Below are 86,474 nucleotides of genomic sequence, written 5' to 3' on the forward strand. Positions count from 1 at the left end.
GGAGGTATGGACGAACGGTTCCACATTGGAAATTCCGAGGATATTGACTTTTGCATACGTACCATGATCAGCGGAAAAACTTTGTGGGTAGCAAACGATGTATACGTCCATCATTTCGGCGGAAGCACCTTTACTATTAACAATGAAGATCATCAGCAACTTTTAATGAACAACCGTAAATTACTTGGCGAAAAGTGGAATACCTCGACACCAACCGAGTTGCTGCCGATTGTTGAACGCGAGCGGCCATTTAATGTCAGCAGACATTATGTTTCCTATAAATAAATGGAAAGGTCTTGAAGGAAAATCTCCCTTCAAGACCTATTTTTTTCTTATATACTCAGGTGCTTTTCCGAAATCTATTCCCACTTTACCGGCGAACTCCGCTACCTTCTGGGCAAGGATCACTGCATTGACGCCGCAGGAAATAAGAGCAATATCGAATTGAGCTTTGTTTGCAGCAATTGTCTTTAACGTATTCTCCATCTGGCCATAGTGAGAAAACTTGATCGTCATGACAACCGTCAGATCAGGCTGTCTTTCTATTAATTTTCTCTTTAACTGTTCAGGGTACCTTGTAATAACAAGTATTCTCCTACCGCGCAGCAGCGCCCAGAACTTGCGTTCGCTCACAAGTTCTCGATTAACAACAGCATTGCACGTCAACTCCGGTCTAAGTTTGTAATGATGAAATATTTTATCCGTTAACTGGCGTTTGACGCCAGGAGAGGCAACGATAACTTTATCGTTAGGATCCAATAAACCTACCACATCCGCTTTCCTGATAGCCTCAACTAATGCGTCTCTTAAGTTTAAATTGGGCAGGGTAACTCCCTTGAAGCCTTTGTTTGCAAAAATAGCCCAGCGTTCAGCTAACACTTTGGAGATGCTCCAAACCGAATCCTGCGCCAGCACAATATTTTCCCCGTCTCCAACTCTAACCAGCGAAAAAGGCAGGCTGTGATCCAGGGCAAACCTTATCTTATTTAGTAAAGCAGCCTTATCCAAATTCCGCGAAGACATGAAATAGTCACTCCTTTGCAAAGATGCGATCAGGAGCTTTGCCAAAGTCTATACCTACCTTGCCTGCGAGCTCTGCCACCTTCTGGGCAAGGATAACGGCATTGACGCCGCAGGAAATCAAAGCGATATCAAAGCTGTCTTTCTTTGCCGCAATTTCCTTTAACGCACCCTCCATCTCGCTATAATGTGAAAATCGGATCATCATGGTAACCTTCAGCCCAGACTGTTTTTTTTCTAATTTCTCCTTTAGCTGTTCGGGGTACCTTGTAATAATCAGTATTCTTCTGCCCCGCAGCAGCTCCCAGAACCCGTGCTCGTTGACAAACATTCTATTTACAATTGCATTGCACGTCTGCTTCGGAGAAAGCTTGTAATAAGCAAGGATTTGGTCCGTTAACGGACGTTTGACATCGGAAGAAGCCTTGATGGTTTGATCATTAGGATCTAACAAGCCTACCACATCGGCTTTCCGGATAGACTTGATCAGTTCGTTTCGTAATCCTAAATTAGGGAGGGTAACGCCCTTTAATCCTTTGTTTGCGAAGATGGCCCAACGTTCTTTTAACACTTTGTCAATACTCCAAACCGAATCTTGAGCCAGCACAATATTTTCCCCGTCTCCGATTCTAACCAATGAGAAAGGCTGCTTATGATCCAATGCAAATCTTATCAGCTTCAGTATTGTGACCATATCCAAATTTGTTGGTTGAAACATTGAAAATTCCCCCTATACGGCCAAGCATGGAACATCCTTAAAAACCTATATATATTGATCCAATATTTTTGCAACTTTTGCTGGGTCCTCCTCAAATCTCCTGCCTCTGAGCAAATTTTGATTTAACGTATTCCGCTTATGAACAACGATCATGTAGTTTCGATTTCCGCTCTTTGATAATATTTCATGATTCAGTTTAATCACCGCCCCGTGTCCACCAGCAAATAACTTCTGCTCCTTTAAATAGTCCTGTGTCTTATAAATTAAAGTATAGAAAGGCGGAGACGGGAAATAAACGGGGACCACCCGATTTCTCGTGAAGTCATATAAATATCCGCTTTGGTTGATTAATGCGCAAGTCGTTTTCTTTGGCTGATAATCGCTTAATTGCTGAATGAGGGATTTGTGATACGTATCGTCACAATCCAGGCGTACAAAATAGAAATATTCATACCCGTTAATATGGTGGCAGATAAACTCATGGAAGTGGCTTCTGGGAATAAACTGAATATGGCTGGGGAGCGGCTCATATTTTTCAAGCGCTTTTCTTATTTGGTTTACAGAATCATCGGCATATTGAATCAGGGCGGTAAAATGCGGGTTTGTTTGTTTTTTTAAGCTCTGAAAAGTAAATTTCATAAATATGGACATTCTGTAATCAATCCATTCCTGTGTTAGCCCGATACTATATTTGTTGTCTATCCTGGACCTGGAATTAAACTCTATTCCGACAATGATTTTGGCATGGGACATCCTTCCTTGGCTCCTTTGCAAAGCGTATTTTTGACTGGGGCTCCAACGTGAAACCATCCGAATTTCATTTGCCGCCTAATCGAATGACTTTTGCTTTTCCCTTCATACCTTTCGTTACGTTGCGGGTATCGTAAATAAGCCGTGCATGATCCATGATCTGCTGCATGGGAATACATGAATGATCGGTGAGAATAAGCACGCAATCGGCCCGCTGCAAAGCGGCTTCCGATAGTTCTACGCCAATCATCCGCTCCTCTTTCACGAGTAGGGAGGGTACATACGGATCATGGTAGACAACATGCGCCCCCAGCTTTTTGAACAAATATATAATTTCGGAGGCGCTAGTTTCTCTGGCGTCATTAATATCTTTTTTGTAAGCCGCGCCATAGACCAGTATGTTTGCATCTTTCATAGGTTTATCCGGTGCCAGAGCCGATTGAATTTGCTGCACGATATAGGATGGCATCATCTGGTTGATATTGTTTGAAAGCTCGATAAACATGGCATCCATGCCGTATTGCTTCATTTTCCATTGCAAGTAGATCGGGTCTACCGGAATGCAATGGCCGCCGACTCCCGGTCCGGGATAAAAAGCGGAAAAGCCGAAGGGTTTGGTTGCTGCCGCCTCGATAATTTCCCAAACATCGATATCCAGCCGATCGCAGATCATAGCCATTTCGTTAATGAGGGAAATATTCACGAAACGATAGCAATTTTCAAGAAGCTTGGTCATTTCCGCCGCTTCAGTCGAAGAAACTGTAATGACTTTGTCAAAAGCGCGGCTGTATACTTCATATATTTTGTTTTTGCATGCCGATGTGACGCCGCTGACGATTTTCGTAATTTGCTCGATGGAATATTGCTTGTTTCCCGGATCTACGCGCTCAGGTGAAAAGCCAAGAAAAATATCGTTTCCTACCGATAATCCGGTTTGTTCGAGCAGCGGCATCAAAATTTCGGTGGTTGTTCCGGGGTATGTCGAGCTTTCCAGCACAATTATCTGCCCGGGCTTGACACGCCGGCCGATCTCTTCGCCTGCGAGCTTCAGGAACTGCAAGTCGGGCGTGTGAGCGGCAGATAATGGCGTCGGTACACATAAGATGATCGTATCTGCATGATCGATCGCATCGTAATTGTCGGTTTGCGTAAATCGTGCGGAGTTAAGTACCGATTGCACAGCATCGTCCGGAATATCCGGGATGTAGCTTCGCCCTTTGCGAAGAGTTTCGATTTTGCTGCGGTCCAGATCGATTCCTATCACCTGAAAGCCTTTTCTGGCAAACAACAGAGAGAGTGGGAGACCGACATATCCCAATCCGACGACGGCAACTGTCGGAAATTCTGATGTATCGCTGTGTTCCTGTTCCAAAATATGAATGCCTCCATTTCCTATTGTATTCTGTAGTTTATGTGATCCCGCTTGTGTTGGAATGGACGAACCGCCTGCTGCGGAATTTTTTTATGCTCGGCGTTAGCCCGTGCATATTGCACATGCGGCCATACTATGTAGGGATGCTTTATTGAATATTGGGGGGGAAGTTATGATTTGCTTTGCCATTCTTGCCCACAATCATGAGGATGTTCTGGCCAATCAAATAGAGAACGTGAGGAAATATAACCCCGGCTGCAAAGTCGTCGTATACAACGGGGGGACCGATACGCAGTTTGCACAAAGTTTGCAGGTTCCGATCTGTCCGAAGAGCCGGCCTTTAAAGAAAGGCAGGCTGGGGTGTTTCTTTATGGATATCATGTCCTGGCTGGAGGAAACCGGGGAAACATACGATTATCTTGTGAACCTGGACTCTGATGTCATGTTTGTAAGCAGCGGTTATGAGGATTACCTGGCAGCCTGTATGCAAGGTTACGACTGTATGGGAATTAATATGGGGCTCCAAAAGTCCCCCGACGAGGTTCCGCATTGGTACCCGGGGCAGACGATGTGGCAGGACTGGCTGCGCTGGCAGCCTTTTTTCAAAACCGATTATTTCTGCGGCACTTTAAACTCGATGCAAGTGTACAAACATTCCATCATCAGCCGGATGATGGAGGGGCTAAATCTCGACAGGATGGAGCAATTGATAGCCGAAACGAAGGTTTACGCCCTGGAGGAGATGCTGTATGCAACTTTGGCGGTGCGCGCCGGAGGCGTACCCCGCTCTTATCCATACAAAAGTATCGAATTTGTCCGTTTGGGAGAATCTTTGGCGGTCGATGAGGTGCATTACGCGCAATCGAAGCCGGACGTCTTTTTCGTACACCCCATTGAGCGGGATATGAACAACTTGTCCAGACAATGGCTCTCTCAGACCCGCAGCGAATCGTACCCGAAAAGCTTGACCGTCATATGGGCATGCCATCAGGGCGGGATGGAAACCGCGATTCACCACCGGCTGGCATTCATGAATCATCATTTGAACGCGGAAGCGCATGCGTTCTTTTATTACGGAGGCGCCGGACTGTCGAACTTTAATTCGATTCCTTACCATATTTCGAATAAACAGGCCGATCTGGTGGCGTATCTGAAGAAACATCAATTTGATACAGTCACCTTCGTGAATACCATTCATAACCTCGATGCCTTGGAAAAAGCGGGATTTCAAGGCAAGGCGGTGTTTGAATTTCACGGCATTAATAAATTCATCTTGCAAGAGCTGGATCGCATCAACACGTGGAAGGATCGCGGCATCATTCAGGGGATCGTCGTCCCGTCCGATTACGTTGCGGAAGTGGCTCATCAATATTTGGGGAATCGCAAAGAAATTCCCGTCTATGTGGCTAGGAATGTGCTGAACACGACCTTTTTCCACCGCAAAAACGAGGTGGAAACGTCATATTTCATTCGCGTTCCGCAGTCATGGGCGAATTGTCCGGTGATCGGCTGGGTCGGAAGATTGGACGCCAATAAAAACTGGAAGCTGCTGCTCAAGGTGTTCAGCGAGTTTAAAAAACTTAACGCCAGCGCGAAGCTGCTGATCGTCAGCGACATTACGACAAGCCCTCACCTGAACTTGTTCTACAAACGCGCGTGCTCTTATGGACTTATTAACGACATCCGGGTGCTGCCCAATCTCAGCTACGATAAGATGCCTTATTATTATTCGCTGCTGGTCAACTCCGGGGGGATCCTGCTCTCCACCTCCTATTCCGAAGGGTACCCGTACAGCTTGCTGGAGGCTCAAGCCTGCGAATGCCCGATCGTATGCTCCGATATCCGCGGCAATACCGAGGTGATTGCGCATGGGGAATCGGGGCTAACGTTTCCTATCGCAAATCATCATACCGCGGTGTCCTTGGTTTACGCGTTGACCACAAATAAAAACCTTCGGAAAATGATAGCCGAAGGCGCTCCAAAGCATATTCATCTGACAAACAACGTCCATAAAAACGTAAGCGAATATGCCGCGTGGCTGAAACGGCTGTCCGCTACGTAACGGCGCGGCGGAAATCGCATAACTCACAAGCGAGCCTGAAGGCAAAGCCTTTCGGGCTTTTGGCATGCGGCGAGTTCGCGGCATAAGCAGCGCCAGAACGAAAACAAGCGGGCTTACGCCCGCGTTGTTCAAACATTGGCTTACAAAAAGCCGGTTCTGATGACCGGGGGTGCGATTAAGGGGATGCCTTCCTCGTAGAGCGCTTTTTGCTCAAGACTGATCGGCATGACGGGCTGGCGGTCAAGATGCCACATGGCGAGTACCCACGAGGACAGGACAGGCCGCAGCTTTCCTTGGGAAATTTGATATATTTGCCCGTCGGGGGTTTGGACAAGGGAACCGTCGTCGTCATCCATGCAGTGCTCGGGAGATACTTCTGTCGTTAGCGGCCAACGTTTCATGTCCAACTGGGATAGGCGGGTAGCGCTGATTCCGGCACCTTCGGACTCCAGCTTATACCGCCGGTTGTTCTCTAATCGATAGACGGCCGGACCCATGCTCTTTACAGTAACGCTTGTCGGGTAAAAAGCGCCGATGTCGCCGATGCGGCCATCCGGCGTCCAGCCGGATTCGAATACGTTCTCGATACGCCGGCCCCACTTGCTGCGGAAATAGAGACGATCCGTTTCGGAATGGGGAATGGAAACGGAAGCGATGTCCGGCAGCTTAGGTATCATGTTCAGCAGGAAAGCCCGGACGGCGTAATCCATTACGGCGATTTCCGGCTGCTCAAACAATTCATCCAAGTATCCCAGCCTCCGGAAAGTTTCTCTAGGCATACATAATCCATAAGTGCCGGCATCTTCGCCTATGTCCGCCACATCGGTCCGCCCTTCACCGGCCTGCTCTTGAGAATCGTTCAGCCGGCCGGACGTCAAAGCCGCTTCGTTCCACAAAATAGACAAGGTCTGCCCTCTAGCCATCATCAGACCTTGATTGATAGCGCCGACAACCCCTATATCGTTGGAGTTGATCCAATACCGGAGTTTGCCGCCGCTTTTCCGCAAATAGTCGGCGGTCCCGTCGCTGGATCCATTGTCGATGACGATCAGCTCGCAAGCATGATTTGCGTCCGCCCGCTTGCTGTCCACGTAAGCCATTAACGACTCTTTGCGGTTGCAGACAGGAATGATGACGCTGGTTCCCTCTAGAGACTTGAGGTAACCGGAGGTTCCGTCCGCGCGGCCTTGATGATACCCTTTCTCGAATCCGGATGCGTAGCTGTGGTCGTAATGCAGGAATTTGTCCACAAGACTGGGGGGGCGATTTCGGGAGCTCCTTTTGCGAGGGCTGCTTTTCTTCATCGTTGTTGCCACCTCCTTCCTAATGGTCCTCCGCATACATCTGCCGGTAACCGTCTTCGAAGCCTTGGGCAAGCCCGGCCTCGTGGCCTTCCTTGTATGCCAGGTAATCAATGATCCGGCCTTCCTGATTGGCCGGTGTTTTCATGTTTTTTCTGATAGATGATGCGGCTCGCCGCGGTTTGCGCATTCGCTTCTTGCGATTCGTCGTTCGCAGTCGTTTGATCATGATGGGTGCCTCCAGATTCGTCTTCTTTCTCGAATGAAAGGAAATGCCTGTACGACTACCTGCATTCCCGGATTATTTCTACATTGTATGTAAGGTCACTTGGCCCGGAATGGACAGATATACCGGAAAAAAGGAATAAAAAAAGCCGGAGGCAAAAGTGTTCACGGCACAGGTGGGCATATCGCCGTGTCGAAGCGTCCACTCTGCTCATACAGTAAAACGAATAGCGGGTGAGGAGGGGTGACTTTGATTTGTTTTGTACTGCCTGATCGGAAACACAATGTGATGGCAACGAATCAGCTGGCTAACATTCGCAAGTACAATCCCGATAGCCGGATCGTATTGTGCAGCCCGGAGGATACGTTGTTTGACGCATCGGCACAGCCGGCCGGCGAATCGCTGAATCCCGGCTCCGGTAAACCTAATAAGCACGTCCAACTGCTGAATGCGCTGCGCTGGCTGACGAAATCGAACCTTGCCTTCGATTATGCGGTTATCGATCCCGATCCGCGGTTGATGTTTATAAAAGACGGCTTCGAGGCACACATCAAACAAGTTATGGATGAAACGGATGACGGCCTGCTGGCCGACTTCATGCAGCTGTACAGCCGCCGGCTTGTGGAGCGGATGCTTGACGAAACAAACGATGCTGCGGACCTGGCTTCGTTAGCTATGCAATGCGGGGGCAAGCTGCGGACTTATCCTGCCGAAGCGTCGCCGTTCTTGCGGACAGACAGGCCGCTTGTCGTCGACGAGGTGCAGAAGGCTCAGTCGCAAACAAAACTCCCGTTCGTATACCCGGTGCTGCCTTCTGCAGACGATCCGGCGCGCCAATGGGTTCTGCACTCTTCACAAGCGTTTCCAAGCAACCTGACGATTGTGTGGGGCTGCTATCAGGGCGGGGTGGAAACGGCGCTTCATTACAGGTTGAAAGCGTTAAACGCTTTGGGTGCGCCGTCGCATGCCTACTTCTACGAGCCTGGAATGGGACTGCCCAATTACCGCAGCATCCCGCATCGCGTCTCGGCGCAGAAGGACGACTTGGGTTCGTATATCGAGCATTACGGCTTTGATTGTGTGACCTTTGTCAATACGTTCTATAACTTTGAACAGCTTTCCCGCATCGATTATAAGGGCAAAGTGATCTTCGAGTTTCACGGTTACGATACAACGATTGCCCAGCAGCTGAACCGGATCAATGTGGGCGAGGATGGCGGCCGGATTGACGCGCTGGTCGTGCCCAGCGAATATGTCGCCCAGCTGGCGCGCGATTATATGAGCAACCGGCCGGAACTGCCCGTTTACGTAGCAAGGAATATGCTGGATACCACCGTGTTTCTAAAGCGGGAGAACATAGAGGATTTGCTGATCGATTTCCATCTGCCCAAGTCCTGGGCGGAGGAACCGCTGATCGGTTGGGTCGGACGTTTGGATGAGAACAAAAACTGGAAGTCGCTGTTGTCCATTTTTCAAGAGATCAAGAAAATCAACAAAAAAGCTAAACTGCTGGCGGTGAGCGATTTGTCGGTCAAACCGCAGCTTTACGATTTCTACGGGAAAGCCGCCGAATACGGTCTGACCGCCGATATCCGGATTTTATCCAACGTGCCCCACGGACAGATGCCGCTTTATTATTCCTTGATTGCCCAATCCGGGGGAGTCCTGTTGTCGACCTCTTATTCCGAAGGGTATCCTTATCATCTGCTGGAAGCGGCGGCATGCGAATGCCCGATGGTATGCTCGGACAATCGGGGCAGCCGGGAAATCGTCAAACATCAGGTATCGGGGCTGATCTATCCGCTGGACCGGGCCGATCTGGCGGTTGCTTATATCGCCGAACTGTTCTATAACAAGGCGATGCGTCGTCAATTAACGGACAGCGCCCGCAAGTACGTTGTCAACCACAACGATATTATGCGCCATACTTTGGCATACGCCAAATGGCTAGCCGATCAAACACGAAACACAGCGGTGCAGAAAAGCTGAAGGAAGGGATCAGAAGTTGGCGAAAGTGCTGGTAACAGGCGGAGCGGGGTTCATTGGTTCGCACATCGTCGAATCGTTGCTTGCTGAGGGTTATGAACCGGTGATTGTGGATATTATGCGGACAGGAAACCGTACTTTTGTGCCGGCGGGGGTAGTCCTGTACGAAACCGACATTTCCGCGAGCAATCTGGAAGAGGTGTTCGAGAAGGAAAAGCCGATCTACGCGATTCATCTTGCCGCGCAGGTGGATGTCGCCTCCTCCCTTAAAGATCCGGTCGGAGATGCCGGCACGAATATTGTAGGAACGATCCGATTGCTGGACTGTTGCCGTAAATTCAACGTAAAAAAAATCGTCTATTCGTCGTCTTGCGCCGTCTATGGGGATGCGGAGCAAGATGGTGGCGGCATTACCGAGGACTTTCCCATCCGGCCGCTGACCTTTTACGGCATATCCAAGTTCAGCCCGGAATTATATATCCGCGCATACCAGCAGCTTTATGGGCTTGCTTTCACCATTTTCCGCTATGCCAATGTATACGGTCCAAGGCAAACGCCCAAGGGAGAAGGGGGCGTTGTTCCTATCTTTATCGGCAAACTGAGCTTGGGGGATACGCCGGTCATTTATGGCGACGGCGAGCAGACCCGCGACTTTGTGTACGTCAAAGACGTAGCGGCGGCCAACCTCCTTGCTTTGCGCAAAGGAGACAACGAAATCTTCAATATCGGCTGCAGCCGGCCGACAAGCGTGAACCGGCTTTACGAGCTCATCTCTTCTCTGCTTGAAGTTCACGTTCCTCCGCTGTATTATCCGAAGCGCAGCGGAGATATTACGGACAGTTTGTTAAACCATTCAAAGGCGAAGCAGCAGCTCGGTTGGACGCCCGGTTACGATTTGCAGGCGGGTTTGCGCGAGACAATCGATTATTTCAGGGCCATACAGCAGGTACTATAAAAAGTTAGTACTATAAAACAATTAGGGGCTCCCATATAATGTAACTATCAACAGTTATGGGGGTTAGGTTATGCCGCTGATTACTGCCTTGTTGCGGATGTTCGTTAGGATCTGTTTCCGACCGAAAGTGGCCGGACTGGAGAAGCTTGATTTGACGCAGCCGGCCATCGTGATGCCCAATCATGTATCGCTGCTGGATGCGGTGATATTGGCGCTTTATTTGCCGAAGGACGTGACGTTTGTCGTCAATACCGATATTGCCAAACGGTTCGGGCTGCTGATCCGGCTGCGCAAGCATATCACGGTCGACCCGCTGAATCCGTATTCGGTGCGCCGGATGGTCAAGGTGGTGCAGCAGGGCACGCCGCTGCTGCTGTTTCCGGAAGGCCGCATTACGACAACCGGCGGCATGATGAAAATTTATCCGGGTATCGGATATATTGCGCTGAAAACCGGCGCAGCGTTGTACCCGGCGGCCATTAACGGTCTCGAGCGCTCCAAGTTATCCTACTTGGCGGGAAAAGTGAAACAAGTATGGTTTCCGAAGGTGTCGGTGTCCATCGGAGACCCGTTTAAGATCGAATTTCGCAAAGATGAGCCGCTTCGCCGCCAGAAAGAACGTGCCGCCCGGCTGATCCAGATCAGCTTGCAGGAGCAGTTGTTCCGCAGCCGCGCGAAAACCGGCGTTAACTTGTTCAACGAATTGCTGGATGCGGTTAAGACAAACGGTGCATCTGTGCAAATATGCGAGGATATCACGCAAAAGGCGACTTACCGCCAGTTGCTTATCGCTGCTTACGCGCTGAGCCGCAAGCTGTCCGGCCTGCTTGCCGGGCAGCAAACGGCGGCTGTGCTGCTGCCGAATTCCATCGGCCACATCGCCGCGCTGCTGTCGCTTTTTCGGCTCGGCGTGTCGCCGGCGATCCTGAACTTCTCCGCGGGGCGTCAGGCGTTAATGGACGCTTGCGAAACCGCCGATGTGCGGACTGTGCTCACCTCGCGGCTGTTTGTGGAGAAAGCGAAGCTGCAGCCGGTGATCGACAGCTTGCAGGAAGGCCGCACGATCGTCTACCTGGAGGATATTCGCGCGGCGGTTGCTAGCGGCGACAAGCTGGGGGCGCTGGTCGATTATATACTGAAAAAACGCGCTTTGCACGAAGACGGCGAAGTGATTTTATTTACTTCCGGCAGCGAGAACAAGCCCAAAGGCGTCGTGCTTGGCCATGACAATTTGCTGGCCAATGCGCTGCAGGCACGCAGCGTGATCGATTTTACCCAGAAGGATAAGATGTTCAATGCAATGCCGATGTTTCACAGCTTTGGATTGACTGCGGGCACGCTGCTGCCTCTTCTGACCGGCATGAAGGTGTATCTGTATCCGAGTCCGCTGCATTATAAAGTCATCCCCGAGCTGGTTTATGATAAAAATGCAACGATCCTGCTAGGTACGTCGACATTTTTGGCCGCTTACGGCAAGACGGCGCATCCATACGATTTTTACTCGCTGCGTTTGGTTGTGGCGGGTGCGGAGAAGCTGAAAGACGAAGTGCGGCAGCTGTGGGCTGACAAATTCGGGCTGCGCATCCTGGAAGGCTACGGCACAACGGAAGCTGCTCCGGTGCTGTCGCTGAACACGCCGCTGCAATGCCGCAAAGGCACGGTCGGCAAGCTGCTGCCGGGCGTTGAATACCGCATCGAGCCGGTACCCGGCATCGAGGGAGGCAACCTGTTTGTCAAAGGGCCAAACCTGATGAGAGGTTACCTGATTCACAGCGCGGGTTTTGTCCCTTGTCCCGAATGGTACGATTGCGGCGATGTGGTCGAAATGGATGATGAAGGTTACTTGACGATCAAGTCCCGCCTGAAGCGGTTTGCCAAAATCGGCGGCGAGATGGTCTCGCTGAATTTGGTCGAGGAAGTCAGCACCCTTTGCTTCAAGGACGCCGCGGTGGCCGCAGTGAATATCCCCGATCCGCGGAAAGGCGAGCAGGTCGTGTTGTTCTACACAGGTCCCGTCTGCCAGCTTGCGGCGTTGAAGGAATATTTGAAAGCCGGCGGTTATCCGCCGCTGCTCGCTCCTTCGCGTATGGTGCAAACGGAACGGCTGCCGCTGCTGGGCAGCGGCAAGACCGATTATGTCAGCTTAAAGAAAATCGCCCAAGAGGAAGCCGATCGCACGTCCAAATCATCGCCGGAAGAAGAAGGAGCGCATGCCGTATGAATATCATGCCTGGAGTGTCCCCGCAAACAACAAACCAGCGTGCGCTAAGAACACTGATGTTCACGCAGTTTTTATCGGCGTTTGCCGACAATATGATTTTGTTTATTACGCTTGCCGTCATTGCTAAGGGCGGGTTTCCCGGCTTTTACATCGGCGTGGTGCAGGCAGCCTTCCTGCTTGCTTATGTGGTGCTCGCCCCTTTCGTTGGGGCGATCGCCGACCGCAACGCCAAATCGCGCGTATTGCTCGCTGGCAATGCGATCAAGGGCCTTGGCATCGTCTGTTTGTTCGCCGGGATTGATCCGGCGGTCAGTTATGCGGTTGTAGGCATGGGCGCGGCGGTATATTCGCCGGCCAAATACGGGATTTTGCCGCAGCTCGCTCCGGATGAGCACGCGCTGCTGAAAGCAAATGCCAAAATCGAGGGGTACACCATTATGGCCATTCTCGCCGGTTCGGTGTGCGGCGGTGTTTTGGCCGATAAATCGATCCCTTGGGCTTTGACCGCATGTTTGGCGCTGTACTGCGTTTCGCTTGGCCTCTCGCTGCTTATTCCGAAAATTCCCGGCAATGCGAACATACATTACGGTAAAGATGCTCTAGCTTTTTTCAAGGACTTGGCTTGTTTGTTTAAAGACCCGAAAACACGCTTCTCCTTGGTTGGCACGGGTTCCTTCTGGATGTCTTCAGCGGCCTTGAGGCTTGCTATCATCGCCTGGATTCCGCTTCATCTGGGGATCGAATCGCTTGATCGGATCTCGATGCTGGTCGCCGTCACCGGGGTTGGCATTATGATCGGCGCTTTGGTTACGCCGCTGCTTATGCCGGTCCGCAAATTTTACAACGTGTACTGGTACGGTCTGCTGATGTTTGTCGTGATTCTCTTGTTCCCGCTAATCACGAATTTGTATGCAACGATCGCTTTGCTGCTGATTGTCGGTTTTGCAGGCGGGGTGTTTATCGTTCCGATGAACGCGGTGCTCCAGGATGAAGGGCATCGCATGGTTGGAGCGGGGAAAACAATTGCCGTGCAAAATTTCGTGGAAAACGCGCTGATGTTAATCGGCGTCACCTTGTATACCCAGGTCAGCGGCATGAAGATCAGCGTCGACACTTCCATCCTTGGCATCGCGGTCATCCTGGCGTTGTTTGTGCTTTATTTGGCGCTTCAGAGCAAAAGAGCGGCGAAGTTGTAGATCGACGATTTTATCTCGAAAGGAGCCGATATGCGTGGGAATGGAAGCGTACCTTCTGCCCATGGTCATCCTGCTGCTCGTGCTGGTCGTTACTTTGATCAGCATCGACAGTAAACTGTCCCGGCAGATCAAGCAAAACAAAGACATTGAAGATGCCTTGTACCGGCTGATCGAAATCACGAAGCAAAAATCGCAATAAGTATATGGATCCTCTGCGAACTTTAGCAAATTGTTAAGAATATTAATATTTGACCGTGTATCGGCCTAATAGTTTCCTAATAGCTATGAGCGACAATATGAGTATTATATTCAGGGGGTAATGTCGCTTTATGGCTAAAATATTGGTTGTGGACGATGCGGCTTTTATGCGTGCGATGCTGAAAGGAATGTTGAGCGAGGACGGACACGAAATTATCGCGGAAGCAGGCAACGGCTTGGAAGCGGTCCAAGCCTATAATCAGCATAAACCGGATTTGGTGACGATGGATATCACGATGCCGGAAATGGACGGCGTGCTGGCGGTGAAGGAAATACGTAAAACGAATCCCGAGGCGAAAATCATCATGTGCTCCGCCATGGGGCAAAAGCAGATGGTTGTGGAGGCGATCAGCGCGGGAGCGCGCGACTTCGTCGTCAAGCCGTTTCAGAAGGACAGGGTTCTCGAATCTATTCGCAAAGTGCTGGGGGTCTAGGGGCTCTAGCACAGGCTGGACCAAAGGGATGAGCAGGGGGGTGGAGAAGCGCTAGCGTCCGCTTTTAAAATCGGGGTCCGACCACTCTATATTGTTCATAGGGACTCGATTTTAATGGGCGGTCGGAATCTCCTGCTCATCCCCAACAAACGCGCAAAAAGCAGCTCACCGCTCAAAAAGGACCGTCAGGGTGATTTTACCCAGACGGTTTTTCTTGTATTTCCCAGCCCGCCTCGCAATTGACATTGCGGTAAGCCGGTTCTATAATACTTTACTATTCGACTGAAAGTGTCGATTTGTGGCATAGAACCGTTTCATTTCCAAAGTGAAAGCGAATACAAAAACGCAGTCAAGAGGTGTGCAGGATGAAGGCATCGTTTATCGGCAAAACCCGCGGGCCCGTTTCGTTTCAAACGAAGCTGCTGCTCTCCTACATCATGATTATCATCGTCCCGGTCTTGTCCGCGCTGCTCATTTACGGAGTAAATTTGTACAACCAGACGAAAAGCTACTATGAAGATTTCCTTCACCAGCTGAACAACCGGACGAATGTGAACGTGAATGATTTTATTTCCAATATCGCGCGCAATTCGTTTTTTTATTTAACCGATCCGAAGCTAAGTGTCATTATTACAAAAAATGTCCAGCTGGAAAGCAAGGAATATGTCGAAGACTCCATCTACATGCAAAGGGCGATGGACCAACTGGTCGTGATGAACGGAAACATCGCCGCCATTTCCATGATGGCTCCGAACCGGCGGATTTACGGCAGTGTGGCTGCTTTCGAACCGGATATGGAGCCGATTATCCAGTCGTTAAACAAGCAGGCGCTGCAGCAGGGAAAATTCGTGATCTCGGCTCCTTATATCAGCGAAAGAAGGTTCAACACGGATAAGCTGCTGTCCATCGTGCGGTATTTGAAAGACATCAACCTGACCTCGGATAAGGAAAGTTACACCAAAATCGACATCAAATTTAAATCGTTGGAAAATATACTCGGAAGCAGCGAAAGTACGTACAACGAAGTGGGGACGATCGTGCTGCTGGACGGCAGCATCATTTACCAATCCCAGCCGCTCGACGAATCCGAGAACAAGCAGATCGAAGCGATTTTTGCAAGCCGGTTGGACGATGGCCGCAATACGTTTAAGCTGAACAACGGCGATACGTACTTGTTCAGCAGCACGATCAACGACTGGACGGGCTGGCAGGTCATTCATTATGTGCCCACACGGCTGATCGACCAAACTTTTATCGTAAACACACGGAATTATATGCTGCTCAGTTTGTTTGCGTTGATTGCCGCCGGTGTGCTGGCTTTGTTTTTCTCCAGACGGTTCATTAAGCCGATACACAAATTAAACAAAGCGATGAAGCTGGTCGATTCCGGCAATTACGACGTCGTGGCCATCCATGAGAACCGGACCGACGAAATCGGCAGACTGGTAGGTAGCTATAACGATATGATCCACCGTTTGAAGGAAAGCAGGGAAACCGAAATCATATCCAGCCAGTTGCAGAAGCGGGCCGAGATGAACATGCTGCAAGCGCAAATCAACCCGCATTTTTTGTACAACACGTTAAATGCGATTCATTCCATTGCCGAGCTGCACCGGGTCGGCGATATTTCCACGATGGCCAAAAGCCTGTCCAGCATGTACCGCTACAATATTAAAACCGGCGACGAATCTTCGATCGAAAGGGAATTGGAACAGATCAAGCATTACATCCACATCCAGCAAATTCGCTTCTTGGGCAAATTTCAAGTGGAGTACCGGGTCGATGAGGAGCTTCTGCCGTGCCGCATTTTAAAGTTTCTGCTGCAGCCGCTGGTGGAGAACGCCTTCTACCACGGGCTTGAGCCGAAGGGCGGCAAAGGAAAGCTGGCGATCATCATCGAGAAGCGGGGGCAGTTGCTGTTCATCCGCGTCGAAGACGACGGGTTAGGCATGAGCGTACAGAAACTGGCCGAATTGAAGGCCATATTCGAAAAGCCGTTTCAGGCGGGCAGCTTGGACGCCCGAGACAATTTCGGTTTGCGCAACGTCAATGCCCGGATCAAACATTTTTACGGGGAAAATTATTGGATCGCCGCAAGTCTCCGCGAGCAGGGCGGGACGGCGGTCGAATTGGCGATCCCAATCGTAAAGGGGAGCGAAACAGCATGAATGTACTCGTGGTTGACGACGAATATTTTGCCCGAAAAGCGGTTGTGCAGATGATCCAGGACTGGAACATCGAAGCCGCGGTGTTCGAAGCCGAGGATGGAAGGGAAGCGGTGGAACTGCTGGAACGGAGTCCGATGGACGTTGTTTTTTCCGATATCCGCATGCCATTGCTGGACGGGATGGAGCTGGCTAAATATATGTACGACAATTGCCCAGGGACGGCCAATGTCATTATTAGCGGCTTCGACGATTTTGCTTATGCGCAGCAGGCGATCCGTTACAAGGTCGAGCATTATTTGCTCAAGCCCGTCGATAAGGAGCAGATCTGGGAGCTGCTGGACCGCTTTCAAGAACGGGAGGTGGATTCCGCGGCCAAACGGCTGGAAGCGCAGCTCGCCGGCATATTGTACGACGATCAAGCGGCTGTGCCGGGTATAAGCGAAGGGCGGAGCATCGATTTTTATGTGGTGACGGTGATTCGCTCCGCTGCGGCGGATAAAGCGGGGCTGCACGAAGCTTTGCGGAGTGAGCACTGGGGCGGCGCTGCGGACTATTTGGCGATCGGCGATAAGCGGCACGGCGATTTGACGGTGGCATGGATATACGGGAGTGGAGCCGCCGTCTCGGAGTGGGGCGCTATGGTTCAGCGCGCCGTAAGCCGCGTTGTCGCGGCGTACGGCAATCGGACGCAAAGCCGCGTATACGCAGGGATCAGCGCGGCTCACACGGACTTGGCAGAGCTGTCAGCTGCTTATAAGGAGGCGAAAAGCGCCCTTTTGTACCGGCTGTTATCGGCGGAACGGGTTGTTTTTGACGAAGCGTATGTGAAGCAAAACCGCCCGTACCGCTACGAGCTGCTTGAGGAATGGATTTCCGCGGTATACCAGAAGACGGTCAAATACCAGATTCAGGAGGCGGTCGAGCTGCTGCGGGGATATTTGGCGGATGCGCCGAAGCTGGAGTTATCCGTCAACGCTTACCAGGATATGTGCGCCAAGGCGACGGCGATGATTAATTCCGTTATTGAGCTGGCCGGCAAAAAGGATGGCGGGCCATCTTTGTTTCTGGAGCCGATCGATCTCCACGAATATGACCATGCGCAGCACATCGCCGCCGTGTTCGCTGATGCGCTGAACGCGGTTGGACAACGGCTGCTGCAGGGCAGGATGAAGACCGACATGGTGGAAGACATGAAGCATTATGTGAGCGAGAACTACAGGCAGGACATCGTGCTGGACGATTTGGCCAAAAACGTCTATTTTACCGCTCCCGCCCATTTAAGCCGCCTGTTTAAAAAGAAAACGGGCATGCGTTTTTCGCAATTTCTGCTTTCTGTGCGGATGGAGAAAGCCAAATCGCTGCTGGATGGCGGTACGGCCTTATCGATTGCCGAAGTGGCAAGCTCGGTCGGTTTTAACGATTATTCCTATTTCATCCAGATGTACAAGAAATATTACGGCGAAACGCCCGGAAAGCTCAAGAAACAATGGGAGGAAGGGTCCGGGTAATCAGTTTTATTATATAAAACGAATCAGCTATCTCATATTTTACGGCATGAACCCGAGTGTATACTGAATGACATCAACGATCGAAAGGGGTCATTACAAACATGAGAGCAGCACAAAAATGGACAGCGGGCGTACTCGCTTTATCGCTTGGCGTCGTAGCCGGATGCTCCGGCGGCAGTAGCCCGGCTGAAGCTCCAAAGGCAGGCGGTGAAAGCGCTTCAAAGCAGGTCGCAGCACCTTCAACCACTCCCGCGGCAGGCGGCAAGCAGGTGAAAATCGAATATTTCCAGATGAAATCGGAAATGGTCGACACCGTTAACGGTTTGATTAAAGATTTTCAAAGCAAAAATCCGAATATTACCGTTGAGCAAAACAATGTGCCGAATCCGGAAAACATCTGGATGATGCGTGTGTCGACCGACGACGCGCCGCCGATTTTCACCCATTATCCGCATAACCCGGTATTCCAGCAAATGGCCAAAGACGGCAGGGTTGTCGACATGACGGGTACTCCGTTTATGGCAAACGTGCAGCCGGCCATTGCCGATGTCAGCAAGATCAACGGTAAAAACTACGCGGTGCCGATTGCCGTCGCTACGCTTGGCGTCCACTATAATGTCGATATTTTCAACAAGCTGGGCCTGAAAATTCCGCAAACGTACGATGAGTTGATCCAAACCGCAGAAAAAATCAAAGCGGCCGGCATTACGCCGATTTATTTCTACGATAAAGACTGGAACGCCATCCGTCAGGAAGTCGTATCCAAGATGGGCCTTATGCTGCCGGACGTCGAGAACTTCCTCGACAGCGTGATGAAAGGCAAAGCGCACATTACGGACAATCCGAACTTCAAGCCGTTTGCGCAAAAGCTGTACGACCTGCGTAAATACGCGCAAAAAGACAATCTGGGCACCGGTTACGACGACGCGCTCCGCGAATTTGCCAACGGTAAAGCGGCGATGCTGTATACCGGCATCTGGGCGGTCAAAACGATCAAGCAATCGAACCCGAACCTGAACTTCGCGATGTTCCCGCTGCCGGCCGAGAAAGCGGAAAACACCAAAGCGCAAGTATCCGTAGATACGGCGATCGGTTTGCCGGCCAAAGGCAAAAACCAAGATGAAGCGAAGAAATTCCTGGAATACATGTCGTCCAAGGAAGTTGTGCAGAAATATGTCGATGCAGGCGGCTATCCTGCAGCCATCCAAGGCGTTACAAACAATACCAAAGAAATCAACTCGCTGAACGATCTGATCGTTGCAGGCAAAGTATTTCCGACTATTGAGCGCGTCTGGCCTACAGGAGTCAACGGAGATGTAGGTAAGGCAACTCAAGAGATGCTGGCCACCGGGGATATCGACGGTTACCTGAAGAAGCTGGATACGATTTTCTACAATAAGCTGAACCAATAAGCATAACAGGAAAGCCCCCGCGGCAGGTCTGACTGAAGTCGAGGGGGCCTTTTTGTATCAATTTGCATGAATGGATGACCGGCTGCGCTGCGGCGCTATGCCTGTACATGTGCGATTGCGCACGAAACGTTTAGCGAATATACACCGGTCCTTGAATGGCCGGTGCGCATGGGTAGATGCCTGGAGGTGGATGATGGAGGCGACGCGAAAAATGTCCGGAAGCAAATCCGGCTTCACGTTTTTTATGCTTACCGTACCGACATTGCTGCTGTATTTGTTCTTTTTTGTGCTGCCTGTCGGGATGGGGATTTATTACAGTACGACAAACTGGGACGGCTTTTCCCTTTCTTATAAATTCGTCGGTTTGAAAAATTATATTGATTTGCTCAAAGACAGCCGGTTTCTCGAATCGATGCAATTTACGTTTCTCTATATGGCGCTGGTTGTTGTCGTTAAGCTGTTTTTGGCGCTGCTGCTTGCTTTCTTCTTAAGCGGCAGCATCAAGCTGCGCGGCTTGATCCGCTCGGTTTATTTCTTCCCCGCCGTGCTCAGCACGATTACGGTCGGGCTCATTTTCAACCGGATCTTTTATTCCGTATTCCCGGCGATCGGCACGGCGCTGGGCATCGACTGGCTGTCGCAGAACTTGCTCGGCAGCAAAAGCACGGCGATTTACGGCGTCGCTTTTACAAATATTTGGCAGGGCGTGGCCGTGCCGATGGTCATTTTTATCGCGGGACTGGCGAGCGTGCCCAAAGATTTGAAGGAAGCGGCGGTTATTGACGGAGCGACGCCGGTGCAGCGCTTTTTCTCCGTGACGCTGCCGTTCCTGATTCCGATGCTGACGGTTAATGTGGTGCTGGCGATCAAAGGCGCGCTGACGGTATTCGATTACATTGTGGCGATGACCGACGGCGGCCCCGGCCATGCGACCGAATCGATCGGCTTCCTCATTTACCGTCACGGGATGAACGAAATGAAATTCGGATACGGCACGGCGGAAGCGATCTATGTGTTCCTGCTGATTGGAATTATCTCGTTTATCCAGATCAAGCTGCTCAGCCGGAAGGAGGTTGGCCAGCAATGAACGAACATATTGCCTTGCGTACGCTGCGTTATGTGATACTGGCGATCGGGATGCTGTTTATCATCGTGCCGATGTATCTTACGCTGACGATTGCGATGAAAACGCAGGAGGAAACGGCCAAAAGCTTTTTCTCGCTGCCCTCGAGTTTTTACATGGGCAATTTTATGGAAGTGGTGAACAAAAGCGAATTTTTCACCTTCCTGGGTAATTCCGTCTATGTGACCGTGCTTTCGATTGTCATCATGCTGGTGCTGATTCCGATGGTCTCTTACGCAATTTCGCGGAACTTCCGCAGCACCTATTATAAACTGCTGTATTTGGTCGTTATCTCCGGCGTGTTTGTGCCGTTTCAAGCGGTCATGCTGCCGATCTACCGGCATATGAGCATGCTGAAGCTGCTGAATCAGAACGGGCTGATCGTGATGTATGTGACGCTTGCTTTTGCCCAGGGCATCTTCTTATGTGTCGGTTTTCTGAAAAATGTGCCGTTGGAGCTGGACGAGGCCTCGAAAATCGACGGCTGCGGCACATGGGCGACGTTTGTGCGGATTGTGTATCCGCTGATGACGCCGATCATTGCGACGATATTGATTTTGAACAGCTTGTGGATTTGGAACGACTTTCAGCTGCCGTTGATCATTTTGAACCGGCATCCGGACTTCTGGACGCTGCCGCTGTTCATCTACAATTTCAAAAGCGAATATTCGTCGAATTATAACCTCGCTTTTGCCGGATTTTTCATCTCAATGCTGCCGATTCTGCTGCTGTACGGCTTCACGCAAAAGCATATTATCGGCGGCTTAACCGAAGGGGCGTTGAAATAACATGGCGGAAGTACGTGGGCATGAGGGAAGAGCGCACGAGCCGGGACAAGTGCAGCTGCAAGAGCAGGGACAAGTGCAAGAACAGGGGCATGGGAGCGAACTAGAGCAGGCACACAGACAAGAGCACGAGCCAGCGCAAAAGCAAGAGCTCGGGCGCGTCGTCACGGTAGCTCATCGCGGGGCGGCAGGATATGCGCCGGAGAACACGATGGCGGCTTTCAGGCTGGCGCTGGACATGAATGCCGATATGGTGGAGCTGGACGTCCAGCTCAGCAAGGATGGCGAACTGGTGGTCATCCACGACGATACGGTCGACCGTACAACCGACGGCACCGGCCGTGTGGCCGATCTGACGCTGGCGGAGCTGCGCAAGCTGGATGCGGGCTGCCGCTTTCAGGAAGGCGGCAGGTACGCTGGGGAAGCCATTCCGCTGCTGACCGAGGTGCTGGAGCTGTGCCGGGGGAAAGCCGGCGTGCTGATCGAGCTGAAATGGCCCGAGCTGCACCAAGGATTGGAGCAAGCGTTGGCCGAACAGCTGCAAGCAAGCGGCATGTGCGGTCCCGAGCACCACATCATTGTGCAATCGTTTGACGAGGAGTCGGTCAAACGTTTTCGCTCACTGCTGCCGGAGATTCCGGTGGGACTGCTGGTCGAAGACGAAAGCGAGCTGACCGCGGAGAAGCTTACCGAAACGGCTGCATTCGCCGATTATGTCAATCCGTATCTCGGCTTCGCTTCAAAATCGCTGGTCGAAGCGGTGCATGCCGCAGGACTGCGCATTTTCTGCTGGACGGTGCGCACGCGCGAAGCGGTTCAGCCGCTGCTGGATGCGGGTGTCGACGGCATCATCACTGACAATCCCGACTATATTGCTGAGTCATAAGAAACTTGAGGCTGAGTTCACTTTTCCAAAATATACACAAAGGACCTGGCGGTTATATTCCCGCGAGGTCCTTTTACATAATAACTGTTAGCGCTTATGCCGGGCGGCCCGGCTGTAGACCGAAAGGATCGGCACAAGCAGCACGGATGCTGCTGCAAGCGAGGCGCGCAGCGAAAGCCGGTTGCCGATCCAGCCGACGACCGGACCGCCGGCCGTCTGTCCGAGCGCATCGGACTGGCTCATCATGGAAAGCACGGTTGCCCGCGACTTGCTGTCGATATTCAGGTTAAGCCAGGTATCGTAAAAAGGGCCGTTCAGCGTGCGTACGATCTCGATGAGCAGAACGGAGACAAGCGCCCAGTCGAAGCCGGGAGCGAATGCCAAAGCCGCAATCGCGGCGATCCTGGCTGCAGTAAGCACGATCATGCCACGCAAGACGATTCGCTCATCGCTCATGTCGATCCGATTTTCGGCGATCCGCATGACGGGGAGGCTCAGCAAGGTGGAAATCACGGAGATCATCCCGATCCATATAGCTGCCGTGAACTGCTCACCCAACGGGAACCCGATATCGACGATCAGATGTGCTTGCCAAAGCCGGTCATAACCTTCCGAAGCGGCACCGCTGAACAAGGTAACAACCAAGATCATCATCAGCATCGGCTGCCGCCGAATGACTTGCGCGCCTGATAGCCATGTGGTTTTCATGTTTGCCCAATGAGATGTATCGTTTCCGCGTTCCGCTCTTATAAATCGAGTCTCCTTCATGGCGGCAAACAGAAACAGACCAAGCGCCAAATACAGAACGCCCCCCGCCACATAAGGCAGGTTCGGCCCAAGCGAGGAGATGCCCACACTGAGCGCAATGCCGATTAATGTGCCCCATAAGCCGATCCGCTTCGCGCCCAGAAAAACGCGGCCCGCTTGTTCTTCCCCAACCTCATCGACGATCCACGCCGTATCCGCGCCGCTAATCAGCGTAGCGCCAATGCCAAAAACCACCTGTGAGAGCAGCAGCCATATAAATGCCGATACATGAGGGTTGCCGAGCCATATTGCGCTTCCTTCGAGAATAAAGCCGCACCCCAACACAAACATGCCGATAATAACCGACAACCTACGGCCGTACAGATCGGCGATCACCCCGGTGACGCCTTCAAAAATAAGTACCGTTACCTCCAACACCATGCCTACAAGCAGCAATTGAAGCGGATTTAATCCTAATGCAACAACTTGGTATACAGCGTAAGTCGTAAACATCGTTGCATTCGCCAGAGCCGTCCAAAATCCCATCGTTCTAAAAACCTGTGTTGCTGTTAAATTCATCATCAGTCGGGTCCGCCCCTTCGATAGCCGGCAGATGGACACATCATACCCGTCCCGACATGTATCGTGTACAGTCTGATTGTATAAGTATCCTCTCTACCGGAAAATATCCTCATTTTGAATCGTATAAAGTGGGATTACGGTTTTGTTTTTTAACATATTGAACACCTCCGAAAGTAAGTGCCTCTATTATACGGAAAAGGCGGGTATCACCGATAGGGCAAGTTTTTGTAAATGAAAAAAGGAACATTCCGCGCGGAGTAGGAACTCATACGGGGCTGGGTCATTCCAGCAGTTCATTAATCGTGACCAAATGAAATCCCCGTTTGCTTAAACCGTCCAAGATGCCCTCAATAGCCGCAAGCTCATTCCCCGTCTGATCATACATAGGGTGCAGCAAAATAATCGAGCCTGGAACTGCATATTTGTTTACATAATCCACCTTATCGGAAACGGATGTATAGAAGGTGTCCGGTTCCAAGCTCCAGGTAATCGTCCGCATGTCATGGGTTTTTAAGTAATAGGGCAGCCCGAACAGCTTTTTCCCATTAGGGGGCCGGAAGTCGATGACACCCTGGTAGCCGGTTTCACGAATAAGGGCGTTTGTTTTTTCGATTTCCTGCCGGATGTAGGAAGGGGATTTAAACACCATCCGGTTGTGGGAATACGTATGGTTGCCGATTTGATGTCCGGCCGCGGCAATGCTGCGTCCTTCTTCCATATGGTTCTCCAGCTCTTTCCCGATCAGGAAAAACGTAGCCTTAGCATGGTATTTGTCCAGGAGGGGCAGCAGCTGTTCCACATGGCCGGTCGGGCCGTCGTCAAACGTGAGCGCTACTGCTTTGCGCCCGGTATCCGCTTGACTGGTGATGCTGCCCAATACCTGATATGTCCTGGAATTCATTAATTTGTATGTACCGAACAATAACAAAACGATAATGGCAATCGATGAGACTAATATCGTAATGGTTCTTTTCATATTTTTCACCTCGGGCCTTATTGTCCCAAATCGCCGGAGGTAAAACAATGATAGACGCATTATAAAACACTCATATTAGCGGAACAGCACGCGAAAAAGCGACCCCAGCCACGTGGTTGCAGGGATCGCTTTTGGCTGTACAACTTCTATTCGTCATTCATTCCCGTCAGCGCCAAATTAATGATTCTGTTAAACGGGTCGTCGTCCTCGTCTGCTTGATTGGCCGGATCGTTTTTGATCGCAGCCGCCTCGCCTTCCGTCAGATGCCGCTGATTGCCCGTATACTTAGGCTCCAGCTCGCGGATTTCTTCCTGATCCATCGGTTTTCCTCCTCGTCGAAAATCATGATCCAACAAAGGATTCCCATGTTGAAGGGAAATTATCCAGTGAAACTATCATTTCGCCCGCACTCTTAAAAAGCGCTAAAGCGAGATGTTCTTTTTCATCCGGACATGGGGAATTCCCGCGTCAAGAAACGTTTCCGCTGAGGTTACGGTGTAACCGAGCTTGTCATAAAAAGCCGCCGCCTGCACCTGGGCGTCCAATATGGTATGATGGTATCCAAGTTCGCGCGCCTTGGCTTCCAGCGCAAGCACGATTTCGCGCCCTGCGCCCGTACCGCGCTGGTCTTTCAACACGGCGATACGCTGCAGTTTCATGGTTTCACCGTCGTAGGGCCGCATGCGCCCGGTTGCGGCCGCTTCGCCGTTGACGGTCAGCAGCACATGATGACATGCATCGGGAGAACGGTCAAACTCATCCACTTCAATGGCAATGTCGACCTGCTGTTCCTGTACAAACACTTTTTTACGTATATTCAAGCACTGTTCAAGCTGCTGCTCGGTGCTTACATGAATGATGTTCATAAAAAGCCGCCCCATTTCCGAATAAAATAAACAAGAGTACAATATTCGACCATTGGCCCGGCAAATCCTTTTGTCAAATATTGAGTTTTACCCGTATATCCGGCGCACAAGGAAGCAATTTGTAAGCGAACAAACCAAATGGAGGCGAACCCATGGGGATTTCAGCGTTTATCATCATCGTAGCTATTATCGTTATTATCCTGCTTGTACGGGCAGCCGGCCGACCTGGGCGTCGCCGGGGAAAGCATAATGAAAGAGGGAGCGATACAGGGGCATATCCTTACAACAGTTTTGCCGATGACAATCACCGCTCCCACGATCACGGTCATCATCGCCACCATAGCGGACATGATGGCCATCATGGTCATCATGACCATGGTCACAGCCATGGCGATTCCCACAGCGGCGGCGATGACGGCGGAGGGAGCAGCGACTGAGATGACTGTCATGGCGGAGAAGCCGCGGTATGCGGCTATTAAGGCAAGTGTTCGATGAACTCCAATCGGTTGCCGAATGGATCGTTGGTGAAAAAACGGGAGATTCCTTCGATTTCATCATCGTCTTTGACTGTATAACCGAGCGCCAGCAATTTGCTGCGAAGCGCTTGCCATCCGCTCACCCGGAAAGCGGGGTGGGCTTTTTGCGCGGGGACGAAATGTGCCTCTACGCCCAGGTGGATTTGCTGCTCGCCGCAGACAAACCAAACTCCGCCGCGCGGACGCAGCTTCTCGGGTTTCTCTATTTCTTGCATCAGCAAGATGCCGGCGTAAAATTCGCGGGCCGCCTGTTCTTCACCGGAAGGCATGGCGACCTGTACGTGATCCAACTTGACAAAATGAAACGAATCGGACATCGTTCCCATCTCCTTAATTCAATATAAGGTTTTGTTTCGTTAGATGAAATGTGGTTTCATAATTACTTTTATCATATACAATCAGCGAAGCGGCTGTAAAGAGGGATTGCTGTCACCGTTGCAGGTTTTTTGGCCGCAAGCAAATGGCGGGTGTACCTTTTTCGCGTAAGGTGTCATAATAGAACTAATCAGGTTTGCGGAAGCGAGGAGTGACAATCATGAACGAACACATACATTCCGGCGAGCATACGGAGGGAAGCGAATGCCATATCGACCCCGGCAGCCGCAAGAGCCATCACTCGGACAAGGTGAAAGATAATTTGGCATCGCGGTTGAACCGCATAGAAGGACAAATTCGCGGAGTTAGGGGTATGATCGAAAAAGACGCCTACTGCGACGATGTGTTAAATCAAATCGCCGCGATTCAGTCTGCGCTCAACAGTGTCGGTAAAATTTTGCTTGAAGGCCATATGCGCAGTTGTGTCGTGGAGCGGCTTGGAGAAGGCGATAACGAAGTGATCGACGAATTGCTCAAGACGATCGGCAAATTAATGAAATAAGATGGCTGTCAGGCAATCCGGCCGCCGAGTGGGATAATGATTTATGCCGCTGAAGATTCGCCTGTTTAACGAATCCGCCTTGCAGAGTTCCACGGACTTCTAGCGCCGTTGTTGATCCAGAAACCGTTCTCTCCATTCCGGCCGCGGGAGGGGGCAAGCGTCATGTTTGCCGAACCAACGATACCGGTTGCGGGCAACGAGGTCATAGACGCCATCCCGCATCGGCCTCGGTACGAGATGACCTACGGAAAGCAGCGGCCACAGGCCGGGAAGTTTTCGGCAAAGCCTCATCGCGGCGGTCGACTTGAGATAAGCGCGGCCGCTTTCAACAAGCACAAAGCTGCTTAGGTCGGCAGGCAATTCCAGCCGCTGAAGCAGCTTTTGTCCGTATTCGGACTCCAGCGCCGCAAATCGGAATTTCATCTTGCGGTCCCGTTTCAGCAGGAACTGCACAACCCCGTTGCATAAACCGCATACCCCGTCATACAGTACAATGGCTTCATATTCAAGCGGATCGTTTGACTCCATCCTGATCCCTCCTTTGGCGTACGCCGATGGGTGCTGTGTAAGCACCGCGGCAGCTATTGTCCTTCTTCCTTACGATACAGGCGCCACAACGTTTCGCTTCGCCTGGCCAGCTCAAGACGCAGCTCGGGAGGCTCCAGCGCCTCCACTTCCGGCCCGCAAGTAAGCAGCATCTCGCATGCTACATCGATGGTATCGCAGCGTAAATCGACGTTCAGCATGTTGTCGTCCATATGCTCCACACGCTCGATGTGGACAAACCGCCTTGCTTTTATCCGGGGGAGATGGGCTTTCGTTGTCCTCACGCGAATCGGAAAACGCGGCAAATTGGCATGAAATTGCGCAGTCGATTGCTCCCAGTACTCGGCAAGATCAAAATCGGCCGGCCGTGAGAACCGTTCGTCCAACACCTGCACGGAAAGAATACGCGACACCCGGTAAGATCGTTTCTCCTCGTCCGTCCCTGTGCCTGCGACGACGTACCAGATGCTGCCTTTGGCGACCAAACCTAAAGGTTCGATGATACGCTCTGTAGGCCCGTCTTGTTTTTGATACAAAATCCGCAGCTTGAGTTCCTGCCACACCGCCTCCTGAATGGTCAGCAGATGGGGAACCGGATCGCGGGAAGCGAACCAGCCGGCTCCATCGACGTGAATGCGTTCACGTACCCGGTTCAGGTCGTTATGGTAGATTGGCGGCAATGCCGCGCCCAACTTCAAACGGGCATCTTCAAATACTTGCTGCAGACCGAGATCGTTCAGCAGGTGAGAGGGGCTGAGCAGCAGCAGCGATTGCGCTTCTTCTTTCTTGAGCCCTGTCAGATCGGTCCGAAAGCCCTCCGTGAGCTGCCATCCGCCGGCGGGTCCGCGTTCCGCAAATACCGGTATTCCCGAAGCGCTTAAGGCATCCATATCCCGCAGTACCGTCCGCTCCGACACCTCAAGTTTTTCGGCAAGCTGCTTTGCGGTTAGTTTGCCATGGGCTTGCAGCAGCAGAACAATCGATACAAGACGATCGGCGCGCATGGCGTGGCCTCCTCAGCATGGTTTGTTAGTGTCAACCGCTTCTTTTCTTCATTGTACCAAATAAATATGACAACAGGTGTCTTATATGCTCGCTTATGATAAGGCTGTTGGGGAATAATGAACCATATCGAAGGAGGTGCCGGTTTGATGAAACCGTTAAGCGGCAAAGTCGCTGTTGTCGCCGGAGCGACGCGAGGGGCGGGACGGGCCATTGCAGTTACGCTGGGAGAAGCCGGAGCGACCGTTTATGCCACCGGACGCAGCGTGAGAGGAAATTTATCGGATATGAAGAGGCCCGAGACGATCGAAGAGACGGCCGAGCTGATAACGAGCCGGGGCGGGGTTGGCATTCCCGTGCAGGTGGACCATACGTCGGAAGAGCAGGTGCAAGCCTTGTTCGAACGCATTAAGCTGGAGCAGGGCGGGCGTCTCGACCTGCTCGTCAACGATGTGTGGGGAGGAGACGGACTGACGGTATGGGGTCAAAAGTTCTGGGAGCATTCGCTTGGCGACGGCCTGCTGATCCAACGCCGCGCCGTTCATTCCCATATGATCACGAGTTATTACGCCGCTCCGCTTATGGTTGCCCGCGGGCAAGGACTGATTATCGAAATTACCGACGGGACGAATTATGACTACCGCGGCAATCTGTATTATAGCTTAGCCAAAGTTTCGGCGATTCATCTGGCGGAAGCGATGGCGGCCGACTTGAAAGAGCATGGAATTACGGCGCTTGCTTTGACCCCCGGATTTCTGCGGTCTGAATCGATGCTTGAGCTGTTCGGCGTCACAGAGGAGAACTGGCAGGAAGGAGCGGCCAAGGAGCCGCATTTTATCGCTTCGGAAACGCCGTATTTTGTAGGCCGTGCGGTGGCGGCGCTGGCAGCCGATCCGAACATTGCCGCCAAAGTGGGAACGGTTTGCAGTTCCTGGGATCTTTCCCGTGAATACGGATTTAAGGATGCGGACGGAAGAAGCCCGCACTGGGGCGACTATTTCAAGGAGCATGTGCTGAAACAAGAGAACTGATCAGTACAGGAATCATCTCTTAAAGGCCTCCTAGTCCTTTTTTTCAGAGTGTCCTTGACTAAGGGACCCGTTTACGCCGGCTTAGGATGCAGTTCCGATTTTTGATGCCGGTCAATCGGATTCATGCAGAAAGTGCCTGCGGCGACAGGCGGCGGGGCGGTTCGCGTTGCAGCGGCAGCCGTTCCAGCCGCTCATAAGCCGATCACAAGCGGATCAAAAAGAAAAGTTGTCCCCATCTTGCGGTAGTTGTAAAATGACTGTGAATCTATCGCAAGGAGATGATGGATAACATGGACGATCTTTCCTTCCACAAACGTTTTTTAACAGGGAAATTCGGTGAAATCCGCCGCCGGCTGCTGGCAGCATGCAGCCAACTGGACGAAGCTGCGCTCAACTGGAGGCCGACACCCGAAAGCAACTCGGTGGCCAACCTGGTCTTGCACATCGCCGGTAACATTCATGAACGGATTGGAGCTAGTATGCTGGAACGCCCGTACGACCGCGATCGGGCGGCTGAGTTTGATTCGACGGCGAATTTGACGAGAGAACGTTTGGAACAGGTGCTTAACGAAGCTTTTGATCTGTTGTGCACGACACTGGATGAGGCGACTCCCGAGCTGCTGCAGCAAACTCAGAACGTGCGCGGCAACGAGAGAAGCAACCTGCTCGTCTTTCATCAAGCCGCTTCGCATTTCTCCGAGCATTTGGGTCAAGTGCTGTACATCGCCAAAATGCGTCTTAACGAAGGGTACCAGACGACAAGTATCTAATTTTCTTACGCACATACACGTGCACTGGTGGGTCATTCCGCAGGAAGAGGCTATCCCGGCTCTGACATGAATAGGCATCTAAAAAGACGCCTCCAACTCCACTTGCACAGTGGTTTTGGAGGCGTTTCTAATGTACGCGAATCCCAAGCGTGAGTTGTGGCGCTGCGCTGTGCGGCTGTCGGTCAAACCCCACGCGGGTGTCGTTATGCAGGGATGGCTCGCTCAGCCGCTGTCCCTGCGGGTGTTCATAGGCGCGGCTTTGATCTGCGCCTCCGTTCGCGCTTACATCTTGCCGGTAACCGCGGGCCGTCTGCCCGCTTTGCGCGAGGCGGCAGCCCAAGCCGCACCGACCGCCAGCAGAAGCACCGCGCTGAGCCAATATATGCTGCCGAGCCCCAGCTGTGCGGCGAGGGCATAACCGATAAACGGCCCGATGGCCGCGCCCAAATCGGTTCCTGTGGTATAGGCGGTCATAAAAGCGACTTTTGACGTCCGCGATGCCGTGTCCGAAGCTACCGCGTCCATCAGCGTCAATACGGCCGTATTGCTAAGCTGCGCGACCAGCAGGACGGCAAGCCACAGCCAGACCGGCAGCTGAATCGGCAGAAGGGCGAAAATCACGCCGCCGAGCAGCAAGGAGCCGACAAAAAGCGGCAGACGGCTTGGCATCCGGTCGGATAAGCGGCCGATCCAAGGCGAAAGGAACGGCGACCAGCTCCAGCGGATCGCTTGAACGATCCCCGTCAGCGTCGCAGCCCCGATCAGCAGCCCCGGCAGCAGCGCATCCGCCGTATGTTCTTCCACCATCCTGCTCATAGTGGAAGTGTACATCCCGAAATAAACGATGGAAATCACAATGCCGCTGGTTAGCACAAACAAGGCTTCACGGTGACGCCATTGGAAAGTCTTCTCCGATTCAGGGGCCGGACTCGAATCGTGCGATACGGAAACCGTGGCGGGAATATACCGCAGAACAAAAGGAATCCCGGCCAACGTCAACACGCCAAGGACGGCGCAAACCGTCCGGACCCCGACGATGTCGGCCAACACGCCTCCGGCGAGCATGCCGATCAGACTGCCGACCCCGATCAGCCCGTTATACGTACCGAGCAGTCCGCCGCGGGTACGTTCCGATGCGCATTCCAGCACGGTCAAGTAGCCGCCCAGCCGCAGCAGCGACCAAGCCGCTCCCCATAAGGCGCGCATCGCCGCCAGCACCCAGAAGCCGTGCAGGAAGCCGTACGACCAGGTGGTGACGATGGCTAACGCAACAGCGATCAATACTCCGCTGCGCTTGGTGATGCGCCGGTACAAAGGACCGATGAGCGGATTCAGCGGCAGCCGTACGAAACGGTTGATCGACAGCAGCACACCTACCTGCCATAACGCGTCCAAACCGAACTGCTCCCAGTAGACGGGCAGTACGATATACAGCATAGAGTCCCCTAGAATACATATCGCAGTGACCCAAGCGATAATGATCACCGGCATTCGGCCGGATTCCGGCATCGAAGCCACCTCCCCAAGATTCGATATTTTGGTAGTTGCCATCTCGGCTATATAATCCCACATTGTACTTGAAAAAAGGGGAATAAAAAGTGTAAACTCGGGTCAAATGAATTTCCCCTTTTATCGCCCAAATGACATTTCCTTGCAGCGGTGAAGGTGGAGCAAAACGGATAAGAGATGTCTATCATCCATATCCATAGCGGGGGAAGCGTTATGAAACTGCTGGAGCATTATGAGGCGCTTTATGGCAAACTTGCGCCAGAACGCCTGCACATATCCATTCCGGTGACGGCAGATCAACTGGCTGGCTTGTTATGTTGTACACAGCGCAATGTCAAGCTGCTGATGCGGGGCATGAGCGAAGCCGGCTGGATTGCCTGGCAGCCGGGGCTGGGGAGAGGCAACGGCTCGCAGCTCGCATTTTTGATGACACCACAGCAGGTGCTGGCTTTGCAGGCGCACCGGTATTTGGATGCGGGCCGGGAGGCGGAAGCGTTGGCGTTAATCAAGAGCGGCCGTCTTGGGCGGGAGGAAACGGAGAAGGTGATGCTGCATCTGGCCGGTTCGTTTGGCTATCGGGTCGAAAACGTATCCGAACGGCGCATCGAGACACTCCGCGTGCCTTCGTACAGATCGGTCGGCATGCTGGACCCGGCGTTTGTCACACGCAGAACCGAACTGCACCTGATTCGCCAGCTGTTTGATACATTGGTGGAATTCGACCGGCGGCAGCAGCGGTTTGTGCCGGCGTTGGCACATCATTGGGAGCATTCGAGAAATGCGGACAAATGGATATTTTATTTGCATAAACACGCGCCGTTTCATAGCGGGGGATGGGTGACGTCCGCCGATGTGGAAGCGACGATTCTTCGGCTGCAGAGCGGCGCTTCGCCATATCGGGCTTTGTTTGCGCACATCCGAAACATCAGCCTGATACACGATTATGAGCTGGAACTTGAACTGGATGCAGAGGACCGCAGACTGCTCAGCCGGCTGGCCTCAACGGCCGCTTCCATCGTGCCGGGCCGGTTGTACGGCAGATCCGCAGCCGTTCCCGGAAGCGATGTTCCGCCTTCCGGCACAGGACCGTTCCGAGTTGTCCGGCATGATGAGCATCATCTTGTACTGGGAGCGTTTAATGAGTATTACAGTCGGCGCCCGCAGCTCGACAGAGTCGAGTTATGGTGCTTGCCCGCACTGTACGAGAACATGGCGGCAGAAGCCGAGCTGGAACAGCATAACGTCAATTTACAGCATTATCCGTACGCTTCCAGGCAGGAACGAGGCTGGAGGGAGCAGCGCCAAATCGACCACGGGTGCAAGTACATGACATTAAATGCCTCAAACTGCGGTCCGCTGGCGAGCTTGAAGCTTCGCCGGCATATCGCCGGGGCGCTTGACCTTAGACGGCTGTTGTTGGAACTGGGCGGCAACCGCGGCGCTGAAGCCGGCAGTCTGGTGTCGTATGCGTCCGGCAAAGCGCCGGCTTCCGCTGCAAAAGACTGCCTAAGCGCGCTGGCTCCGTTAGTCTCCGCGGATTTTGGCCCTGCCATGACCGCGGTGGGAGGCGCTTCTCCCGACGATGTGAGGTTGCCTGTTCCTGCGAAGCCGCAGAGTGCCGGGAGGAGGCCGGAAACATGGCCGGGTGCCATGGAGGAGCCCCTGACGCTGAGGATGTATACTTACAAGGGAGCCGGCAACGAGCGGGATGCGGCATGGCTGAAAAACGAGCTGGCCGCGGCAGGAATCGGACTGGATATTCATTTTATCCCCTACGAGGAGTTGTACCTGCCGGAGACGATGGACAAAGCGGACATGCTGCTGCTGGAACAGCCGGTCGACGAAGACGCCGAATGGGCTCTGATGGCCCAATTCGACAATCCCGGCAGCGCGGTATGCCGCCATGCCCCTGCCGATCTCCGCGCCCGGCGGCGATCCAGCCTGTCCGCGATCGGAACAAATGCGTCCCGTCAGGAGCGGATGGATGCGTACCGGCATTGGGAGGCGGAGCTGATTCAGGCATGCAGCCTGCTGCCACTATACCGGTGGCAGCAATTTATTCATTATCCGCAAGAGCTGAATGGGGCAGCCATCAGTTCGCTGGGGTGGGTTGATTACAAGCGGTTATGGTTTGCCTCCCGCGTTCTAGAGGATGCGGGAGAGGTTCAGAGTAACTAGTATCATAAAATGCATGTTAGTGAACGCAGCAAATGAAGCGATTTCGATTCAACTTGATGAAAGTTGATCTTTGGCTAGCTGCCTGTATTGGGCATCATCGTCGCTCTGGTTGGCCTTATGCATGCACACGTCACGCTCCAACGCTAACGGACAGGCGCGCCGCTATGTGGCCCAAAAAATCGAGGTTTGTTTTTTAACGGACACCGGCGCCTTTATGTGCCCAAAAAAGTCGGGGAAAACGCGATAGCAGGCAGAATAAGAGCTGTGGTGTCCGTTCACGTTGAGCAAAGCTCAGATTTTGTTTGAATTGCAGCGCTGATGTCCGTTAGAGAGGAGGCTGCTCCAACGTTGGGGGAGAATGAACAATGAATCGACAGCATCACTCAGTCCGTTGTCCATTCGGATGAGTTCCTGTCCAGAACGGGTCTTCCGCGTCCCGGCTGCCATGAGCGCTCCCGGATGTGCCGCTGTGCCCCGCGTCCCGACCGCCATGCGCGCTCCCGGAGTGTCGCTGAGCCCCGCGTCCCGGCCGCCATGAGCGCTCCCGGATGTGCCGCTGAGCCCCGCGTCCCGGCCGCCATGCGCGAGCTTAATCGGTGCCGTCCTTTTTTGAACCTTTCTCGGGATTGGGCCCTGAAGAGGTGGAGTCCGGTTTCCCGTTAAATAACGTTTCGGTCAACAGCTTAAGCTTGTCGATGAATTTGCCGAAGCCGTAACCGACGAGGAAAGCGATGCTGATCTTTGCGCTGATGGAGCCGCCCGCATCCAGCATCATAACGCCGCTTTGAAACATCACAATCATAATTAGCGCGGCGCCTGCGCAAATGATCGGCCTAGTAATGTACCAAACAAGCCAGCGTATGTCCACCTTGCCAAAATACTCCTGAAGCAGCCTGAGCGCATACAAGGTACCGCCGATAGCCCCGGAAAACGCATAGTACAAATAAGGCTTGACCGGCTCCACCTCAATGCCGAATACATGCTGCAGAAGACCGCTTTTGACAGCGGCGATGCCCCAGAAACTACCGATAAACCATACCAGCAAATAACCCGCGGCAATAAGACTCAGCTTGTTTACTTGCTTCGGCTCCTGAGTCATGATCCTCCCACCTTTGTCCGATCCTGATAACATATTCTATGAATACGCACACGGGTTGGTTCGGGAAATACATGGGCAGTTAGCCTGACGGCACCTTTGGCGGACTGTATTTCTAAAATTGCCTTCATCTGTTATACTTCTGCTAGATAAATAATTAATGACATAAATAATATCCATCGTATATATCGGATTTGTCATGAATTGGCGATGGCGTGAAAGCGGAGGATCGTTACAGTGTCTAAAATCTTTTTTCGGCTGATCGGTTTCGGATTCATTCTTGGCGCCGTTTTTGTTCTAGGTATCGGACTGACCGCTTACCCGGCCATATTCCCGAATGTACCTCCGGTGATGCGGCTGATCGGCGTGACCGCGATGGGACTGACGGTATTGGCTGTATGTTACGAATGCCGCCGCATGTATTCGCAGTTCCTGCGATTGCCGGAATATAAGCAAGGACTAGGCCCAACTGAAGCGAAGAAGAATCGGATCGGGGAGATTGCGTATCCTCAAGAGGGGACCCAGGACTTATATGGCGGCGGCGAACAGCCTCAGGTTTTGCAAGACGGCGGACAATCGGCTTTATTGAAGGAACATTACGGGGATAACCTTGGCGGCGAAATCATTACGCGTACGAAGCCGCAGGTCGAGCCACAGATGACCCATATAGCCGAAGAGATGGTGAATATCGTTCGGGAACGATACGGTCAGGATGTGTCGCTGGATTATTGCGCGGCGGTCTTGAATTTCCATCCCGTTTATTTAAGCCGGGTATTTAAAAAAGAATGGGGTGTCAATTTCAGCGATTACGTGGCCGACTATCGGATGAATTTAGCCAAGTCGTGGCTGGAGAATACGGAAATGAAGGTTACGGAAATCGCCGAACAACTAAGCTACACGAATACGACGGCGTTTATCCGCATTTTTCGCAAAAAAACGGGTGTTACTCCCGGCCAATACAAGGATAGGTTCCTAAAAAGGGCGGTTCGCTGAGAGCCGTCAGCGGAGAAACCCGAAATATCGGGAATAGTCATAAATCCAACCCAAGCCCCTTTGCGAAGTGCATTTCCGCCACCGCGAAAACAAAAAGAACGAGACCCGCATGGCGTGCGAGGCCACTGAAAAAGTGAACGCTGCATGAACGAATCATTCTTACGATCGCCAATTGTCCCCGAATATCTTGAATTGTACCTGCTTTTGGCAGGTGAAATTCGGGGACAAAAGCGAACGCTGGCATTTCTCCAGCATGATTTCGCTCATTACGCTACTTTTTCAGTGGCCGCATGGCGTGCGCTCGTTCTTTTTTGGTTACCGCCGGTTTATTGCTGGCGGGATTGTTTTCGCTTGACGGAGTAACATTTGCGGCATACCGGAATGTAGCTTTCGTTGCCGCCGATCTGAATCTGCTCGCCTTCGAAGACGGGGATTCCGTCCTTGCAGCGCATGTTCATCGTCGCTTTTTTATCGCAGAACCAACAGACCGTCTTGATTTCTTCGATTTTATCCGCGAGCGCCATCAAGTGATAGCTGCCTTCGAACAAATCGCCGACAAAATCGGCCCGCAGCCCGTAAGCAATAACCGGAATGTTCAGCGCATCGACAATTTCAGCCAGCTGCAACACCTGCTGCTTGGATAGGAATTGGGCTTCGTCGACCAGGATGCAGTTCGGTTTTTCGGCAGCGGCAAGCTGGACCATGTCCATCTGTTCATCAACGACGATACCTTCCTTTTGCATACCGATCCTTGAAGCGACTTTGCCGACGCCGTCACGGTTGTTAACGACCGGGGTGAAGAGCAGCACCTTTTTCCCTTGCTCTTCATAGTTATGGGCAACCTTCAGCACATCGATCGATTTGCCGCTGTTCATCGTTCCATATCGGAAATAGAGTTGAGCCACGGTGTTTTGACATTCCTCTCTGTAAGTGAAGTTAAGCGAATGGCAAGGGATCCCAGCCGATATAATGCGCTGAGACCAGCTTTCGAAGCGATTCAAGCGCGCCGGCCGCGCCTGGTAGTATGTCCGACGCAGCCAAGCCGCCAACAAACGGTTGATTGTCGTATACTTTGTGAGGCATCACCCGGATCGAACCTTCAAAAGGCTCCTTGGACGTGCGGATGCGATGCGGTTCCCATATCAATAGATGGGCAAGCTGCCTTACTTGCTCTACCTGACTGGTTTGCAGCACATAAAGCAGCTCGAAATCGGTCATCCCGGGCAGTTGCCGAGTCCAGTCGGGATGAGCTTCGGCATGCAGCAGCACCGCCTTGGAAAGCAGGGCGTCCATGGCCATCATCGGAGCGCTCAGAAACTGCGAATGATCGGCAAGCACCGCGTCCATAATGACTCCGGCCGTTTCCTCATCCGTTTCAATTCCATTGGAACCGGCTGTAAGACGGCCGATAATCAGGGACGGGGCCAATCTGCACGTTCCGGCAGCTTCGGTATCTCTTAAGAAGCTGTCCAGATGGTCGAAGCCGATCTGGGGCCGCTTGCCTGTGAGCGGCGTATCTTGCTCCAGGAGCGCAATGAGGCGCTGCGGATCGAAACCGTATTTTCGCAAAATAGGGGAGATATCCCCGCCGGCAATACGTTCTTCCGTAAAGCGGTGATGGTTCAAACCCAGCGGTTTTTCCGCTGCATGAGAAAACGGCAGATGCCCGATATCATGCAGCAGCGCCGCCACACGAAGCTCGGGTTCGTCCGGGAAAAAACGGGCAGTCAGCGCCCACACGCCAATCGTATGCTCGAGCCGCGAATGCGTGACGGGAGTGCATAAAGCACTTGCGCCATAATGGTGAAGATGTTTCAAGCGGCGCAATGAGGGAGAGGCAAGCAGCTCCGCTTCCAGCGGATGCAGTTCCACCCTCAGCTTGTATAAAGGTTCCGTTACATGTCCTAAAGCCAGTGTCTGATGCAGGAACATCTTTGTGAAATACCTTTCCGGATATTCTTAACAGACGTACATCGTATCATAACCGGAAGCCTGCGGCAATGGATTTAAAAGGACTTTGCGCCGGCTTGGAGGCGGTTTCATCCTCGTCTGAAATATTAGCCGCCATTGCAGGTAGCGGCGTTGTTAGTGCGCGGGAAGCAGCAGTACAACGGTCGTTCCTTGTCCGGGTTCGCTTTCGATCTGCAGCGATCCGTGATGATCGCCGATGATTTTCTGGCTGATCATCAGTCCGAGACCAAAGCCGCCGGCCTTTGTCGAATAAAACGGTTCGCCGACCTTCCGGATCAGCTCTTGAGGTATGCCGGGTCCTTGATCCCGGAAGACGATCCGAACGTAACCGCCGTCCCGCGTCGCGGTGATTTGCAGATCGCCATTGCCCTGCATGGCTTCCAGGGCGTTTTGAATAATATGGCCGAACACTTTCTTAAGCTGCTTTTCGTCACACCATAAGTCGGTCAGGTCGGGAGCGACTGCCGTGATAATCTGTACGCCGCGCGAGTTAAACTCGGAACTACAGCGGTTCGCGGAAAAATCAAGAGCCGCGGCAAGCGCCATTCTGCCGTATTGAACGACAGGAGGTTGAGCAAGCCCGAGAAGCTCGCTGATCATCTGCTCGATCCTCACGAATTCGTGCATCATGACTTCCAGATACTGCTTTTTGAAGTCGCCGGTTGTGTTCATCATTTGGGTAAAGCCCTTCAAAACGGTCAGCGGATTGCGGATTTCATGGGCGATCCCGACAGCGAGCTGACTAGCCGTCGACAGCTTGGCGGATTGCCGGCGCAGCGCTTCGGTCTGTGCACGTTTGGTAATGTCGCGGGTAATCAGAACGAATAAAACGATCTCGCCGCGATCGTCCCTGACAGGTCTTCCGTAAGTTTCGATGATTGATATTTGTCCGTTGCGGCGGAGAAACGGAATTTCAACCAGCGAGGGCTGGCCGCTTTCCAGCATGTGCCGAAACCACGGTTTCATGGCAAGAATCATCGACTCCGGGACGACATCTGCGTTAAACAAAGACAAACCGTTCAAAGACGATACGGAAATGTCGTACAACACTTCGTGAGAAGGGGAGGCGTACACAATGACGCCGTTCGCATCGACAAGCGTAACCAGATCGGACGTATTTTCCGTGATGAGCCGGTACTTGATTTCGCTCTGGCGGAGCGCTTCCTCCGACTTTTTCTTATCGCTGATATCCCTCGCCTTAACGGAAAAGGAGATCACTTCTCCTGTGCCGTCGTAGATGGGAGAAATGGACATGGATATGTCAAGCGAACTGCCGTCCTTCCGCTTGCTCTTCATTTCGTAATCGGAAACGGGAGTTCCCCGTTTTACCTCTTCAAACAGACGGTTCAGCTCCGGATGCGCGGTCTCGTAAACGGTCAAGAGCGGGTTCTCGCGCAGCTCCGCATAGGTATAACCAAACATGTCCTCGTATGTCTTGTTGATTTTGAGCATACGTCTGTCCGAATCCAGTATACCGATGGCATCAGCCGAATGATCGAAAAACGACCGCAGCAGTTCTGCAAACCCAGCACCGTCCCAGTCCTTCATACCGGCGCTTCCGGTGTCCCGGTAATAAACGGCCATGCCTTCGCGGGAAGGATACAGCCGGACTTCCAGCCGGAGCTGCAGTTCCTCATCGTAGTACCGGAACGAGCCCGCTTTCATTTCATTCCACGATTTGTAAAACTCCTGATGAAATGCCTTGCCCGTTAAAGCCGGGAAGACGTCCCAAATGCATTCGCCAAGCACGTCCTCGCGTTTTTTGCGCAGCAGCGACTCGGCGTATTTATTCAGATATGTATAGCGGGCTTGTCTGTCCAGCATGACAAAGGCTTCCGCAATGCTCTCGTATACGTTCTTCATGCGTTTGACGGATGCAAGCAGCTCTTGCTCGAGTTTCACTTGTTCATCAATGTTTTCAACCTGAACCATCATCAGACGGGGACATTCCTCTTCGCACAGCAGGGTGAAGGTGGAACGGCACCAAACGGGCTCTCCCTCGCGGCAAACGTAACGCATCTTCATCGTATAGAAAGGGATGGTTCCGTCCAATAAGAGGCTGGCTTGATGGAGACATAAAAGAAGATCGTCCTGATGTGTGAAGGATTGGATATCCAGCTTGAGCAGCTCGCTTTCGGGGTTGCCGATTAAGCTGCAAAATGCGGGATTGGCAGCGGCTAACTTACCGCTCAGTTCAATTAGAAAAAAACCGACGCAGGAATGCTCAAATAAGTTGGCAATCATCTGCATGGGTATGGCCGCGGATTTTGCGGGTTCGAAGAGGCTGTTAAGGGATCCGGATAACATGGGCGCGCTTCAGTTCCTTCCGTGCTCTACCGCAGGAGCGGCATGTCAGCCCCGGCGGATCCTGTTTCTCTGTCCATTATTTTACTGGAAATGGTATGGAACGTACACTGCTAAATTATAAATATGTAAATAAATTTTCATATTTGCTGCAGACCCTTTCGGCCAAGCTTAAACCGCCACGAAAAATCGATGACGGAATAGTGCATAATTTTAGAAAAATCTGATTTATTTAAATTGATATAATGTATCTCGAATGTTAATATATTCATATTCTACTAGTTTTAGAGGTTCACCGGATTGTCACATGTGTAGTTTGCCCGGCGCTATGGCGGGCATTCGTTGTATTTTCGCACGGAAAAAACAGCGAACCGCTTCATTTGTTCATGCTCTGCCACGAAAAATAAGAAAGGAAAGGTTGCACACCATGACGAGAAACGGACTGCCCGCCAAACAAGGCCTGTACGATCCGCAGTTTGAGCATGACGCTTGCGGTATCGGGTTTGTAGCGAACATCAAAGGTGTCAAGTCGCATGAAATTTTGGAACAGGCGCTTGCCGTACTCTGCAATTTGGACCACCGCGGCGGACAAGGCTCGGAAACCAATACGGGGGACGGCGCAGGTATTTTACTGCAAATACCGCATGGCTTTCTGCAGCGGGAATGCGCCAAAGAAGGCATCGAGCTGCCGGAGGCCGGAAGGTACGGCGTCGGCATGGCGTTTTTGCCGCAGGATGCGGAAGCCCGCACGAAATGCGAGGCGCTGATCGAAGAGAGCATCCGCGAGACCGGGCAGCAGTTGCTGGGCTGGAGGACAGTTCCGACAGACAATGTATCTCTTGGCGCTACGGCCCGATCGGTGGAGCCGTTTGTCCGCCAAGTGTTTATTGGCGCAAGCGCGGATGTGAGCGACAATCTCTCATTTGAACGGAAGCTTTACGTCATCCGCAAGCTGATTGAGAATGCCGTCCGAGTACAAGATCTTAGCTGTTATTTCCCCAGTTTTTCAAGCCGCACCATAGTTTATAAAGGCATGCTGACCCCGGAACAAGTGAGCAGCTACTACATCGAATTGAAGGATCCCGCGGTTGAGACCGCTTTAGCGCTTGTACACTCCCGTTTCTCCACGAATACATTCCCCAACTGGGAAAGAGCTCATCCTTACCGCTATCTCATCCATAATGGCGAAATCAATACATTGCGGGGCAACGTCAACTGGATGCACGCCCGTCAGGCGATGTGCGAAACCGAACTGTTCGGCGGCGACCTTAAGAAAATCATGCCGATTATCGACGGAGAAGGCTCCGATTCGCAGATGTTCGATAACTGCCTTGAGTTTCTGATGTTGTCCGGCCGCTCCTTGCCTCATGCCGCGATGATGATGATCCCCGAACCTTGGTCCAAACATGAATCGATGACCCCGGAAAAGAAAGCGTTTTACGAATATCACAGCACGTTGATGGAGCCGTGGGACGGTCCGGCTGCCATATCCTTTACGGACGGCAGCATTATCGGCGCCGTGCTTGACCGCAACGGACTTCGTCCAGCGCGTTATTACGTGACCAGCGACGATCTGATCGTGCTTGCTTCCGAAGTCGGCGTGCTCGACATCGACCCGGAGAAAATCGTCCGCAAGGAACGGCTGCGTCCGGGACGCATGCTGCTGGTCGATACCGTAGAGGGCCGCATCGTGTCCGACGAGGAGGCCAAGCGCCGCATCGTCAGCGAGAAGCCTTACCGCGAATGGCTTGATCAGCATCTGATTTCGCTGGAAGAGCTTCCGGAAGCTCCGCAAGTGCCGGAATCGGATCACGAGACGCTGCAGCAGCGCCAGCAGGCGTTTGGCTATACGTTCGAGCAGCTGCGCAAGTTCCTTGAGCCGATGGCCAAGATCGGCGTAGATCCGATCGGCTCGATGGGGTACGATGCGCCGCTTGCCGTATTGTCGGAGCGGCCTCAATTGCTCTACAACTACTTTAAACAGTTGTTCGCCCAAGTGACGAATCCGCCAATTGATGCGAACTTTGAAGAAATCATTACCGCCCAGGGCACTACAATAGGACCGGAACGCAACTTGATCCGGCCGGAGCCGGAGAGCTGCCGGCAGATCCGTCTGGCATCGCCGTTCCTTACCAATGAAGAGCTGGCGAAGCTGCGCCATATCGAACGCGACGGCTTTCAGGTCGCCGAGCTGCCGATTTTGTTCCAGGCGGACGGCGGGACGGCCGCGATGGAGCGGGCGGTAAACGAGCTTTATGAAGCTGCGGACCAGTCGATTGCGGAAGGGGCGACGCTGCTTATTTTGTCCGACCGCGGCGTCAACGCCGAACTGGCTCCGATCCCGGCGCTGCTCGCCGTCAGCGGGCTGCACCATCACTTGATCCGGGAAGGAACCCGCACGAGGGTCGGGCTGCTGCTGGAAACCGGCGAACCCCGCGAAACTCATCATTTTGCGCTGCTGCTTGGGTACGGCGCCGGAGCCATCAATCCTTATCTTGCGCTGGAAACGCTCGACGATATGATCCGCCAGAACTTGCTGCAGGGCGTTACGCACGAGAAAGCGGTATACAATTACATCAAGGCCGTTACGAAAGGCGTCGTCAAAGTGCTGGCCAAGATGGGCATCTCCACGATCCAAAGTTACCGCGGTGCGCAAATATTCGAAGCGGTAGGCCTAAACCAAGCCGTTGTCGACAAGTATTTCACATGGACGTATACGCCGGTAGGCGGTATTGGCGTCGAATCGATCGCTGAAGAGGCGATTGCGCGGCATCGGCGAGGCTTCTCTCAGCAAGAGGGCCGCGACCGGGTGCTTGATCCCGGAGGAGAACTGCAGTGGAGACAGAATGCCGAGGACCATCTCTATCAGCCGGAGACGATCCATGCGCTGCAGACGGCGGTCAAAACAAATAACTACAACTTGTTCAAAACGTTCACCAAACTGATTCAGCGCGAGAACGAGAAGTATAGAACGCTTCGCTCGCTTTTTGCTTTCAAGTCGGTCCGCCCCGCAGTACCGCTTGATGAAGTCGAGTCGGTCGAACAGATCGTGAAGCGCTTTAAGACGGGCGCCATGTCGTACGGCTCGATTTCCAAGGAGGCGCATGAGACGCTGGCGATCGCGATGAACCGGATCGGCGGCAAAAGCAATACCGGCGAAGGCGGGGAAAGCGCGGACCGCTTTACGCCGGATGCGAATGGGGATTCCCGCCGCAGTGCGATCAAGCAGGTCGCTTCGGGACGTTTTGGCGTAACAAGCAATTACCTTGTGAATTCCGACGAAATTCAGATCAAAATGGCGCAAGGAGCCAAGCCGGGCGAAGGCGGGCAGCTGCCGGGATCCAAGGTATATCCGTGGGTTGCAGAATGCCGCGGCGTAACCCCGGGCGTCGGCTTGATTTCTCCTCCTCCACACCATGACATATATTCGATTGAAGACTTGGCCGAGTTGATCCACGATTTGAAAAACGCCAACCCGCGCGCCCGTATCAGCGTCAAACTTGTGTCCGAGGTCGGCGTAGGGACGATCGCCGCCGGGGTCGCCAAGGGTAAAGCGGACGTCGTGCTGATCTCCGGCTACGATGGAGGAACCGGGGCTTCACCGCAGACGTCGATCCGCCATGCCGGATTGCCGTGGGAGCTTGGCCTTGCGGAAACGCATCAGACGTTGGTGCTGAACAACTTGCGCAGCCGGATTGCTGTTGAGACGGACGGCAAGCTGATGAGCGGACGCGATGTGGTCATTGCCGCACTTTTGGGAGCGGAGGAATTCGGTTTTGCTACGACGCCGCTGATAACGCTTGGCTGTATCATGATGCGCGTATGCCATCTGGACACCTGCCCGGTCGGCGTAGCAACGCAAAATCCGGATTTGCGCAAGAAATTTACCGGAGACCCGCAGCATGTCGTCAACTTTATGCGTTTTATCGCACAGGACATGCGTGAGCTGATGGCCGAGCTTGGATTTAGAACCGTCGAAGAGATGATCGGACATACGGAAATTTTGGAAACCAAACAAGCCGTCGAACACTGGAAGGCTAGGGGCGTCGACCTTTCACCGCTGCTTCATCAGCCGGATGTACCGGAGGAAGTCGGGCGTTTCTGCAGCATGGAACAGGATCACGGATTGAACCGGTCACTGGATGTAACCGAGCTGCTGGACATTTGCCGTCCTGCTCTCGAACGTAAAGAACATGTTCATGCGATCCTTCCGATTCGTAACGTCAACCGTGTCACCGGAACGATTCTCGGCAGTGAAGTGACTCGGCGGTACGGCTTGGAAGGACTGCCCCATGACACGATTCGCCTGCATTTTAACGGTTCGGCCGGCCAGAGCTTCGGTGCGTTTGTTCCCAGGGGGATTACGCTGTCGCTGCAGGGAGACGCCAACGATTATGTCGGCAAAGGTTTGTCGGGCGGCAAAATCGCCATCTTCCCGCCGGAAAACGCCAATTTTGTGCCTGAAGAGAACATTGTGATCGGTAACGTGGCACTTTATGGTGCCACGGACGGCGATGTCTACATCCGGGGGATCGCAGGCGAACGGTTTGCCGTCCGCAATTCCGGCGCACGGGCCGTTGTTGAAGGTGTCGGCGACCATGGATGCGAATATATGACGGGGGGCCGCGTCGTCGTGCTTGGCGGCACCGGCCGCAATTTCGCCGCAGGCATGTCGGGCGGTATCGCTTATGTGCTCGATGAGGATGGCACGTTTGCTGAGCGCTGCAATAAAGAAATGGTGCTGCTCGAGCAAATGGAGGAGATTTACGAATCCGAAGAGGTTCGCAACATGATTCAGCATCATGCCACATTTACCGGCAGTGACGTCGCTCAGCGTATCCTGCTCAATTGGGAGCTTTATTTATGGAAATTCGTCAAGATCATTCCGAAAGATTACAAGCGGATGTTCGAGGCGATCGAGCGTGTGAAAAGATCCGGCTTAAGCCAGCAGGAAGCGATGCTGGTTGCTTTTGAGGAGAACATGAGAGATGTCTCCCGCGTCAGCGGAAACTAACAACCATACGGAGGGTTAGCAATGGGAAAACCGACGGGTTTTATAGAATATCAACGCGAAGTCCCAGTGGAAATGGCTCCGCTGATGCGTATCTCGCATTGGAAGGAATTTGCCGTCCCCATGCCGGAAGAGAATCTGCGGACGCAGGGCGCCCGCTGTATGGATTGCGGCATTCCGTTCTGCCATACCGGAAAATTGATCAGCGGCATGGCTTCCGGATGTCCGGTGAACAATCTCATTCCCGAATGGAATGATCTTGTATACCGCGGACAATGGCGCGAAGCGTTGGATCGGCTGCATAAAACGAACAACTTTCCGGAGTTCACCGGGCGTGTCTGTCCGGCTCCATGCGAAGGTTCGTGCACAGTCGGCTTGAACGGCTCCGCCGTAACGATCAAAAACATTGAAAAATCGATCATCGATAAAGGATTCGCGGAAGGTTGGGTTGTGCCCAATCCGCCGAAGACGCGCACCGGTAAAAAAGTCGCCGTCATCGGGTCCGGTCCATCCGGTCTGGCTTGCGCCGACCAGCTCAACAAGGCGGGGCATACGGTGACGGTGTATGAACGGTCGGACCGCGTCGGCGGACTGTTGATGTATGGCATTCCCAACATGAAGCTGGACAAAACCTACGTACAGCGTCGTGTCGATCTGATGAAAGCGGAAGGCGTGACTTTCGTGACCGGCACGGAGATTGGCAAGGACATCCCCGCAGCCCAGATCAAAGAGCAGAACGACGCTGTGGTATTGTGCGGGGGAGCAACAAACGGCCGCGATCTCAAAATCGAGGGACGGGAGCTGAAAGGCGTTCACTTGGCGATGGAGTTTTTGTCCAAAAACACCAAAAGCCTGCTGGATTCCGCACATCAGAACGGCGCCCATATTTCCGCAGAAGGCAAAGATGTTATCGTTATCGGCGGCGGCGACACCGGAACGGACTGCGTAGGCACCTCGATCCGTCACAAATGCAGAAGCGTAACTCAATTTGAGATCATGCCGCGTCCGGCGGATACCCGCCAGCCTAACAATCCGTGGCCGGAGTGGCCCCGCGTATATAAAATGGATTACGGCCAAGAAGAAGCTGCGGCGCTTCAAGGCGAGGATCCGCGTAAATATTTGATCAACACGAAGAAGTTTGTCGGCGATGAAAACGGGCATATCAAGGAGCTGCATACCGTCTTGATCGAATGGAAAAAAGACGATCAGGGCCGTTTTGTTCCGGCCGAAGTTCCGGGCAGCGAGAAGGTGTATCCTGCTCAGCTTGTACTGCTGGCGATGGGTTTTATCGGACCGGAGCATACCGTATTGGACCAGCTTGGCGTGGAGAAAGATGAGCGGACTAACGCCAAAGCGGAGTATGATAAATTTGCGACCAATGTCGAGGGGGTTTTTGCCGCCGGCGATATGAGAAGGGGACAAAGTCTGGTCGTATGGGCGATTAACGAAGGACGCGGTGCAGCTCGCGAAGTCGACCGTTATTTGATGGGCTCTTCCAACTTGCCATAGTCAACGGCTTGATGGCAGTTTCTTTAGACAGAATGGATAACTTAATTTTTATGCGTACAAAGGAGCTTGTCCTGATGATGGCCAAAGATATTGTTTCCACGGAAGAGATGAAAGCCCTGTTGTCCGGGGATGAGACCGAAGATACGGTGAACGATGTAAGCCCAGGATTTGTGCTGGAAAAAACAAGCGCAGATCGCCAGATCAATGAATTGGTTATGATTGTGCGTACTTTGCAAAGCCAAGTGGATGTATTGACTTCACGAGTCCGGGTGCTGGAGCACTTGCTTAATGATCAAGATGCCATAGCCGAGGCGGCGGCCGCTTCCGAGATGCGGAGGAACAAGCTGCTGGCGCTTACGGACCAAGAGGCTCCGGGGGCACGCCCCAGAACGGAACCAAAGCCGCTTCCCTTGATGCCGAGATCCGAGCTTCACGGAAAGAAGAAAAAGGGCTTTTTTAACCGCGGCAGTGATTAATGCCGTTTGAATTTAGCGATGATGCTTATAAAATTGGAAAAACAGGCTCCTCTTGTTCAGCCGACGGCTGCGCAAGAAGAGCCTGTTTTATAGTAATCTTACAAGTGGGAAGAAGCAGCAGTTGACGGGCATGTCGACGGTTAGGTTAGGTGAGTCGATGAACGGACCAGACAATACCTCCAGAAGTTGAACCGCCGAGGTTAAGGGATAAAGTTAAGCCGTTAGGGACATAAAATAGGCCGATCACATCTCCTTGATTGAGCGAAACATCTCCCGCCAAGGTGACAGTTCCATCTCCAAGAATAACTCTTAAAGTTAATACCAAAGCAACATTGACGTCCAGGATAGGGAATAAACCGCTTATTAATGTCGTTGCGGTCGGCGATGTTCTTTGAACCGAGAAAGAAGGATTGACTCCCGCTCCAAGACTAAGAGATAAGGTAGCGGATGTGGAATAGTTAATGGTGGCAACAATCGCAAACCTGCCTGTATTTTGAATGGTATAGCTTCCCGTTGTAGTATTAAAGCCTGTTCCGGTGTAATAGGGAGTTGTTACGGTCCAGTTTCCGAGCTGTACCGGTGTGGTAGAAGCAGTAGTTAGTGAGGGAATGAATGCAGAGAATCCTTCAGCCAACACACTTGGCCCTTGACCTCCCGTAGCCCCCGTGAGTCCGATCGCGCCTGTAACACCCGTAGAGCCTGTTGCCCCTGTAAGTCCGACTGCCCCTGTGAGCCCAATGGCTCCAGTTACACCAGTGGCTCCGGTGATCCCGATGGCTCCAGTTACACCTGTGGCCCCTGTGGCCCCGGTAGGTCCGGTGACCCCAACTGCGCCCGTGAGCCCAACGGCTCCAGTTACACCAGTAGCGCCAGTGATTCCGTTGGCTCCTGTAAGTCCAACTGCACCGGTGACGCCCGTGGCACCAGTAGCACCGGTGAGCCCAGCCGCGCCAGTGATTCCGACTGCTCCAGTTACACCAGTAGCGCCAGTGATCCCGTTGGCTCCTGTAAGCCCGGCCGCGCCAGTGACACCTGTGGCTCCGGTAGGTCCGGTGACCCCAACTGCGCCCGTGAGCCCAACGGCTCCAGTTTCCCCTGTAGCGCCAGTGATTCCGTTAGCTCCTGTAAGTCCAACTGCACCGGTTACTCCGGTGGCTCCGGAGAGCCCAACCGCGCCAGTGATTCCAACGGCTCCAGTTTCCCCTGTAGCACCAGTGATTCCATTGGCTCCTGTAAGTCCAGCTGCACCGGTGGCGCCCGTGGCCCCAGTAGCACCGGTGCCCCCAGCTGCGCCTGTGATTCCGTTGGATCCTGTAAGTCCAACTGCACCAGTAACTCCGGTGGCCCCGGAGAGCCCAACCGCGCCTGTGAGTCCAGTGGCCCCGGTAACCCCGTCGGCGCCGGTAACGCCATCTGCTCCTGTGCTGCCAGTAGAGCCGGTAACGCCGTCCACCCCGGTGGAGCCCGTCGCGCCAGTAATGCCGTCCACACCAGTGTTGCCCGTAGCACCTGTAACGCCGTCGGCACCGGTGTTGCCCGTCGCGCCAGTAAAACCGTCCGCACCAGTATTGCCTGTAGCTCCTGTAACACCGTCTGCTCCAGTGTTTCCCGTCGCGCCAGTAACACCGTCTGCCCCAGTGTTGCCCGTGGTACCCGTAACGCCGGTAACGCCATCCGCACCAGTGTTGCCTGTAGCGCCAGTAATGCCGTCTGCCCCAGTGCTGCCCGTTGCTCCCGTAACGCCGTCCGCACCAGTGGTACCTGTTACGCCTGTAACGCCGTCTGCCCCAGTAATGCCTGTGGAGCCCGTAACGCCGTCTGCACCGGTGATGCCTGTGGAGCCCGTAACGCCATCCGCGCCAGTACTGCCCGTGACGCCAGTAACACCGTCCGTGCCAGTGGTCCCCGTGGCCCCGGTAACGCCGTCCACCCCGGTGGTACCAGTAGCGCCCGTAATTCCAACCGCGCCAATACTGCCAGTGGCACCGGTAACTCCGTCGGCCCCGGTATTGCCCGTCGCGCCTGTAACACCGTCTGTTCCAGTGTTGCCCGCCGCGCCTGTAATACCGTCAGCTCCAGTGATACCCGTGGTGCCGGTAACGCCGTCAGCTCCGGTGCTGCCAGTGGCGCCAGTAACCCCGTCCGCGCCAGTGTTTCCTGTTGCGCCGGTAACGCCGTCCGCCCCGGTGGTACCAGTAGCGCCGGTAACGCCATCCGCACCATTGTTGCCTGTAGCGCCGGTAACGCCATCCGCACCATTGTTGCCTGTAGCGCCGGTAACGCCGTCCGCACCAGTGGTACCTGTTGCACCTGTAACGCCGTCTGCCCCAGTAATGCCTGTGGCGCCCGTAACGCCGTCTGCCCCGGTGTTGCCTGTAGCTCCTGTAACGCCGTCTGCGCCAGTGCTGCCCGTAGCGCCGGTAACGCCGTCCGCCCCGGTGGTACCAGTAGCGCCGGTAACGCCGTCCGCACCAGTGATACCTGCGGCGCCGGTAACGCCGTCCACCCCGGTGGTACCAGTAGCGCCCGTAATTCCAACCGCGCCAATACTGCCAGTGGCCCCGGTAACTCCGTCGGCCCCGGTATTGCCCGTCGCGCCTGTAACGCCGTCTGTTCCAGTGTTGCCCGTCGCGCCTGTAATACCGCCAGCTCCGGTGTTGCCAGTAGCGCCCGTAACGCCGTCAGATCCTGTGTTGCCTGTCGCGCCCGTAACACCGTCAGCTCCAGTGATACCCGTGGTGCCGGTAACGCCGTCAGCTCCGGTGCTGCCAGTGGCGCCAGTAACCCCGTCCGCGCCAGTGTTTCCTGTTGCGCCGGTAACGCCGTCCGCCCCGGTGGTACCAGTAGCGCCGGTAACGCCATCCGCACCATTGTTGCCTGTAGCGCCCGTAACGCCGTCTGCTCCTGTGCTGCCAGTAACGCCGTCTGCCCCAGTGCTGCCCGTGGCACCCAAAACGCCGTCGGCACCGGTACTGCCCGTAGCGCCCGTAACGCCATCCGCGCCAGTGTTACCTGTTGCACCGGTAACGCCGTCTGCTCCAGTGTTGCCCGTAGCACCCGTAACGCCGTCCGCGCCCGTGCCGCCCGAGGCTCCCGTCGCGCCGTCTGCACCCGTGCCGCCTGTAGCTCCTGTCGCGCCGTCCGCCCCCGTGCCGCCTGTAGCTCCCGTCGCGCCGTCTGCGCCGGTGCCGCCTGTGGCTCCTGTCGCGCCGTTCGCGCCCGTACCGCCCGTAGCTCCCGTCACGCCGCCCGCGCCGGTGCCGCCCGTCGCACCCGTCGCACCGCCCGCCCCCGTGCCGCCCGTAGCACCTGTCGCTCCCGGATCGCCCGCAGCGCCCGTCGCGCCATCTGCACCCGTGCCGCCCGTAGCTCCGGTTGCGCCCGTGCCGCCTGTGGCTCCCATCGCACCGGTCGCTCCCGGATCGCCCGCAGCGCCCGTCGCACCGTCTGCGCCCGTGCCGCCCGTAGCTCCGGTTGCGCCCGTGCCGCCCGTAGCTCCCGTCACGCCGCCCGCGCCCGTGCCGCCTGTGGCTCCCGTCGCGCCGTCTGCCCCCGTACCGCCCGTAGCTCCCGTCACGCCGCCCGCGCCCGTGCCGCCCGTAGCTCCCGTCACGCCGCCCGCGCCCGTGCCGCCCGTAGCTCCCGTCACGCCGCCCGCGCCGGTGCCGCCTGTGGCTCCCGTCGCGCCGTCTGCCCCCGTACCGCCCGCAGCTCCCGTCGCGCCGTCCGCGCCCGTGCCGCCTGTGGCTCCCGTCGCGCCGTCCGCGCCCGAGGCACCCGTCACGCCGTTCGCGCCCGTGCTGCCCGCAGCGCCCGTCGCACCGTCCGCGCCCGTGCCGCCCGTAGCTCCCGTCGCGCCGTCTGCGCCCGTGCCGCCCGTCGCGCCCGCGGCTCCCGTAACGCCGCCCGCCCCCGTGCCGCCCGTAGCACCCGTCGCGCCATCTGCGCCCGTGCCGCCTGTGGCACCCGTCGCGCCGTCCGCGCCCGAGGCACCCGTCACGCCGTTCGCGCCCGTGCTGCCCGCAGCGCCCGTCGCACCGTCCGCGCCCGTGCCGCCCGTAGCACCCGTCGCGCCATCTGCGCCCGTGCCGCCTGTGGCACCCGTCGCGCCGTCTGAGCCCGTGCCGCCTGTGGCTCCCATCGCACCGGTCGCTCCCGGATCGCCCGCAGCGCCCGTCGCACCGTCTGCCCCCGTACCGCCTGTGGCTCCCGTCGTGCCGTCAGCCCCCGTGCCGCCTGTAGCTCCCGTCGCGCCGTCTGCGCCCGTGCCGCCTGTAGCTCCCGTCGCGCCGTCTGCGCCCGTGCCGCCCGCGGCTCCCGTCGCACCATCCGCGCCCGTGCCGCCCGTGGCCCCCGCAGCTCCCGTCGCCCCGTCCGCACCCGTGCCGCCCGCAGCTCCAGTTCCTCCGCCACCGGCACCCGTCGCCCCAACGGCTCCAGTAGCCCCCGTCGGTCCCGTGCTGCCTGTGGCAGCAATTACAGCGAGATTTGCCAGAGCTGCTACTTTTTCCAGCCTGGAGTCTAAAAACATCTCGGTTAAATTTATTTCCTTAATCGTATCGCGTACGCTATCGCTTACTAAGAGGATATCGCTAAGTGACGCCGGCGGTGAGGAGACTCCAGGGAGTGTGCCCAGTGCAAACTGCATCTTTTCGCCTTCGCTATTGGCGATATGGCTAAGACCGAGTTCCTCGAGCGCGATCGAAGAAAGCAGCAAGTTGATCGCATCCTCAAAATTAACTGATACAGCGGGTGTTATATTTGGGAAATTAGCTTGTGACACGAACGCACCGCTCCTTCACTATGGCCAGATCAATTCTATTATCATGTATATTAAAAATTGATAGCCGGTGCTTTAGGTGAATTCAGCGTTTTTATACCCATAAAGATGTGTTTGGCTGTAGCTGAACTAAGGAGGGTGCAGTGATCTTATATCTCGACGCCATAAGAGGGATGGGGGAGGTCTTTGTTTTAAGGTCCCAAGTATGAGAGCCTATCCACATGTGAAGCAAGTGTGGATAGGCTCAGGACATATTCCAGTATTCATATTTCATTTGTCGCATTACGTGTTTTCAAAGCCCGGCAAAGTAAGGAGCAAAGAGAGTAGAAGAGAAGGGACATTGAAATTCAAAGGTGCTTGTCAACAGGAATGGTTAACGTGATCGATGTGCCTTTGCCGACAACCGATTTCATACTCACCCCAGACCGGTCTCCATAATGCAGCTTCAGCCGCTCCAGTACATTGGTTAAACCGATCCCCGACATTTTCTCGGTTGTTTTTGCGGTTTCATTCTCCAAATCGCTCAATCCGCTCATCATTGACGCGATTTTTTCTTCAGACATTCCCTCCCCGTCGTCGGACACCGTAATGCTGAGCGAGTCAGCGTTCAGCTCCGTTTGCAAGGAAATTAAGCCTTCTCCTTTCCCGGCCAAACCATGGAATATGGAATTTTCCACTAGAGGCTGAAGGATCATTTTGGGAACAAGGAACGCTTCGTGTTCTTCCGGGACCTGATCTTCATAAACGATACCGGAACCGTATCTCATCTGTTGGATTTGCACGTAGGCTTTCAGCGTATTCAGTTCGTGCTGCAGCGGGACAAAATCGTTCTTGCGGTCGATGCTGTACATCAATATGAGAATCAGCGAGCGGACGGTTTCTTCAACCTGCTCTCTTTTATTTTGCCGGGATAAGCTGGATATGCATGACAAGGTGTTGTATAGAAAATGAGGCCGGATTTGGTTCAGCAGGAACCTCAGCTCAATATTCTTTTTCTTTTGTTCCGTCCGTTCGATATCTTCCACCAGCCGTTGAATCCGTTTAAGCATCGTTTGGAAGCTGTGTGCGAGCAGGCCGATTTCGTCGCTTCGGTCAGCCATATCCGAATGAAGCGTCAGTCTGCCGTCTTTAATCCGGTCCATCTGCTTGGCCAATTTGCGAATCGGCAGCGTCACTTGACGGCTGACAACAAGCACGCAGGCAAACAATAAGAAATACCACAATACGCCTAACTTTAAAATACGTGAAGTTAAGCCCTGCACCCCTTGCTGAAAAATCTCTTCTTTTGTCAGTGAAACGAAATACCAGCCAAGCCGGTTGCGGTTGCTTTTGGTCGCCATGACGGTCCCTGCGGGAGTATTCACATTATGAATGCCGTTAGGCAGCTCGAGCAGCTGCCGCAGCAGCTCCGAGGAAGCTGGCCGGTCGGATAGGCCGGGAGTTGAATCGGCTAATACGTCGCCATCGTAAGCGATCACATCGCCGAAAGTATTAAATAATACGTAGCTTTGATTCTGGTCGTACAGGAACCTTCCCAACTCTCGGGTTAATGAAAGCGTATCGAGCTCCGCAGCAATCGTCAGCTTGTCGTTACCCAGCGCATCTTTAACGGATAACACAAACGAGATGGTCATCTCGGTCGAGAGCGGAGAATAGTAGGGCCGGCTCCAGGAAATAACGCCCGGATTTTCGTCTGCGATCTTGAACAGATGGGCGATTTCCGGATGACCGATAATGTCGAACAGCACAGGGCTGCTGGAATAAACCACTCCGTCGCGGGTGCTGACAAATATATGATTGATGAGTCCTTGGTTGTTTTGAGAGTATGTGCGCAGCGTATTTTCAATCTCCGTTTTATCCGCTGGCTTGGAGAACACGGGATGCTGGGAGACGCTGAGCAGAATATTGCGGATGTTCTGCAAATACAGGTCCAAATATTGGCCGGTCCGCTCGATATATAAATTTTGGTCGTTTGATTTTTGTGCGATTAGCGCATCCTTGGAGCTGTCCGTTACGGTGTAAAGCAGCCCGAAGAGCACAAGCACGGTGGGGATGGTCAGCAGAACCATCAGCTTGGCGAAAATACCCATGCGGATTTGCGGGAACCGGTTCATGAGCTGCGATACTCCCTGGGTGATTTACCGAAATGTTTGCAAAATATTTCCGTGAAGTAACGGTAATTGGACATGCCGACTTTTTCGGCGATTTCATAGACCTTCAGGGTGCTGTTCTTCAACAGCTCCGCCGCTTGCTCCAGCTTGATCCTTTTGACGTAATCTTGAAAATATTCTCCGGTCTCCTTACGGAACAATGCGCCGAAATAATTAACGCTTAAACCGACCTGCGCAGCCACATCCGTCAAATTGATCGTTTCGGTTTTATGCTGTATTACATAATCGATCGCTTGGCTTACCTCGAGCCTGTACGCCTTTTCCGGTTTTAACGGAGCGGCCGGTGCCGACGGAATCGTTTTGCGCGCTTTATTCAGCGCTTCAAGCAGCTCTTGATCGCGGTAAATGCCTTTGACCAAATAATCTTTGGCGCCAAGCAGAAGCGCTTCGCGGACATAATCAAATTCCTTATGACAGGTCAGCAAAATAACCGGGAGTCCGATTTCCCGTTCCTGCAGTTTTCTCATTAAGCTAATCCCGTCCATGACAGGCATCATAATGTCGGTGATCAGGATATCGGGGGCGCTGCTTTCAATGAGTTCAAGCGCTTCCCGCCCATGTCTCGCTTCGCCGGCGAGCCGGAAGCCATGCTCCGCCCATGGAAACATGCGCATGCTTTCGCGTATCGGAATCTCATCGTCAACAATTAATACAGAGGCCTCTGTCATCTGTGATCCTCCCCGGGAATCATGATATGTGCTGGTTGACAAGGAATTTCGCGGCTGCTTCAAGCCCGCTGCAGATAGCTTCTTGCAACCTGACGTTACGGATAAGCCGATTTTTTACAGGGTGCATCTTAAGTATAGCAACTGGACGCTTTGCCGAATATCCGAAAATCAGCGATATTGTCAGTAAATCAACGATGGCGCCGGTCATCTGCGGGGAATCCGTGATTTCCTGACATAATCGTCGTCTATCCGTATATTCATCCCCGAAGATCAGCGGTTAGAATACGAAGTATGCCGGCAAGACAAAGCGAGAGCTTGGGGGGAAGCGAATGACGAAAGGACTGCGAGTGGTGTGGAGGTATCATACGTTATATTTGATGCTTCTGCCGGGACTCGTGTATTATGCGGTATACCGTTACGGGCCTATGTGGGGTGCGGTGATCGCATTTAAAGATTTCAACATTATGGATGGCATCTGGGACAGTCCGTGGGCGGATCCGTGGTATAAACATTTTGCTTATTTCTACGACTCGCCGTACTTTGGGCAAATTCTGCTGAATACGTTTCTGATCAGCCTGTATAAAATTGTTTGGGGTATGCCGCCGGGCATTCTGCTGGCGCTGCTGCTCTACGAGGTACGGAACGCCCGATTCAAAAAGTGGATTCAAACGGTCAGCTATTTGCCCCACTTTTTATCTTGGGTGATCATTTACGGCATGATTTTTGCTTTCTTGTCGGAAACCGGCGGTATCGTCAACCGATGGATCAAGGATTATATCGGCCATTCGATTCCGTTCCTGCAATCGACCGACTGGTTTCGCACCATTCTGGTCGGCTCCGAGGTATGGCAAACCGCCGGTTGGAGCGCCATCATCTATTTGGCCGCGCTGGCCGGAGTCGATCCGACCTTATACGAAGCGGCCCGCTGCGACGGTGCAGGGCGCCTGCGCATGTTATGGCATATATCGCTGCCGGGGATTCGCAGTGTCATTGTGCTGCTGCTTATTTTGAAACTGGGACACATACTGGATGCCGGCTTTGACCAGATTTATATCATGTATAACGTGCATGTCTATCCGGTCTCGGACATTATCGACACCTGGGTATTCCGGGTCGGGCTGGAGCAGCTTAATTTCAGCTTGGGCGCCGCGGTCGGCTTGTTTAAATCGCTCATCGGCCTTGCTCTTGTCGTTTCCGCCAACCGGATCGCCAGAAAATGGGGTGAAGGCGTATGGTAATGTCGGTCAAGGAGAAGTGGTTTCTCGGACTCGTGTATCTGTTGTTGTCGTTGTTTGCAGTCAGCATCGTTTTCCCGCTGCTGTATGTCGTCTCCGTTTCGGTGACGCCTTATAGCGAGCTGGTAAAGCATGGAGGGTTTGTCATCATTCCGAGCGCGGCGACGCTGGATGCATACCGCATTTTTTTAAGCGATTCGCTCATTCCAAGCGCTTACAAGGTGACGGTATTTATTACGGTGGTCGGTACGGCGGTCAATTTGCTGCTCACCTCGCTGATGGCGTATCCGCTCAGCAAAAAGTTTCTGCCGGGAAGAAATGTGCTGCTGTTTCTGATCGTGTTCACCTTTTTGTTTAACGGCGGCATTATTCCGACCTATTTAATTGTGAAAAGCACCGGACTGATCAACTCGGTATGGTCGATGATTATTCCGCTGGCCGTGACAACTTATAATTTATTAATCATGAAAACTTTTTTTGAAAACTTGCCGGAAAGCTTATACGAGGCGGCGCGTATCGATGGAGCGGGCGAGCTGCGTATTTTCGTCCAGCTGGTGCTGCCATTGTCGATGCCGATTATGGCAACGATCGGATTGTTTTACGCCGTTAATCATTGGAACGAATTTTTCCAAGCCATTATGTACATTAACGATACGTCCAAAAAGCCGCTGCAAGTCGTGCTCCGCGGTATTTTATCCAGCGCGTTAAATCCCGATCAGATGGCGTCTTTAGAGCAGACGCTGCCCAGCGAATCGCTGCAGATGGCGGCGGTTATCTTAACGGCGCTGCCGATTCTTGTCGTGTATCCTTTCGTCCAGAAATATTTTACACAAGGTGTTTTGCTTGGATCGGTTAAGGGCTAACATAATTCAATATAAAAGGGTGGTAATCGTATGAACAAAGGGTTGTTCCGGTCTCTTTCCGTGTTAACCGTATTATCGGCGGCTCTCGCCGGGTGCTCCTCCGGAGGTGTGCAGCAAACTCCCGCTGCGGGCCAAACTGCGGATTCGTCCGGGAAAAAAGCCGACGCGCCGGCTGCGGGAACTGCCGCTCCCTCCGCTAAAGGGCCGGTGAAGGTCAGCGTATTTGTATCGGGCTCCGGGGTGCCAACGCCGGATAAGGATCCGATCCTTCAGGAGCTGAACAAGGCGCTGAACATGGATTTGGAATTCAACGTCGCGACCAGCGATTATGCGCAGCAGCTGAATGTCAAGATCGCCGGGGGCACGCCTCCCGATATTTTTGAAGTGACCAAGGTTCAGCTGGAAGAGCTGGCGAAGCAAGGACTGCTGCTCGATCTGGCACCGTACATTGAGAAGATGCCAAACGTAAAAAAGACGTATACCGCTGAAGATTTAACCAAAGGAAAAGTCGGCGGCAAGCAGTATTCCCTGCTCAAGCGGGGGCTTCAGCAGCAGAACGCGCTGTGGGTGCGCAAGGATTGGATGGATAAGCTGGGCCTCAAGGAGCCCAAAACGCTCGACGAATTGAAACAGCTGCTGGTGGCGTTCACGGAGCAGGATCCGGACGGCAACGGTAAAAAGGACACCTACGGCTTGACCGGGGTCGGCGATTTTACCTCGATTAATGCGTTCAGTCCGATATTTGCCGCGTTTGGCGTGCCGATTCCCGGCAATTTCACGATCGATACCGGCAAGGTGACTTATTCGACTACCGATCCGCGGACGACAGAGGCGATTAAATATATTTCCGAGCTGATCAAGTTAGGGGTTGTCGATCCTGAGCTGATGGCCAACAAAGGGCTGAAAGACCAGCAAAAAGCGTTCCAAGGACTGGCCGGCGCGATTTACCGCGCATGGGGAGAACTGGCGAAGGATAACTATGTTGCCGATTACAAAAAGATTAATCCGAATGCGGATTGGCAGCCGATCGGCGCATTGACCGGGCCGGGCGGGACATTTGGCGGATTTTACGACGAAGGCAACGTGTTTGGCCGGATTGCTCTCCCGAAGAGTTTGGAGAAGAAGCCGGAAGTGCTGAACAAAGTGCTTGAGTATCTGGACTATATTACCGAACCCGGCAAAGGCCAGACGCTGGTCAACTTTGGAGTGGAGGGCAAGCATTATGAAATGGCGAACGGGCAGATGAAGCTGCTGCCGGCGATTTCCGAAACGGCATATGCCTTCCAGGTGCAGCTCACCGGGCGGACGGAAGGTCCTTATCTGAAAACGAAGTTCCCGAATCAGGCCAAATATATCGATTTTACTTACAATTTGCCGATGGTCAAAACATACACCGGTCTGGTATCTAACCCGGCGGGTGTGGTCGTTGACGACAAGAATCGTTTTGAACAAGAAGAGGTCATTAAATTCATGTACGGCAAACGCCCGATTTCCGAATACGGCCAATTCATCGATACGCTGAACAAAACCTATCAGCTGCCGCTTTATATGCAAGAGGCGGATAAAGCGCTGAAAAGTTTGGGTTATATCAAGTAACGGGCCGAGTACGGCCGAAGGGAGAAGCGGGTATGCACATTTTGGAGAAGGCAAGGGAAATTCCGGTATTTTATGAAGCTGACGTCTGTGTGCTCGGCGGCAGCTGTACCGGGGTGTTTGCCGCCGTCAGGGCGGCAAGGCTTGGAGCCAAGGTGGTCATTGTAGAGAAGCAAAATGCGTTTGGAGGCGTCGCTGCATCGGGATTGGTTAATGTATGGCACACGATTTACGATACGGTGTTTCAACGGCAAATTATTGCGGGCATGACGCTGGAGACCGTCGAGCGGCTTCGCCGCAGAGACGCGGTGGACGAAGAGCAGCGCAGCCATTCCGTCGGTTATGTGCTCAACACGGAGGAATTAAAAATCGAACTGGATGAGCTGATTAACGAAGCTGGCGTCAAGCCGTATTTGCATACGATGTTTGTTGCGCCGCATGTGGAGGACGGACAGCTTAAGGCGGTTATTGTTGAAAATAAATCCGGGCGGGGCGCTATTGCCGCCAACTATTTCATCGATGCTACGGGGGATGGGGATCTGTGCGCACGGCTTGGCTTAAGTCACCGCTTGTCCTCCCATTTCCAGCCTTCCACGATGTGCGCCAAGCTGAGCGGATGGGGAGCAAACGGCGATATCCAGGATTCGGTAACAGGCACTGACAAGTTAACGGGAATTGATCTGCACCAGGCCCGGCTGCAGTATAAGGATGAGTTCGGGATTCCCGAAGGTTTCGGGTGGGGACGGCACGTGCCGGGCAGCAGCGATACGTACATGTATGCCGGCACACGGGTTTACCATAAGAACAGCGCCGACGGTGAAGATTTGACCTTCAGCGAGATGGAAGGGCGGCGGCAGGTGCGGGCGATTATGGATTTGGTCCGCAAATACGGGCCGGATAACAAACTTGCCTTAGTTTCTTTGCCTTCGTATATCGGCACGCGGGAAACGCGCCATATGAACTGCGCTTACCGCTTAACCGGGGAGGATGTGCTGTACGGGAAACGGTTCGACGACGCCATCGCCAACGGCAGCTACCGGGTTGATGTGCATCATCAGGAGAAGCCGGGCCTCACATTCAAATATTTGGACGGCGAGCAGGTCTACATTCGTCCGGGGTATCCGCAAGAGGTCAGCCGCTGGAGAGGGCCGCTGGAGCAGGACCCGACGTTTTATCAGATTCCGTACCGCAGCTTGCTGCCCGATGGCCCGTTCCGCAATGTCATTGTGGCGGGGAGGATGCTGGATGCCGACGAGGAGGCGTTTGGCGGTGTGCGTGTCATGGTGAACATGAATCAGACCGGCGAAGCGGCTGGGGTAGCGGCGTATCTGGCATTGTCGCAAAGCAAAAGTTTCGGCGAGCTGGATTCGGGCCAAATCCGCAGCACGCTGACGCAGGGCGGTTCCCTCATCATTTAAGCTATTATAATTTCCGTGGCGGAAGCAAGTCTTCCGCCACATTTTTTCTATTTACCGCGAATCTACCTATTCAGCAGCGGCAGGATCTGATCCTTCTGGCGATGTAAGGTTTCGATTTGTTCGTGATCGCTCCATGGGGGAAACGGATACTGCCAATTATACGCTGTACGTCTTTATTGACCATCGTCTTCAAAATTTGAATCGGCTTGCGGTATTTTTTGTAATCGTAGTCGCCGGTTTTTGGATCGACAAATTCGTAAGGCAGCTCTTCGGGCGTATCGTAGGCGAATACGTAGCCGTCGCGCTCAGCGATAAAAACAAGCGGCGAATCCCCATATCCTTGAGCGATCCACTCCGCTTTGGTCATTCTAAATACGATGATGCTGAAGATCGGGCCATATAATTTGCCTCCGTAGCGAAAAATGAACCGAACCGTATATTCCGCATCGTTGAACCTGTTTTTTTTGCTGAGCACACAATACCTTCCCCAGTATTTGGGGATTTTCAGCGTAAAGCCGAATCTCGCATCCTTATACAAAATAGTGCTTTTCCCAGCCGGCATAATCTACCGCTCCTCTCCTTGCGTTTTCAACACAAAGATTGCTTATTTCATTGTATTCGAGAGGCGGGAGGATTAAAGCTTGAACCAAATGTTTTTGAACTGTACATTATCCGGCGAGTCCAGCGAAATTCCTTTCACCGATGAATGGAACACCGTTCTTAAATTGCGCCGATATAAAAACAGCAGCTGCCGCCTGTCGGTCAGCGCCGTTTCAATCTCCCTGAAAAGCTCAAGCCGCAGCTCGCGCGAGGGCTCTCCCAAAATCCGCTTTAATCTTTGCCGCACCAGCGCTTTGACCTCGGGTTTCAGATGGTTTTGCATGCTGTTGTATAAATCGATCAGCCGCAGCTCCACATCGTTGTCCAGGATCAGCGAAAACAGCAGCAAATCGGCATGCAGCCGGCGTTCCCCTTTAAAATCCTCCACAGGCAGCAGCATCACCTCCAGCTTCAACCCGGATTGCCGGGCCAGTTGCTGCAGCAGCAAGGCGTCCTGCTCATAGTGGGGAATCGTGCAAAGCCGGATCGTTTCTCCGCGGTAACCGGCTTGAAACAGCCTGGTACGGCTGGCTTCCGGATCGTTAGCGGCGCCATGGTCCGCGTCATCCGCAGCTTCGCCGACAAAGCTTACCAGCGGGGCGGCGTTGTCCGCCTTCAGCTCCCGCAGCAAGCTACCGGGGGACAACGTCTCGTAGACGGCGGCGCGAACTTCCTCATTTTCCAGCGGCCCTTGCTTTAGCAAATTAAAGGTAACAAACTTGCAGGTTGCGCCGCTGCGCTCCGCCTGGTTCCAGCCTTCCGAGGGCTCCTCCGGGAGCCGGTAATTGTGAATAATTTGAAAGCTCTCCATTGAACCCGGCGCTTCCGCAGCCTGCATATCCGGAAGATGCCACAGCTCCACCTCATCGAGATGGGCCCGGCCTTGAAAATAAGACGGGAACGCCTCCAGCACGCTGATGGACGCATCGTGCCTGCTGAGACGGAAAGGTCCGGTGCCGATGGGGGCGGACCCAAACCGGTCGCCGCGCTCTTCGCATATGTCCTTCGGTACGATCGAGGCGCGGTTGGTTCCCAGAAACGGCAGGAACAGCTCGTTAGGTTCGTGCAGCCGGATGCGAACGGTAATCGGATCCAACGCTTCGATCGTATCCATCTGTTCGTACACCCAGCGGTACAGCAGGCGGGAAGGCGAGGTTTTGAGACGATGCAGCGAATAAACGACGTCGTCTGCGGTCAGCTCGCGTCCGTGATGGAATAAGACTCCCTTGCGCAAATAAAAGGTCCAGGCCGTACGTCCGTCATCCGTTTCCCAAGCATGCGCCAGGTGGGGTTCGGTTGTTTGCTTCACCCGGTTATACCGCACAAGACTATCGAACAACTGATTCACAATTTGCGATTCCGCGGCAAAATTCATATGCAGCGGGTCCAATGTGGCGATTTTGGAAGTGACGGGGAATCGGAGCCTGTCGATACGCTTATCGTTGCGCAGCTCGCTGGAATGTCCGAAATGCCCGTTCAGCCAGTTATGAAAATGATCCTTCAGCGTAGCCGGAACCTCCGACACATTCATTTGCTCCAGAGCGCCGCGCAGATCTTTTTTCTGCACCAGATCCTGCGCCAATTGGATAATGACATCCTCCGTGCGAGCCAGAAACGTCAATTTGGATTTTTTGCCGCGGCCCCGTTCCGGAGACCAGGAGATCCAGCCGTTATCGCTCATCCTTTTGAGCAGCAGAACGGCATTGCGGTGCGTACAGCCAAGCGCCGCGGCGATTTCGTCAAGGGTGATGTCAAGCGAGGCGGTCTCTGCGGAAGAGGGCAGCTGCTGCCTCAAGCGGATATAGTGGCTTTCCAGTTTCATGGATTACCTCCTAAAACGGAAAATATGAAATTTCATGATATAAACTTACTCTTTTTATTCCTATTTTACAAACTACAATAAAAGTATAGGCCTGACTGGGCAAGGCCACTGAAAAAAGAGCGGAGTGAGCGAAATCATGCTGGAGAAGCGCCAGCGTTCGCTTTTGTCCCCGAATTTCACCTGCCGCAAGCAGGAAAATTCAAGAAATTCGGGGACAATTGGCGATCGGAAGCATGATTGCCTCATACAGCGTTCACTTTTTCTGTGGCCATGACTGGGCGGATATGCAGCCCGCAGAGCCGATTGCAATGAAAACCATAGGGAGGTTTCGAAAGATGAATATGTCAATCCATTGGACCGAGCAGCTTGCAGGCGAGATGGCGTCGTCGCTCATTCACTCCGAGAATCATAAAGACCTGGCGGAAAAGGTGCTGAAGTTGGTGCGCTTGATGTATCAACTGGAAAGAGGGGAGGACGGTACTGACGAAGAGGCGGTAGAGGATGCGCTGCTCCGGCTGCCGCGGCGTTGGCATGCGCTGATTTGGGCTGCGGCTGAATGCCGAAGCGGCCAAAGGCATTTATATGGCATCAGCTTGGAGCAGAAGCTGAATGAAGCCGAAGCGGAAGCATTTGCCCGCTATGCGGCGAGACAGGTCCGATTTTATTTTGAGTAAGGGAGGCTTGGCTTACAGATGAATGCGTCCATCGCTGCTTTTTTCATGCAATCCACTGATCGGAAACGTCTTATCCTGGCGCTGTGTTGCGGAATCGTGTTTGACCTGTTGTTCTACGACAAGGAGTTCGGCGTATCCTGTCTGCTGTTCACAGCCGTTATATATGCCTATTTCTATTTGGCGTCGCCGGAAGCGATGCCGCTGCGGTTCGGCAAACATCATCTTCCGCTGGTGCCTGTAGGTTTGCTTGCGCTGACCTATACGCTCGTATGGAGCGAGCTGTTCCGCTTCCTCAACGCGGCGGCCATTCCGGCGTTGATTGCCGCGCATACGACCAAGCTATACGGCGGCAGCAGAAGAGATTGGCAGAATGGCCGGTTCTACATGGATGTGCTTGACCAGGCGATAGCCAAAAGCATACGCCAACTGCCCCAGCCGTTCCGTATGATCGGCGATGCGCTGCGGGCCAGAATCACGGCCAGCCGCTTTCAAGGCGCAGTCAAGGTAGGCTTGGGATTGCTGATTGCCGTCCCGCTGCTGGGGGTTGTCGTCGCGTTGCTTGCTTCGGCGGATAAAATGTTCAGCCGGCTTTTGGGTGAGCTGCCGGATCTGTTCGGGCATCTCGATTTGGGCGCCCCGCTTCGCCATGGGATGCTCATATTGCTCATCGCCGTGGCGTTGTTCTGTTATGTGCGAGGATTGCTTGTTCAAGGCCGCTCCACAGCTGAAGTTATAGCAGCACCGGCCGAACTCAACCAAGGGATGAGGTTCGATCCGGTCGTAACGGTGACCGTGCTTGCCGCGCTGAATTGCGTTTATGTGTTGTTTACACTGGTGCAATTTTCTTATTTATTCGGAGGCGGAGGAACGCTGCTGCCCGAAGATATGACTTATGCCGAATATGCAAGACGGGGCTTTGCCGAGCTGGTCGTCGTAACAGTCATCAATTTTACGCTGCTGATGGCGGTGCTTCATGGCGTAAACAAAACCGGCGCCAAGTTATACGCAGCGGTCAGACTGCTGCTGGGCGTGCTGGTGTGCTGTACCGGCGTGATGTTGTTCTCGGCATTTTACCGGCTGTCGATGTATGAGGAAGCGTACGGCTACACCTATACAAGGTTGTTGGTACATGCATTTATGGTATTTCTGCTTGTGCTTTTTGTCCTGGCATTAGTGAAACTTGCGCGTGAACGGTTTTCTTTGGCGAAGCCGTATATGTTGGCGGCGATTGCGTCTTATCTGCTTCTGAATTACATCAATGTGGATGCGGTGATCGCCAAAAACAACATCGCCCGGTATGAGACTTCCGGGAATATCGACGTTGCTTATTTGGCCGGCTTGTCTTACGACGCCGTGCCGCAGCTCATCCGTCTGTACCGTGACCATCCCGAGCTGCCGGGGTTCGAGGCCGGTTTGCAGCGATTGCGCGAACGTGCGGAGAGGCCGCAAGCGTGGGCTTCATGGAATCTTTCAAAACATAAAGCGGCTCAGATGCTTGCCGGATTGGGCAAGCCTTAAAGATCAGCTTTAAGCGGCGGAGCGAACCGAAAGCTGGGGCCGGGGATGCCCGTGTTGCAAACAAATTTGTAAAACATTGCTTATTTTTCGTGTAAAAAGCAGAGGTTGACCGCTAACCGCTTCTGAAGCGGGATTAAGTTGGGGATACGAGGTTTGGTCGCTTTAGGCCGCTAATGATAAAATGGAAGAACAGAAGGGAAAAGGGGGGGACTCCAATCCGATACTTGGACATATCACCGCTTGGGGATAACTCCATGATCATACGGCTCGGCGAACAGGCGGATGAAGAGACCCATAAGAAGGTCCGTGCGGTGTCTGAATGTTTATCCCTGCATCCATTCGACGGGATGGTGGAAGTGATTCCCGCCTTTACATCGGTAGCGGTCGTATACGATCCGGCGCGTATGTTTTTGCAGCGTGATATTACCGGATCTCACAGTGAAATACGTTATCCGTTCGAGAGGGTACGGGATATGTTGCAGCGGATCATGGAACAACTCAGCGAGACCGCAGATCGTAAAAGCAGACTTGTGGAGATTCCGGTGTGTTATGGCGGCGCATATGGCCCGGATCTTGATCAAGTGGCTGAAATCAACCGGCTTACGCCGGAGGAAGTGGTGCATATCCACAGTTCTTCCGAGTATTTGGTCTATTTGATCGGTTTTGCCCCGGGTTTCCCCTATCTGGGCGGCATGGATCCGCGTATTGCCGCCCCGCGCAGGCAGACCCCAAGGCTGGCGGTTCCTTCCGGAAGCGTGGGCATTGCAGGGGAACAGACAGGCGTCTATCCGCTGGAATCGCCGGGAGGCTGGCAGCTGATCGGCAGAACGCCAATCTCCTTATTTGTGCCGGATCAGTCGCCTCCCGTTCTGGTGGAAGCGGGCGATGTGATCCGGTTTTATCCTATTTCCCGCCAAACGTTTGAGGAATGGGGGGAAGGGATATGAGTATCCATGTACGCAAACCGGGTATGCTGACGACCCTGCAGGATTTGGGCAGATGGGGGCTGCAGCGATACGGGGTTATCGTCGGTGGGGCGATGGATTCGTTTGCCCATCGGGCGGCGCAGCTGCTGGTCGGAAACGCAGGGACGGAAGCATCGCTGGAGATGACCGTGACGGGAGCCCATCTTGTATTTGAACAGCCGGCGCTCATCGCCATATGCGGCGCCGAGATGAATCCGCAAGCGGACGGACAACCCGTCCCGATGTGGAGGCCGGTTTATGTGCGGGAAGGAACGGTGCTGCAGTTCGGCGCTGCCCGGTTGGGGTGCCGGTGTTACTTGGCTGTGGCGGGCGGGTTCGATGTGCCTCCGGTCATGAACAGCCAATCGACGTATATTCGCGCAGGACTTGGCGGATTCCGCGGACGGGCGCTCCAGCCGGGAGACAAGCTCGAGGTTAAGCCGGCCTCGCAGCTCGCAGGTATGATCGCCGGCCGTCTAAGCGGCTGTTTGCAAGGTGCATCCTCAGCGGCGGCCTCTTGGTCGGTCACCCGCGAAATGATCCCTCCCTATGAAGCAAACCCAACCGTACGCATCATTTCCGGCGCGCAGTATGAATCGTTTACTGCTGAGAGCAAGAGCCGGTTGACCGCTCAACCTTATGTCGTGCAGCCGCAATCGGACCGAATGGGCTACCGTTTGGCAGGACCGCCGCTGCAGCTTGCTGTAAACAAAGAAATGATATCCGAGCCGGTCACCTTTGGCACCGTGCAGGTGCCGCCGGACGGGCAGCCGATCGTACTGATGGCAGACCGCCAAACGACGGGCGGTTATCCGAAAGCGGCTCAAGTGATTACGGCGGATTTGCCGCTGCTTGCCCAACTGCAGATGGGCGGCGCCGTGCGCTTCAAAATGGTTGATTTGCACGAAGCGCAGGAAGAACTGCTGATATCGGAATTTAATATGAATGTGCTGAAAAAAAGCATTCGGATGCAGTTGATTTAAGCTTCACTTAATCACCTGATACGTAAGGGGAGACCGGTCATGAAATATGTTGATCTGAACTGCGATATGGGGGAAAGCTTCGGCGCCTATACGCTCGGAAACGATGCGGAGATGCTGAAGTATGTGAGCTCGGCGAATATCGCTTGCGGCTTTCATGCCGGAGATCCAGGGACGATGCGCCAAACGGTGAAGCTTGCGCTGGAATATGGCACAGCGATCGGCGCGCATCCGGGTCTGCCGGATTTGGCCGGTTTCGGGCGCAGGAAAATGAGTATTTCCCCGCAGGAGGCCTATGAAATGACTGTGTATCAGATCGGCTCGTTGTGGGCGTTTGTCCGTTCGGAGGGAGGCGTGATGCGGCATGTGAAGCCGCACGGAGAGCTATACAATATGGCCGCCGCCGATAGCGGATTGGCGGAAGCGATTGCGGAGGCCGTGTATAAGGTCGAGCCGGAGCTGGTTTTGTACGGCCTCTCCGGGAGCGAGTTGATCCGGGCGGGAGAGAAAGCGGGTCTGCGGACGGCAAGCGAGGTATTTGCGGACCGCACGTACCAGCAAGACGGCTCGTTAACGCCAAGACGTATACCCGGATCTGTGTTGACGGACGATCAGGAGGCGGCCCGGCAAGTCATTCGCATGGTGAGCGAAGGTAAAGTGCGTTCCGTGCAAAACATCGATATCTCCATTCAAGCCGACACGGTTTGCATACATGGCGATGGGGCGCATGCGGTACCATTTGCCGCTGCGGTCAGCGGCTCGTTAAAGCAGGCGGGCATCGTCGTACAGGCTGTCGGCTTAACGCGATAACCAAAACTGCAAAGTCTATGACAAAGCTGCTCGCGCCAGCCCGGTTTTTAAGCCGGGTTTTTCGTTGCATTTGGCGGTCCGGCGACCGGTGGCATATAGCAAACGCCGCGGAGGAAACCGCGGCGTTGTGATGGTTTGCCGCTTTTACGATGCGACGTACGTGTCGATCGCTTCAGGCACTTCCCTGAGTGTGTGCACCGTCAGAAAAGCGCCTTTGGGCTTCACGTTGATTTCGACATTATTGTAAGCCCACTCCGTTTCCGCAGGAATAAAGATGGAATGAATGCCGCTTTCCAGCGCGGGGATGACGTCGGTGCGTAAGGAATTGCCGATCATCCATGTGGATGTAAGCTCCAATGCGCGGTCTCGGATAATTGTTTCGAGAAATGGCGTCGCTTTATGCTGAGCTACATAAATCCGGTCGCCAAAAAAGCGTTCCAGTCCGGCGTCCCGCACCTTCCTCATTTGCACGGAGCGATCGCCGCCGGTGTATAAATGCAGCGAATGTCCTTCGCCCTGCAGCTCCATCAGCGTCTCCTCCATATAGGGCAGAGGTTCGATCTGATGGCGGTACACGGAGGCGCCAAGCTCGCGGAGCCGAATGATCTCGTCTTCCTGACGGTCACGGCCGGTCAGATTGCTGTAATAGTTATAGACATCCACAAACGATTGAGGAAAATGATCCGGCGAGAAGCCGAGTTTGAGTACCCGAGCCATGTCGATGTCGGCTTGCTTTTTCTTTAATTCCTCATAGGTGATGCGGTATCCGTGGAACCAAGTTTCCAGTTGATCGACAAACTGGTCGACGACCAAATCGAAAAATTTGTTGCAATAAATAAGTGTATCATCCAGGTCAAAAAGGATCGTTTGTTTTGGCATAGGTCATTTCTCCCGAGAGTTTATGCGTCGATACACAGCGCATACCGCTGAGAAAGCCTCGGCGGGCGTTGTCTCCCCATTATACACCGCCTCTATGCAAAAGACACGCCCATTGCTGCTGGCAGCGCTCCCAGATGCTAGACAAGGGCGGGAGCGGGCTCCTGATGCTGCGGCTCCTGCTGCGAGGCTTCCAAAGCCACTCCGCCCCGTTCCGTTTTCTCCGGCGCTTCCTGACGGGCGGCAGCCATATCGCTGGTACCTTGAAAAAGAGCGCCCTGATCAATGACCAGCTTCTCCGCCTGGATTGATCCGATCATCCGTCCGGTTGGCGTGATCGTAAGTTTGGCGGCTACGACTTTTCCGTTAACGCTGCCGGCGATGACGACATCTTTGGCGGATACGGTTGAGTGTACGGCGCCTTTCTCGCCTATCGTCACTTCGCCTTTGGAGATAATATCGCCGATCACTTGCCCTTCAATCCGAATCCCGGCTTCGGAAGACAGCTTTCCGGTAAACACAGTACCTTCGCCGATCAACGTATCCGTTGCACCCGTTTTGAGATGTGTTTTTTTCTTATTAAACAAGACGATCTTCCACCTTTTCTTAAATAGTTATTTAGGTAAATAAGGCGCGGGATCCGCACTTTTTCCATGCAGTTGCACCTCGTAGTGCAGATGGGGCCCGGTGCTGCGCCCGGTTGATCCTACCTGTCCGATGCTCTGGCCTTTGCGCACGGGCTCGCCGGTTTTGACAGCGGTTTTGCTTAAGTGCATGTACCAGGTCCGCACGCCGCGGCTGTGGTCGATGACCACATGATTGCCGTGAAATTTATCGAAACCTACGGTATGCACCACGCCTTCCGCGGTCGCATATACCGGGTCTCCGGTCGGCCCCGCAATATCCATTCCCCGATGAAAGCTCAGCTTGGCTGTAAACGGATCCTTGCGGTAGCCGAACGGCGAAGTCACTTTTTTGGAACGGGTCGGCCATATCGACGGTGTGGTACGCAGCTTCAGCTGCTTTTCCAGCTCGCGCTGCTGGGCCAATGCCAGATTTTTGTGCAATTGGCGGGTCTCGCTGCCCAGCGTTGTCAGAAGCGCTTTGGTTTCGCGAGCCAGCTCTTTGGCTTGGGCCGATGTCACAGGAAAAGCGGGTCCCCCCATGCCCCCCTCGGATGAAGCGACGGCGGCGCTCACAGGCAGAGGATTGGCCTGCGCTGAAGAGGCGGGGGCCGCACTTTTGAGATGGTCGCCAAGCTTCTTAATTTCTTCGACCTTGCCTTTCATTTCGGCGGCTTGCTGCGACAACTCGAAAATCTCGTTTTTCAGTTCCTCGATTGTTTTGCTTTTACTTGCTACATCCTGCTCAAGCTGCACGGTCCTGCTATGATTCTGAGCGCGGTATAGTTGGGACACTACAACGGATTTGATGTGCACCCAATAAACGACACATGCGGCAGCCAGCAGGACGACGATACTTGCAGCAATGGCGTACGCGGCGAGCCGCGGCAATTTAATGCGGTATACGCTTTGATTGGCCTCCGGTATGATGACGAAGGTCAGTTTATGGTGAAACTTGGTTAATTTCATGACAACTCCTTTATTGCTGTTAGTGCATGTTCAAAAAGATTCCGGCATGACTACATTCAGATCGTCATACACTTGGTGGAGATGGAGAAACAGCTTCGAAGGAGGTTCTGCCAACGATGCGTTCCTTTTTAAAACCGAGCCGCATGACATTAATGGAACGGCTTGCTTTACATGTCAAAAAAGATATTGCGCTTGAAGCAAAGGACTTTTCCAGCGAGCCGGGCGTACTGCAAAAGGTCGGACTGCACTTCATTAAGGTTGAGGAGCAATATTTCATCCCCGGTTCGCTGCAGGAGATTGTATTGCTCGGAACACCGCCTAAACATACCGGCTCGAATGTCGTTGTCCGCAGCACGTATCGCGGAAACATTACCGGAAAGATTCTCCGCACCGGTACGGACTTTGTCGAGTTGCTCATTCCGACAACGGAAGAGGATGAGCGGGATTGGGTGCTCATCCCTTACATCAATGTCATTAGCATAGAAAAGAGCTAAGCCCCGTTTTTCGTCTCCAGCTTGCGCGCTTTCATTACCTCGATATAGCTGACAGCGAGCAGCAGGAGTATGCATGCGCCATAGCCGAGTGCGCAGGCGATGCCTACGGCTGAGTTCCGCGTGTGGCACGTAATGCCCACGATGACCAAAATAATCAAGCAAACGGCCAACGCGACGGTGAGTACGGATAGCCGCCGGAATGACATTTTATCAAGCATATTGCCGAGCGGCACCCGCTGCTCAGCGGATATTCCATCCCCGGAGCCGGAAGGCGGCGGTTGATTTGAACCGTTTGAGCGGCTTGATGTTTGTTCACCCTGAGAAGGCGGCGAGTTCGCATTGCCGGGAGACCCGGCCTGGCTTGTGCGCGCTTGATCAGGAGCGCTTTTTTTAATATGAATCATCGTAAGGATATACATAACCAGCATCAGCGGAACTTGAAAGAGGAATATCGCAATCGGCAAGCTATAGTTGGCAAAGTTAAACAATTCCGTAATATTTTTAAAACTCACAATAGAGGCAACGCACAAAAACAATGCGACAGGCTTATTGAAGAATCGGTAGTCGCGATTTCCGGTGAAGCTGGAAATTACGGTCAACAGAGCAAGGAAAGTGACTATGATTTTGCAGGCGATAATTGGAAACCATACGCTGGTCACAATCAAATCCATTCGGTCCATAAAGTCCGTGATGTTGATTTGCTGCACCAGCGACAAATTGGGATAGACCATATTGGCCGGCATATCCGATCCGAACACCATAATGACCATAAGGGTAAATATGGTCAATACCAGAGCGGAAATGATCACTCCATGGCGGAACGAGGCCCTGAGCTGGTCTCCGTTGCTGCTGGCGTTCAAGAAGGCGCTGATCAGTATCGCATCGGCGAACCACCCGGTGCTGAGCAGGTTGCTCGAGAGGATCGCAGGGCCCGGGGTCGTTAATGTAGGAAGCAACAAGCCGATGTCGATTTCATTGGCCAGCAGGATCGGCAGCAGCACAATGATCGCTAGAAAAATGGGGTAGAAAATGTCGTTTACACGAGCGATTACCTCAATGCTGGTTGTGCCGAAATACATCATGACCATGATAAACAGGAGGATGAGAATCTCCTTTGGCGTGCTGGGGAGCAAGAACGAAATAAATTGGGCCAGCGACCGAAGATCCCGCATCATGACCAGGGTCAGGTGGATGACAATAAGCAGATTAATAATGCTTCCGATAACCTTGCCTGTCAGCAGCTTGGCAATCTCGAAAAAATTTTTTCCCGGAAACGCAATATTCAAGCGATAAAGTACAAAGCTCATAAGCACGGTGTACAAGATGGGCAAGGTAAACGAAAACCAGGCATCCATTCTGCTGAGCATGAACAAGTCCCGCTGAATGAGCAGCGGGCCTCCTCCTGTAACAAGAGCGCCGATCAACCAGCAAATTTGTCTATGGTTGATGATTTGCTTTGAATCCACAATAGCTTCACCTGCCTATGAAATCGATTTGTTTAATCAGAATGGGTAATCGAATATACCCAAGGTGAAAGCGTCCTGGTAAAGTAGGTCGTCGGCAGGTAAAAGTTAAAGCCGAACATCCAGCTAAAAAACATAACAAGGGACAAGCTTCCGAATATCGCGTATATCCATTTTTGGCTTGCTTTCCTCTGCCTCCAATACCTGCAGTCGATCACGATGGAATATAACATCATGACAAGAAATGAAATGCAAAAAATGGAGTTCATTGATTTTTCTCCCCCAATTTGACCATGTTGTCATACACCATCCCAATGTCCGTAAGATGGGCGGCGGCTTCATACTCAAACGTCGCTTCCTTTAACGCTTGCCTCCAGTCAGGTTTAAACTGCTCGTTGTATGCCTCAGGATATTTATTTCTGAATCGGGAAGAGAGCTGGCCCGGATCCGCGCCGGTTTCTTTGCTGACTTGAACGGTCTTCTGAAGCGCGCGTTTGATGCTCTGGGCTACTGCGCCTTCTATTTTGGCAGTGGTTTCGACGTTGGATATATCCAGATCCGATTTGTTTTCCAATAGCCGCGCTCTGGTTTCCGACTTGATAATGTAATGCTGCTTTCCGTTCTTGATGGACGGGGTGATATCCGTTACGCCTCCGTACAGCTGAATCGTCATTTGTTTTCCCTTCTCTATCTCGATCGTGTCGATGTAGCCGGTTTTGGGTTCCAGCAGCCAGATTAAACCGTTCGCAGCGTCGCCCTCCATCGTGGTGATCATTTTATCGTCCCGAAAAATGGCATAGCCGAGCACTTCGATTTCTTTGGATGTTTTCTCGCTTTTTTTCGACTCCTTGACGCCCATGTACACCAGTGCCGGATCACCGCTTGAAGAAATCAGCGTTTGCCCAAACGACTTCATATTTAATTTAATCGTGCCCTTCGCTTTCGAGAGCTCACGGATCGCTTCGGAAGGAAACAGCTCCATCCGGGGTGTGGCTTTCATACATTCGACGCCGAGACCTTTGCAGACGACCATATAAGAGGTCAGCCGATTTTCGGGATTTCGCATCACGGAATCGAATAAATTACCGACGCCATCTTTGGCAAATTCCTCGCCGATGATCATGGTGCGGCGATGGGAGATAAATGTGCGCCGTGCCATACGATTTTGCATACGGAGGGTCGCTTCGCGAAAGGTTTGGCCTTCATCGGAATCGACGTAGTAGCTTTTTTCACCGCTGGTGCCTCCGCCTCCGCCTTTGGAACCGCCCATCTGTCCGGGCAGCGGGATTAGATAGGCCAACTGCACGGTGCCGTCTTTGCCTTTGTCAACGGAAGAGCTGAGCACGAAGGCCAAATCGTTAATTTCAGTCCGGTCCCAGCAGCCCGGAAGGACGGACAAGATTAAGGTACAAATGGCAGCGGAGCAAAAGGTTTTGCGCCATGTCATAACGGATCTCCTTTTTTCGTGCTGTCATCGGAATCTGATGATTCTGCCCCTTGCGGATTGCTTTGATCATTTTGGCCGCTTTGTCCTCCCGGATGATTCTGATCTTGCCCATCGTTCCCATTGACTGTCAGATTGCCCTTTTGACCGCCGTACTGCGATATCTGCTCGGCAATACGGCGCCCAACCCGCTCTTCATCCTTCATCGGCATAGCGGCAGGCCTGTTGCCCATAGCCCACCACGGAGCCCGAACGTAGGAATCTTTGGCGTCTGTCCAGGAAAAAGGGGCGAGCGGCGACAAATAAGGGACTCCGAACGAACGTAAATTAGCCATGTGTCCCAATATCACAAGCAAGGTCAGCAGCATGCCGTATAGACCGAATAACGATGCGGCGATCAGGATCGGAAAACGCAGCATGCGAATAGCGATCGCGCCGTTGAAGCGCGGGATGGTGAAGGAGGCGATACCTGTGATGGATACCACGATAACCATCGGCGCGGAAACGATGCCGGCTTCTACAGCCGCCTGGCCTACGACAAGCGCTCCCAAGATGCTGACGGCGGAGCCGACGGCTCGGGGCAACCGGATACCGGCCTCGCGCAGCGCTTCGAAAGTGATTTCCAGTATCAGCGCTTCGATTACCGCGGGAAACGGAATGTTTTCCCGGGCAGCGGCAATAGAAAGCAGGAGCGTAGTAGGCAGCAATTCCTGGTGATAGGTCGTCATCGCCACATACAGAGCGGGTGTCGTAAGCGACAGCAGCATAAACAAATACCGCAATATGCGCACTAACGAAGAGATCTGGAAACGTTCGAAATAGTCTTCATTAGCCTGCATCGACTCGATAAACAGAAACGGAACAATTAACGCAAAAGGGGTACCGTCCACCATGATGGCAACCCTGCCCTGCAGAAGGCCGGCCGCCACAACGTCGGGGCGCTCCGTATTCTGAACCTGAGGAAAAGGAGAATAGGTGTTGTCCTGAATAAATTCCTCAATATATCCGGATTCGAGAACAGCGTCGATTTTTATTTTTTCAAGCCGGCTTACAACTTCATCCACCATCGTCTGGGTGGCGATGCCGTCCAAATAAGAAACGACAACACTGGTATTGCTTTCGCTGCCGATGGTCATGTACTTCATTTTGAGCCGAGGCGTTTTCAGTTTGCGCCGGACCAGCGATGTATTGGTGCATAGAGATTCGACGAACCCTTCTTTGGGCCCGCGAATGACCGACTCCGTTTCGGGCATATTGATGGAACGTTTCTCGTACCCGCGAACTCCGATAATCAGGGCTTTATTGTTCGATTCGATGAGGAGCCCGGGGTCTCCGCTGAGCACGGCCAGCAGCAGATCGGAATAGTTGTTCACCTGCTTCATTTGCGTGACCGGCAGGGAATGGAGGGCGAGATTGTCAACGAATTGCTCATGCCCCTCCGATATCATGATGGCTTTAAGCGCATCATGGATTAATTCGGTGTTCACGAGGCCGTCGATCATGATAAGCATCGCTTTGGCTCCGTCTTGGATGGTAAACTCACGAACCACGAAGTCGTAACATTCTTCAAACAGTTTTTCTAAATAATTCTTGTTTTCTTCCAGAGTAAGAAAGATGGGCACATCTTTAAGCTCGCTAATGAAGCGGTAATCGAAATTTTCGAGCGAGTGCTGTTTCTGTTCTTCTTGTTGCTTTCGCTTGTGCTTTCGATGTATTTTAATCATGAGCAGGCCGCCTTTTCTCCGCTGTAGTTCGGTATAGTTTTCACCGTTTCCCTAAAAATATTACTGTTTTTCCAAACATTGAATATACCGGGCGGGGATAGTTAAAGCTAAAGCGAGCATGACATACGAACCATAAGGGGAGCAGAGCGCGTGTTATGGCTAGTTATCGCACTTATTTTGTTTATTTTCCAAATAGCGACCGTACTTGTTCTTGAGTTTCGCCGCCCGTCCAAGACAGTCGCTTGGCTGATGGTGCTATTTGTCATTCCGCTTGTCGGATTTGTCATGTATTATTTCATGGCGAAGGAGTATACCCATCGTAAAAAGCTGCGGCGCAAAAGCGTGAAGGCGCTCGGAGAGCTGCGGCGCGATTTTGTCAGAATATCCCGGGCGATTATCAGCTCGGATGCGGCGCATAAGTCGGGATTTGTGTACGAACCCCGCTTATTTGCGTTACTAAACAATATTCCCGGCTCGCCTTTCACCCGCAACAATGAGGTGGAGGTGCTGACGAACGCGAAACCTGCCTATAAAGCGATGCTTCAGGCTATCCGTGAAGCCACATCGCATATTCACCTGGAGTTTTATACGGTTCGTCATGACAAGATCGGCATGAAGTTTCAGAAGCTGCTTATTCAGAAAGCCCGGGAAGGCGTTGCGGTGCGCTGTATTTTCGACGGCATCGGCAGCTACAAGTTGTCCAGCCGTTATATTCAAGAGCTGCAGCAGGCCGGGGTACAAGTACATATTTTTTTAAGGCCGTTAATCGCTTTTTTCGACAAGCGGATGAACTATCGCAACCATCGCAAAATTCTTGTGGTGGACGGTCTGATCGGCTTTTTGGGCGGGATTAATATCGGCGACGAGTATTTGGGGGAAGATCCGAAGCTCGGATTTTGGCGGGACACTCATCTGGCTTTAAGAGGGGATTCCGTCTATTACTTGCAGCATACATTTATTACCGATTGGTTGTTTGTCAGCGGCGAGAAGTTGTCCGATTCCGAGTTATTCCCCGAGCACGATTTGACAAGCCGCAACTATGTGCAGATCATCACCAGCGGCCCGGACGCGCACTGGGACTCGATTCTGGAGATGTATTTCGGTTCGATCACGACCGCCAAAAAAAGAATCTGGATCGCGACGCCCTACTTTATTCCCGATCCAAGCATCATGATGGGATTAAAGACGGCGGCGATCAGCGGCGTGGATGTGCGCATCGTGTATCCGCAGAAACCCGATTCGCGAATTGTCGGTTATGCATCGCTTTCTTATTTGGAGGAACTGATGCAGGCCGGCGTCCAATTTTATTCGTATCAGAACGGCTTCATCCACGCCAAGGTGGTACTGATCGACGATCTGCTGGCTTCGGTGGGGACGGCAAATATGGATATGCGCAGCTTTTTCAGCAATTTTGAGCTGAATGCGGTCGTATATGACAAAGATACGCTGCGCAGGCTGGAGAGCGACTTCAAGGAGGATATGAAGAACAGCCGCAAGCTGAAGCTGGAGGAATTCGAGCAGCGCTCCAGAACGCAGAAGGCGCTTGAGGTGCTGGCTCGTTTGTTTTCGCCGTTGTTTTAGGCTCGGACTATTTCACTACCCGCAGAATAGGGTCCAGGTTTTGCGGCGGGACCTGTTTAATGAGATCGCCGACGCGGGAAAGCCGTTCTCCGATCGACAGCAGCGTAAACTCCCTCGGGTCGCAGCGGCCGGCCACTTCCTTCCATAACAGCGGCGTCGAAACGGTCGCATAGCGGCGCGCTCTTGGGGTGTAGGGGGCGGACAGCGTTTTGCCGTACCAGTGCTGTAAATAATCCACGTAGATGAGCGTACCGCGATTTTTTTTCAACCGCTCAATCGTGAACAGCTTAGGGTATTTTTCAACGACGTAAGCTCCGACAAAATGGCCGATCTTGCGCAACTGCTCGAAGGAATAGCCTTTTTGGATCGGCACGTAAATTTGGACTCCGGTGGCTCCCGAGGTTTTGGGGACGGAGCGGATGTTCAGCTTGTCCAGCACTTCGCCGATAATTTCGGCAGCTTGCATGATCCGCGGTTCTTCCTCCAATGTCGGGTCAATATCGATCAGCCATTCCGCGGGAAGCGGATCATCGACGTAATGGAACGACGGGTGAAATTCAAGGCAGGCCAAATTGCCGAGCCAGATCAGAGTCGCCAAGGAGTCAAGCACGACATATTGAATTCCCTCCATGACGGCTGTGTTGACAAAAGCGGGAGTTGGTTCGGGACAGTTTTTCTGATAAAACGACTTGGAGCTCCAGCCGTTCGGGAAACGGATCGTTGTCAAATACCTGTCTTTGCAGTACGGCAGCAGGTAAGGGGCAAGCTGGAGCAATTTCTCCAGGTACATGATTTTACTGATGCCGGCTTCCGGCCATAGCAGCTTATCGGGGTTGGAGATGCTAATTTCATGCCCTTCAATCGTGACCGTTCCTTTGGTTGCAATTGCCATAGATATACGCTCCTTCTGAAGATGCCCGATTATATTACGATTGGCTGCCCGGGAACTAACTCAAAACTGACCAGCTTCGGATGCCGCAGCAGCCCGCCGGCCGTCACTTCCAGCCCTGTCACGGTGCACGGAAACCAAGTCGTAAGCCACAAAACTTGCTCCCCCTTTAACTCCGGCGGAAGTGGAGCAAACAGCGGCTCCCCGCCGCCATGCTGCGTTCCCCACTCCAATAGCTGCCTCTTCAGCTTGACGTTTAAACCAAGCGAGACTTTCCCGAAAAATGCCCCGCCTTGCAGCATCACCAGCGACGCGACTTGCCCGCCGCGGATCGTCAGACCGACAATCTGAACTTGCAGGATAACGGCGGTTTTCTTTTTAAACCAGTCCTTATGCTGTTTGCCCTCCCGATAGGTGGAAGACAATCTCTTGCTGACGACGCCTTCCCAGCTTCGTTGTTCCACCCAATCCCATAATGCAGCGCCGTCATCAAACAAGTCGGAAACAAAAAGCTGGGCCTGCTTGTCCGGAAACAGCCTGGCGAGCCTGCTGTGCCGCTCTTGATAAGGCAGTTCGCGGATATCTTCGCCACGATCGTAAAGCAGGTCAAACAGCACATAAATAATCATGATGCCGCTTTTGGACCGGACCCCACTACCGGGAGCGGAACGTTCCCGCTGAAGGATTTTTGGAAAGTCCGGTTTTTGTGTGAGTAAATTAAAGGCTACCGCTTCTCCATCCAGCACATAACTTCCTTTTAAAGACTGCTGGCGCAGCGTATCGGTAATTTCCGGATACACGTTATTTTTGGGCAGCATGCTGCGGGAGTACAAGCGGATATCGCCTTGGTCGATTTCGGCAAGCAGCCGCACGCCGTCCCATTTCAGCTGAAAACCCCAGCCGGGACCTTCCGGCAATTCGTCGCTGTAAATGGGGGTCATTGGTGATTTGGGCAGCTCCATCTCAACCGGATTCCTTCATGCCGGTTTTTTTGCTTTTGGCCTTAGCCGGCTTCGCCTTGACCGGTTCTTCCTGGGGTTTCATAGCTTCCAAACTGGCTTGCAGCGCAGACATTAGATCAATCACGTTGGTCTTCTGCTGCTCCGGAGCGACATGAATCTGTTCCCCGGCGACCTTACGGCTAATCGCATCCAGCATGGCGGCCCGGTACTCGTCCGTATATTTGGTCGGATCAAATGGCGCGGATAATTGATCGATAAGCATCTTCGCCATCGTAAGTTCTTTCTCGTTGGTGGAGACCTGTTCCGGCAAGCCGGGAACTGCGCTCACGGAGCGGATTTCGTCCGGATAAAACATCGTTTCCATAGCGATGCAGCGGTCGACGACACGGATGGCGGCCAAAGAGCTTTTGGAGCGGATGGATACTTTGGAGATGCCGATTTTTCCCGTTTGCTTCATGGACTCAAGCAGCAGATTGTAAGCTCCGGCCCCGGTTTCGCCCGGAGCAAGATAATACGTTTTTTGAAAATAAACCGGGTCGATGTCCGTCAAATCGACAAAATCCAATATTTTAATTTCTTTATTGGCTTCGCCGGATATTTGCTCCAGCTCTTCTTTATCGAATAACACAAACCTTCCGCTCTCATATTCGTATCCTTTGACGATTTCATCCCATTCGACTTCTTTGTCGCAAGTTTGGCATTTACGAACGTACGACAGCGGCGTACTGCAGGTTTTATGAATCATCCGCAGCGAGATATCTTTATCCTCCGTAGCCGTAAACATCTTAACCGGCACATGAACGAGCCCAAAGCTGATCGCGCCTTTCCATACGGTATGCACCCGGCAATTCCTCCTTTTTGTCGGCAAACAAACGCTTCTCACGCATAGTATGTGCAGCCTTCGACATGATATGAATGGGGGTCCTCGATGGAGGACAACCTACGGATAAAAAAACAAGATGATAAGGAGAAAAAGATGACAGAAGAGAACAAAGCGACAAATGCGGAACACCAAGGACGCGAGGATTATTTTATGGACGTCGACCGGATGGTCAACGAAGGGCTTGGCGGGGGCAACGTGACGCTCCATAACGGACTTATCGATGAATCGACAACGGATACGATGATGGAGAACGATTCGATTTTTGCAAAAGACCAAGAAGACAATGACAAATAAGGGGATGAAGCGATGCAGGTGTTCCGCGCTCAAGAAATATTAGGTTCTGAAAATATCATCGCTGTGGAATTAAACGGCGTTTCCGTTTGGATCGATAGTGTGGATACGCAAAAGAAGACTGCAAAGGTGCACACGGAAAACAATCCGGCCGATGCCAAAGTGGTCGCAGTGGAAGAACTCCAGGAAATACATTAACCGGATCAAAAGTACCAGGACTCTGCTTTGGCGCCGTATGCCGGGCAGGGTCTTTTTGCCGTTGTCCGGACAACTCGCGAAAATATTGCGGCTATGCGGTCATAGGGCTATAATAGGAGCAATAAGATGAAGGCGGTTGAAACAATGAGCAAGGGCGAGTTCGATCTCATTCGCGCGTGGACGTCGGGACGGCAGGCGCCTTCTTTACTGCGATCAAACGGAGTTGTTGCAGGCATAGGCGACGACGCGGCGGTTACGGAATGGACACCCGGCATGCAGATGGTCGTGACGTGCGATACGATGGTGGAGGAGATCCATTTCAAAACCATTACGATGCGCGACAGCGACGTCGGGTTTAAAGCAATGGCCGCGGCGGTAAGTGATATCGCCGCAATGGGGGCGATTCCCAAGTATGCCCTGATTTCCATCAGTCAGCCGAAGAATGCCAAAGAACAACGTCTGCAAGGGATTTATGACGGGTTGTACGAGTGTGCCGATTTATGGAATGTAGCCGTCATCGGCGGGGATACGACCTCTTCCTTAAGCGGTATTTCGATTACGGTAACGGTCATCGGTGAAGTGGAGAACGGCAAGGCGCTGCTGCGTTCCGCAGCGCAAACGGGCGACATCGTTTTTGTCACCGGCTATCCGGGCTGCTCGTCGGCAGGGCTCGATCTTTTGCTGCAAAAAAACACGCCTGCGGAACAATGGGGCGGTTTCCAACCGCTGCAGATTCCGCTAGTTCAAGCCCACACCCGGCCGGTGCCGCAAATTACGGCAGGCAGGCTTCTGCAGCAGCTTGGAAGCTGCCATGCGCTCAACGACGTCAGCGACGGCATCGCCAGCGAAGCATGGGAAATTGCCGAGGCTTCGGGCAGAGGCGTCGACCTTATCGAGGACCGGATTCCCATTGCAGCCGAGTTGCAGGCGCACGCTTACAGTGTACGCAAAGATCCGCTTGATTTTGTATTATACGGCGGCGAAGACTATTTGCTGATCGGAACGATGCCGGCGGATCGGGCGCTGGACGCGCAGCTGAAATTTAGCGAGGCGGGCTTGAGCCTGCATGTTATCGGTTATATTACCGGCGACCACAACGGGGTACGGATGGCCAAAAGCGACGGCTTGCTCGAAGCGGTGCCGAAGCGGGGTTACAACCATTTTGGGAAGGAATGAAGCATGTGGCGGAATCCCAGTCCACTTACCTCTACGAAGCGCATAGCGAAGCCGAGACCGAGCAGCTTGCCGCACATCTTGCGCCGCATTGCCAAGCGGGTGCAGTCATCACCTTGGACGGCGATCTTGGCGCGGGAAAAACAAGGTTTTCCAGGGCAATGGCGCAAAGCCTCGGCGTGCGGGACAATGTAAACAGCCCTACCTTTACCATTATTAAAGAATACGAGGGAACAGAGTTCCCTTTCTTTCATATGGACGTCTACCGGCTTTCCTTGCACGAAGCGGGAGAGCTAGGATTGGATGAATATTTTTACGGCGCTGGCGTAACGCTGATTGAATGGTCCGAGCTGGTTGAGGAACTGCTGCCGGCCGACAGGCTGGCCATACGGATTGAATACGCCGGCGAACAGGACAGGCAGTTTCACCTGACCCCATACGGAGAGCCTTATGGCCGTTGGTGCCGGGAATTAAAGGAGAACGGAATCTTAATATGATACAAACGACATCAACTCACCCTATATTGCTTGCGCTGGACACTTCTACCGCCGACATGTCGGTCGCCCTGTTCCGGGGCGACGAATTGCTGCTGGAATCAAGCTCTCATGTGGAACGCAATCATTCCATGTATTTAATTCCAGCAATCCAGGAAATGCTTGTAACACTAGGCTTGAAGCCTGCGGATATCGAAGCGGTGGCGGCGGGGGTAGGGCCGGGATCTTATACGGGGATCCGCATCGGCGTGACCGTAGCCAAAACATTCGCATGGACGCGCAATCTGCCGCTCATCGGCGTCTCCAGTCTGGAGGCGCTTGCGCTTGGAGCTTGCAGGCTGCCCGAAGCGCAGGAAACGCGTAAATGCTGGGTTGTTCCGCTTATGGACGCCCGCCGCGGACAGGCTTTTTCCGCTGTTTATGAAACCGGGGAATCCGGGCTTCGCTGTGTGGCCCCGGATGCGATCCGGCTGATCGCTCCATGGGTGGAAGAGCTTGCGCAGATGGCAGGGCAGGAGTCGTCAGGTCCGGACCGGGTTCTTTTTGTCGGAGAAACAGGGATGCATATGGACAGTTTACAGCGTTTCAGTGAACTGTACCCGTCCAGCTCGATCGTTGCAGGACATGCGCTGCAAGCGCAAGATGTCGGACGGTTGGCGCTTGTTCGTCTTCAGCAAGGACAAACGGAAGATATACACGGATTCGTACCGAATTATACGCAGCTGCCCGAAGCTGAAGTGAAGTTGAAGCAAAAAGCATCCGACGTCTAGTTGACGCATAACTTTCAGGAGGTACCCGCATATGGAACATCTTGCGGAACATAATCCGTCCGCGCCGGATCCGGTCGCGTTTCGCTCCATGCGGCTCGCCGACATTCCGGCGATTTGCGATATCGAGCAAGAGGCGTTTACGACGCCTTGGACGGCAGGCGCTTTTCAGAACGAATTGACAAGCAATCATTTCGCGCATTATCTGGTTATGGAACACGGCGAGGAAATCGCCGGTTATGGCGGTATGTGGCTGATTATGGACGAGGCGCATGTAACGAATGTAGCGATTAAGCACATTTTCCGCGGCAAAAAGCTGGGAGAACGTCTGATGAGGGAAATGCAGCGGACGGCTGTTTTTCTAGGTGCGATCCGTATGACGCTTGAAGTTCGGGCATCCAATATTATTGCTCAAAACTTATATAAGAAGCTGGGCTTTCAATCCGTCGGCGTCAGACGTGGTTATTATACGGACAATAGAGAAGACGCGATCATCATGTGGGCGGATCTGCCGAAGGCGAAGCGGAGCGGCAAGTAACCGGTCGGCAGGGCAAGGCTGCCGTCTATTTGCGAACATGCAGATTGCGAATTTCGGGATTCAAGAAGGTTGAATAGAATGCGAGGATATTATGAATAAGCAGCATCAAGGCAAGCCGGTGTATATTTTAGCGATAGAAACGAGCTGTGACGAAACGTCGGCCGCTATTGTGGAGAACGGGCGGATCATTCGCTCCAATGTGGTGTCCAGTCAGATCGAAACGCATAAGCGCTTCGGAGGGGTCGTTCCGGAAGTAGCTTCGCGCCAGCACGTCGAGACGGTCACCTGGATCATTGAGGAGTCGATCCGGCAAGCGGGATTGACGCTTGGCGACTTGTCGGCGGTAGCGGTCACGCAAGGGCCGGGACTTGTCGGTTCTCTGCTTGTCGGGATGATCGCGGCCAAATCGCTTGCGTTCATGCAGGGGCTGCCGCTGATCGGCGTACATCATATTGCGGGGCATATTTATGCCAATCAGCTTGTGCACGAGCTGGAGTATCCGCTGGTTTCGCTTGTCATCTCGGGAGGCCATACGGAAATTGTGTACGTAGAATCGCCCGGCAGCTTTCGCATTATCGGGCAAACTCGCGATGATGCGGCGGGAGAAGCGTATGACAAGGTGGGGCGCGCCCTCGGGTTGCCTTACCCCGGTGGTCCTCATATCGACAGACTTGCTCTGGAATCGGCGGCGGCGATTTCCATGCCGCGGGCGTGGCTGGAGCCGGACTCCTACGATTTCAGCTTCAGCGGCTTGAAATCAGCCGTTCTTGCCGTCATCAATCAAGCCCGCATGAAAGGACAAACGTTGGAAGCGTCGCATGTGGCACGTGGCTTTCAAGAGTCGGTTATCGAAGTTGTGGCGGCCAAGGCGCTGCGCGCCGCGGAAGAATACGGCGCCAAACAGCTGCTTCTCGCAGGCGGAGTGGCTGCGAACCGTGGATTGCGCAACCGGCTTGGCGAGCTTTGTCTGGAACGCGGACTGCCGCTGCTTGTGCCGCCGCTGAGCTTGTGCACCGACAACGCGGCAATGATTGGCGCCGCGGCTTTTCTGAAATGGGAAAGAGGCCAATATTCGTCGATGGAGATGAAAGCCGATCCGCAGCTGAAGTTGGAGTCATGGTCGGTTTAAACACAAATAGCGTAGTACATACGCTAAGGCCTGCTGTCTCTTAATGGAGACGGCGGGCTTTTTTGCGATTTTTGCGGGGAGAAACGGCTCCATCATGCGATTTTACAATTCCACAACATATTCACAAGGGCTGTGGACACACTTATCCACAGGCCCTGTGTATAATGTGGATAAGGCGATAAATTCGACATTTTTAGCGGGAATGTAAATGCATAAAAAGTCGAATAATATTTATAGAGAAAAACTGTGGATAATGTGTATAACTCGGTGGATATGTGGTAAAAACCAATAAATTTGCGGTGATTTTTACGATTTTTCTTGTGGATATCCGTGTGGGTATGTTAATAGTGACTCCAAGCATGCTTTTTCTGTCTTGCTGCCCTCGCGCATTCTGTCGAAAACGGGTTATCTTCAAGCGGTACTTGTTTCAGTTATCCACCTTTGACGCGCATTACGGCTGGCCGGAGTCGTTAATTTGGTTATCCACTATCCGTTAGGTATCGGATCAACGGCAAGTTATCCCCAAATTTTCGGAAAATTAAGATTCCAATCAACTATCCACATCTGCATATCTTCCGAATGTTAATTTTCTATCATCCACAATGGGGTCTAAACGAGAACATCCTTCCTTTGCATAAAAGCGCAAGAACAGGGGACAGTAGCCGGTAATGGAATACTTTGCTGCTTGTTGCGGCTGTTGGCTGCGATGGTTATATGCACAGTTGGAGGTCGTTATCGTGTTAAGAAAAAAGATAACATCATATTGTATCGCCGTTGCCGGCGCACTTATCCCAGCGCTTATCGCTTCACCCGCGGCAGCTGGAACCGACAGTTATCCAGCTGCACAAAACATCGGGCAAAACGGTGTCTCCGTGATCGTATCGGTCCCCGGATTGTCCTTTTTAGAGTTGCAGGGACCGCTTCTGCAAGATAAACCTCACTTATACCGGCTGCGCCAGGAAGCTTCATGGGGCGCTATGAACATAAGAACACCCGGCAAAGGCATGCAGGATGTATATGTCTCCTGGGGCGCGGGGGCTCCGGCTCAAGCGAGCCCTAACGCTCACGTAGTGGATCCGGGCCACAGGCTTGCGGCCGGAACAGGAGGAGAGCTGCTGTTCCGTTTTGGCGGCGAGCAGCCTTCGGGTTTGGTTGTGCCTTATGTCGGCACGGTGAAGCGTCTCACCCAATTGTCATTATCCACAGCGATTCCGGGGCTGCTCGGATCGATTCTGCACAGCCATGGCATATCCACAGAAGCTTGGGGTAACGCCGACACCGGCATTGTCCACAGTGGACAAGAGGGGCTGCTGCGCCGTTACGCCGGCCTTGCCGTCATGGATCGGGCGGGCCTCATCTCCGGGGGAGCCACAGACGATCGCGTGCTGCGGCGAAATCCGCTTGCGCCATATGGGGTCAGCGTAAATTATCCGTTTCTGCTGGCGCAGCTGAAACCGAATTCCCCTATGGTAACGATGGTTGAATTAGGCGATTTGCAGCGTTTATATGAAGAAAAGGAAGCCTACAGCCAGGAACGGTTCGCATCCCTCAAACAGCAGGTATTGGCCGGGCTTGACGGCTTTGTTGGGGACATCATGCATAAGCTGGGGGAAAACGACGAGTTGTGGATTGTGTCGCCGAAGATCAATTCCGATGCCCAGTCGCTCAAAATGCAGCTGTCCCCGGTGATTAGATACCGGGACAATCAGCCGGGCGGACTTCTGACTTCGGAAACCACACATCGCCCCGGCATTGTCGCTTATACGGATCTTGCGCCGTCTCTGCTGGCGCGGTTTGGCCTTGAACGGCCGGAGGCGATGACTGGCTTTGCCATGAGGTCGGAGGCAAATCCAGTAGCTTATGTACAGCTGCTGGGAGAAGTGCAAAAGGCTGCGGACATTTATCAGTGGCGTCCGCCTGTACTTTATAGTCTAGCCGTATTCGAGGTGCTGGCGCTGCTGGCCGCCTTGTTAACGGCGGTTAGACCTTCCATGAAATGGGGGGCACAGAGGGGAACACAAATAGCCCTTAGGCAAAATGAAGCGGCCCGGCAGGCCATTCGCACCGCTTTGTTTGTGATTTTGCTGATCCCCGCAGCGCTGCTGTGGATGGGCTGGTTCGCAGAACTTCCGTTTACACTGGTGCTTGCCGGCTCGCTTACCGTGGTCGGACTTATGGCGTACGGGCTCGCCAAACTGCCGGGCAAAAATCTCGGTTACGCTTTGGCCTGGAGCGGACTGCTGAATACCGTCCTGATTGTTGGCGATACGCTGCGCGGGGCGCATGCCATGCAGCATTCGCTGCTGGGGTACGATACGATGATCGGCGCCCGTTATTACGGCGTCGGCAATGAATTGATGGGCGTGCTGCTTGGCGCCGCGCTGCTCGCGCTGACGTCGGCGCTGCAGTGCCGCGCCGACGCTGCCGCTGCGCCGCGGGCGGCGGCCCGGCCAGCGCAGCTTGCGGCGGGTGCGCCCCAGCCGCTGCGCTGGCTGCCGCTCCCGCGGCGTGCGCGCCG

75 protein-coding genes (1 of these 75 cut by a window edge) are annotated in these 86,474 nt (G+C 53.3%); 42 read left to right on the top strand and 33 right to left on the bottom strand.

The features are described 5' to 3' along the window. Positions 1-285, top strand: partial view of a glycosyltransferase family 2 protein gene (locus EYB31_RS14180; RefSeq protein ID WP_170318231.1) — the 3' portion only. 531 nt of this gene lie to the left of the window's left edge; 285 of the gene's 816 nt are visible here — the last part of the coding sequence; its start codon lies off the left edge, out of view; it ends in the stop codon at positions 283-285. Positions 286-321: 36 nt separating this feature from the next. On the opposite strand, the gene EYB31_RS14185 is transcribed toward EYB31_RS14180, so the two are convergent. The 4 genes from EYB31_RS14185 to EYB31_RS14200 all read right to left on the bottom strand — a co-directional run bounded on the left by EYB31_RS14185 (position 322) and on the right by EYB31_RS14200 (position 3,860). Beyond that, a complete protein-coding gene (locus tag EYB31_RS14185; RefSeq protein ID WP_131013994.1) occupies positions 322-1,023 on the bottom strand; it encodes a GT-D fold domain-containing glycosyltransferase in 702 nt (233 codons plus the stop codon). Positions 1,024-1,030: 7 nt separating this feature from the next. After that, on the bottom strand, positions 1,031-1,738 hold the full coding sequence (locus tag EYB31_RS14190; protein ID WP_131013995.1) for a GT-D fold domain-containing glycosyltransferase: 708 nt from the start codon (positions 1,736-1,738) through the stop codon (positions 1,031-1,033). Positions 1,739-1,783: 45 nt separating this feature from the next. Next, the gene (locus EYB31_RS14195; RefSeq protein ID WP_165452418.1) at positions 1,784-2,491 is read right to left on the bottom strand and encodes a glycosyltransferase; all 708 of its coding nucleotides are present in this window, start codon (positions 2,489-2,491) and stop codon (positions 1,784-1,786) included. A gap of 64 nt (positions 2,492-2,555) precedes the next feature. Further along, positions 2,556-3,860, bottom strand: coding sequence for a nucleotide sugar dehydrogenase (locus tag EYB31_RS14200; RefSeq protein ID WP_338119941.1), 1,305 nt, complete (start codon positions 3,858-3,860; stop codon positions 2,556-2,558). Between the two features lie 172 nt (positions 3,861-4,032). On the opposite strand from EYB31_RS14200, the gene EYB31_RS14205 reads away from it, so the two are divergent. After that, the gene (locus EYB31_RS14205; protein ID WP_131013998.1) at positions 4,033-5,922 is read left to right on the top strand and encodes a glycosyltransferase family 4 protein; all 1,890 of its coding nucleotides are present in this window, start codon (positions 4,033-4,035) and stop codon (positions 5,920-5,922) included. A gap of 140 nt (positions 5,923-6,062) precedes the next feature. Here EYB31_RS14205 and EYB31_RS14210 read toward each other — a convergent pair whose 3' ends face one another. Together EYB31_RS14210 and EYB31_RS14215 are read right to left on the bottom strand one after the other, a co-directional pair. Then, on the bottom strand, positions 6,063-7,172 hold the full coding sequence (locus tag EYB31_RS14210; protein WP_165452419.1) for a glycosyltransferase: 1,110 nt from the start codon (positions 7,170-7,172) through the stop codon (positions 6,063-6,065). A 73-nt stretch (positions 7,173-7,245) separates the two neighbouring features. Next, positions 7,246-7,452 carry a hypothetical protein gene (locus tag EYB31_RS14215; protein ID WP_131014000.1) on the bottom strand — a complete coding sequence of 69 codons (207 nt, stop codon included), beginning with the start codon at positions 7,450-7,452 and terminating at the stop codon, positions 7,246-7,248. Between the two features lie 246 nt (positions 7,453-7,698). Between EYB31_RS14215 and EYB31_RS14220 the strand changes: the two genes are divergently transcribed. The 12 genes from EYB31_RS14220 (at position 7,699) to EYB31_RS14275 (ending at position 22,381) form a co-directional block, all read left to right on the top strand. Beyond that, positions 7,699-9,438 (top strand): glycosyltransferase family 4 protein, encoded by a 1,740-nt coding sequence (locus tag EYB31_RS14220; protein ID WP_131014001.1) that lies wholly within the window; start codon positions 7,699-7,701, stop codon positions 9,436-9,438. 25 nt (positions 9,439-9,463) lie between these two features. Next, a complete protein-coding gene (locus EYB31_RS14225; protein ID WP_338119943.1) occupies positions 9,464-10,390 on the top strand; it encodes an NAD-dependent epimerase/dehydratase family protein in 927 nt (308 codons plus the stop codon). A gap of 70 nt (positions 10,391-10,460) precedes the next feature. Continuing rightward, positions 10,461-12,611 (top strand): AMP-binding protein, encoded by a 2,151-nt coding sequence (locus tag EYB31_RS14230; RefSeq protein WP_131014003.1) that lies wholly within the window; start codon positions 10,461-10,463, stop codon positions 12,609-12,611. Further along, a complete protein-coding gene (gene lplT, locus EYB31_RS14235) occupies positions 12,608-13,807 on the top strand; it encodes a lysophospholipid transporter LplT (protein WP_240762407.1) in 1,200 nt (399 codons plus the stop codon). The genes EYB31_RS14230 and lplT overlap by 4 nt, the downstream gene beginning before the upstream one ends. Before the next feature lie 34 nt (positions 13,808-13,841). Beyond that, positions 13,842-14,006, top strand: coding sequence for a hypothetical protein (locus tag EYB31_RS40215; RefSeq protein ID WP_165452420.1), 165 nt, complete (start codon positions 13,842-13,844; stop codon positions 14,004-14,006). A gap of 130 nt (positions 14,007-14,136) precedes the next feature. After that, positions 14,137-14,499, top strand: a complete 363-nt coding sequence (locus EYB31_RS14240) for a response regulator (protein WP_131014004.1) — start codon at positions 14,137-14,139, stop codon at positions 14,497-14,499. Positions 14,500-14,864: 365 nt separating this feature from the next. Then, on the top strand, positions 14,865-16,667 hold the full coding sequence (locus EYB31_RS14245; protein ID WP_131014005.1) for a sensor histidine kinase: 1,803 nt from the start codon (positions 14,865-14,867) through the stop codon (positions 16,665-16,667). After that, entirely contained in the window at positions 16,664-18,175 is a 1,512-nt protein-coding gene (locus EYB31_RS14250; RefSeq protein WP_131014006.1) for a response regulator, read from the top strand. The genes EYB31_RS14245 and EYB31_RS14250 overlap by 4 nt, the downstream gene beginning before the upstream one ends. Positions 18,176-18,276: 101 nt before the next feature. Continuing rightward, a complete protein-coding gene (locus EYB31_RS14255) occupies positions 18,277-19,587 on the top strand; it encodes an ABC transporter substrate-binding protein (protein WP_131014007.1) in 1,311 nt (436 codons plus the stop codon). A gap of 211 nt (positions 19,588-19,798) precedes the next feature. Further along, entirely contained in the window at positions 19,799-20,674 is an 876-nt protein-coding gene (locus EYB31_RS14260; RefSeq protein ID WP_131014008.1) for a carbohydrate ABC transporter permease, read from the top strand. After that, positions 20,671-21,498 (top strand): carbohydrate ABC transporter permease, encoded by an 828-nt coding sequence (locus EYB31_RS14265; protein WP_131014009.1) that lies wholly within the window; start codon positions 20,671-20,673, stop codon positions 21,496-21,498. The genes EYB31_RS14260 and EYB31_RS14265 overlap by 4 nt, the downstream gene beginning before the upstream one ends. A gap of 1 nt (position 21,499) precedes the next feature. Continuing rightward, on the top strand, positions 21,500-22,381 hold the full coding sequence (locus EYB31_RS14275; protein WP_165452421.1) for a glycerophosphodiester phosphodiesterase: 882 nt from the start codon (positions 21,500-21,502) through the stop codon (positions 22,379-22,381). A gap of 87 nt (positions 22,382-22,468) precedes the next feature. Here the strand turns inward: EYB31_RS14275 and EYB31_RS14280 are convergent, their stop codons facing one another. The 6 genes from EYB31_RS14280 to EYB31_RS14300 all read right to left on the bottom strand — a co-directional run bounded on the left by EYB31_RS14280 (position 22,469) and on the right by EYB31_RS14300 (position 26,405). Next, a complete protein-coding gene (locus EYB31_RS14280) occupies positions 22,469-23,710 on the bottom strand; it encodes an MFS transporter (RefSeq protein ID WP_338119942.1) in 1,242 nt (413 codons plus the stop codon). 280 nt (positions 23,711-23,990) lie between these two features. Further along, the gene (locus EYB31_RS14285) at positions 23,991-24,686 is read right to left on the bottom strand and encodes a polysaccharide deacetylase family protein (RefSeq protein WP_131014012.1); all 696 of its coding nucleotides are present in this window, start codon (positions 24,684-24,686) and stop codon (positions 23,991-23,993) included. Positions 24,687-24,832: 146 nt separating this feature from the next. After that, complete coding sequence (locus EYB31_RS40220) at positions 24,833-25,006, bottom strand: hypothetical protein (protein ID WP_165452422.1); 174 nt, start codon at positions 25,004-25,006, stop codon at positions 24,833-24,835. 102 nt (positions 25,007-25,108) lie between these two features. Further along, a complete protein-coding gene (locus tag EYB31_RS14290) occupies positions 25,109-25,552 on the bottom strand; it encodes a GNAT family N-acetyltransferase (protein WP_240762408.1) in 444 nt (147 codons plus the stop codon). Between the two features lie 161 nt (positions 25,553-25,713). Then, positions 25,714-26,001 carry a hypothetical protein gene (locus EYB31_RS40225; RefSeq protein WP_165452423.1) on the bottom strand — a complete coding sequence of 96 codons (288 nt, stop codon included), beginning with the start codon at positions 25,999-26,001 and terminating at the stop codon, positions 25,714-25,716. Between the two features lie 26 nt (positions 26,002-26,027). Beyond that, positions 26,028-26,405 (bottom strand): VOC family protein, encoded by a 378-nt coding sequence (locus EYB31_RS14300; RefSeq protein WP_131014014.1) that lies wholly within the window; start codon positions 26,403-26,405, stop codon positions 26,028-26,030. 218 nt (positions 26,406-26,623) lie between these two features. Here EYB31_RS14300 and EYB31_RS14305 point away from each other — a divergent pair, with 218 nt between their 5' ends. After that, positions 26,624-26,965 (top strand): metal-sensitive transcriptional regulator, encoded by a 342-nt coding sequence (locus EYB31_RS14305; protein WP_131014015.1) that lies wholly within the window; start codon positions 26,624-26,626, stop codon positions 26,963-26,965. Between the two features lie 99 nt (positions 26,966-27,064). On the opposite strand, the gene EYB31_RS14310 is transcribed toward EYB31_RS14305, so the two are convergent. Together EYB31_RS14310 and EYB31_RS14315 are read right to left on the bottom strand one after the other, a co-directional pair. Next, a complete protein-coding gene (locus tag EYB31_RS14310; RefSeq protein ID WP_131014016.1) occupies positions 27,065-27,493 on the bottom strand; it encodes a thiol-disulfide oxidoreductase DCC family protein in 429 nt (142 codons plus the stop codon). 53 nt (positions 27,494-27,546) lie between these two features. Continuing rightward, positions 27,547-28,515 (bottom strand): helix-turn-helix transcriptional regulator, encoded by a 969-nt coding sequence (locus EYB31_RS14315; protein WP_131014017.1) that lies wholly within the window; start codon positions 28,513-28,515, stop codon positions 27,547-27,549. Positions 28,516-28,662: 147 nt separating this feature from the next. On the opposite strand from EYB31_RS14315, the gene EYB31_RS14320 reads away from it, so the two are divergent. The 3 genes from EYB31_RS14320 to EYB31_RS14325 all read left to right on the top strand — a co-directional run bounded on the left by EYB31_RS14320 (position 28,663) and on the right by EYB31_RS14325 (position 30,314). Continuing rightward, a complete protein-coding gene (locus EYB31_RS14320; protein WP_131014080.1) occupies positions 28,663-29,544 on the top strand; it encodes an SDR family oxidoreductase in 882 nt (293 codons plus the stop codon). Positions 29,545-29,667: 123 nt separating this feature from the next. After that, positions 29,668-29,790 (top strand): hypothetical protein, encoded by a 123-nt coding sequence (locus EYB31_RS41245; protein ID WP_276322043.1) that lies wholly within the window; start codon positions 29,668-29,670, stop codon positions 29,788-29,790. A 44-nt stretch (positions 29,791-29,834) separates the two neighbouring features. Further along, positions 29,835-30,314: a DUF1572 family protein gene (locus EYB31_RS14325; protein ID WP_165452424.1), complete on the top strand. Its 480-nt coding sequence runs from the start codon at positions 29,835-29,837 to the stop codon at positions 30,312-30,314. Positions 30,315-30,596: 282 nt separating this feature from the next. Here EYB31_RS14325 and EYB31_RS14330 read toward each other — a convergent pair whose 3' ends face one another. Continuing rightward, positions 30,597-31,823 carry an MFS transporter gene (locus EYB31_RS14330; RefSeq protein WP_165452425.1) on the bottom strand — a complete coding sequence of 409 codons (1,227 nt, stop codon included), beginning with the start codon at positions 31,821-31,823 and terminating at the stop codon, positions 30,597-30,599. A gap of 213 nt (positions 31,824-32,036) precedes the next feature. Between EYB31_RS14330 and EYB31_RS14335 the strand changes: the two genes are divergently transcribed. Further along, positions 32,037-34,001 carry an ABC transporter substrate-binding protein gene (locus EYB31_RS14335; RefSeq protein ID WP_165452426.1) on the top strand — a complete coding sequence of 655 codons (1,965 nt, stop codon included), beginning with the start codon at positions 32,037-32,039 and terminating at the stop codon, positions 33,999-34,001. Positions 34,002-34,590: 589 nt separating this feature from the next. On the opposite strand, the gene EYB31_RS14340 is transcribed toward EYB31_RS14335, so the two are convergent. Continuing rightward, on the bottom strand, positions 34,591-35,100 hold the full coding sequence (locus EYB31_RS14340; RefSeq protein ID WP_206105458.1) for a hypothetical protein: 510 nt from the start codon (positions 35,098-35,100) through the stop codon (positions 34,591-34,593). Between the two features lie 234 nt (positions 35,101-35,334). Here EYB31_RS14340 and EYB31_RS14345 point away from each other — a divergent pair, with 234 nt between their 5' ends. Continuing rightward, positions 35,335-36,090, top strand: coding sequence for an AraC family transcriptional regulator (locus EYB31_RS14345; protein WP_240762410.1), 756 nt, complete (start codon positions 35,335-35,337; stop codon positions 36,088-36,090). A 326-nt stretch (positions 36,091-36,416) separates the two neighbouring features. On the opposite strand, the gene EYB31_RS14350 is transcribed toward EYB31_RS14345, so the two are convergent. The 3 genes from EYB31_RS14350 to EYB31_RS14360 all read right to left on the bottom strand — a co-directional run bounded on the left by EYB31_RS14350 (position 36,417) and on the right by EYB31_RS14360 (position 40,311). After that, entirely contained in the window at positions 36,417-36,995 is a 579-nt protein-coding gene (locus tag EYB31_RS14350) for a thymidine kinase (RefSeq protein WP_131014021.1), read from the bottom strand. 31 nt (positions 36,996-37,026) lie between these two features. Then, complete coding sequence (locus EYB31_RS14355) at positions 37,027-38,022, bottom strand: HD domain-containing protein (protein ID WP_131014022.1); 996 nt, start codon at positions 38,020-38,022, stop codon at positions 37,027-37,029. A 153-nt stretch (positions 38,023-38,175) separates the two neighbouring features. Next, positions 38,176-40,311, bottom strand: a complete 2,136-nt coding sequence (locus tag EYB31_RS14360; RefSeq protein WP_165452427.1) for a PAS domain-containing protein — start codon at positions 40,309-40,311, stop codon at positions 38,176-38,178. A 481-nt stretch (positions 40,312-40,792) separates the two neighbouring features. On the opposite strand from EYB31_RS14360, the gene gltB reads away from it, so the two are divergent. From gltB to EYB31_RS14375, 3 genes are all read left to right on the top strand, one after another. Beyond that, positions 40,793-45,379, top strand: a complete 4,587-nt coding sequence (gene gltB / locus EYB31_RS14365) for a glutamate synthase large subunit (RefSeq protein ID WP_131014024.1) — start codon at positions 40,793-40,795, stop codon at positions 45,377-45,379. A 21-nt stretch (positions 45,380-45,400) separates the two neighbouring features. Further along, positions 45,401-46,885, top strand: a complete 1,485-nt coding sequence (locus EYB31_RS14370; RefSeq protein WP_131014025.1) for a glutamate synthase subunit beta — start codon at positions 45,401-45,403, stop codon at positions 46,883-46,885. A gap of 74 nt (positions 46,886-46,959) precedes the next feature. Next, positions 46,960-47,361, top strand: coding sequence for a hypothetical protein (locus EYB31_RS14375; protein WP_131014026.1), 402 nt, complete (start codon positions 46,960-46,962; stop codon positions 47,359-47,361). A 145-nt stretch (positions 47,362-47,506) separates the two neighbouring features. On the opposite strand, the gene EYB31_RS14380 is transcribed toward EYB31_RS14375, so the two are convergent. The 3 genes from EYB31_RS14380 to EYB31_RS14390 all read right to left on the bottom strand — a co-directional run bounded on the left by EYB31_RS14380 (position 47,507) and on the right by EYB31_RS14390 (position 54,980). Next, a complete protein-coding gene (locus tag EYB31_RS14380) occupies positions 47,507-52,144 on the bottom strand; it encodes a beta strand repeat-containing protein (RefSeq protein ID WP_240762412.1) in 4,638 nt (1,545 codons plus the stop codon). A 344-nt stretch (positions 52,145-52,488) separates the two neighbouring features. Then, positions 52,489-54,255: a cache domain-containing sensor histidine kinase gene (locus tag EYB31_RS14385; protein WP_131014027.1), complete on the bottom strand. Its 1,767-nt coding sequence runs from the start codon at positions 54,253-54,255 to the stop codon at positions 52,489-52,491. Then, entirely contained in the window at positions 54,252-54,980 is a 729-nt protein-coding gene (locus EYB31_RS14390) for a response regulator transcription factor (RefSeq protein ID WP_131014028.1), read from the bottom strand. Before EYB31_RS14390 ends, EYB31_RS14385 begins: the two co-directional genes overlap by 4 nt. A 329-nt stretch (positions 54,981-55,309) precedes the next feature. Here EYB31_RS14390 and EYB31_RS14395 point away from each other — a divergent pair, with 329 nt between their 5' ends. From EYB31_RS14395 to EYB31_RS14410, 4 genes are read left to right on the top strand one after another with little or no spacing between them, the layout of a single operon-like run. Next, positions 55,310-56,218, top strand: coding sequence for an ABC transporter permease (locus EYB31_RS14395; RefSeq protein WP_131014029.1), 909 nt, complete (start codon positions 55,310-55,312; stop codon positions 56,216-56,218). Continuing rightward, the gene (locus tag EYB31_RS14400) at positions 56,212-57,078 is read left to right on the top strand and encodes a carbohydrate ABC transporter permease (RefSeq protein WP_131014030.1); all 867 of its coding nucleotides are present in this window, start codon (positions 56,212-56,214) and stop codon (positions 57,076-57,078) included. The genes EYB31_RS14395 and EYB31_RS14400 overlap by 7 nt, the downstream gene beginning before the upstream one ends. Positions 57,079-57,108: 30 nt before the next feature. Continuing rightward, positions 57,109-58,674: an extracellular solute-binding protein gene (locus EYB31_RS14405; protein ID WP_131014031.1), complete on the top strand. Its 1,566-nt coding sequence runs from the start codon at positions 57,109-57,111 to the stop codon at positions 58,672-58,674. A 32-nt stretch (positions 58,675-58,706) separates the two neighbouring features. Further along, positions 58,707-60,089, top strand: a complete 1,383-nt coding sequence (locus EYB31_RS14410) for an FAD-dependent oxidoreductase (protein ID WP_131014032.1) — start codon at positions 58,707-58,709, stop codon at positions 60,087-60,089. A 70-nt stretch (positions 60,090-60,159) separates the two neighbouring features. Here the strand turns inward: EYB31_RS14410 and EYB31_RS14415 are convergent, their stop codons facing one another. Together EYB31_RS14415 and EYB31_RS14420 are read right to left on the bottom strand one after the other, a co-directional pair. Then, entirely contained in the window at positions 60,160-60,651 is a 492-nt protein-coding gene (locus EYB31_RS14415) for a hypothetical protein (RefSeq protein ID WP_131014033.1), read from the bottom strand. A 72-nt stretch (positions 60,652-60,723) separates the two neighbouring features. Continuing rightward, entirely contained in the window at positions 60,724-62,511 is a 1,788-nt protein-coding gene (locus tag EYB31_RS14420; protein ID WP_131014034.1) for an ABC transporter substrate-binding protein, read from the bottom strand. A gap of 335 nt (positions 62,512-62,846) precedes the next feature. Between EYB31_RS14420 and EYB31_RS14425 the strand changes: the two genes are divergently transcribed. The 5 genes from EYB31_RS14425 to EYB31_RS14445 all read left to right on the top strand — a co-directional run bounded on the left by EYB31_RS14425 (position 62,847) and on the right by EYB31_RS14445 (position 67,458). Beyond that, positions 62,847-63,185 (top strand): aminoglycoside adenylyltransferase domain-containing protein, encoded by a 339-nt coding sequence (locus EYB31_RS14425; RefSeq protein WP_165452428.1) that lies wholly within the window; start codon positions 62,847-62,849, stop codon positions 63,183-63,185. 18 nt (positions 63,186-63,203) lie between these two features. After that, positions 63,204-64,703: a DUF4153 domain-containing protein gene (locus EYB31_RS14430; protein WP_131014036.1), complete on the top strand. Its 1,500-nt coding sequence runs from the start codon at positions 63,204-63,206 to the stop codon at positions 64,701-64,703. 173 nt (positions 64,704-64,876) lie between these two features. Next, entirely contained in the window at positions 64,877-65,650 is a 774-nt protein-coding gene (pxpB, locus tag EYB31_RS14435; protein WP_131014037.1) for a 5-oxoprolinase subunit PxpB, read from the top strand. Next, positions 65,647-66,651, top strand: a complete 1,005-nt coding sequence (locus EYB31_RS14440; protein ID WP_131014038.1) for a 5-oxoprolinase subunit C family protein — start codon at positions 65,647-65,649, stop codon at positions 66,649-66,651. The genes pxpB and EYB31_RS14440 overlap by 4 nt, the downstream gene beginning before the upstream one ends. 39 nt (positions 66,652-66,690) lie before the next feature. Next, positions 66,691-67,458 carry a LamB/YcsF family protein gene (locus tag EYB31_RS14445; protein WP_131014039.1) on the top strand — a complete coding sequence of 256 codons (768 nt, stop codon included), beginning with the start codon at positions 66,691-66,693 and terminating at the stop codon, positions 67,456-67,458. A 144-nt stretch (positions 67,459-67,602) separates the two neighbouring features. On the opposite strand, the gene EYB31_RS14450 is transcribed toward EYB31_RS14445, so the two are convergent. From EYB31_RS14450 to EYB31_RS41250, 3 genes are all read right to left on the bottom strand, one after another. Continuing rightward, the gene (locus tag EYB31_RS14450; protein WP_131014040.1) at positions 67,603-68,337 is read right to left on the bottom strand and encodes an HAD family hydrolase; all 735 of its coding nucleotides are present in this window, start codon (positions 68,335-68,337) and stop codon (positions 67,603-67,605) included. 137 nt (positions 68,338-68,474) lie between these two features. Next, a complete protein-coding gene (locus tag EYB31_RS14455; RefSeq protein WP_240762416.1) occupies positions 68,475-68,921 on the bottom strand; it encodes a bactofilin family protein in 447 nt (148 codons plus the stop codon). A 27-nt stretch (positions 68,922-68,948) separates the two neighbouring features. Next, positions 68,949-69,926, bottom strand: a complete 978-nt coding sequence (locus EYB31_RS41250; protein ID WP_131014042.1) for a M23 family metallopeptidase — start codon at positions 69,924-69,926, stop codon at positions 68,949-68,951. A gap of 116 nt (positions 69,927-70,042) precedes the next feature. Between EYB31_RS41250 and EYB31_RS14465 the strand changes: the two genes are divergently transcribed. Next, the gene (locus EYB31_RS14465; RefSeq protein ID WP_131014043.1) at positions 70,043-70,420 is read left to right on the top strand and encodes a hypothetical protein; all 378 of its coding nucleotides are present in this window, start codon (positions 70,043-70,045) and stop codon (positions 70,418-70,420) included. On the opposite strand, the gene EYB31_RS14470 is transcribed toward EYB31_RS14465, so the two are convergent. The 3 genes from EYB31_RS14470 to EYB31_RS14480 form a co-directional block, all read right to left on the bottom strand. Next, positions 70,417-71,886, bottom strand: a complete 1,470-nt coding sequence (locus tag EYB31_RS14470) for a GerAB/ArcD/ProY family transporter (RefSeq protein WP_165452429.1) — start codon at positions 71,884-71,886, stop codon at positions 70,417-70,419. The genes EYB31_RS14465 and EYB31_RS14470 overlap by 4 nt on opposite strands. Before the next feature lie 262 nt (positions 71,887-72,148). Further along, positions 72,149-73,330 (bottom strand): Ger(x)C family spore germination protein, encoded by a 1,182-nt coding sequence (locus EYB31_RS14475; protein ID WP_131014045.1) that lies wholly within the window; start codon positions 73,328-73,330, stop codon positions 72,149-72,151. Then, the gene (locus tag EYB31_RS14480; protein WP_131014046.1) at positions 73,327-75,051 is read right to left on the bottom strand and encodes a spore germination protein; all 1,725 of its coding nucleotides are present in this window, start codon (positions 75,049-75,051) and stop codon (positions 73,327-73,329) included. The genes EYB31_RS14475 and EYB31_RS14480 overlap by 4 nt, the downstream gene beginning before the upstream one ends. A gap of 150 nt (positions 75,052-75,201) precedes the next feature. On the opposite strand from EYB31_RS14480, the gene cls reads away from it, so the two are divergent. Continuing rightward, the gene (gene cls / locus EYB31_RS14485; RefSeq protein WP_131014047.1) at positions 75,202-76,632 is read left to right on the top strand and encodes a cardiolipin synthase; all 1,431 of its coding nucleotides are present in this window, start codon (positions 75,202-75,204) and stop codon (positions 76,630-76,632) included. A gap of 7 nt (positions 76,633-76,639) precedes the next feature. Here the strand turns inward: cls and ligD are convergent, their stop codons facing one another. From ligD to ku, 3 genes are read right to left on the bottom strand one after another with little or no spacing between them, the layout of a single operon-like run. Beyond that, complete coding sequence (gene ligD / locus EYB31_RS14490) at positions 76,640-77,524, bottom strand: non-homologous end-joining DNA ligase (RefSeq protein ID WP_131014048.1); 885 nt, start codon at positions 77,522-77,524, stop codon at positions 76,640-76,642. A 29-nt stretch (positions 77,525-77,553) separates the two neighbouring features. Then, a complete protein-coding gene (locus EYB31_RS14495) occupies positions 77,554-78,483 on the bottom strand; it encodes an ATP-dependent DNA ligase (protein ID WP_131014049.1) in 930 nt (309 codons plus the stop codon). Position 78,484: 1 nt separating this feature from the next. Next, entirely contained in the window at positions 78,485-79,324 is an 840-nt protein-coding gene (ku, locus tag EYB31_RS14500; RefSeq protein ID WP_131014050.1) for a non-homologous end joining protein Ku, read from the bottom strand. A 135-nt stretch (positions 79,325-79,459) separates the two neighbouring features. On the opposite strand from ku, the gene EYB31_RS14505 reads away from it, so the two are divergent. The 8 genes from EYB31_RS14505 to EYB31_RS14540 form a co-directional block, all read left to right on the top strand. Further along, entirely contained in the window at positions 79,460-79,660 is a 201-nt protein-coding gene (locus EYB31_RS14505) for a hypothetical protein (RefSeq protein WP_170318232.1), read from the top strand. 12 nt (positions 79,661-79,672) lie between these two features. Beyond that, on the top strand, positions 79,673-79,855 hold the full coding sequence (locus EYB31_RS14510; RefSeq protein ID WP_131014052.1) for an H-type small acid-soluble spore protein: 183 nt from the start codon (positions 79,673-79,675) through the stop codon (positions 79,853-79,855). A 126-nt stretch (positions 79,856-79,981) separates the two neighbouring features. Next, positions 79,982-81,031: a thiamine-phosphate kinase gene (gene thiL / locus EYB31_RS14515; protein WP_240762418.1), complete on the top strand. Its 1,050-nt coding sequence runs from the start codon at positions 79,982-79,984 to the stop codon at positions 81,029-81,031. Then, positions 81,028-81,525 (top strand): tRNA (adenosine(37)-N6)-threonylcarbamoyltransferase complex ATPase subunit type 1 TsaE, encoded by a 498-nt coding sequence (gene tsaE / locus EYB31_RS14520; protein WP_131014053.1) that lies wholly within the window; start codon positions 81,028-81,030, stop codon positions 81,523-81,525. Before thiL ends, tsaE begins: the two co-directional genes overlap by 4 nt. Next, on the top strand, positions 81,522-82,292 hold the full coding sequence (gene tsaB, locus EYB31_RS14525; RefSeq protein ID WP_131014054.1) for a tRNA (adenosine(37)-N6)-threonylcarbamoyltransferase complex dimerization subunit type 1 TsaB: 771 nt from the start codon (positions 81,522-81,524) through the stop codon (positions 82,290-82,292). The genes tsaE and tsaB overlap by 4 nt, the downstream gene beginning before the upstream one ends. 31 nt (positions 82,293-82,323) lie before the next feature. Further along, positions 82,324-82,827, top strand: a complete 504-nt coding sequence (rimI, locus tag EYB31_RS14530) for a ribosomal protein S18-alanine N-acetyltransferase (protein WP_131014055.1) — start codon at positions 82,324-82,326, stop codon at positions 82,825-82,827. A gap of 91 nt (positions 82,828-82,918) precedes the next feature. Continuing rightward, on the top strand, positions 82,919-83,956 hold the full coding sequence (gene tsaD / locus EYB31_RS14535) for a tRNA (adenosine(37)-N6)-threonylcarbamoyltransferase complex transferase subunit TsaD (protein ID WP_131014056.1): 1,038 nt from the start codon (positions 82,919-82,921) through the stop codon (positions 83,954-83,956). Between the two features lie 737 nt (positions 83,957-84,693). Then, the coding region (locus EYB31_RS14540; RefSeq protein WP_131014057.1) for a hypothetical protein at positions 84,694-86,474 on the top strand (1,781 nt) is incomplete at its 3' end.

This window comes from Paenibacillus thalictri, assembly GCF_004307995.1.
Lineage (GTDB): Bacteria > Bacillota > Bacilli > Paenibacillales > NBRC-103111 > Paenibacillus_AF > Paenibacillus_AF thalictri.

Bases quoted from the DNA above. Each gene is read 5' to 3' on its own strand.
- EYB31_RS14185 (WP_131013994.1), bottom strand. From the start codon at position 1,023: ATGTCTTCGCGGAATTTGGATAAGGCTGCTTTACTAAATAAGATAAGG.
- EYB31_RS14190 (WP_131013995.1), bottom strand. From the start codon at position 1,738: ATGTTTCAACCAACAAATTTGGATATGGTCACAATACTGAAGCTGATA.
- EYB31_RS14195 (WP_165452418.1), bottom strand. From the start codon at position 2,491: ATGTCCCATGCCAAAATCATTGTCGGAATAGAGTTTAATTCCAGGTCC.
- EYB31_RS14205 (WP_131013998.1), top strand. From the start codon at position 4,033: ATGATTTGCTTTGCCATTCTTGCCCACAATCATGAGGATGTTCTGGCC.
- EYB31_RS14215 (WP_131014000.1), bottom strand. From the start codon at position 7,452: ATGATCAAACGACTGCGAACGACGAATCGCAAGAAGCGAATGCGCAAA.
- EYB31_RS14230 (WP_131014003.1), top strand. From the start codon at position 10,461: ATGCCGCTGATTACTGCCTTGTTGCGGATGTTCGTTAGGATCTGTTTC.
- lplT (WP_240762407.1), top strand. From the start codon at position 12,608: ATGAATATCATGCCTGGAGTGTCCCCGCAAACAACAAACCAGCGTGCG.
- EYB31_RS14240 (WP_131014004.1), top strand. From the start codon at position 14,137: ATGGCTAAAATATTGGTTGTGGACGATGCGGCTTTTATGCGTGCGATG.
- EYB31_RS14245 (WP_131014005.1), top strand. From the start codon at position 14,865: ATGAAGGCATCGTTTATCGGCAAAACCCGCGGGCCCGTTTCGTTTCAA.
- EYB31_RS14250 (WP_131014006.1), top strand. From the start codon at position 16,664: ATGAATGTACTCGTGGTTGACGACGAATATTTTGCCCGAAAAGCGGTT.
- EYB31_RS14255 (WP_131014007.1), top strand. From the start codon at position 18,277: ATGAGAGCAGCACAAAAATGGACAGCGGGCGTACTCGCTTTATCGCTT.
- EYB31_RS14260 (WP_131014008.1), top strand. From the start codon at position 19,799: ATGTCCGGAAGCAAATCCGGCTTCACGTTTTTTATGCTTACCGTACCG.
- EYB31_RS14265 (WP_131014009.1), top strand. From the start codon at position 20,671: ATGAACGAACATATTGCCTTGCGTACGCTGCGTTATGTGATACTGGCG.
- EYB31_RS14275 (WP_165452421.1), top strand. From the start codon at position 21,500: ATGGCGGAAGTACGTGGGCATGAGGGAAGAGCGCACGAGCCGGGACAA.
- EYB31_RS14280 (WP_338119942.1), bottom strand. From the start codon at position 23,710: ATGATGAATTTAACAGCAACACAGGTTTTTAGAACGATGGGATTTTGG.
- EYB31_RS14285 (WP_131014012.1), bottom strand. From the start codon at position 24,686: ATGAAAAGAACCATTACGATATTAGTCTCATCGATTGCCATTATCGTT.
- EYB31_RS40220 (WP_165452422.1), bottom strand. From the start codon at position 25,006: ATGGATCAGGAAGAAATCCGCGAGCTGGAGCCTAAGTATACGGGCAAT.
- EYB31_RS14290 (WP_240762408.1), bottom strand. From the start codon at position 25,552: ATGAACATCATTCATGTAAGCACCGAGCAGCAGCTTGAACAGTGCTTG.
- EYB31_RS40225 (WP_165452423.1), bottom strand. From the start codon at position 26,001: ATGACAGTCATCTCAGTCGCTGCTCCCTCCGCCGTCATCGCCGCCGCT.
- EYB31_RS14300 (WP_131014014.1), bottom strand. From the start codon at position 26,405: ATGTCCGATTCGTTTCATTTTGTCAAGTTGGATCACGTACAGGTCGCC.
- EYB31_RS14305 (WP_131014015.1), top strand. From the start codon at position 26,624: ATGAACGAACACATACATTCCGGCGAGCATACGGAGGGAAGCGAATGC.
- EYB31_RS14310 (WP_131014016.1), bottom strand. From the start codon at position 27,493: ATGGAGTCAAACGATCCGCTTGAATATGAAGCCATTGTACTGTATGAC.
- EYB31_RS14315 (WP_131014017.1), bottom strand. From the start codon at position 28,515: ATGCGCGCCGATCGTCTTGTATCGATTGTTCTGCTGCTGCAAGCCCAT.
- EYB31_RS14320 (WP_131014080.1), top strand. From the start codon at position 28,663: ATGAAACCGTTAAGCGGCAAAGTCGCTGTTGTCGCCGGAGCGACGCGA.
- EYB31_RS41245 (WP_276322043.1), top strand. From the start codon at position 29,668: ATGCAGAAAGTGCCTGCGGCGACAGGCGGCGGGGCGGTTCGCGTTGCA.
- EYB31_RS14325 (WP_165452424.1), top strand. From the start codon at position 29,835: ATGGACGATCTTTCCTTCCACAAACGTTTTTTAACAGGGAAATTCGGT.
- EYB31_RS14330 (WP_165452425.1), bottom strand. From the start codon at position 31,823: ATGCCGGAATCCGGCCGAATGCCGGTGATCATTATCGCTTGGGTCACT.
- EYB31_RS14335 (WP_165452426.1), top strand. From the start codon at position 32,037: ATGAAACTGCTGGAGCATTATGAGGCGCTTTATGGCAAACTTGCGCCA.
- EYB31_RS14340 (WP_206105458.1), bottom strand. From the start codon at position 35,100: ATGACTCAGGAGCCGAAGCAAGTAAACAAGCTGAGTCTTATTGCCGCG.
- EYB31_RS14355 (WP_131014022.1), bottom strand. From the start codon at position 38,022: ATGTTCCTGCATCAGACACTGGCTTTAGGACATGTAACGGAACCTTTA.
- EYB31_RS14360 (WP_165452427.1), bottom strand. From the start codon at position 40,311: ATGCAGATGATTGCCAACTTATTTGAGCATTCCTGCGTCGGTTTTTTT.
- gltB (WP_131014024.1), top strand. From the start codon at position 40,793: ATGACGAGAAACGGACTGCCCGCCAAACAAGGCCTGTACGATCCGCAG.
- EYB31_RS14370 (WP_131014025.1), top strand. From the start codon at position 45,401: ATGGGAAAACCGACGGGTTTTATAGAATATCAACGCGAAGTCCCAGTG.
- EYB31_RS14375 (WP_131014026.1), top strand. From the start codon at position 46,960: ATGATGGCCAAAGATATTGTTTCCACGGAAGAGATGAAAGCCCTGTTG.
- EYB31_RS14385 (WP_131014027.1), bottom strand. From the start codon at position 54,255: ATGAACCGGTTCCCGCAAATCCGCATGGGTATTTTCGCCAAGCTGATG.
- EYB31_RS14390 (WP_131014028.1), bottom strand. From the start codon at position 54,980: ATGACAGAGGCCTCTGTATTAATTGTTGACGATGAGATTCCGATACGC.
- EYB31_RS14395 (WP_131014029.1), top strand. From the start codon at position 55,310: ATGACGAAAGGACTGCGAGTGGTGTGGAGGTATCATACGTTATATTTG.
- EYB31_RS14400 (WP_131014030.1), top strand. From the start codon at position 56,212: ATGGTAATGTCGGTCAAGGAGAAGTGGTTTCTCGGACTCGTGTATCTG.
- EYB31_RS14405 (WP_131014031.1), top strand. From the start codon at position 57,109: ATGAACAAAGGGTTGTTCCGGTCTCTTTCCGTGTTAACCGTATTATCG.
- EYB31_RS14410 (WP_131014032.1), top strand. From the start codon at position 58,707: ATGCACATTTTGGAGAAGGCAAGGGAAATTCCGGTATTTTATGAAGCT.
- EYB31_RS14415 (WP_131014033.1), bottom strand. From the start codon at position 60,651: ATGCCGGCTGGGAAAAGCACTATTTTGTATAAGGATGCGAGATTCGGC.
- EYB31_RS14420 (WP_131014034.1), bottom strand. From the start codon at position 62,511: ATGAAACTGGAAAGCCACTATATCCGCTTGAGGCAGCAGCTGCCCTCT.
- EYB31_RS14425 (WP_165452428.1), top strand. From the start codon at position 62,847: ATGAATATGTCAATCCATTGGACCGAGCAGCTTGCAGGCGAGATGGCG.
- EYB31_RS14430 (WP_131014036.1), top strand. From the start codon at position 63,204: ATGAATGCGTCCATCGCTGCTTTTTTCATGCAATCCACTGATCGGAAA.
- pxpB (WP_131014037.1), top strand. From the start codon at position 64,877: ATGATAAAATGGAAGAACAGAAGGGAAAAGGGGGGGACTCCAATCCGA.
- EYB31_RS14440 (WP_131014038.1), top strand. From the start codon at position 65,647: ATGAGTATCCATGTACGCAAACCGGGTATGCTGACGACCCTGCAGGAT.
- EYB31_RS14445 (WP_131014039.1), top strand. From the start codon at position 66,691: ATGAAATATGTTGATCTGAACTGCGATATGGGGGAAAGCTTCGGCGCC.
- EYB31_RS14450 (WP_131014040.1), bottom strand. From the start codon at position 68,337: ATGCCAAAACAAACGATCCTTTTTGACCTGGATGATACACTTATTTAT.
- EYB31_RS41250 (WP_131014042.1), bottom strand. From the start codon at position 69,926: ATGAAATTAACCAAGTTTCACCATAAACTGACCTTCGTCATCATACCG.
- EYB31_RS14465 (WP_131014043.1), top strand. From the start codon at position 70,043: ATGCGTTCCTTTTTAAAACCGAGCCGCATGACATTAATGGAACGGCTT.
- EYB31_RS14475 (WP_131014045.1), bottom strand. From the start codon at position 73,330: ATGACATGGCGCAAAACCTTTTGCTCCGCTGCCATTTGTACCTTAATC.
- EYB31_RS14480 (WP_131014046.1), bottom strand. From the start codon at position 75,051: ATGATTAAAATACATCGAAAGCACAAGCGAAAGCAACAAGAAGAACAG.
- ligD (WP_131014048.1), bottom strand. From the start codon at position 77,524: ATGGCAATTGCAACCAAAGGAACGGTCACGATTGAAGGGCATGAAATT.
- EYB31_RS14495 (WP_131014049.1), bottom strand. From the start codon at position 78,483: ATGGAGCTGCCCAAATCACCAATGACCCCCATTTACAGCGACGAATTG.
- EYB31_RS14505 (WP_170318232.1), top strand. From the start codon at position 79,460: ATGACAGAAGAGAACAAAGCGACAAATGCGGAACACCAAGGACGCGAG.
- EYB31_RS14510 (WP_131014052.1), top strand. From the start codon at position 79,673: ATGCAGGTGTTCCGCGCTCAAGAAATATTAGGTTCTGAAAATATCATC.
- thiL (WP_240762418.1), top strand. From the start codon at position 79,982: ATGAAGGCGGTTGAAACAATGAGCAAGGGCGAGTTCGATCTCATTCGC.
- tsaE (WP_131014053.1), top strand. From the start codon at position 81,028: ATGAAGCATGTGGCGGAATCCCAGTCCACTTACCTCTACGAAGCGCAT.
- tsaB (WP_131014054.1), top strand. From the start codon at position 81,522: ATGATACAAACGACATCAACTCACCCTATATTGCTTGCGCTGGACACT.
- rimI (WP_131014055.1), top strand. From the start codon at position 82,324: ATGGAACATCTTGCGGAACATAATCCGTCCGCGCCGGATCCGGTCGCG.
- tsaD (WP_131014056.1), top strand. From the start codon at position 82,919: ATGAATAAGCAGCATCAAGGCAAGCCGGTGTATATTTTAGCGATAGAA.